The organism is Dyella tabacisoli (genome assembly GCF_003350925.1).
Lineage (GTDB): Bacteria > Pseudomonadota > Gammaproteobacteria > Xanthomonadales > Rhodanobacteraceae > Dyella_C > Dyella_C tabacisoli.
This window is the reverse complement of sequence record NZ_KZ857174.1, coordinates 114812-230154: the sequence shown is the minus strand read 5'-3', so window position 1 is coordinate 230154 and position 115343 is coordinate 114812. Positions and strand designations below refer to the sequence as shown.

The window sequence follows — 115343 nt, the reverse complement described above, 5'->3', positions numbered from 1 at the left end:
GGGCCATGGTGCGATAGCGGTCGGATGGTTATGTGTCTCTACCTTGATTGCGTAGTCGATACGCTCCGCGTGCGAACGCCATACGCCGTCTTGGTCGGCAAAAAAACGCTTGCCTTCGTTGCCCTCGATCACCGCCGCATTGTCCTTGTAGGCGGACAACGTGTGCGCAGGCGAATGCTGGTGGGTGTTCTTAATCATGCCGAACAGGGTTTTATCCTGCGCTTCGCCGTCCAGCGTCCAGCTCGCATTGAACACCTTGTGCCGGCAATGCTCGGAGTTCGCCTGGGCGAACATGAAAAGCTCGGCATCGGTGGGGTCGCGGCCCAGTTCGGCGTAACGCTCGGCGAGGTAGTCGATCTCGTCCTCAGCCAGGGCCAGCCCCAGTTCGGCATTCGCCTTGGCCAGGGCGGCACGGGCATGGCTGCCCAGTGCGATATGCACCAGATCGCCCGGCTTACCGACAAGAAACAGCTTCTGCGCATCCTCGATGCGGGTCAACACCGACTGCGTCATGGCGTCGCATAGCACGGCCATCACCGCCTCGTAGCCGGGTGCATCGGCGGCCGGCAAACTGGCGATCTGCCAGGCCAGGCCACGCTCTACCCGGTGCACCGCGAAACCGGCGTCATGCAGGATGTCGGTGGCCTTGCTCGACCACGGCGAGATGGTGCCGAAACGCGGCACTACCCACAGCGAGGCGGGCTCGGGCGCGGCGTCCTTGGCCTCCAATACCTCTAGCAGGCGCTGGCGCAGCTCGCCTTCCGGCGCGGTATCGGCGTCGATGAAATAGACATGCCAGGCGGCTTGCACACGTGTGCCGCGATGCAAGGCATCCAGGCGGGCGTTCAAACGTTCGAGGCGAAACGGCGAAAGGGCGCTTTGCCCGTCGAGTGCGATCATGCGGGGACCGGCGCTAACGCGCTATGCGGCGAAGAAGTCGCACATTGTACCCCAAGCCGGCCGCCGCTCTCCTTCCCCCCTGCGCAAATAGCAACGAGGGAAGAAAAGCGCCGGTTTCAATCAGCCGCTCTTGCGCTTATCCAACGCCTTAAGCAATTGATCTGCCGTGACATAACCGCCCACGATGCTGCCATCGGCGGCAATGATGGTCGGGGTACCGGTAATGCCTAGCTTGAGGCCAAGATTGAATTGGTCTTTGACCGGATTCGCGCAGCTCTCCGGCTTGGGCTGCGCGCCCTTGATGGCGGCGCTGAAGGCTGCATTGCGGTCGGCCGCGCACCATACCGACGACATCTCGGTATACGTCGGCGTTTCTTTGCCGGAGGTGCTGGTGACGCCTTCGCGTGGCCAGGCAATGTACTCCACCGCAATACCCGCCTTGTTGAAATCGCCGATGTGCTCGTGCAGCGAGCGGCAATAGCCGCAGTTGACGTCGGTAAACACGATCACCGTGTGCTTGGGGTTGGCCGGCGCGAACACGATGCGCTGGGCGACCGGCAACTTGGCCAGCTCGGCCTTGCGAAAATCGGCCCAGGCCGCATCGCTGACGTCTTTTTTGCTGCTCAGATCAACCACATTGCCATTCACCATGTATTTGCCGTCGTTGCTGACAAAGACCAACTGGCCGGAGGCAATCACCTGATAAAAGCCCGGCAGCGGTGACGGCTTGATCGAGTCGATCTGCGCTTTGGGAGCAAGCCCGAACAACGCCTGGCGCACGACGCCCTCGGGGCTCGTCGCGGTAGCGCCATCGTCGGCCGCGCAGGCACCGAGCGCGAAACCACCGGCACACAGGGCCAGCATCCATTTCTTCAACATCGCAAACCTCGCTTGCATCGGTTCCGCACACAGGATTGCCGGCGGAAGGGTTCGATTCTCGCACAAATGGCCGTAACCGCTTGTCAAAACGGCGTGTTCACCCCCTGGGATGATGCTGCGCATGCAGCCGCTTCAAGCCTTCTTTCGCTACCAGAGTGTAGATCTGCGTAGTGCTGAGCGAGCTGTGGCCGAGCAGCATTTGCAATGCGCGCAGATCGGCGCCGTGATTGAGCAGATGGGTAGCGAAGGAGTGCCGCAGCACATGCGGCGAGATGCGCTTGGGGTTGATTCCGATCTTGATCGCGTAACGCTTTACCAGGGTCCAGAACATCTGCCGCGTCATACCCTCGCCGCGCTGGCTCAAGAACAGCGCCGGCGGTTGCTTGCCCTTGGCCAACACCGGCCGTGCGCCGGCGAGATAAGCCTCGATATGCTCCAGCGCCACCTCACCTACCGGCACCAGCCGGTCTTTGCCGCCCTTGCCGGTAACGCGCAGCACGCCCTGGCGCGTATTGAGCCCGGCCAATGGCAAGTCGACCAGCTCGGACACACGCAGGCCCGAGGCATACATCAACTCCAGCATCGCGCGATCGCGCAAACCCAGGGTGCCGGCAAGATCCGGCGCATTCAACAGGCCTTCGATCTCGCGCTCGGCCAAGGCCTTGGGTAAGCCGCGCGGCATGCGCGGGCGCTCGATCAGCAAGGTGGGGTCTTCGTATCCCGCCTGGTTGCGCACCAGCCAGCCGTAGTAACGGCGAAACGACGACTGCCGCCGCGCCATCGAACGCACCGCCACCGGCTGGCTGCCGTGATAGGCCGATAAATCCTCGCGCCGGGCGGCTTGCAAACCACGTCCACGCCCGGCCAGCCACCGAGCCAAGCCTTCCAGATCGCGCCGATAGGCTTCGAGTGTCTGATCGGCCAAACCGTCTTCGGACCATATGCGCTCGATAAAGGCAGCGATGCTCTGTTGATCGGCTTCGGTAATACTTGCGGCTTCTTCTTTCATCTGCGCGATGCTGGCCATTGCGCGCGCCCGACGCAAGCGAACTCATGAATACAGCGACTCAATCCTTGCCCTGCCCGCTTTGGCGCCGTTTGCTCGCGCTGGTTTATGACTTGCTTGCGGTGATTGCGATAGCCGCCTGCACGGGTCTGTTCTGCCAATTGCTTACCGGCGGCCAGTTATTCGACGCGCACGGCAAACCGTTGACCTGGTGGTTTCAGCCGGTGGAGTACCTGACGATTTCGGCTTATTTCATCGCCTCGTGGCTGCGCGGCGGGCAGACCCTGGGCATGCGGCCCTGGCGCATCCGCGTCACTGCAAACGATGGCGGCAAACCCTCGCTGCGACAGGCGCTGATTCGGCTGATCGTCGCCGCGCTGCCCATATTGTTGCTGGAGCTGCACCCGTGGCTCGGCTTGCGCGGTGCGCTATGGGCGGTGCTGATGGCCTGGGGCCTATGGTTCGCATTCGGCTTGGTCGACCGCCGCCGCCGCGCCTTGCACGATGTCGCGGCCGGTACTGAGATTCGACTGATCTGACCGGCTGATCTGAAAGCTGGTCTAAGCACTTGATTTGAGCTGACGCCTCACTCATGCGGCAGCGCAGCACGACAGAACCAAACCAGCTAAGATCATGTCTTTCGAACACCCCGGCCCTCCCCGATGCTCTATCAGATCCACGAGTGGCAGCGCTCCTTTCTTGGTCCGCTGAGTTACTACGCCCAAGCCAGTGCCCGCATGTTGACCGACCAAGGCAGCCTGATGGCGCAATTCCCCGGCGCACAGCGCATGGCGGCGGGCTACGAACTGATCCATCGGCTGGGCAAGGAATACGAAAAGCCGGAGTTCGGCATCCATAACGTCGTCGCCCACGGCCACACTATCGCCGTCGTCGAACAGACCGCCCTCGATACCCCGTTTTGCCAGCTCAAGCGATTCAAGCGTTTCAGCGATCATCCCGACAGCATCGAAAAGATGAAGAGCGACCCGGTGGTACTGGTCGTCGCACCACTGTCCGGCCATCACTCCACCTTGCTGCGCGACACCGTGCGCTCGCTGCTGGCCGACCACAAGGTCTACATCACCGACTGGGTCGACGCGCGCATGGTGCCGACGTCGCATGGCGGCTTTCATCTCGACGACTACATCGCCTGCATCGAGCAGTTCATTCGCCATATCGGCGCAAAGAACGTACATGTGATCTCGGTTTGTCAGCCTACCGTACCCGTGCTGGCTGCCGTATCGCTGATGGCCGCACGCGGCGAAGACACCCCGCTCAGCCTGACCATGATGGGTGGTCCGATCGAGCCGCGCAGCAACCCCACCGGCGTCAACAACCTCGCCACCACGCAGCCGCTGAGTTGGTTCAAGGGCAACGTGATTCACACCGTGCCGACCAACTATCCCGGTCACGGTCGCGAGGTTTATCCCGGTTTTCTGCAGCACGCCGGCTTTATCGCGATGAACCCCAGCCGCCATTTCAACTCGCACTGGGATTTCTACCAAGACCTGTTGCGTGGCGATCTGGACGACGCCCAGGCGCATCGCAAGTTCTACGACGAATACAACGCCGTGCTCGATATGCCGGCCGAGTTTTATCTCGACACCATCAGCACGGTGTTCCAGCAATTCCTGCTGCCGCGCGGCCTGTGGGACGTTGCAGGCGAGCGGGTCAAGCCAAGTGCAATCAAGACCAGCGCCCTGCTCACTATCGAAGGCGAACTGGACGATATCTCCGGTCGTGGACAGACCGAAGCAGCGCATGATCTATGCAGCGGCATCCCCGCCAAACGACGTGCGCACAAGATGATCGAAGGTGCGGGCCACTACGGTATTTTCAGCGGCCGCCGCTGGCGCGAGGTGGTTTATCCGCAGGTGCGCGACTTTATTCGGCAGTTCGATCGCGCTGAAGCTTGAGGCGAAGCGCCTTGCACCTCCCCCTGCTGGCAGGGGGAGGTGGCACACGCGCTAGACGGTGAAAAACGCGCGGAACGCTTCCACGGTCCTGGCGATACCCTCATCGTCAATATCCAGGTGCGTCACCAGCCGCAGCGTCGGCAAATACCCGATGCTGATGCGCACACTGGCAGCGCGCAGATGGACGTCCAATTCGCGCAGGCGGTCAGCCGGCACATCGATAAACACCATGTTCGTGTGCTGGCCAAGCAACTTGATACCTGGAACATCGCCTAGCTGCCTCGATAGCGTGACAGCGCGCCGGTGGTCATCGGCAAGTCGCGCAACGTGATGATCGAGCGCATAGCCGGCCGCCGCCGCGAGCATGCCGGCCTGGCGCCAGCCGCCACCAGCGACCTTGCGCCAGCGCCGCGCTTTCTCGACCACGACAGCCGAACCAAGCAACACCGAGCCCACCGGTGCGCCCAGCCCCTTGGACAAACACACCGACACGCTATCGAAATGCTGCGCAATCTCGCGCGCCGGAACGCCGCCGGCCACCGCCGCGTTGAATATCCGTGCGCCATCGAGATGTATAGCCAGCCCACGCTCGCGCGCAAAGTCATGTGCCGCACGCAAATAGTCCAGCGGCAACACGCGGCCATGCCAGGTGTTTTCCAGCGCCAGCAATCGGGTGCGCGCGAAATGCGGGTCGATCGGCTTGATCGCCGCGGCAAGCTTGTCCAACGGCAGCGTGCCGTCGATGTCATGCGGAATCGGCTGCGGCTGGATCGAACCGAGCACGGCCGCGCCGCCGCCTTCGAATTTGTAAGTATGCGCATCGGTGCCGACCAGGTATTCGTCGCCCCGCTCACAGTGCGCCATCAAGGCCAGCAGGTTCGACTGCGTGCCGGTAGGTACGAATAGCGCCGCCTCGAAACCCAGGTCAGCGGCCATGCGTTGCTGTAAGGCGTTGACCGTGGGGTCTTCGCCATATACGTCATCGCCTACTTCGGCCGTCAGCATCGCCGCGCGCATGGCGGGGGTGGGGTGGGTCACGGTGTCGCTGCGCAGGTCTACCCATGCCACGGTTGCACCTCTCAAGCTTTGGTGAAGTGCTGGAGCTTGGCGCGATTGGGGAGGTTGAGGCAAGCAGACAAGCGCCTTGAAGAGCGCCTATGGGGTTAGTGGTGTGTTCGCGTGGATATAGGTTTTTGCTCGCTGGTTCGCCTGCGGCGGGCTTTCGACCTCCTGCCGGAGGCCGAGTCACTTTCTCTTGAGTGGCCAAGAGAAAGTAACCAAAGAGAAGGCCACCCCGCGCGTCGCCCTTCGGGCTTGTGAGGGCCGGCCGGGCTTTTCGACAGTGCATCCATGCACTGGCGAAAAGGACTCGGCATCCATGCCGAGTCCCCTACGGGCCTTGTCGTCCGACCCTCACCGACGCACAGGGGCCCCAAGGTCAAGAGCAAGATCAAGAGCAACGTCAAAAGCTGCGAGCGCTGCTTTTGCCCCTCCCCTGCGACCGAAGGGAGTCCCCTTTTCGGGACTTGCAGGGGGAGGCTGGGAGGGGGTGCAGCCTTGCGACCAACTCACCCCATCTCCCAAGCATTCAAACCAAGAAGTCGCGCACTTAGAAGCTATAACGCAACGTCGCCTGCACTGACCAACGCGACTGCGCGCGGTCGTCTTCCAGCGTATAGCCGCCGCCATTGAAGTTACCGGCCTTGTCGGTGGGCAGCGCGTAGACGTATTTGCCGGTGGCGGGATCGACGCCGGCAAAATTGGCGAGGGTACGCATATAGGGATAACCCACGTCACGCACTTGACCCCAACGCTTGTTGAGCAGGTTCATGACATTGAACAGGTCCAGCCGCAACTCACCCTTGTTGCCTTTGAACAAGCCGGGGATTTCCTGGCGGAAGGCCAGATCGACTTCGTTGACCCACGGTGAGCGCGCACCGTTGCGCTGAGCTACCGCGCCTTGGTGATCCTTCAAGTAATTTTCGCGCTGGATAAAGGCGTAGAACTGATCGATGGCTTGCTGCGGCGTGCCTTTCTGGAACTGCACCTCGCCGGGGCGCGGGATATACATAAGCCCAGGCGGCGCCGACAAACCTGCCGAACGGATGCCGTCGACGTCGTTGCCGAATACCCAGCTATACGGCTGGCCGGTGTGGCCGTCGTAGAACGCGCTCACGCTGGTGGCATAGTCGCCAAAGAAACGATGCTGCCAGGTCAGCGAAGCGACCACGCGGCGAGCGATTTCAAAATTGCTGTGCCCGGCCGTATCGGCATTCGGGTTGTACACCGCATCGTTGGCCCAGGTGCTGGCGGCCACTTTCTCATTGCCGGAGCTGACATCGGTGGAGCGGCCGAAAACTATACCGAGCGACCCGGACCAATCGGAGTCAGGCGTAAACGGACGGCTGAGTTTCAGCGTCAGATACGTAGCCTGTCCCTGCTTGGTGTTGCTCAGATAGATCACATTGCCGAACTGCGGATTGCGGTTGGCGCGGGCCGCGGCACAGCTACGGTCAGCGGTGGCGCACAGGGTTTTGCCGGTCGGGTCCTTGCCGGTGGCCAGGTAGGCATTGGGGTCGAGCGTAGTCCAGTAGCTGGACCGCCCATCCGGCAGCGCGCCCGTCGCAGCGCCGAGGTTGAGGTCTTGAAAATAGATGCCGTCGCGGGTGGACAGATGCTCCACCTCAGCGGTGAATACCGTGTTCCACCACGGTAGCTGGCGATCGAAACCAAGGCTCATCTTCCATACCGACGGCATGCGGAAACGGCCGTCGGTGACATCCACTTCAGGCGAGCCGCCCTTGCGCACATTCGCCGGAATCAACGGGTTGTTCGGATCGGCCGAGAAACCGCTGCCATTGGCCGCGGAGTAACTGGTCAGCGACATGCCGTTATTGGTGTACGGATTGGATAGCCAGACACCTGGCGGTGCACCTTCGGACAGGCCAATGCCGCCACGCAATTGCATGGCCCGCTCGCCGTCGAAGCTGTAATTGAACGACACGCGCGGCTCGAACAAGCCGTTGCCGTCGATCGTGGCGTTGTTCGGCACGCCGGGGAATGCGTGATTGAAGGCGGGGTTCGCCAACGGCGCGCTGCCGACCTTGGGCAAGTCGTAGCGGAAGCCGTATTGCAGCGACAGGTTGCCGATCTGCCAGGTGTCCTGCACAAACGCGCCCCACTGGTTCAGCGTCCAGCGCGCCGCAATGCTTTGCAGATTGCCGTCGGTCGGGCGGAACACGCTGTACTGAAACCAGCGGCTGTTGGCGAACGCATCGATGCTCGGGAATACATACGAACCGAATTCGGTGCGACCGAACAGGTTGTAGAACTTGTCGCGCTGGAAATCGAAACCCGCCTTGATGCTGTGATCGCCCATACGCCAGGTGCCGGCAAAGAACGTATTGAGGCTTTTGACCCCAAGCACGTTGTAATGGCGAAACTCTTCCTCGCCCAGGTTCACGCTGGGCCCGGTGATGGTGCTGCCGCTGATATTGCCATTGGTGTACACACGCACCTGCGGCTGCTGTGCGAACGGCACCGGCGTAGCGTCGTACTTGGCATACGACACCGCCGCCTCGGTGGAGAAATCGTCAGTCCAGGCGTCGTATGCATTCAGCGCGTACTGCGTGCTTTCGCGATGCTTGGTGAACCAATAGCTGGACAGGCTCAGGCTTGGCGCCGTGGACGAGATGCTATAGCCATTGAGATTGGGCTGCGTGCTCTTTACCCGGTCGTAGCGCAGGCTGACGCGATGGCCATCGGCAATGTTCCAGTCCAGTTTGAACAAGCCGCGCTTTTCGTCCTGATTGGCACCGGCGGCATTCACCACGCCCGGCTTCATGCCCAGACCATTGGCGATCTGCACGATGCGATCGATATCGCTCTGCGCGATCGGCACGATATTGCCCTTGCCGGAACCCAGCGGACCAAAGTTCGGCGCCGCGGCGATCGTCTTCGACTGCTCCACGCTGGCGAAAAAGAACAATTTGTCCTTGATGATCGGCCCGCCAAAAGTGGCGCCGCCGGTCCACTGCCGCTTGAAGCCGGCAAAGGTAGTGCCGGCGCGATCTTCGCCCACCATGTTGTTGGCATTGCGATAAACGTAGTACGCCGAACCATGAAAATCGTTGGTGCCGCTCTTGGTGACGATATTGATATTGGCGCCGACCGCGCGCTTATTGCTGACGTCGTAATTCGCCGTCGAGATGTTGTATTCCTCGATGGCATCCAGCGCGACCGGCTGGTTCAACGCCGGCAGACCGTTGTCCTCCAGGCCGAACGCATCGTTGGTCGGTACCGCGTCGATAGTGATGTTGTTGTAGCGGCTGTTCTGGCCAAGTGCCGAAATCTCGCCCTTGCTCTTATTGGTCACCGTAATCATCGGGTCCAGGCGCGCGATGTCCTGAATCGAACGATTCGGATTGGGCAACACCTTCAACTCACGCTGCGACACGTTGGTGCTGATGCCTTTTGCATCCGGCTGAAAGATCTGCGCCATCGCCACGCTGGAGCTATCCGCACTCACCTGCACGCCCTGCAGATTGGTCGCGTTCGCCGCGCCCGCCCCCAGGTTGAGATCAATGCTGCTCTCCTGCGCCAGTTGCAGGTAAACGCCATCCTTTTCGGCCGCTGCCTGGCCGTCCTTGTTCACCGTGAGGTTGAACGGGCCGCCCACACGCAAGCCTTGCGACTTGTAGCGCCCATCCGCGTCGGTAGTCACCACCTGGGTGGTGCCCGAGGGCACGTGCACAATCTGCACCGCGGCACCTGCCACCGGTTTGCCGCCAGCGTCGAGCACGCGCCCGCTCAATGACGAAGAAGTATTTTGTGCCAGCGCCGTACCAGCCATCAGCAACGATGCGATGGCGAACGGCAGAATCCGTTCCCGCAGATTCCGATTCATGAGTTGATGCTCCGCAATCAAAAAACGAGGCGCTTGCGCGCCTCGTATGCAGTCATATTGACCAAAGACTTACCCCTTGCCGCTGCGCGAGTCGCACGGACGGCACAGCGGACTTTAGAGCATTTTTGTTGCGTAGCAGTGAAGCAAGCTTGCGTGAAACTGGCGCGACCTCACTTTTGCTCGGTCACGCGATCAGCGTCACAGAATCATCGCGCATCCAAAGCTTCTCAGAACGTGTAAACCTCACTCGACACCGGCGACGGATTGCCAGCGGCATAAGCACTGCCGAAGAACGCCAGCCCGCTCGGATTCTGCTTGTAGCTCTGGGAGATGCTGGCATAGGGGTCGGCATACAGCAGGCCCGCACCCTCAACCACCCCTGCTGCAAAACCGGTAGCGGCCATGCTGGCCAGGGATACCTGCGCCACCGAAGCCGAGTTCGTCGTCACTGCCTGTGCTGTTGCGGTGGCACTCGGGCTCTCATCGCGAAAACCACGGGCATGCCCATCGGCGGCGGTAAATACACCTGCAATCGCACCGTTATGGCTCATCCCGCGCACGGCACTGGCTACCGCCGACACCGGGCTCGCAACCACGCCGGCACCCGACGCCGCACGGAAACTGGCGATGCGCGGGCTGGTTGCGGTATCGCAATCGGCAGCGACATCGCCATTGTCATCTAGGCCCTGCGCGACGCAGTTGTGCCCACCAGCCAGCGTACCGATATCCGTTACCGGCGCCACGCGCGGGTTGCCGACAAACGCATGCGCATAGCTGTCCGCGGTCAAATAGCTTCCGGTGATGACACCGGCGTTATTGATCTTCACGGCCACGCTCTGCGTGGCGCGCAGGACCACCGTCGGCAAAACACCGTTGGCCGCCCACAACACGGCATTGCTGTTGCCGGAGATGGTCTCGCAAGCGCCGACGACATCGCCAACGATATTGACATCACGCGCGATGCAATGCCCGGCACGAAGATCGTCCAAAACCGTTGCGAAGTACTTGCCATCCTGCGCGGTCCAGCTCACGGCGATGTCGGTTGTAGCACCCGCCGTGGTGACCTTGCAGTGACCTACCACGGTGAGCGAAACCGCGTCGTTGATCGCCAACGGCTCGCAGCTCTGCACCGCGCCCTGGCCGGCCGCGAGCTGCGGCTTGCGCAAACGCACCGGCGCCGTGGCGCCCGGATTCCAAAGTACGGCATGACGCGTACCGTTGTGGCTCTCACTGATACCCACGATGACACCGGCGCTGTTCACCGGGCCGGCCAGCGCATTCACATCGGCGCCCCAGCCACCTTCAGCAACGATAACGTCGTAGTTCGGGCGCTGATAGGGCAACAATGCGGTCGGCAAAGCCGTGTAGCTACCGCTGCCGTCCACCGTCCAACGCACCGGCTGACGCGTACCGGCGGCATCCTCGCATTGCCCGCTCACCGTGCCATCGTCACCGATCGCGGCGACATTGCACGGCTTGCCCGCCACCAGCGCCGGCAAGCGGCTCGGAATGGCATCACCCGATTTCTGAAACACCGCCACGGTGCGGCCCTGGCTCAGATGACTGCTGATGCACTGGCCAATTACCGTGTGCGCGCTATTGATGCCGGTGGTCTCACAGGTCGCACCACCCGGCAAGGTACCGATATCTATCGCCGCAGCCTGCACGGGGCCGGCTACCCACACGCCGCCGATCAGGGCAAGCGTCGTCAAGCTCGTTCGCAACAGCATTTGCATAACACGATCCTCACTGGGGAGGGGAAAGGGATATCCGGCAGCAGCGCCCTCCTCCGCTGCTGCACGATGTGATCTGGCATTCAAAAAACACGCACGACTAAACGGCACACTGCCGAAACGGCAGCGCCAAGTTGATTCACCCTTAAAAACGAAAACCCCTTCGCGTCGGCAACGCGGCAATAAGCGAACTCTGCGGTGGTTTCGACACACCCTTAAGTCGCCGCAAAACATCTCATGGCCCTGCTACGCGGCGATGACGTCTGTGTTCTAACTATTGCTACATAAAGATGACGGCGACGGTTTAAGACAGGTACGTTCCGCGCAAGCGCACACGCTTAATCGCCATTCCATCGACCGTAGCCGCGCGGTCCCGGCTGTGCATCCAGAGCAGGTATCTTGCCAACCAAGGCATTCGTGGCACGCCATCACACACCCCAAGAGGGCTTTCGCTGTGTCGATCCTACGTCTCTATCTACGCGTTCTAGGCCTGCTGGGCCCGGAGCGTAAACTGGCGATGACCCTGGCCGTGGCGAATCTGGCGTTGGCCGGCGTGTTCTTTCTCGAACCGCTGCTATTCGGCAAGGTCGTCGATGCGCTGACCTCGCAACCCGGCCACGCACCCAGCCTGATCGGCCTATGGGCACTGGTGGGTTTCGCCGGCGTACTCGCTAGTGTGTGGGTGTCGCTGCATGCCGACCGCCTGGCCCATCGGCGGCGGTTGGCCGCGATCAGCGCGTTCTTCGAGCATGCCGCTGCACTGCCCTTGGCGTTTCACGGCGAGCACCATACCGGCCGCCTCGCCCGCATCATGAATAACGGCGTGTCCAATCTGTTCGGGCTCTGGCTCAGCTTCTTCCGCGAACACCTGGCCACCTTGCTTTCGATTTTGGTGATGGTGCCGATCGCTTTATGGATCAACTGGAAACTGGCCCTGCTGATGATCGCGCTGATGGCCAGCTTTGCGATATTCAATGCCATCGCCATACACCGCACCCAACAAGCACAAGGCGAAGTAGAAGAGCTGCATCACGAGATCGCCACCCGTGCCGGTGACGTGTTCGGCAATGTCACCGTCGTGCAAAGCTTTACTCGCCTTGCCGCCGAATCCATCGCGCTGAAGAACATGATGAAGCGCGTACTCGACGCCCAATATCCTGTGCTGAAGGGCTGGGCGATATTGTCCGTACTCAATCGCGCATCCAGCACATTGACCATCGTGGCAATCTTCGCGCTGGGTACCTCGCTGCATGGGCGCGGCGAGGTGACCGTGGGCGGCATTGTCAGTTTCGTCGGCTTCTCGATGATGCTGATCGGCCGTCTCGAACAATTTGCCAGTTTCATTTCCAGCCTGTTTTTCCAGACCCAATCGCTACGCGATTATTTCGCTGTACTCGATCACCACCCCAGCATCACCGAGCAAGCCGGCGCCACCGTACTGCCCCGCGTACGCGGCGAAGTCGTGTTCGATCACATCAGCTTCGGCTACGACAACGTGCAACCGGCCCTGCACGATCTGAGCTTCCGCGCCGCACCCGGCAGCACCATCGCCCTGGTCGGCCCCACCGGCGCCGGTAAAACCACCGCACTAAGCCTGCTGTATCGCGCCTACGACCCCTCCGCCGGGCAAGTCACCATCGACGGCCACGACATCCGCACCGTCAGCCTTGAATCGCTACGGCAAAACATCGGCGTGGTATTTCAAGACCCAGGCATGTTCTACCGCTCCATCCTCGACAACCTTCGTGTCGGCAAGCCCGACGCCGATCTCGCCGAAATCGAAACCGCCGTCGCCGCCGCCGAAGCGGCCAGCTTTATCGCACGCAAACCCGAAGGCTTCGAAACCCTGGTCGCCGAACGCGGCCGCTCACTCTCCGGCGGCGAACGCCAACGCCTGGCCATCGCCCGCGCCATGCTCAAAGATGCCCCGATCCTGGTGCTCGACGAAGCCACCAGCGCCCTCGACAACGCCACCGAAGCACGTATTCAACGCGCGTTGGTCGCACTCACCAAAGGGCGTACCACCTTTGTGATCGCCCATCGTCTTTCCACCGTGCGCAATGCAGATTTGATCCTCGTGCTGGATCAGGGACGCTTGGTTGAACAAGGGCGCTTTGATGAATTGATACAGCTTGGCGGCTTATTTGCACGACTGGCGCAGGACGGAAAGTTTGCACCGGATGCGCAGGAAGATGATGAGGCCATAAGTGCTTAATTAACGTGTTGGAAAAAACCGGGCTACCTCACCTATTCCAACTTTTTGGGGGCACCACTCCACCATTGCTTGACGTTGAGCAGTGTGAGTTTTAGTTTGACCACGTCGCTGCCAAATCAGCGACCGGGTGTGAGATCCCGAGTTCTAAGGCGCAAGGCGCCGATCGGCGCTTTTTCTTTGCGCTAGCATCCCCGCATTTCTGGCGGGCGTGCAAAGGAGCGTTAGGATAATGAGCCCGGCTCTTTATTTCTCTTATATTTCTACTTAATCGTTCCTGATCCTAACAAGCTCTGGCTTTGGATATTGCTTTAATGGTGAGAAATCAGCTTTCCAGAGATCAATTTCATAAAGCTCACCACGAGTATCAGCGTTGATTGCAATGAAAACTGGCACACCATCTGCATCTTCACATTCAGCTTCGACCAAGGTGTCCCCAAGTAATCTTTCATCGACGGTCAAGAATTTCACACTGCCCATACCACCGTCGGACATATCATAAACAGAGCAAGTAGAAATTTGCCGACTGAGTACAGTGAAATCCGCTCTTGAGGCTAACAATGCCGTCAATAGAAATTTCTCGTCATCCCGTAAAGGGCGCGACTTCTCAAGGTCTTGGTGGAGTGATTCGACCGACATTGATTGTTCCATCCGGTAGTTTAAAGGCACTGTAATCTAGCTTTACGCCATTCACAATGACGCTGCCGTTATGTTGCCCCGCTGACAAGGAGCTAGCTACTTTTGACAGATCCTCCTTAATCGCATTTTGAACAAGTTGACTATCAAGCCCTATTTTTCCAACATGCCGGAAGGTATGGGCAATTTGATTCGCCACCTTGCCAAACTGAACCCCGCCCTCCTCCACCCCCTTTATAGCTATATTCTCGCCAAGTCCTTCGCCAGGAATTCCCGCCACAACAGCCATCGACCATTCGAAGTTACTACACCCATCCGTAGCACATATAGCTACGGCTCCACCCGGAATGGCTTTGATAGCAGGATCAGTTGCCTCCGAGACTTCTTGCATTCCGTCGGCAGCAGCAAAATTGGCTATGGCATTAGCCGCCTTAAGCTGCCCCCTAGGCCCGCCCCCTCCTATCTTCTGCATTATTTCACGACCAATACCGGAAAAACTGTCCGATACTTTGCGCATCCACCTACAGGCAAAACTGCAATCCTCTGACTTCCTGCCATCAGGATCGATACGCATTACAGGATTATTCTCTGCATATGCGAAACGGCTGAATCCAAATACGTCTCCGGAGCCGAATCCCACTGGATCGAGACTCACAAATCGTCCCACCATCGGGTCGTAATACCGCGCCTGCATATACACGAGCCCGGTATCCGGATCATTCACATGACTCGTATACCCCGGCCCATTCGGCGCATTCCCCAGCGCCTGCGTACCATACGGCCGGTAGTCAAACGTCGCCGTGATATTGCCACTGGCATCTGCTTCCGCCAGCGGCGTCCCCTGCGGATCGGTATAGATATAGGTCACTGTCGTCCCGGCATACGCCGCCACATTCGCCGCGAGCCACAACACCGTCAGCACCAGTAGATTCTTCAAAATCTTCATCGTCATCTCCCTGGTTAACCGCCGGATGCCAGCGAGGTGCCGACCCAGGGGCCGAAGTCGGAACAGCCGCTTGCGTTGCACGCTTGGACGCGGAAGCTGACCATACCGTTGACCAACATGAGCAACTGATAGGAAGTATTCGGTCCGCTATAGAAGGTCGATAAGGTGTTTTGCGGATCCTTGTATTGCACCGTGTAAGTCGTGGCGGTGGCCGATGCGCTCCAGCTCAAATGGACGATGGGCTTGTCGTATGGTCCGCTGGTTGTCAGCGTCATTCCTGTCGGCGTCGTGGGAATAAGCGCGACGGAAATGCTGGCTGCGGGGCTCCACGGCCCGCAACCGCCGGCGTTACACGCCACCACCCCATACGAATAGGTGCCATTACCACGGCCACTGGTACTCCAACTCGTCGCGTTACTGCTTTGTATGCTTGTCCAGGTTCCGCCGTTGGCTTGTTCAGCCAGTCCGTAGGAGGTTGCACCGGGCACGGTCGTCCAACTTACGGTATAGCTGCCAGTGCTACTGCTACTCGGCACAGTCAGGCTCGGCGCACTGGCCGGTGGGATCGTGACCACTACGGTACTACTGGACGCAAGCTGCCCACTCCAGCCATTCGCGTTACCTGCCGACACATAGTAGATGTAGTTACCCGAGACGGTGACCGTTAGCGCTGCGCTGGTGGCAGGACCGCTATAAACATTAGTCCAACCACCGCCGTTGATGCTTTGATAGAGGTTGTAGTAAGTCGCTGTGTTGCTGGCCGCCCAACTGACGGCCATCGGCCCATTACTCGTCGCCGGCACGGTGATACTCGCTGGCGTCGGTGGAATATGCGCCACGCTGACCGTATTACTGGCTGTCCACACGCTGCAGCCATTGGCGTTGCAGGCCTGGGCCTGATAGCTGTAGCTGCCATCGGCCGGGTTGCTCAGCGAGTAGCTGGTGCCTGAGCCATTGGCCACCTGTGTCCATACTCCGCCACTGACCTTCTGCTGCAGCACATAGCTGGTGGCTCCGGTCGAAGCCGGCCAACTCACGCTGATACTGGAAAGATCATTCGCCACGCTGGCGCTAGCCGAAGCGGGCGCAGCGGGTGCAGCAGGTACTGCAGGAACAACGAGGTTGCCGGAATTGCTAACCAACAGGTTGTCATTGCCTACGGGGGAGACGCCGTAGATATAAATGCCCTTGCCTGCGTACTGACTCCGCGTCGTCGTAGCGAGCGGAATGGCATAGCGATAGCTGCCTGTCGTCACACTGCAAGCAGTCGCCACGGCAGGTTCGCTGCTTTGATTGGCGCTATAGCGCCCAATCATTGTCCCCGTCCCGTAAGGACCGCCTACGTACAGGTCGACATTGATCGATTGTGCGATACCCGTGGAGCAGGCCCAGCCCGACAGGACAGCATTGCCGGAAGCATCGATGTTGACACTGTCGATGCCACCTCGAATGCTTGTCGCATACCCCTCGCTGCGCGCAATCATCTTCTTACCGAGGTAGATGTAGTCGGTCGTCTTGGTAGTGGCGCCGTCCACCTGATACAGCAACTGCCCAGCCTGGGTATAGAAGTAATACGTCGGGCTGCTACCGCTCGCAGGCGTCTTGAGCACGCGCCGTCCCGCGGCGTCATAGGCGTAGTTGTCAAACCCCAGCATCTGGGTGAGCTGGTTTTTCGCATCGAAGACCAGCGTATTGCCGTTCCGTGTAATGACATTGCCGCGATTGTCGTAAGCGAAGCTGCTGGTCGTGCTGGCACCGTTGGTGATCGAGGCCAATCGGTTGGTGGCGTCGTAGTTGTAGGCGTAGGTTTGCCCGCCACTGACGCGGCTGCGCAAGTTATTGAGTGGGTCGTAGCTATAGGTCTCCACCCCCCACATACCATTGGCTTGCGCCTGGGTCAGGCGATTGAGGGTGTCGTAGCTCAGCACCTTGCTGCGCGGACCACCGGCCAGATCGTTGATGGTGGTGATATTGCCGTTGGGGTCGTAGGCAAAATCTTCGCTGAGATTGAGCGTGCTGCCTTTGGCATAGGTGAAGTTGCTTAGCAACTGACGGGCATTCTTCTGCACCAGGTAGTCCGCGCCGTTGCCATAACTGAAGTGCTGCACGTCGCCATCGGGGAAGTAGCTGATACCGCTGGCGTAGCTGCCGACCTGGGTCGGCCGGCCCAGCGCATCGGGGGCGTAGTTGATGACCGTACCGTCGGGGTAGCTCAGCGTAGCGAGGTTGCCGTTGCTGTCGTGGGCATAGCGCAGCACGTTGGCGCCGTTGCCGTTGACGCTTAGGGTTTCCGATGTGAGCTGGCCGAGCTTGTTACGTATGACGGTCGAGGCACTGATACCGGAGTTGCTAGTGGCGAGGTTGCCCAACGCATCGTAGGTGTAGGTCGTGCTCTGGGTGCCGGCCGGTGGCAGCAGTGTCAGCACGCGGTTCATCGTGTCGTAGGTACGGGTGGTCTGCGCGGCGACGACGACTTGCTCCTGGCCGCAACCGGTGCCGGTGATGGCCAGGCCCGCGGCGGTCCAGGCCACGTTGTTGGCGGCGTCGTAAGCGGTGACTTCGCTGCCGCTCTCCGGCTCGGTGGTGCGGCACAGGCGGTGGTAGCTGTCGTAGGTCAGCGACTTGGTGACGTTATCGCTCTCGGCGCCGTAGAGGCCCGATTGGGTGATGGTCAGCGGATTGCCGTAGAGATCGCGGGCGATACTCTGGGTGATGCCCTCGGGTGCCTGCACCTGGATCACCGCGTTATAGGACGGCTGATCGAACACCTGGTAGCTGGTAGTGGTGACGTTGCCCTTGGGGTCGGTCACCTGTTGGCGCGCACCGGAGAGGTAGGCGGTGATCGCGGTTAGCGTGCCCAGCTCGGACGCCTGTTGGGTTTGGGTGAGCCGACCCAAGGCATCGTAAACGCTGGTGCTGCCGCTGGTAATCGAGCCTAGGTCTGGTGCGCCGCTGACTGGATAGGTCACGAAGATCTTTTGGCCTTTCCAGTCGTAGTCGGTGCGTGTACTGATGTCTGACCCTGACGTACCAGCGATAGCGGTATCACTCAGCACGGGACGCAGCATGGCGTCGAAATAAGTGGTGGTGACCGCATTGCCCTTGGTGGTCGTGCGACGCCAATGATTAGCGGCCACACCGCGCTCGGCGCCGGTTATATAGGCATAACTGAAGTTTTTGGGAGACCACGCCACCTCATCGCCGGCAGGGTAGGTGATACCGGCAATACGACCAATGGCATCGTAGTTGTAGCTGGTGGTGTTACCGGCCTGATCGGTGAGGCTGCTGATCTGACCGAAGTCATCCACGACCAGGCTTTGCGTATACGTGTCGGGGTAAGCGATCGACTGCGGGATGCCGCGTTTGTAGTTGCTCAGCGTGGTGGTGTGGCTCTTGCCATCGGTGAAGCTGGCCAACTGGCCTTGCCCATCGAAGGTGTAGCTCATCAACGTCTGGCCAAAGCGGGCGCGCGATTGCAGCGTGACGTTGCTGAGGTTGTAGGTGTTGAGGCTTTCGACTTCGCCGGTACTGAGGTTGTCGGTTTCCTGCGGCAAGCCCAGCACCCAGTGCGGCAGATCGTTGAGATAGCTGGTCTGTTCCTCGATCGCGCTTTGGCCGGCAATGCTGTTGTAGCGTTTCAACTTGGTGGGATGAGCATAGGCATCGAATGCTTCGACGAGCCAGGTATAGGTATCACCGTCTTGCTGCAGCGTGCGCTGGCTGACGGGAATCAACTGACCGGCCTGCGCCTGATTCACCGCGATCTGCGGAGAATTGCCCTGAGTCGTCGGCCATGGACCGCCTGTGGGATTGGCGTAACTGTTGACCTCGGACCGCATCGTCGCAGTGCCGGCACCACCGGCGTAATAGTCCGTTTCCAGCAGCATGCTTTCGCTGGCATCGAACTTGTTGCTGAAGGTGTATTTGACGTCATGGCCCGATGGGTCCACGACATCTGTTGCCACCGTGGATGCGCACCCTGAAGAACAATCGGTCGTCCAACTGTAGTTGAAGCCTGAGTAGTTGTAAGCCCAGGTGTAGGTGGGTAACCCTGCACCGGAGAACTGCTTTTGGGTAATGGAATTCTGTTTGTAGATATTGGGAAAGCGCAGGTCGTTACCGTTACCCGCCGTAGGGCAGTAATACGGCACATAAGAGCGCCCGCGCACGGTGCTTTGCACCGTGAACGTACCGATCAACCCGGAAGGATGGGTCATGCTTCCCGAGGATGTGACGGCATCCTGAAGCTTCGGCACCATCGCGCATACATTGCTGTCGTCGATCAGGTAGCCGTCGCTCGGCGGTGGCGCAAAACCGCCCAGATTGAACGACCAGGCGCTACCGTCGGGTTGCTGCACACTGCTCAAGCGGGGCAAGTAGGGATCACTGCTATAGCTGTAAGTCCACGTTCTCGGCGCGCTGCTACCCGGCTGTAACGTGATCGAGTGCACGCGATAGGCGACGGGGTTGATGTAACTGCCGAAGGTGTCCTTGGACTGGTTCTGCCAGCTCTCCCAGGTCAGCGACACCTGGCGGCCATCGCTGGACTGGATACCGGTGAGGTTGCCGTTGCCGTCATAAGAGAAAGTCAGCGTATTACCGAACCGGTCAACCACCTTCGAGACCAGCATCATGGCGACACGGCGATACAGCGCGCCGCCACCGCCAAAGATCACCGGATCTGCTTTTTTATAGATCAGCGCGTCGAGCCAGTAACTGGTGCCATCGGGAGATACCGCAAGGAAGCCTTCGCCCGGCTTGCCATTGGAGGTCTGCGACAAGCAGCCGATCGACCAATGCTGTTTAGTGACCAAGGGGAACGATTCGGTCGCCCCATTGACGGTCATTTGCGGCGACTGCGTATTGGACGCATCGCGCAGCAATACTTCCTGGCTGCCTGCCCCTGGGATAATTAGCTGATAGCCATGCCACCACTGCTGCGGCATGTAGTCGATCACCGTGCTCTTGAAGGTGACATACATGTCAGGGCCGCTGGCAAACGAACTGCAGCGTTGCGCATTGCTAGTGAAGAACCACGGCGCGGTGTCGGCTGGCTCAAGATTGGCGGTGCCGTTTGCCGCAGACATGGTCTCCAAGCGCGGCACTTCCAGCGACCAATCAACGAAGCCGTTGTTGAGAAAGGTGTGATAAACCGTGGTCGGCAGTACATCCGGCAAATGAAACTCACGACTGATCTGCAACAACGGTCCAATACCCGTTGCACTCACGTCGGTTTGCTCGAAGGACAACGCACCGTTGTAAAGACTGATGTTCTCGCCGAAAGGGTTTTCGCCCAGCGGCTGGATGTCTTCGCTGACCTTGATGCGTTTTTGGAATTCGCTTTCTGGAGAGACCGGCGCCGACTGCGACCACGCTGGCGATGAGACGACTAAAGAAACCATGGCCCATGAAAAAAAGACAGCCGCACCTAACGCCCAACGCAATTCGCGCCGACACCTAGTCATCCGGTTTTCCCCATTTGATGCTGATGGCACTCCCTCGGCGCCATCAGCATGATCGTGTAATCGTGCTCGACGATTTACGGCATTCGCAAGATTTCGTCTAGCGACACAATGCCGATCATTTGTGTAGGGGATTTCTTACAAAGCTTGGCGCCCAAGACGGGCGCCCATTGCGAAAGAATTTACGAGAGCAAATTCAGCCGTATTTGCGGAAATACAGCCACGCGACAACCGCCAGAATCGTCGCCGGCAACAAATTGGCCAGCGCAGGCGGCACGCCATAGACGGTGCCGAAATTGACCATGGCCTTTTGCAAAAAGTACCAGCCGATGGCGAGCAGCATGCCGATGAACATGCGCTTGCCGAGGCCACCGGAGCGCAGTGCGCCGAAGGCGAAGGGCATCGCGCACAGCACCAGTACCAATACGTTCAAGGGGTAAAGTGCGCGGGTCCAGAAGGCCACGGCGTATTCGCCGGGGGCTTCGCCGAGGCTTTGCTTGTAGTGGATGTTGCGGTAGAGGTCGCGCATGGACAGGTATTGCGGCTGGATCAGCGATTGCTCCAGCACCTGCGGATTGAGGCGCGAATCCCAGTGCATGCTGGCCGCCTCTTTAGTATGCGTGCCCTGCTCGTCGAGAGTGGTCGTGCGCACACCGTCCATCACCCACTGCTTGCCGTCGTGCTCGGCGGTCTTGGCCCAATCGAAGCGAGTCAACTGACCGTCGGCAGTCATCGTGAATACGCGCACATCCACCAATTGCACGCTGCTGTGCGTGCTATCGGTTTTGGCCAGCGCGGTTTTCGCGTTGATGATGTGGTCGCCATCGCGTGCCCATAGACCGCTGCTGGTGGTCATGCCGATGGTGTTGGTCTTCATGCGCAGTTGCATGGCCTGCGCTTGCTGGTCGCCCCAGGGTGCGGCGGTTTCGCCGAGAATCACTACGCCGACGATCAATACCCCGACCACGCCCACGGCAGAGGCTGCGATGCGCAGCTTGGACATGCCCGCCGCGCGCAGAGCGGTCAGCTCGCCGCTGCCGGCCAAGCCGCCAAGGCCGAGCAACCCACCGATCAAGGCCGCATTGCCGAACATCTCGTACATGCGGCGCGGCGTGGTTACCAGCACATAGACGATGGCATTGGTGAGGGTGTAGCCGTTTCTGCCGATGTGTCCGATCTGCGCCATCAACTGCCAGACCACGTTGAGGCCGGTAATCACCAGCCACACCATCAGCAGCGAACTCAGCACCGTGATGCCGATCAGCCAATCGACCCGCTTGACGCGCAAAGCCCTCATGCGGTCACCGCTTTGCGCGATTTGCGCGACTGGTATTGGGCGCGGAACATCCAGCCGGCAATAGCGAGTACCAACAAGCTGATGACCCACATCGGCGTCGCATGATGCCACTGTCCCTTGATAAGCCGACTACGGCATAGCGCCAGCAGCAAGTAGTAAAGATAGAAAGCGAGCACGGCCAGCAACAGGCGGCCAAAGCGCGGTTCGCGCGGGGTCTGCTTGGATAGCGGCAAGGCCAGCATCAGCAACACCACCATCATCGCCGGGGCAATGGTGCGCCAGGCGAATTCAGCGCGCGCCTCGGGCGAATCCACCTGTGCCAGCGCAATGGTGTCCAGGATATGCGCCGGATCATCCTCGCTGTTGTCCGATTGCACGTTGGACAACGAGGTGTCGTTACGCTCGTACTGCATCTTGCGCCAATTGTCGGCGCCTAGCGGTATCTCGTACTGCCAACCGTCGTTCAAGGAAAGGAAGCGGCCATTGCCGTCGCTCTCCTGATACAACTGCCCGTTTTTGCCGGTAATCAGCTTGAGATGGTGCACGCCATCCTTGCCGGCTCGATCGGTGGCGATAAAGGTATTGCCCAGCACGGTGCCGTCGCGGCTCAGGCTGTTGACGAAGATGATGCCGCCCTTGCCCGGCAGCTCGGTAAAGCGCCCGGCATCCAGGCCGGCGGCGATCACTGAGCGGTTCGCCGTTGCCACCAGGGCTTCGGAGGTGCGTGCGGACCAGGGGCCCAGCCACATCGATACCGTGCCCACCAGCAAGGCCAGCGCAGCGGCCAGTATCGCCATGGGCCGCAGCAAGCCGCCCGGCCCCATGCCCGACGAAGCCAGCACATGCATTTCGCTCTCGCGATACATGCGTCCAAGCGAAAGCAACACGCCCAGAAAGCCGCCGAGCAGCACCACCGTGGACAGGCCGTCGAGCATGTTCAGGCCAAGCACCTGGAACATGACACTGGCAGGAAAGCTGCCGTTGGCCACTTGTTTGAGTACCTGGGCGAACGTGGTACCGGCAGAGATAGCCACCAACACAATGACCGTGGCAGCCACGGTTTGAGCCAGTTCACGCAGGAAATAGCGGTCGAGAATGCTCAGCATGCGATAGGATACTTGGCTCCGTGCCTGGCCAACGCCGGCCGGCAAACACCAAGTCTAGCCTGTCCGACCTGCTTCGGACCCCTGCAGGATGTTACCGATGACGCTTCAGTTCAGCCTTGGCTCCGCCCCCCCCGAAACCGTTGATACCTCGTGCGTAGTGGTTGGCGTCTATGAGAATGGCCTGCTCACCAGCGCGGCAGCGCGGGTAGACACCGCCGCCGAGGGCGCAATCAAGCGCCTGACCGAAAGCGGCGACATCACCGGCAAGGCCGGCACCACCACCTTGCTGTTCGCCCCTGCCGGCGTGGTCGCCAAGCGCGTACTGGTCGTAGGCCTGGGCGCACAGAAAACCCTCGACAGTGCGCGCTATCAGAAAATCCATATGGAAGCGGCCCGCGCACTCGGCCGGCTGCCGATCAATAGCGCCACCTCGTACCTGACCGAGGTGGACGTACCCGGCCGCGACGCCGCCTGGCGCATGCGCACCGCCGTGCTTGCCGCCGACCACACGGCTTATCGCTACACCGCCACCTTCAAACCGCGCGAGAAATCCAGCCAGCCCGAGTTGAGCGCCATCAGCTTTATCGCGCCGGCCGATGCACAGACGGGCCTGGATCAAGCCATCGCCATCGCCGAAGGCGTGCGCTTTGCGCGCGAGCTGGGCAACCTGCCGCCGAACATCTGCAACCCGGCCTACATCGCCGAACAGGCACAGCAATTCGCCGCCCAGCACGACAGCGTCAACTGCAATGTGCTCGATCACCTTGAAATGGAAAAGCTCGGCTTCGGCTCGCTGCTTGCGGTGGGTCGCGGCTCAGTCAACAAGCCCAAGCTGGTGGTGCTGGAATACAAAGGCGGCAACGCCGGCGACAAACCTTATGCCTTCGTCGGCAAGGGCATTACCTTCGACACCGGCGGTATCAGCCTCAAGCCCGGTCCAGGCATGGAAGAGATGAAGTTCGACATGGGCGGCGCTGCCGGCGTGCTCGGTGGCTTCGTGGCCGCGGTGAAAATGGGCCTCAAGCTCAACCTGGTCTGCGTCGTACCGGCCGTGGAAAACATGCCCGATGGCGATAGCTATCGCCCCAGCGATGTACTGACCAGCCTGTCGGGCCTGACCATCGAAGTACTCAATACCGACGCCGAAGGCCGCCTGATTCTGTGCGACGCGCTCACCTACACCGCGCAGACCTTCCAGCCGCAGGCGATGATCGACGCCGCCACCCTCACTGGCGCCTGCGTCATTGCACTGGGCAAACACGCCACCGGCCTGATGAGTAAACATGACGATCTCGCCGCCGAACTGCTGGCCGCCGGCGAAGAAACCCTCGACCGCGCCTGGCGCCTGCCGTTGTGGGACGACTACCAAGTGCAGTTGGAGTCGGGCTTTGCCGACGTCGCCAATATCGGCGGCAAGAACGCTGGCGCCATCACCGCAGGCTGCTTTCTCGCACGCTTCACCGAAGGCCAGCGCTGGGCGCATCTGGATATTGCCGGTACCGCCTGGGACGAAGGCCGTAAGGGCTTGGCAACCGGTCGCCCGGTACCGCTGCTGGCACAGTGGCTGATCGATCGCTGCTGATTGAAAGCGGGGAACGGGGAATAGGGAACGGGGAACACCAAGCGGCGCTGTGAATTGCGCCCTTGCCTCAAGCTCAATATTTCCCGTTCCCCGTTCCCCGTTCCCTGCCTTTGACTTAAGCCCTTATGCCCCGCGCCGACTTCTACTTGATCGACAAACCGCGCTTTCGCGAGCAACCGCTGCTGCTGGTATGCGAGCTGGCGAAGAAAGCGTTTGCGACGCAGCAGCCGGTGCTGGTGTTGACGCGCGACTTTGCTCAAGCCGAAGCGCTGGATGAGTTGCTATGGGCGTTTGACGAAGATGCATTTATTCCGCATCAACTCGCCGGCGATGACGATGATGCGGATACCGCGGTGTTGATTGCGCCACCGGGTATTGATACGGCGGATCGCCCGCTGCTGATTAACCTGCGCGAAACCTGCCCGCCGGGTCGTTATGAACGGGTGCTGGAAGTGGTGGCGGCGGACCCGGCGGAGCGCGATGGCTCGCGGGTGCGTTGGCGGGAGTATCAGAGGTTGGGGGTTGCGGTGAGTAAGTTCGATATGTAGGGCATGTCGTTGCTCTGCGTTTTATTTGTGGTTTTGGGTTTCGTCTGGTTGTGGTGTGTTGTCGCGATCCGGTTCGCCTGCGGCGTTTTCGGCCACCTGCCGGTGGTCGAGTCACTTTTCTTTGAAGTGGCCAAAGAAAAGTAACCCAAAGAAAGGCCACCCCCATGCAGCGCTCTACGGGCATCCTGCCCTGCGAGTGCGTGAGGCTTGGCCGGGCTTTTCGACAGGGCTTCCTGCCCTGGCGAAAAGGCATCGACATCCGTGTCGATGCCCCTACGGGCCTTGTCGTCCAAGCCTCACCGCTGCAAAGGGGCCCCGAAGAGCAGCGCGCGTCCTGCGCGCACTCGGGAGCGACTGCAGGCAGTCGCCGATATATGAAACGCACGCCCACGGCCCCCTCCCCTGCTTGTAGGGGAGGGTTGGGGAGGGGTTCAATCTTGCGGCAAGGTTGCACCCCCTCCCAGCCTCCCCCTGCAAGCAGGGGGAGGGGGAAAAGCAACGCTCGCAGCTTTTGACGTTGCTTTTGATCTTGCTCTGGCTTCTGCTCTTGACCTTGGGGCCCCTGTGCGTCGGTGAGGGTCGGACGACAAGGCCCGCAGGGGACTCGGCATGGATGCCGAGTCCTTTTCGCCAGTGCATGGATGCACTGTCGAAAAGCCCGGCCGACCCTCACGCACCCGAAGGGCGACTCACCGGGGTGCTCTTTCTTTTGGTTACTTTTCTTTGAGCAAGCAAAGAAAAGTGACTCGGACCCCGGCAGGGGTTCGAAAGCCCGCCGCAGGCGAACAACCTAGCGACAACCTCAACAAACAAAAAAACTCACCCCGCCACCCGACTCAACACATCCACCAACTGCTCCCCCGTCAGCGGCTTACGCAAAAACCCATCCATCCCCGCCTCCCGCGAACGCGGCTCCTCGTCACCACCCGAGCGCGCAGTAACCGCAATAATCGGCATTCGCTTACCGCCGTCCTCACCTTGGCGAATAAGCTGCGCAATCTGGAAGCCATCCACACCAGGCAAATCCAGATCCAGAAAAACAGCATCGCAAGGCGTCTGCTCCAGCTCAGCCAAGGCACTGAGGCCGTTGCCGACATGCAGCACCACGTGACCCTGCCGCTCAAGCAGGCCACGGATAACCGCCGCCACCGTCGCATCATCTTCAACCAGCAGCAGCCGCAGGCTTTGCGAGATGGCCGTATCCACTGGTCGCACCACGCTCACCGCTGGATGTGCTGGGATCGACAGCGGCAGTCGAACGTGGAACGTACTGCCGTGCGCCACGCGTGATTGAAGCTCGATGCTGCCGCCCATCAGCCCAACCAGCTCGCGGCAAATCGCCAGACCTAAACCGCTGCCGGAATTACGCTGCGGCCCGTCTTCTTGTTCAAAGCGTTGAAACAATCGCGCCTGACTGGCTTCTGGGATGCCGGGGCCGGTATCGCTGATGCTCAGATGCAGCTCTTCGTCACTCCACTTCGCACGTAAGGTCACGCTGCCGTGTTCGGTGAACTTCAGTGCGTTGTTGGCCAGGTTCAGCAGAATCTGTTTGATCCGCACCGCATCGCCAAGCAGCCACGCCGGCAAAGGCGTGCTGATGTCGACATGGAAGCGCAGGCCTTTGGCTTGGGCCAGGCCACGCTCCAATCGGGCCACGTCATAGATCAAGGCATGCGGATCGAATGCGCTTGGCTCCAACTCCAGGCGGCCTGCTTCGATGCGGGCGAGATCCAAGGCATCGTTGAGCAGTTTCAACAACATGCCGCCAGAGCGCCGCATGGTTTCGGTGTACTCGTGCTGGGTCGGGCTGAGCTGCGTGCTAAGCAGCAACTCGGCCATGCCGAGTACACCGGTCATCGGGGTACGGATTTCGTGGCTGAGGTTGGCAAGAAACCGGGTCTTGGCCGCACTTGCCTGTTCGGCCAGGGTGCTGCGCTGCTCGGCCAATTGCATCTGATGACGCTGGGCCAAACGTCGACGCCATACGCGCAGGACCAGCCAGGTCAGCAGCGCGACCAATAAGGCATAGGCGCACCACGCCCACCAGCGCGCCCACGGCGGGGCTTGTACATGGATCGTCAGCGGTGCGCTCAGTTGACCCCATGCACCGTCGGCACCGGCGGCCATCACGTCGAGGGTGTAGTCGCCCGCGCTCAGGCCGGCGAATTCGCGTGCGCCGAGGTTGCCGGTATCCACCCAATCGGCATCGAAACCATTGAGACGAAAGCGATAGCGGTTGGCCGCAGGATTCACATAGGAGGAAACGCGTGCCTCTATCATCAAACCGCGGTCCTGCCAGCTCACCGACACGCTGGCGTCGCCGCGCAGCGGCCGCGCCACCAATACACCTTTGCGGCGCACGCTGACACCGGTAATCGCCACCAGCGGCGTGCCCGCCGATTCGTCGATGCTATTGGGATCAAACGCGATAACGCCGCCGAGTGTCGGCGCATAGATATGGCTGTCGCTCAAACGGGCAAAGCCACGAAAAAACTCGCTATTGCTCAGGCCGTCCTGCAGATCCAATTGACGAAAGCGGCCGCTGCTCGGGTCGTAGCGCCATAGACCGTCGCGGCCGAACAGCCATAACCGTTGATGCTCGTCGACGGCCAGGTCGAGCACGTTGACTGAAGGCCAGCCTTGCGCCGCCCCGATTTTGTGATCGAACGCGAGGCCATCGTTTTCGTAACGGTAATATTCCAAACCATCGGGGCGTGCCAGCCACATGCCGTATGGCCCGAAGTCGAAAGCATTGACCGCACTGTCCCTGCTGACTCCCGGCACCGGCTCCAGATGATCGAGCCCGGCAGCGAGCCGCCACAATCCGCCATCGCTGGCGTACCAAAAAATACCGCGCTTCAGTGTGAGCTGATTGCACCAGCGCGCTTTCTCTTCGGCGGGTCGAATGGGCACCGGGGTCGATGCCAGCGTGTCCTGATCGACGCGAAACAGACCTTCGCCGAAGGTGCGCGCATACAGCTTGTCGTCCGGGCCAAGCTCGACCTCTAGTGGACGCAGCATCGTCCGGCCGGCGGTGTCGACCATGTCGAGCTTGCCGCCGGCATAGCGATAGAGCGCGCCCTGCATGATGATCCACAGGCGGCGATCGGCATCCTCGGTCATGGCAAGCACATCGCCGCGCGGAATCGACAGAATGTGCTCGACCATGCCGGTCGTCGGGTCCAGCTTGTCCACGCGGCCGGAGCGCTGCCCTACCCACAAGCGCCCATCGCGCCCGTGTGCCATCGCGGTAGCCATCGAGTCGCGCAAGCTGGTGTCGTCATCTGGAATATGGGTAAAGCGGCTGAATTTGTTCCAGCCCGGCGCGAGATACGCCACACCGCCGTCGAACAAAGTGATCCATAACCCTCCCTCGCGATCAGGGAAAATCTTCCAGACCCAGGTGCCGGGAAGGTTGCCGGTCAGCATCGGCTGATTGAGCACGGCCACTACCGGTTCAGCCGGGCTATTTTGCAAAAACAGGCCGCGCTGCGTGCCTATCCACAAACGCCCCGCCTGATCGCGCGCACTGCTGATGACGTTGGTATCGGGGATTTTTTCCGGTGCGAACAAACGCGCCACATCGTCCTTACCGACCAGCAACAAACCATGCCCTGTAGCGATGCGAATTTCTTCGCCATCGCCCTCGATGCGCCAGGCATCGATCGGCCGATCTGTTCCCTCTTGCACGACGTGATGCAGCCGGCCATCCGGGTCGCGGCGAAAGATGCCGCGATCGCAACTGAACCACAAACGCTGCTGTGCATCGACATACAACGCGACCACCGAGCCGAAACCAGCCGGCGAGCCATCGCTGATATGTTCAAAGCCGTGGCCATCCGCACGCATGCGATCGAGGCCTTTGTCATGGCCAACCCAGAAGCTGCCGTCGGCGCTCTGTGCTATCGACCAGACCTTGTCGCCAGCCATGCTGGAAGGGTCGGCCGCATCGTGGCCCCAATGCTCGAACTTGCCACTAACCGCGTCATAACGATTCAAGCCCGCTTCGAGACCGCCAGCCCACAAACGTCCCGCGCGATCGATCAACAGCGAGCCGATGCCGTTGTCATAGAGCGAACCCGAATCGCCCGCAACGTGGCGGAATACCTTGAAGTCCACGCCGTCGTAACGAGCGATACCGCCCTTGGTGGCGAACCACATCACCCCATCGTGACCTTGCACCACCGTGTAGACACTGCTGCTAGGCAAGCCGTTGCTGGTGCCATAACGCCGAAATTGCGGCGTCGGCAACACCGCCATCTGCACCGCGGCAGGTGAGGCAGTCGTGATGGCCGCAACCGGCTTATTCGCCCCAAGCAGGGCGACGCTCAACAGCAAGGACGACAGCATGATTACCCCCAATCGTGTGAATCATGCCAAATCCAACAGCAACGTGCCTTTATTTACTCCCTCCCCTGCGCAGAGCCTGATTAGCGTCGAATCTCAGCCGATGGGGGTAGTTCGCCCCCTCCCCTGCTCGCAGGGGAGGGCTGGGGAGGGGTACAAACTTGCGGCAACACTTCAAACTCAAGCCGCCACGGCAATACCCCTCAACACGTTGGCCAGTTGCTCGCCGGTAAGCGGCTTGCGCAAAAGGCCGTCCATACCTGCTTCGCGCGCGCGTACGTCCTCGTCGCCACCCGAGCGCGCCGTGACGGCGATGATCGGTATATGTTCGTTGTCGGTTTCGCGTTGACGAACCAGTCGCGCCACCTGAAAGCCATCCACGCCGGGCAAGTCCAGATCCAGCAACATCGCATCAAAGGGGTCTTGCGCCAGCTCGGCCAGCGCGCTTAACCCGTTGACCACGTGACGCACCTCATGGCCTTGCTGTTTCAGCAGGCCACAGATCACCGCGGCCACGGTCATGTCGTCCTCCACCAGCAGCAGCCGCAGCGTGTATGCCGTGGCGGTATGGGTGGGCCGCCCGGTCCGGGCGGGCGATATGGATGGCTTGGTCAACGGCAATCGCACATGGAAGGTGCTGCCGTGGCCTATACGCGACTCCAGTTCAATGGAGCCGCCCATCAAACCCACCAGTTCGCGACATATAGCCAGACCCAGGCCACTGCCGGCCTGACGCTGCGGACCATCCTCCTGCTCGAAGCGCTGAAACAGCCGCGCCTGGCTCGCTTCGGGAATGCCCAGACCGGTGTCGCAGACACTCACCAACAGGCTTTCGCTATCGTCATACCAGCGCGCGCGCACGATCACCCCGCCACGCTCGGTGAACTTCAAGGCGTTGCTGGCAAGGTTCAGCAAAATCTGTTTGATGCGTACCACATCGCCAAGCAACCACAACGGCAGTTCGCCGACGATATCCACGTCGAAACGCAAGCCTTTCGTCTGCGCCACGCCACGCTCCAACTGCGCGACGTCGTGAATCAGTGTTCGCGGATCGAATGGCCCCGGCTCCAGTTCAAATCGACCGGCTTCGATCCGCGCCAGGTCCAACGCATCGTTGAGCAGCTTCAGCAGCAAGCCGCCGGAGCGCTGCATGGTTTCGGTGTATTCCTGTTGTGTAGGGCTGAGCGGCGTCGTCAGCAGCAGCTCGGCCATACCCAGCACACCAGTCATGGGGGTGCGGATTTCATGACTGAGTGTGGCGAGAAATTGGGTTTTCGCCGCGCTGGCTTGCTCGGCCAACGTGCTACGTTGTTCGGCCAGTTGCACCAGATGGCGCTGTGCCAGGCGTCGGCGCCAGGCGCGCAGGGTCAGCCAGGTCAACAAGCTGGCCAACAGCGCGTAAGTGCACCACGCCCACCAACGCGCCCACGGCGGCGCTTGCACATGAATCTTCAGTGGCGTGCTCAGTTGACCCCATACGCCATCGGCACCGGCCGCCATGACGTCCAAGGTGTAATCGCCATGGTCCAGGCCAGTAAGCTCGCGCACGCCCAGGTTGCCGCTGTCCACCCAATCGGCATCGAAACCATTCAGACGAAAACGGTAGCGATTCGCCGCGGGATTCACATACGAGAAAACGCGCGCCTCAATCATCAGATTGCGATCTTGCCAGCCCATCTGGATGATCGGCTCATGCAGCGATTGCGTCCGCAATACGCCCTTTCGCCGCAGACTGACGCCCACGATGGCCAGCGATGGCATGGCGCCATGCGCTTGGATGCGGTCTGGATTGAAACCAAAGACGCCGCCTACCGTCGCTCCGTAGATATCGCCGTTGGCCATGCGGCTGAGGCCGGCGACAAACTCCGCACTGGTCAGGCCGTCTTTCAGACCCAGTGAATTAAAACGGCCACTCTCGGTATCGAAACGCCACAGACTATTGCGGACAAAAATCCATACCTGGCCTTGTGAATCGACCGCCAGATTGCTGGCGACTACAGAAGGCCAGCCCTGCGCCGCATCGACTCGGCGATCGAGCACGACACCATCGCCCTGGTAGCGGTAATGCTCCAGGCCATCGGAGCGCGCTATCCATAGGCCGTCATCGTTGAAGTCAAAGGCATCAACGGCGCGGCCGCCAGGCATGCCCCGCACCGGCTCGAAACGATCGAGCCGGGCATTCAAACGCAGCATGCCGTTATTGCTGGCATACCAGAGCAAGCCGTTGTTCAAGCCAAGCTGGCTACCGGTTTTGGCTTTTTCGTTGGCCGGTTCGATCGGCACCGGCGTAACGGCGAGCGTGTCTGGATCGACGCGAAAGATGCCCTCGCCGTTGGTGCGTACATAAAGCTTGCCGCCCGGCCCCGCTTTTACCTCCAACGGATATTGCATGTGTGAAAGATCAGGGTCGGCTTTATCGAGTTTGCCGCCGGCATAACGATACAGTTGCCCCTGCATGTTGATCCATAAGCGCTGCGGAATATCCTCAAGCAGAGATGCCACATCGGTGCGCGGCAGGGTCAATACATGCTCGACCTTGCCTGTGGCCGGGTCGAGCTTGTCGACGCGACCCGCACGCGCACCCACCCACAACTTGCCGTCGCTGCTCGGTGCCGTCGCGGTGGCAACGGAATCGCGCAGACTGTCGGCATCATCGGGAATATGCGTGAAACGGCTGAAGTTGTTCCAGTCAGGCGCCAGATAGGCCAGGCCGCCATCGAGCAAGGCGATCCATAGGCCGCCCTCGCGATCGCTGAAGATTTTCCAGATGGCCACACCGGGCAGGTTGCCATTCAACACCGGCTGATTGACCACGGCAATGACCGGCTCAGTGGGGCTTTTCTGCAGAAACAATCCGCGACGAGTGCCTATCCACAGGCGACCGGCATGATCGCGAATACTGCTCAATACATTGGTATCGGGAATCCGATCTGGAGCGACCGGCCGCGCGACACCATCCTTGCCTACCGACAGCAATCCGCGCGCCGCACCGATGCGTACCTCGTCGCCATCGCCGTCGATACTCCAGAAGTCGATCGGCAACGCGAAACCTTCTTGCGGCACGCGATGCATTTGACCATCGGTATCGCGCCGAAATACGCCGTTGTCGCTGGCGATCCACAACCGCTGTTGTGGATCCACGTACAACGACGTCACCGTGCCGTAGGCGGCAGGGTCGTCACCGAGCAATGTGTTGCTCATATGCTCGAAGCCATGGCCATCCGCACGCATGCGATCGAGGCCCTTGCTCGTACCCACCCAAAGATAGCCATCGGCGGTCGACGCCAACGCCCAGACGGCATCACTGGTCAAGCTCGATGGATCGGCCGGGTCATGCCCCCAGTGATCGAAGGTGCCGCGCATGGCGTCGTAACGATTCAGGCCGGCCTCGACACCGCCGGCCCATAGCTGCCCGTGCCGATCGACCAGAAGCGAGGAAATGTCATTGCCATATAGCGAGCCGGGATCGTCCGCGACGTGCGCAAACACCTTGAACTCCACACCGTCGAAACGGGCGATGCCACTATCGGTACCGAACCACATCGCGCCATCGAGCGCCTGTACGGCGGCCTGAACGTTGCTGCTAGGCAAGCCATTGACCGTACCGTAGCGACGAAACTGCGGCGTCGGCAGCGGCTTGGCCGATACGGCAACGGGCACTATCGCCGATGCCGGCGCCACGACCGATGGAGCGGCCAGCGCCAGCGCCAGCGTCAAGCAATATCCAAGCAACATATTCCCCCTCCCTGTCCTCCACGCAGCCCTGATCCATGCGTGGCCTGACTCCTGATGATGCCATGCCCACCGCGAGCACGCCCGGTTGACTAGAATGCCGCTCATGTCCAGACGTCTACGCCTGTTGCTCGCCGCGATCGCCATTGCCGCCCTGCTGTGGCTGTTGTTCGCTGCCGCCGAGCGCGCGCTGGCCCTGGCACAGCGCTTTCTCACCTTGCCGGCCTGGTTGCAATGGACCTTGGGTGGCGCGCTAAGCGTATTCGCGGTGCTGGGCATGACGGTGTTGTGGTGGTTGCTGCGGCCACGCCGCAAGCGGCCATTTAAACCGGCACCTGATCGTCACGATCTGGAGCAACGCCTGAGTCAATTGCATCAACGCGGCACCGACACGCACGTACTCGGCGATGAACTGGCCAACCTCGATCGTCGCCGTAGCGAACAGCGTATCTATGTGGCTCTGTTCGGCGAAATATCCACCGGCAAATCCACCTTGATTCGCGCACTGACGCCCGCCGTCACGCTTAGCGATGCACGCGGCGGCACTACCCGCGAAGTGCGTCATTACGACAGCGAGCTGCCCGATGGTCGCCCCCTGGTATTGGCCGATGTCCCCGGCAGCCGCGAAGCCGGTGGCGAATCACACGAAACCCTCGCTCGCGAGGAGGCCTTGCGCGCGCATGCCGTGGTGTATCTATGCGCGGGCGATCTCACTCGCAGCCAGGTCGACGAGCTGCGCTGGCTTGCTGCTTTCGGCAAGCCACTGTTGTTAGTGCTGAACAAAGCCGACCAATGGGCCGGCGACGAACTGGATGTATTGCAGCAGCGGCTGCGCCAGCAGACGCGCGACATCGCCGCCGCCGTGGTAGCCGTCAGCGCGGGTGGCAGCGAACGTTTTCAGCGGCGGCTCGCCAATGGCGATATCGAGCAAGTGGAGCGACAACGCAAACCGCTTATCGAGCCTTTGCTCAAGGCGCTTGCCCGACTTACCGCGCCAGGTACCGAAGGCCTGGAGCCGTTACGCGAACAAGCCGTGCTGGCCAGTTTGCATGAGCGTACCGGCGCACTCGAGGTACAGGCGCGCGCTGCCGAGGCCGAGCGTATCGTGCGCAAATATTCCCGCCGCGCTGTCGTCGGCGCGCTGGCTGCGGTCGCACCTGGCAGCGATTTGGTCATTCAAGGCGCGCTGGCTACCGCACTCACTCGCGAACTGGCCAAGCTCTATGACGTGCCGGTGGGCGAAGTACAAATCGAAGATTTCGTACGCCAGGCAAAACTCACTTTGCGCACCGGCAGTTCGATTGTGCTGGCGATTGCCGGCAACGCGATGAAAGCCTTTCCCGGCCTCGGCACGCTGGGCGGCGGTGTACTGCACGCCTTCGCTTATGCGCTGATTTTCGACAGTCTGGGTCATGCCCTCGCCGCTTCGCTGGCCGAGCGACAAGCATTGGATCAGGACGACGCCGCCGAGCGACTGAAGGCCTTGCTTGCCGATACCGGTGCGGCTCGTTTGCGGCAGCTAGCGACGCTGACGATGGATGCGTGGCGAGAGCGCGGCGCCTGAGCCGACATCTGATAGCGGCCGTTTCACACGATCTACACACGACATGCCTTCGACTAGCTCGGCGACATAGCCTATGGGCCTGCTATGAGCCTGGTCCATTGGCTTGTTCGCAAGCAATTGCTTTTCGTAAGTTTTCAGCAAGAGATCATGCCCCACGCCGCTGCTCAAGGAAGTGCCTGGGTCATGGGATGGAAACGGTTCGCGCCTCCGGGGGGAGGTTGCACTGGTGCGCAACGCACGATTCATGGAGTCGTGAAAGCAGGAGCTGGACAAGACCGCGCGACGCTGCAACGGCGTCGCTTCTTTACATACGATGTGGAGACGAACAGTGAACCAATTGTTGCTTAGCTCTAAGAAGAATCGCGCATCCGGTTTCAAGAAAACCGTACCAGCCTTTATCTTTGCTTGCGCCACCTTGTTCGCTATCGATGCGAGCGCGGTAAGCATCATGAGGACGCATGTGCCCGAAGCCGTGGCATCGGGACTCGCCCCGCGCGTCAGCACCATGGCGACAGCCCAGCATTTGAAGCTCGCGCTCAACCTGCCGCTGCGCAACGAAGCCGACCTGGACAGCCTGCTGCAACAGCTACAGGACCCGCAGAGCCCGAACTACCAGCACTATTTGAGCGTGCAGGAATTCACCGACCGTTTTGGCCCGACCCAGCAAGACTATGACGCCGTGGTCGCCTGGGCGCAGGTGAATGGCTTGAAGGTCACCGGAACCCCCGCCAATCGCCGACTGGTCGATGTGGAAGGTTCGGTGGATGCGATCAATCGCGCCCTGCATGTGCAAATCGGCAACTATCGCCACACCACCGAAAACCGCACCTTCTTCGCACCCGATCGCGAGCCCACCGTGGACCTCGGCGTGCCGCTGCTGAAGATCACCGGCCTCACCAACGTCACGCTGCCGCATAACCACTTGCTGCATAAGCCTGCTGCGCAGGAACAAGCACTCGCCACGGTGCATCTCACTGGCTCCGGCCCATCGGGCGAATACCTGCCCAGCGACATGCGCGCAGCCTATTACGGCTCGGGCAGTCTCACCGGCGCCGGCCAAACGGTAGGTATCTTCTCCTACGACGGCTATATCTCCAGCGACGTCACCCTGTTCTATAGCAAGACCGGCATGAAGTCCTCGGTGCCGATCCAAAACGTGCTGGTGAATGGTTATAGCGGCGTATGCGATGCCGGTGACGGCAGCGGCACCTCGCCATGCGACGACGGCGAGCAAATACTGGACATCGTCAACGTGATCGGCATGGCGCCGGGCCTGAGCAAGGTAGTGTTCTACGAAGGCTCAAGCGCCACCGATATCCTTAATCAGATGGCTACCGACAACACCGCCAAAGTGCTTAGCTGCTCGTGGGGCGGTGGCGACTTCGGCAGTGCGGATGACCCGATCTACAAGCAGTTCGCCGCTCAGGGTCAGACCTTCCTCAACGCCACCGGCGACAGCGGTGCCTACACCACCTCGAACTGGTCGGCGCCATCGCTGGATCCGAACATTCTCGATGTCGGCGCTACCGATCTGGTCACCACCGGCCCCGGTGGCGGCTGGAGTTCCGAAACCGCCTGGGTCGACAGCAGCGGCGGGTTTCTGTCGCAGGCTGGCTATTCGATCCCGGCGTATCAGAAACTCGCAGGCGTAGTTACCACCTCGAACAAAGCTTCGAAGACGCTGCGCAACGATCCCGACGTGGCCGCCGAAGGCAACTTCGATAACCCCACCGTCAGCAATGGCAGCTTCCTCACCGGTTACGGAGGCACCAGCTTTGCCGCTCCGCGCTGGGCCGGCTTCCTCGCCCTGGTCAACCAACAGGCAGCGGCCAAGGGCAAGCCCACGGTGGGCTTTGTGAATACCAAGATCTACAACCTGGGCCTGGGTACGACGTATCACAGCCTGTTCCACGACATCACCCGCGGCAACAACGGCAAGTTTAATGCGGTGTCAGGTTTTGACCTGGTCACCGGCTGGGGCAGCCCCAGCGGTGCGGCGCTGATTAACGCGTTGACGCAATAACTCTGTAGTACCTAGGGCTTGATCTCCCCCGGCTTCGTCCGGGGGAGATCAACTCGGGGAGATAAAAGTAACAGGCGTTGAGGATCACCCGACACAGCGATACCCTCCCTCCTCTCGCATGAGGGTGGCGCATGTCTGTATCGCTCGTTTCGCTTGCTTCGTTGATGGACCCCATTCGCGGTTTTGTAGCGGTGGGCCGCCGCATGAGCATCACGCTTGCCGCCGGCGATCTGTGCCTGACGCAATCGGCAGTAAGCCGGCAAATCCAGACACTGGAAGAACGACTCGGCATCAAGCTGTTGCAGCGCGGACATCGTTCGCTCGCCTTCACCGCCGAAGGCGAACGGCTGTTTCGTAGCGCGGATCTCGCCGTGCAGCAGTTGCAGGACGTACTCGGCGCGATCAGCGATAAAGTCGGACAGCGCCCGGTCACGCTCACCGCCAGTATCGGGGTGACCGGCTTATGGCTGCTGCCGCGTCTTGGCCGCTTTCAACAGCGACACCCCGGCGTCGACGTACGCGTCGCCGCGAATAACCGTCTGGTGGATCTGCGCAGCGAAGGGATCGATCTGGCGATTCGCTATTGCGCCGACAGCGCCGCGCCCGAGGGCGCCCTGCGCCTGTTCGGCGAAACCATCGCGCCAGTAGCGCATCCCTCGCTGGGCCTGCGCTCGCTGCGTTCCGCCGAACAACTCGCCAAACACGTGCTGCTTGAATTCGACGACCCGCAACGGCCCTGGCTGCATTGGCATGAATGGCTGAGCCAGATGGGTTGGAGCCATATCAAACCCAAGGGCATCTTGCGCTTCAATCAATATGACCAGGTCGTGCAGTCTGCGATGGCCGGACAAGGTATCGCGCTGGGCCGGCTGGCCTTGATCGGGCCGATGCTGGCCGATCGCCGGCTGCTCACGCTATCGCCTCAACGCGCCCATTCCATCACCGACCATGGTTACTGGCTGCTGCAAGCCGATGCCACTTCGCGCAAAAACGTAAGCGCCCTGGTGGACTGGCTGATCGCCGAGAGCACTCCCGCATAGCCCACCCCGCTCGCATGCGCCCGACGCATGCCAGGCCATCGACAAATTCGTTTGAAGCAACCGCGCTTAGCGCGCTCAATACCACCGGTGGCGCAACCCATGCGCCGGCGGAGGTATTCGTGATGAAGCCCGATTTCATAAAACCCGACCTCATGGCGTGCCAACCAGGGCGCTATGCACCATCGAGGCAAAGCCTGCCCTGCGTCCTCGCCAAACTCAGTTATCTGCAGCCGACGCTTGAGCGTCCCGTGCACTATGCGTATGAGCCACCCGCCGGTACACCGTGGGAAAGCCACCCATTCGATGATCGCGAAATCCATATTGCCGATGCCCGCCAACTGACAACGCGAACCACCGTGCATCGTGAAGGCTTCGAGCTTTGGGACGCCCCGACCGCGCTGAACGATTTCTCCGATAAGGACCTCATCATCGAGCGCTATTACCCCGAAGTCGTCGAGCTCGCCTGCGCGGCTACCGGCGCCAAACGCGGCTATGTCTTCGATCACCTGGTACGCAAGCGCGAAGCCGACCGTCGTGCACTCAGCTTCGGCCGCTCTGCCAAAGGCGAGCCGGCCGCAGCCAATGGCCGCATCCATAACGACTACACCGAGGAATCCGGGCGCAAACGACTGGGCCTGGTACTGGCAGGCAAGAACGAGCACGCAGCCATCGGCCGTTACAGCATCGTCAACGTCTGGCGCTCCATCAACGTACCGGTTCTGGATACGCCGCTGGCCGTCTGTGATGCGCGCACGCTGGCGGCCACCGACCTCATCAGCGCCGAAGTACGCTACCCGAAGCGTAGCGGCGATATTTATCTAGCCATCCATTCGCCATGGCATCGCTGGTGGTATTTCTCTGCCATGCATCGTAACGAGGCCCTGGTATTCAAGCAGTACGATTCACAACTCAGCGGCGTCGCGCGCTTCACCCCGCACGCGGCCTTCGAGCACCCCGATGCACCGCCCGATTGGCCGTTGCGTGAAAGCATCGAAACCCGCTGCCTGGTCGTCTATGAATGACATCGGCAACACCCTCCACTTATTCGCGAGTCATCCCCATGATTGAGTTCTGGTTCGAGTTAGGCAGCAACTACAGCTATTTAAGCGTGATGCGTATCGAGGCACTTGCCGCACGCCATGGCATAACCATCACGTGGCGGCCTTTTTTGCTTGGGCCGATTTTCAAGTCGTTCGGCTGGGATAGCTCGCCCTTCGTGCTGCAAAAGGCCAAAGGCAGTTATGTGTGGCGCGATATGGCGCGTCAATGCGAAAAGTACGGCCTGCCCTGGACCAGGCCAACCCAGTTTCCACGCCGTGCTTTACTGCCCATGCGGGTAGCCACGCTGGGTGCCGAACAACCATGGATGGGGGCTTACTGCAAAAAAATCATGCAGATGAATTTTGTCGAAGACCGCGACATCGACACGCTCGAAGCCGTCAGCAACGCGCTCGAACAGCTTGGCCTGCCGGCGGCTCAAATCATCGCCGACGCACAGTCAGACGAGCAAAAACATCGCCTGCGCCTACAAACGGAAACCGCCCAGGCTCGCGGCATCTTCGGCGCCCCGACATTTTTTGTCCGCGACGAGATGTTCTGGGGCGATGATCGCCTCGAAGACGCGCTTGCCTTCGCGGCTAGCGCTGGCTGACTTCGCCGCCCTTTTACGGCACGCGCCTAGGCTTAACACGTGAAACTGAACCTCACAATCGCAGTGCTAGGCTCGTGCCGCGCTCCGAAACAGCAGCCCTGACCCCCGCTTTTCTGCAGCTTACTTCGCCGCGCCCTGCTTACTCATCCTATAAAAGGCACTGACATGAAGGACGTCCTTTTTGGCCTTGGGTTGCAATACGACGACGGCGTACAAAGCAAGGTCGCACTCAATGCCGGCCATATCGCGATCGAAGTGCACAAATCCAAACATGCCGACACGTTGCATTGCCGCGTGGGCCATTGCGAACGTCTTAGTGTGCGATGGCACGCCAGCGAGCAGTACGACAGTGGCGTCACCCCGGCAGTCGCGCTGAACACACGGGGCCTGCTGGTCGAGGTGCACAAAGCCGAGAACGCCGATCATCTCTATAGCCGCGTGGGCAACATCAAAGGCCACACAATCGAATGGGGCGATAGCAGTAAATACGATTTAGGGGTGACCCCTGATGTGGCGATCAACGATCAAGGCTATATCGCGGAAGTGCATCAGTCTGGTGGAAATAGCGGCCTATGGTGCCGGGTAGCGCGGATCGAAAACCAGACGCTACGCTGGAGCGCCAGCCAAAACTACGACACCGGCCACAAGCCAGTCGTCGCCATGCAGCAAGACGGCACGATTGTCGCCGCGCATCAGTCCGCCGCAGACGATGGCAAACTGCTATATCGCGTAGGCCGGATCAACGGAACCCGTATCGACTGGGGTTACCCGGTGCACTACGACAACGGTCTGAGTCCTGGCGTGGCGATCACTGATGATGGCTTCGTCATCGTCGTGCACCAGGCAGACAACACACCGGGCAAAACTACCCTGCAACGCTGCGGGCGTATCCATGGCACCAGCATCGAGTGGCTGGGGCCATCGCGGTATTGCAGCGACGGCGCCGCACCGTCCGTAGCGACCAATGGCGCGATCGCCATACAAACTCATGCATCGGCGACCCATGCGCTGCGGTATTCCACCGCATGGGTCACCGACCGCATCGGCTAAGAATGCTGTGTTGAAACCAGCGCTCAGAGACGCCGGAATACACCTGCCAATGCGAGCAAGTTATCCAGCGGCGCGTCATCGGCCAGCCTTATACCGAAATACTCCAGCAATAGCTGTTTTAACTCCGGCGCGTGCTCAATGGTTCGCTCACTGCGAACGCCGCGTACGGTCTGAATGAAGCGGTTGCTGGATATGCTGTTGCGGCCATCATCGGTGGCAATGGTGCAAATGGAGCGCTGCGTGAACGGCGAGTCAGGGGAGCTTTGCTGGAAATGGCATCGATCCTTGAATGCATCGATGTCATACGTCGCTAAAGTGAAGCGATATTGCGCCTTATATCCTTCAGCGCCCTTGTCTTGCATGAGCGTGAAAGTCTCGCCCTGCCGCTCGACCTTATGCCAGGTGCCCAGGCGCTCCATCGGCGTGCCATCCAGAGGCAGCCCTTCGGTAAAGGAATCGCCGTAACCGACATCGGCAATGAGCTGCTGTCCGGCGATGTCCAGCAGCAACAGCAGGTGGCTGAACGGCGCACTGTATGTCTCGCCATTGAACACCTGCCCGGACAGGATCTTGACCTTGAACCCCAACGTACATAGCAAGGCATGAAACAGGCTGTTCAATTCATAACAAAAACCGCCGCGGCGCTGCACCACCAATTTATGGAATACATCGTCGAGGTCCAGCGAAATGGCTTCGCCTATATGAATACTCAGGTTCTCGAACGGCACATGATGCATATGCGCCTTATGCAGCGCGCGCAGTGTGTCGAGGTTAGCGACCACGCTTCCATCAAAACCGATACGGGCGAGGTACTGCGAGACCTGTGTTTCAGTGAGCATGTTGTTTCCTGACGAGTGCTTTGCCGGTCGAGGCCGATATGTTCAGCGCGCAAGCCGTAGATTGGCTTTCCGCGATGCGCCAGATTTTCGATCCGCACTCGCCATCACCCCGCCAAGACAGCGGACGAGGTGATGGAACACCCGATCGGTGCTACGAAACCGCTTGGGCAGCCTCTTCGATCAACGCCACGATCTCCGCTGGATGCGACGCCATCGAGGCATGGCCGGCCGGCAGCGTGATGGCCTTTCTTGGCTTCATGCGCTCAACAAACCACTGCTCGGTTTCCGGTGGAATCATGCGATCTTCGCTCGACACCTGGTACCAGCTCGGCTTGACCTTCCACGCGGGCGCACCGCTCTTGTCCGCAAAGCAACGTCCCGCGATGGGCTTCTGCGTGACCGCCATAACCAATCCTTCCGTCGCATCGAGATCCTGGCAAAAGTTCTGGTGAAATTGAGCCTGGTCGATCCACAGAAAACCGTTATCGTCCGGGCGTATCGCCGCGGCACCCGGCGGCGCCGCGCGCAGACCGAAAATACCGCCGGGCGTTTCGCCCTCTTCAGGCGCAAAGGCGGCGATGTAGACCAGCCCCACCACATTGGGCACGTGACCGGCCCCAGTAATCACCATGCCACCGTAAGAATGACCCACCAGCAAGGTAGGGGCGCCCTGCGCGGCGGCCAATTTGCTGGTGCGCTCGATGTCATCGGGTAACGAGGTCAGCGGGTTCTGTACCGCGCTGATCTTGTATCCCTTGGCATGCAGCGAAGGAATCACGTGACGCCAGTGCGAGGCATCGCCCCATGCGCCATGTACCAACACAATATTCGGCTTGCTGCTCATCGATCTTCTCCTCGACTGCGGTGGTGACTACCGGTATTGCTGTGCTGTAGCGCAGGTAACGATACGCCGTATTCAGTCAAGCCGATCAGCCAGTGCATCCGTCGCATTCACCAGGGCATCGACAATGGCCGGATCAGCCGCGCTGTGGCCGGCCAGCACGACATGAAAGTCCGCTTCAGGCCAGGCTTGCGCCAAGTCGTATGCGCTTCTCATCGGGCAGATGATGTCGTAGCGGCCTTGCACGATAGTCGCCGGAATATGACGGATGCGTTCGACGCCGCGCAGCAACTGGTCGGGCTCCAGAAAAACGCCATGGCGAAAGTAATGCGCCTCGGCGCGCGCCAGATTGAGCGACAACTGCGGATCTTCAAAATTGCCTGGTTCATTCGGATCATGCAGCAGCGTGGTGCTGCCGCCCTCCCAATAGCCCCAGGCCTGCGCGGCAGCCAGGCGCACCGCCTCGTCCTCGCTATCGAGTCTGCGCCAGTACGCCTCGATCAAGTTGTCGCGTTCTTCCGACGGAATATGCGCCAGATAATGAGCCCAACGCTCGGGGAAGATCCACGAGGCACCACCGCTCATCTCATTGAACCAGCGCAGTTCATCTGGCCGGCCAAGAAAGATGCCGCGCAGCACCAGCGCCATCGTTCGCTCGGGATGCGTCTGGGCGTATGCGAGGGCCAGCGTCGAGCCCCAGGAGCCGCCGAAAACCACCCATTGCTCAATACCCAAGTGCTGACGAATCGCCTCGATGTCCGCGACCAAGTGCCACGTCGTGTTGTTGCGCAATTCGGCATTCGGGGTGGATTTTCCAGCACCGCGCTGGTCGAACAGCACGATGCGGTAGCGCTTGGGATCAAAGAAGCGGCGATGGTAGGCGGAGATACCCGCGCCAGGCCCGCCATGCAAAAAAACCACCGGCAAGCCATCGGGATTGCCACACTCTTCGATGTAGAGATTGTGAATATCGTCGACGCTAAGCCGTTGCGTGCGATAAGGCTCGATCTCGGGGTATTGCTCGCGCATGGATGGGTTCCGTTGGGCTTATGCAGTCTTGGGCTTATGTAATCTTGGCTTTACATCAGCATAACTTTGCCATGGGCGAGTGGCAGCTGAGCCTCTGCGCCGCATCACCGCCACCAAGGGACTGCCAGCAGCATTCGTGCCTACACAAGTAAGCGAGAACTGAGCTGGCCCCGGAATGACCGAAGACGGTCGGCTTTGGACACCCAGCGTAGTTCATGGGAAACGTCCGGGCCGACCAGCCACTGGCATGTCGCAATCCTCTCAGGTAGGCAAAGGCGAGAATGGCCTCGCCCCCTGTGGCCTGCTTCAAATCACTTGTCGTCACTGCTCAGCAGGGAACCCACGATCCCTCCGATTAGCCCGCCCCCGACAGTCGCTCGACCGCCACCGCCCTCGTTGCTGGGCAGGTATTCGGCAATCTGGTGCGCCAGACGCGAGATGGGCAGCGTCTGCAGCCACACTGTCCCAGGACCGGTAAGCGCCGCCAGAAAGATGCCGTCGCCACCGAAGATCGCGTTCTTAATGCCAGGGACCGTAGTGATCTGAAAACCAACCGAAGCCTGGAACGCACCGACGTGTCCGGGGTGAACCCGCAAGGTCTCACCGGGTGCCAGATCTTTCCGGATAAGTTCGCCAGAGAGTTCGAGCCACGCCGTACCCGTGCCACCAACTTTTTGCAGCACGAAACCATTGCCGCCGAAGATGCCGGCACCCAGTGACTGTTGAAAACCCACACCGATGGTGACTTGCGGCGTGGCACAAAGAAAACCATGCCGATGCACCAGGTATTCATTGCCAGGACTCACGGACACCGGCACGATGTGGCCCGGCACCTTGGTGGCGAAAGCAACTTCCCCAGCCGCCTGCACGGCTCGGTACTCGGTCATGAACAGACTGCCGCCGCTGACAACCCGCTTGAACATCCCAAGCAGACCTCCGCCGCCGCCCATCTGGGTGTGCGTAGTCATATGGATAGATGCGGTCATCCATGAAAGCTCTCCGCTCTCGGCGAAGACGCTGTCGTTAGGATCAAGCTGTACTTCCAACACGGGCATCACCGTGCCCTGGATGCGTGTCTGCATATGGGTATCCCCTTGATGGTTGTTAGGGAGTTGCCGAAAAAACGTGCCGTTTCGAGTGGCGGACGTCACTACTCGCTCGGCTACGTTCAAACTAACTCGGAGCGATGACAAATCCTTGGGTTCTGTATTTAAGGCGCATGCTGCAACCTCCAGGCTGACCATTGAATGCGTCACGTCTCAAGGTGCAGCTTAGGCGAATTATCGGCGCAAGAAACGGCGAAGAAACGTCCAGTCTGGAAAAACAAAAAACCCCCGATCGCTCGGGGGTTTCCAGGTCAAAAGGCGACCATTTCGATCTAACGGTGTGGGTTAGAACGGAATATCGTCGTCGTCAAAGTTGTTATCGGCCGGCGGTGGCGGGGATGGGCGCGCTGCGCTGCCCTGATCGTTGCCGCCACGCGACTGACCGCCGCCGTAATTGCCGCCGCCCTGGCTTTGACGTTGACCGCCGCCACCACCGCCCTGCTGGCGCTCGCGGTATCCGCCGCCGCTGCCACCGCCTGCACCACCACCGCCGCCGCCTTCATTGCCGCCAAGCATTTGCATCTCGGCTGCGATGATGTCGGTGCTGTAGCGCTCGACACCGTCTTTGTCGGTGTATTTGTCGGTGCGCAGCGAACCTTCGATATAGACCTGACGGCCCTTCTTCAGGTATTCGCCGGAGATCTCGGCGAGGCGGCCGAACAGCTTCACGCGGTGCCACTCGGTGCGCTCTTGCTTTTCGCCGCTCTGTTTGTCGGTCCACTGTTCGGAAGTGGCAATGCGCAGACTGGTGATCGCGGTGCCGCTGCTGGTGTAGCGGGTTTCGGGGTCGGCGCCCAGATTGCCGACCACAATGACTTTATTGATGCCACGTGCCATGGGTGTATGTCCTCTTAGAGCCGGCGGTACGTTTCGCGCTTGTTACGGCCGGGATGGGTTTGTGAAGGCTGCATATCATAACCGTCACGTCCGCCGAAAACAGCGGCGAAGGGTGGTCTTGGTGTCGGCCGATGGTGACACGCTGTGTGCGGTTTTGCCGGCTGAACCCTCCTGCGGGCTTGTGGGGCGCGGTCTGACGGGGGTTGATGAGTGTGGAAATGAGGCGGGGCTTACTCCCTCCCAGCCTCCCCCTGCCTGCAGGGAGAGGAGCTAATCAGGCCAGGAATCGGTAGCCGACGCCGGGTTCGGTGCGTAGCCAGCGCGGGGTGGCGGGGTCGTCACCCAGTTTTTGGCGCAGCTTGCCGATGACGATGCGCAGGTAGTGGGTGTCTTCGACATGGGTCGCCCCCCACAGCTCGCGCAGCAATTGCTGTTGGGTGACGACACGGCCGGCATGGCGCAGCAGCATGGCCAATACGGCGTATTCCTTGCGGGTCAGCGACAGCGCGGCGCCATCGAGGCTGACTTCGCGCTGGGCCAGGTCGATGCACAGGCGGCCGTCGTCGTAGCGCGGCGGGGCGTCGACCTCACCGGTGTGGTTACGCAGCATGGCGCGCAATCGCGCCATCAGCTCCTGGATGCCGAAGGGCTTGGTCACGTAGTCGTTGGCACCGGCGTCGAGCGCGCGCACCTTCTCTTGCTCGGTATCGCGCACCGACAGCACCAGCACCGGAATTTGGCTCCACTGCCGCAATTCGGCCAGCACTTCATGGCCCTCGCGGTCGGGCAGGCCGAGGTCAAGTATCACCAGGTCGGGCGCGCGGGTTGCCGCCAGCGCGAGGCCATCGGCGGCATTGGCCGCCAGCAGCACCTCGTAACCTTCGGCGCGCAGACCGATGTCGAGGAATTTGCGGATCTGCGCCTCGTCGTCGATGACCAGTACGCGAGGGATAGCGGCAGTCATTGGCTATTTTCCGGCGGCGCCGGCAGCGGCAAAGTGATGCGAATGGTGGTGCCAATGCCATCGCCGGGCAAGGCCTCCACGCTGCCGCCGTGCGCGCCGATCATGCCGCGGCAGATCGCCAGGCCCAGACCGGTGCCTTGCGGCGCGCGGTCGCCACGGGAGACTGAGTAAAACATGTCGAAGATTCGCGCTCGTTCGTCTTCAGGGATACCGGGGCCACGATCGCTGACGTCGATCTGCAATTTATCGTTGACGGTGCGCACCACGACCCGCACCGGCTGATCGTGCGGCGAGAAGCGGGCTGCGTTTTCCAGAATGTTGAACAGCGCCTGCTCGATCAAGGCCGGATGCACGAACAGCAGCACGGTGTCTTGCGGCAAGGTGGTTTCAACGCGCAAATCAGGGAACATCTTGCGCAGCCGGCCGACTGAGGCCGCAACGATTTCGTCGGCGTCGGTCCAGTCGCGATTGAGCTTGAGCGTGCCATGGCCCAGCCGGGTCATATCGAGCAGGTTTTGAATATAGCGATCCAGCCGCTGACCTTCGCCGAGGATGGCTTCCAGCAGTTCGCGCCGTTCTTCCGGCGGCAGTTTGTCGCCGTAGCTGGTGAGGGTGCCGGCCGCGCCGATCATCGAGGCCAGCGGCGAGCGCAGATCGTGCGATACCGAAGACAGCAGCGCATTGCGCAGGCGCTCGGTCTCGCCTTGTACCCGAGCTCCTTCCAGCTCGTCGCCCAGGCGCGCGCGCTCCAAGGCTTGGCCGATGTCCTGTGCCATCGCCAGCGCCAGGCTGCGCTGATCGGGGTTGGGCTCGCCGATCTCCGCAGGAAAACGCAGGGCCACGACCCCGAGATGACGCCCCTCGGCACCTAGCGGCAGCATCCAACACGGCGCGGCATTCAAGGTGTCGGTGTAGCGGCCGGCCTGCTCGATGTGTTGTTCGCACCACTCCGCGGCGGCCAGATCTTGTGGCGTCAATTTCAAATCGCGCGGCGCAGTAGCGGCCGCGTGCAGCAGTTGGCTGGCGTCGCGCGCCAACAGCGCGGCCTCGCAACGCAGTGCCTGCGCCAGCGCCGTGGCGCCTACGGCGCGCATGCCATCGGCGTCGGTGCTGGTGGCTAGCCGCTGGCCTAACGCAAGCAAAGAGCGCGCATGCGCATGGGCTGCCCGCATCGATTCAACTTGGCTGGCCAGTCGCGTAGCCAGGCGACTGCAAACCAGCGCCGCCACAAAGAACAAACACACCGCCAGCACATCGTCGAAGTTGGCGATTGCCAGGGTGTAACGCGGCGGTGCAAAAAAGAAGTTGTAGCCAAGAAAACACATGGTGGCCGTATAGACGGCTACTGCCATGCGCGTACGCACCGCCACGACCAGCACGGCGGTAAGAAAGATCAGCGATAGATTGGCCACCGACAGATAGCGGTCGGCGATAAAGGACAGGCCAAAGGCGACCAGCACCGCCAACGTGGCGTAGACGTATTCGTCACGCCGGCCGCGGCCGCCGGGCATGCGCAACAGGCGGCGTGCCTGCGCGCGCTCTGCCGGCGTGGCGATGATGGTCAACTCCAGATGCGCGCCACGGCGCAGCAGCCGCTGGATCAGCGAGCGGCCGAAAAAGCTCGCCACCGGCCGTTCGCGGGTACGGCCCACGATGATCTGGCCCACGCCATCGCGATCGGCATGTGCGATCAGCTCATCGGCAATCACATGGCCGCGCAGCACCACGGTATCGCCACCGAGCCGGCGCGCCAGCCGCATCGCCGCATCGACTCGCTCGCGCCGGGTTTTATCCAGTGTCGCGCCGGTATCGACGAAGGCTACGCTCCAAGGCGAGCCGCGTCGTTCAGCGATACGCCGTGCGACGCGCACCAGATATTCGCTCTGACTATGCCCGTCGATCGCCGCCAACACGCGCCGACGCACCGGCATGACCCCGCCACGCGCCAACATATGCTCGCGCAGATCGCTGTCGACATGGCCGGCGACGGTATCCACCGCCAGCTCGCGCAACGCGCCGAGGTTGGTCGGTGAAAAGAATGCATCGAGTGCCGCCGCCGCGGTTTCCGGTACATAGACTTTGCCTTGCTTGAGCCGCTGAATCAGTTCGCGCGGCGGCAGATCGACCAGCACGATATCGCGGGCGCGGTCGAGAAAAGCATCGGGTACCGTCTCGCGCACGGTGACGTTGGTGATGCGCCGAACCTGGTCGTTAAGGCTTTCCAGGTGCTGCACATTGAGCGCGGTGTAAACCTCGACCCCGGCGTCGAGCAGTTCGGCGATGTCTTGCCAACGACGCTCATGGCGGCCACCCGGCAAATTGCGATGGGCCAGCTCGTCGACCAGCAACACCGCCGGACGCCGCATGAGCGCGGCATCCAGATCGAACTCGGTAAAGTCCTTGCCGCGATAGTTAACCTTGCGGCGCGGCAACACCTCCAGACCCTCGACCAATGCCTGCGTCTCGGCCCTGCCGTGTGTCTCGACCAGGCCGACGACCACGTCTACGCCCTGCCTCTTCAGCTCGCGTGCCGCCGAAAGCATGGCAAAGGTTTTACCGACACCGGGCGCGGCGCCGAGAAAGATTTTCAGCTTGTGGTTTTGGTCTTCATGCACGGTGCCTAGCAAGGCATCGGCACGGGCTTCGCGGGAGGGTTCGGTCATAAGAGCCTGCGCCTGCTCCATCCATGGAGAGAGCGGGTAAATCAACCCACTCCCTCAAGCCGAGGCTCGGTGGAGTGGGAACTTGAGCACCCGGCAAGATTAGCGCTTTTGCAATGCATCCAACGCAAGGTTGATCTGCAGCACATTGACGCGCGGCTCGCCCAATACGCCCAATTGGCGCCCTGCCGTGGCCTCCGTCACCAACTTCTGCACGTCCGCCTCCTTCAAACCGCGTACCCGAGCGACACGAGCCACCTGGTATTGCGCCGCCGCCGGGGTGATCTCCGGATCGAGCCCGCTACCAGAGGCGGTGACCAGATCGACCGGTACCGGCGCGGTATTGCCTGGATCAGCGGTGTGCAGTGCATCGATGCGCTGCTTTACCGCATCGACCAGCGCCGGGTTGGTCGGGCCGGTATTGGAGGGGGTGGACGAGGCGCCGTTATTGGCCATCGGCGTGGTTGCCGACGGCCGTCCCCAGAAATACTTCGGCTCGGTGAACGACTGCCCGATCAAACTCGAACCGACCGCCTTGCCATCTTTCTCGACCAGGCTGCCATTGGCCTGTTTTGGAAACAGCAGTTGTGCGACGCCGGTAACAGCCAGCGGATAAAGAACACCGGTGATTACCGTCAGCAACAACAGCATGACCAAAATATTGCGTAGGAGCTTGCTCATTTTATGTATCTCGGCGTGACTTGATTAGATCGGACTTGGTCGAATCGAACGTGATTAGTAATGCAGGATCGCGTCCATCAACGCGGTCACCTGGTAGTTCTTGCGGCCACCGTCGTAGATCGCCATGTCGTAGGAGTGCTCGTAGCGAATCTCCGGGCGAATCTCCAGATCTTGCGAGACCCAATGGGTCAAACCAAGCGTATGGCTGGAGTAACGCGTGGCAAAACCGGTGCGCTGGCCCTTCTCGTCTTTATAGAACTCGTTGCGGAACGAGATCATGTTTTTCGGATTCAATTCGACGTTGAAGTAGTTGACGACACCGAACGCACCTGCCGTACCCGCCGTCGCCGACGAACCTGCCACGCCGGGAATGCCATCGGGGCCATAACCGGGAATATTGCGGCCAAAGATGCGATAGGCCTCGGTCAGCATGTGCACGTCATGGCTGAAACGATGACCCCAGGTCATCACGTACATCTGGATATTGTTGTAGTTGTAGTCGGAGTTATTGAGGCTATTGATGCAGGGGTAAAGCATGTCGTTGTTGCTCGCCGACACCCAGCGCACGCACGCTTGCAGCGTCGGCCGCGCGGCGTGATTCCACACCGCCGTGTCGTTGCTGCCATTCACACCGACCTGCACTGTCCATTGGTCGCTGAGCTTGGTGGTCGTCATGATGCCCATCTGCGTATACGGGTCGACCGTGTACAGAATGGAGTGCGTCAACAAGTAATTGTTCGGCGAGAACTGCGCCTCGATGTCAGGCAGCGACAGATAACGGCCGATGCGCACGTTCATGCCCTGTGCCACCGACGGAAAATAAATGTCGGCGTAGAACAACATCGGGTCGTAACCCATGGTCTTGCCAGGCAAAGCTTTGCTGCCCGGATTGTTCAATAGCTGATTGCTGAAGACACCCTTCATGGTGGTGTAGTGGTAGTCGTAGCCGTACAGCAGATCCAGATGCACGCCCCAGTCGATGTGGTCGGTCTGTACCGTATCGGGCACGCGCTCGATACGAAACAGGAACTGGTCGAACTCCACCCGGTTCGGCCGCGTCGCGTAGGAAAGCGGGAAGTTGGTATGGTTCGACGAGCTCATGTTGATCGATGGATTGATCCAGCCGTAGACCTCGATGCGGTTGTCCTGCATCCACTTGCCAATGCGCGTGCAGGCCATGGCTTTTTCCAGCGGATATTGCGAGTTCTCGTTCGGCACGCCGATCGGGTAAGCCACACCGCCGAGCTGCCATTCGGCCGAGGGGAACGGCGCGGAGTCGAATGGCGATTCCATGGCGCGGCGCTTAGGCGCCACCGCATTCGGATCGGCTGGCTGCGCATTTTCGCGATAAGCCGCGGCAAGACGCGAGGCGAACCCATGGGAACAATCGCTGCTGGCTACCGGGGCCGCTGCGGGCGCCGCATCGTCGGCCATAACCTTGGTGGCCGGCGCGATGGCCAGCAAGCAAGCGATGACAAGTGTTTTTTTGAGTTGCATAACTTAAGCCTTTAAACCGCAAGCCTCATGGGCTTATTGAGTATTGAATAAAATCGGGTCAAATAGGATTGGTTTGGACGACGAAAATCAGAATGCACTCTGCAACATCACGAAGCCTCGGGTTCCACCGGCGCGGCGAAACTCATTGGCCTGGATAAAGCTGGACGTATTCCGATAGAAATCGGCGTTGGTGGCATGAGTCACCCCGACGCTGGCCGTCCAGTGGCCGGCAAATTTGTATTTAAGCGTAGCGCCGTAGTCGCTGTAGTCCGGGTTGACCGCGCCGCTGGGCAGCGGCTGCGCCAAGGTGGTGTTGTAATGCGTATGGCCTGCATGCAGATCCACACTCCAGTCGTCGGCCAGCGGCACGGAGGCATCGAGCTGAAAATAGCCCAGGCCGCGCGAGTCGCTGCGATAACCCTGCTCCGTATCCACGCCGAAGTAATCGGTAAGCGAGCGGTTGTACTTTAAGGTGAACCACTTCCAGCTCACCGCCACATTGGCCTCGGCGGTGTTGAACGAACGCTTGGACAAGCCCGCCTTGCTGAGGTTGGCGCCCGGATAGATATAGCCGTAGACACCGGCGCGCCAGGACCAATCGTCATTAACCGCGCGACCGTAGCTGGCGTACAGATCCAGCTCCATCGAACCGCCGGGATAGCTGTGCTCGCTGACTCCCGAGACCGATCCGCCGGCCACTAAGCCGCTGGGCGCCGCCCACTCGGCGCCGCCTTGAATCACCGGGCGCCCCCAGCTCTGGGTAAGTCCACGAAACATGTAATCGGAGCTAATACCGACACTGCCGGTCAGGCTGCTTTTCGGCTCTTCTTCGACACGGATGTCTTCGGCGCGCGCATCGTCGAAGCAAAACGGTGCGATAAGGGTGGCAGCTACTGCGAAAATGTGACGTTTCATGCATAAACTCCCGCACCGCTCCGCTGAAGCCGGCGCGATGCGCAATGGTAGAGATAATTCTTAAATCGATGCCGCGGCTACAGCAGACCGCGCTCGATTAAATTCCGGCGTAACCGCCGAGTTCGTAGTCATCGTTACCCTCGCTTGGCGCCTCGGTGCTGCGTGGCACCTGGGCGGCCTTGGCTCCCCGATTTGGCTGCATCGGCAGGGCGATCACTACATCGCAGGCCGAGTCGTTCGCTGACAACCGCAATTCCATATCTGGATGAGTATCGTCAGGCAGCGAAACCGAGAGCTTTAGCGTTTGCATGGTTGAAACCTTTTGAGAGTGGTTGACCCCGCCGAGCGGGGCGTACGTCATGCCAGCCCGAACAACACCAACAGCATGTCGATCACTTTGATGCCGATAAAAGGCACTACGATGCCGCCCAAGCCGTATACCAACAGGTTGCGACGCAGTAGCGAACCTGCGCCAAGCGCCCGGTACTTCACCCCTTTGAGCGCCAATGGAATCAGGAAAATGATGATAAGCGCGTTAAAGATCACCGCCGACAGAATGGCGCTCTGCGGCGTCGCCAAACGCATCACGTTAAGCGTATTCAACGCCGGATAGGTGGTGGCGAACGCAGCCGGAATGATCGCGAAGTACTTGGCCACGTCGTTGGCGATCGAGAAGGTGGTCAGCGAGCCGCGAGTAATCAGCATCTGTTTGCCGATTTCCACCACTTCGATCAACTTGGTCGGGTTGGAATCCAGATCGACCATGTTGCCGGCTTCTTTGGCCGCCTGGGTACCGGTATTCATCGCCACGGCGACGTCGGCCTGGGCCAGCGCCGGCGCATCGTTGGTACCGTCGCCGCACATCGCCACCAGGCGGTTTTCGGCCTGAATCGAGCGGATCAACTTGAGCTTGGCTTCCGGTGTCGCCTCGGCGAGGAAGTCGTCGACACCAGCCTCAGCGGCGATCGCTGCCGCGGTCAGCGGGTTGTCGCCGGTAATCATGATGGTCTTGATACCCATCCGGCGCATTTCGGCAAAGCGCTCGCGGATACCGCCCTTGACGATGTCCTTCAGCTCGATCACACCCAATGCGGTGGAGCCTTCGGTGACGATCAGCGGGGTAGCGCCACGGCGGGCGATGTCCTCTGCCATGCGCTTGACCAACGGCGGCAGATGGCTGCCACCAGCTTCCAACGCACGCTCGACGGCATCAAGCGCACCCTTGCGGATCGAACGGGTGCCGATGTCCACGCCACTCATGCGGGTCTGTGCGGTGAACGGCACGAATACGGCGTGGCCTTCTTCGAGCTGGCGCTCACGCAGGCCGAAGCGCTCTTTGGCCAGCACCACCACACTACGGCCTTCAGGCGTTTCGTCGGCCAGCGAAGCAAGCTGCGCGGCATCGGCCAGGATGCTTTCTTCGATACCCGGCGCCGGCAGGAAAGCCACCGCCTGGCGGTTACCCAGGGTGATCGTGCCGGTTTTGTCGAGCAGCAATACGTCGACGTCGCCAGCGGCTTCAACGGCACGGCCCGAGGTGGCGATGACGTTGGCGCGAATCATCCGATCCATGCCGGCAATACCGATCGCCGAAAGCAAGGCACCGATCGTGGTCGGAATCAAACACACCAGCAGTGCGATCAACACAGTCAGGGTGATCGGATTGCCTTTACCGGCCGCCTGCACGCTGTAGATCGAATACGGCAGCAAGGTGGCGCAAGCGAGCAGAAAGATCAGGGTGAACTTGGCCAGCAGAATAGTCAGCGCGATCTCGTTCGGCGTCTTGCGCCGCGAGGCGCCTTCCACCATCGCGATCATGCGGTCGAGAAAGCTCTCGCCCGGATTGCTGGTAATGCGCACGACCAGCCAGTCCGATAGCACTCGCGTACCACCAGTCACAGCACTGCGATCACCACCGGACTCGCGAATCACCGGCGCGGATTCGCCGGTAATCGCACTCTCGTCCACGCTGGCGGCACCCACCACGACTTCGCCGTCACCGGGCATCTGTTCGGTGGCATCGACCAACACGTAGTCACCGGTGCGCAGATCGCTGGATTTGACCAGCATGACCTTGGCGTCGCGCTGTGGACCGGCCAGCTTTTTCGCGATCACATCTTTGCGCGAGCTACGCAGCGTAGCGGCTTGCGCCTTGCCACGACCTTCGGCCAGGGCCTCGGCAAAGTTGGCGAACAACAAGGTGAACCACAGCCAGATACTGACCCAGAAAATAAAGCCCGTAGGCGCTTCGCCATGGCCGGCTATCGCCTGTGCCCACAGCAGCGTGGTCAGCACGCTGCATACGAACACCACGAACATCACAGGGTTACGAAACTGCTGCCGCGGCGACAGTTTGCGGAACGAATCGGCGACCGCTGTGAGAATCAACTCACGATTGAAGCTGCTGACAGCTTGGGTATGAGAACTCATGGAATCAGTGTCCCGACATCAAATATTCAGCAATGGGGCCAAGCGCCAAGGCCGGAAGGAAAGTCAGCGCGCCCACCACGATCACGACGCAGGCAAGCAAGGTCACGAACAGCGGCGTATGCGTCGGCAAGGTGCCGCCCGACGGTGGCACGTGGCGTTTGGCGGCCAGCGAACCGGCCATCGCCAACATCGCGATCGCCAACAGAAACCGTGCGAAGAACATGCACACGCCGAGCAATACGTTCCAGAACGGGGTGTTTGCCGATAGACCGCCAAACGCACTGCCGTTGTTATTGGAAGCAGAGGTCACGGCGTAAAGCATTTCGCTGAAGCCATGCGCGCCGGGATTGGCCACCCCCGCGATACCCGCTGGCGACATCACCGCGATCGCCGTACAAATCACCACCAGCGCACACGGAATCAGCACCGCCAGGCTAGCCATTTTCATCTCATGCGCTTCGATCTTTTTGCCGAGATATTCCGGCGTACGTCCGACCATCAGCCCGGCGATGAATACCGCCACCACCGCAAACGCCAGCATGCCGTACAGACCCGAGCCGACACCGCCAAAGACCACCTCGCCGAGCTGCATCAGCCACATCGGCACCAGGCCGCCAAGCGGGGTGAGCGAATCGTGTGCGTTGTTGACGGCGCCGCAGGAAGCGGCTGTGGTAATGGCTGTGAACAGGCCACTGGCGGCGATGCCAAAGCGGGTTTCCTTGCCTTCCATATTGCCGCCGGACTGCAGCGTGGAAGCTTGCTGGTCGACCAGACTGTGCAGTGCCGGATTACCCGCCTGCTCCGCACCGACTGCGGCAAAAGCCAGCGGTACAAAGATCAGCAACATGGTGGCGAGGATCGCCCAGCCTTGCCGCCGGTCCCCCACCATGTTGCCAAAAGTGATGCAAAGACCACCGGGAATCAAAAAGATCGCCAACATCTCGATGAAGTTGCTCAGCGGTGTCGGGTTCTCATAGGGATGCGCCGAGTTGGCGTTGAAGAAACCACCACCGTTGGTACCCAACTGCTTGATCGCGATCTGCGAAGCCGCCGGCCCCATCGGCAAAGTCTGTGTCGTTGCCGGCGATTCTTTCGTCACGTCGTGACCGGCAGCATCTTTGAGCACGTTGCCGGCAGCGTCTTTGACTTGCTCGACCTGAATGATGTGCTGAGTCAGCGGCACATCGACATACGACTTCAGGTTCTGCACCACACCTTGCGATACCAGCAGCAAGGCCATCACGAACGACAGCGGCATCAGGATGTACAGGGTGCTGCGGGTCATATCGACCCAGAAGTTACCGATGCTGGCCGAGCTGCGGCGAGTGAATCCACGGATCACCGCGATCAACACGGCGATGCCGGTGGCGGCGGACAAGAAGTTCTGCACGGCCAGGCCGAGCATCTGGGTCAGGTAGCTCATGGCGCTTTCGCCGCCGTAGCCCTGCCAGTTGGTATTGGAGGCAAAACTGATGGCGGTGTTCATTGCCGAATCCGGCGAGATCGCCGGGAAATTCTGCGGATTGAACGGTAGCCACTGCTGCACGCGCTGCAGCAGATACACCACCAGCAAGCCGGCGATATTGAACAGCAGCATAGTCAGCGCGTAACGGCGCCAGCCCATGTCATCTTCACTGCGAACGCCGGCGAGCCGGTACAAAACGTTCTCGACGCCGCGGCCGACGCGATTGACTTTATTCGGCGTATCGGCAAACACCAGCGCCATGTATTGGCCGACCGGTTTCACCAGCAATAGAAGTACAGCCAGGAAGATCAATACCTGGACGATATCGTTCGTGGTCATTCGAACCACTCCGGTTTAAGCAAGGCTACGCACAGGTAGACGGCCAAGGCCACCGCGATGACGGTAGCCACGACGTAGATGAAGCTCATAAGGGGACCCCCTGCAGGGAAAACGTAATGACTAGGCGTGATGACTAGGAAAGAGACGTGCAGATGCCGTGATAGGCCGCTACAACGATCAGGGACGTCGACCCAAACGGTCACAGACCATCAGAAAACCGATGCTGGCCGCGCTGAGGACAAAACAGAACAACAGGTAGATGACATCCATAGGTGCCGACTCAATGTGGTGTACCGACAGCGCGCACTATAGAAATCGCCGCATAAGAAAGGGGTAGCGAATTCCTGCGGGGGCGTATAGAACGCGTAAAAATTCTGTGTACGGCCAAGTACAGCAATGCGGTTCGGCGGCGTGGCAAGGCGCTTAGAGCCTGTTCAAAGTCTCCCCGTAGCCCGCGTTGAGCTGCTGTGGCCGCCAGGTGGTAGTGCGTGGCGCAGCGCCTGACTGGCCGTCAGGTCAAGCCGCGCGCTGGCGCATGGCGGCCACAGCGGCTCAACCCTTCGGGCCGGGGCTGTTTGCGCGCAGGACCGCGTCATCACTCAGTCGTGTACCGACGTACACTCCTTCGTTCTTCCTTATCCTGCGCGCAAACAGTTCCCGGCGCGGGCCACGGGGAGACTTTGAACAGGCTCTTAGGACCGCCACCTTAATTTCTTTTTTGTTTCATCCTGCTCGCGTACCTTCGGCCACATACACATCAAAATCACTGATGGACATGTAATGAGCCCTCACAAGACGTACCGCCTGATGGCGCTATTTGCAGCCATCGGCATCCTGTCCGGCTGCGTGCACCCACGCCCCCATGCTCAACAAGCCCAGGATGCCGCCAGCGCTGCGGCAAATATCCAGGCCGCATGGGTGGAGATCGGCGCTAACGGCCAGGCCATCGCTCGCGTCGTCACTCAATGGGACACTGCACAAGGTGGCGATGCGGCATGCCCGCTGTTACATGTCGACGGCAGCTCGGCGCGCATGTCCTTGCGAGTAGCGGCCGGCACCATGCCGTTGCGGCCCACCGCCAGCGCGGCGGTCGATTCCAAGCCATCGGCTTTCCCGGTGTCGGTCTGTGAGGCCAGCTTGCCGACGAACGCGCATCAGGCCGACGTGGCCGGGCGGCCGCTGCCGCTACCCAAGGCCGAGCCGCAGCGCATCCTGGTGCTGGCCGATACCGGCTGTCGCATGAAAAAAGCCGACAATGTCTATCAAGCCTGCAACGACCTCGCCGCCTGGCCATTCGCCACCATCGTCGCCACCGCGGCCGGTTTCGAGCCGGACCTGGTCTTGCACGTCGGCGACTATCACTACCGCGAAAATCCCTGCCCATCAGACATCGCCGGTTGCCGGAACAGTCCGTGGGGTTACGGCTGGGATACCTGGCAAGCTGACTTTTTCACGCCCGCCGCACGCCTGCTGTCCAAGGCACCTTGGATCGTCGTGCGCGGTAACCACGAAGAATGCAAGCGTGCCGGTCAGGGCTGGTTCCGCTTGCTCGATCCGCACCCCTACGCTGAAACGCGCTCGTGCAACAACCCGGTCAACGATGAGCAGGCCAATTATTCCGAGCCTTATGCGGTCGCGCTTGGCGGTGGTTCGCAGCTAATCGTGTTCGACTCGGCCAAGGCTCATAAAACCGCACTGGAACCTGGCGACGCGCAGTTTCAGATCTATCAGAAGCAGTTCCAGAGCGTCGCCGCACTCGCCGCCAAGCCGGGCATCAGCACCACCATCTTTACCAATCATCATCAGATCCTGGCGTTCTCTCCGATCGCCGGCACCCAGATGGTGCCTGGCACCCAATCGCTGCAATCGGTGATGCGCAGCTTGAACGGACAGGCTTACTACCCGCAGGGCATCCAAGTCGCCTTGCATGCTCATGTGCATTCGTTTCAAGCGATCAACTTTGCTTCTGACCACCCGGCCACCATCGTCTCCGGCAATGGCGGCGACAATATCGAGGTGGCCCTGCCCGACCCGCTGCCTACGGACGCGGCACCCGCCCCAGGCACGGTCATCGACAAGGTCGCGCACCACAATAGTTTCGGTTTTATGTTGATGGAGCGCCGCGCCGCGCCGGCCAGCGGCTGGACGTTCAAGGCCTATACGGCGGCAGGCAAGTTGTTGACGACCTGCGTGCAAAACGACCGCACGCTGAGCTGCGACAAGACGGGTTTTATCGCGCCGTGAGTGGCTGGCGCCTGCTGATTGCCACGAGCCTATGCATGGGCGGCGTAGCCTTGGCTACCGACGCGCCCCTCGTCGGCATGATCGGGGCCACCCCGCAGGTGGCCGCCAAAGTGGATTCGAGCAGCGCCGTGTTCCAACCCGACCCCGCGCTGGTGGCGTTGGGTCGCCGCTTGTTTGTCGATACGCGTTTATCGGAACCACGCGGCACGGCCTGCAGCAGTTGCCACGATCCGGCGCACGCTTTCTCGCCCGCCCTCTCAGCAACCGGCCCCGGCGTACCGCAAGGCAGCAGGCCGGGGCATTTCAGTCGGCGCAATGCGCCATCGCTGCTGTACGTACGTTACGTACCGCAGCGTTATTTTTATCAAGACGACGATGCACCCTACTCGGCACCTTTTGGCGGCCTGTTTGCCGATGGCCGCGCCGATACGCTGACCGAACAGATACGCGGCCCGTTGTTCGACCCTGACGAGATGAACAACGCTTCGCCCGCCAGCCTGCTGCGCAAAATCAATGACACCGAGTGGTCGCCCGAGTTGGCCTCACGCTTTGGTCCAACGGTACAAAGCGACCCCGAACAACTCGTGCGCGCGCTTGGCGAAATCATGCAGGCCTATCTGCAAAGTAACGAGATGGCGCCCTTCAGCTCGCGCTTCGACGACTACCTGCGCCATCGCAGCACGCTGTCACCGCAAGAGATGCACGGACTGGCACTGTTCAAAGATCCCGACAAGGGAAACTGCGCGAACTGCCACACACTGTCCGATACGGCCAGTCGGCCCGAGCGTTCGCTATTTACCGATTTTGGTTACGACGCTATCGCGGTACCGCGCAACCTGGCGCTAGCCGCCAATCGCGACCCACGTTATTTCGACAACGGCCTATGCGATACCGCACAGCACTTGCACTGGCCGGAGCCCGAGCAATGGTGCGGCTATATGCGCACGCCGGGCTTACGCAACGTGGCCGTGCGGCAAAGCTTTATGCATAACAGCGTATTCCGCACGCTGCGCGACGCCGTGGCGTTCTACAACACTCGCTCGACCAAGCCGCAGCAGTGGTATCACGGCCGTTCAAGCTTTGACGATGTGCCGCCGATCTATCGCGCGCATATCAACGTCAATTCCACGCCGATGAACCGTCGACCGGGCATGTCGCCGGCGCTTTCCGAGATGGAAATCGACGACATCGTGGCCTTTTTGCGCACACTGACCGATGCGGCCTATATCCCGGCCATGCCGGCGGATTCGCGATAACTCAAGGCCGGTTTATTCCTGTGCCAAAACCGCATCCGTCGGCTCCGGTTGCTCGATTGGATACCCGGCGGCCTCCCAGGCATCGAGCCCACCCAGCAACGGACGCACACGACGATAGCCCAGGGCAACCAGCGCCTTCGCCGCTATCGCCGCCGATACTTCGTTCGGGCAATTGCAGTAGGTGACCAATTCACGCTCGAAGGAAATGCCGTACATCGTCCCACCCACGCCGGCGACATCGACCAGCAGCGCGCCGGAAATGACCCTGCCGTCGATCAAGCGACTGGCCGGCGGACGCACATCCACCACAATCGGTGCCTGCCCCATTTCCATCGCCCGATAAAGCTCTTCCACGGTAATCCGCGCCATACGAATCGAACGCAACAGGCGCTGCCGCTGCCACCAGCGGGCAGCGATATATAAAACAAGCAACACCGCCAGCAGCTCGATCGCCAGCGTACCGGCACTCGCGAGTATCGCCAGCAACTGATCGATCTGCGCCGCGAAGGCATAACCCAAGCCCACCGCCAAACCCGCCCACATCAGCGAGCCCAACCCATCGAGCCAGACAAAAGCCACCGCCGACAGACCCATCGCGCCCACCAACGGCGGCGCGACCGTGGAAAGCCCAGGCACGAATTTCGCGAACAACAACACCTGCCCGCGCCAGCGCTGAAAACGTAGCTCCGATTGCTTGACGCACGAATCGGGCGACAGCGAGATACGGCAAAGCGTACGCATCACCCCACCGCCAAAACGCCGACCCGCCAGATACCAGGCGAGATCGCCAAGCAGACAGGCCACGAGTGCGGTGATGAGAATGCCGACCACCGACAACTGTCCGTTCGCAGCCAGCGCCCCAGCCACGATCAGGGTAGGCACGGCCGGCATCGGCAACCCGGCCTGTTCCAGCAGCACGTTGAAAAAGACCAGCACCAATCCGTACTGAGCAATCAGAGCGATGATTTCGTGGGCCATCGGAAAACCTTGACGCGGCCTGGCAGACCGCCGTTACGCATGATTGTGAAGCTCGGCCGGCATTGCAATGCGCGAAGCACCACCAGCCGCAAAAATATGACCCCCTCCCCTACTTGTAAGGGAGGGTTGGGGAGGGGTTCAACCTTGCGACAAGAGCTCACCCCCTCCCAGCCTCCCCCTACGACCGAAGGAAGTCCCTTTTTCGGGACAAGTAGGGGAAGGGGCAAAAGCCACGCTCGCAGCTTTTGACGTGGCTCTTGGTTCTTGGCTCTTGACCTCGGGGCCCTGTGCGTCGGTGAGGGTCGGACGACAAGGCCCGTAGGGGACTCGGCATGGGTTCGAAAGCCCGCCGCAGGCGAGCCAGATCGCGAAAACACTTCTTTCATGCGAGTACATAGACCCCCACTCAGGGCGCAGCAACCACCACCACGTCCCCCGTCATCCGCCGCCCCCCAACCCAAACCAGCGGCAACCACAGCAACGTCAACGCCGCCGCACAAACAAACACCCCACTGGCACCAAGCCGGCCCAACGCCACACCACCCATCGCGCCGCCGACAAAAGCCCCCAGAAACTGACTGGTCGAATACGCCCCCATCGCCGCACCACGCAAAGCCGTCGGCGCCAGGCGGGAGACCAGGCTAGGCAACGCCGCCTCCAACAAATTGAACGCCGAGAAAAACACCGCCGCGGCCACCCCAAGCACAGCCAAATGTTCACCCGACAACGCGAAACCAAGCAGCGCCAGCCCAATCGCCACCACGCACACCATGACCATGTGCAGGCTTTGCCGCACTTCGCGCATGCGATGCAAACAAGCACCCATGACAAAGGCGGCAATGACCATCACCGGCAGATACAGCTCCCAATGTCGGTTGACCGGTAGCTGCAAACGCTCGGTCAACAACAGCGGCAAGCCGACGAAGCTCGCCGTCAACAACGCGTGCAAAAAGAACACCGAACCGTTGAGCACCACCATGTGGCCATCGCGCATCATCGCCAGCACGGCGCTGAAGGTTGCTGTCGCCGGCGCCCTGGCTTGCTCGGGCGTGGGTACGATCAACCACAGCAACACCAGTGAAACCAGTGCGAGCAGCGAAGTGGCGGCGAATAAGCCGGAGAGTCCGCCGATCGCCTCCAGCGGCGGGCCAAGAATCAAGGCCAGCAAAAAGGCCACGCCAATCGACACGCCGATAATGCCCATCACCTTATTGCGGTTTTGCTCTTGGGTGAGATCGGCCGCCAGCGCGATGCCCGCGCCCGCCACCGCCCCCATGCCCTGCAGCGCGCGACCGATCACGATGCCGAGCAAGCTGTCCGAACAGGCCGCGACCAGGCCACCGACGGCAAAGACCAGCAAGCCCAGAGTGATCGCCGGCTTGCGGCCGATGCGATCGGACAGCAGACCCAGCGGAATCTGCAGCAACACCTGACCCAGCCCGTAAATACCCAGCGCCATGCCGATCAACAGCGGCGTGGCATCGGGCAATGTCTGTGCGTACAACGAAAACACCGGCATGATGAGAAACAGGCCAAACAGCCGCAGGCTGATGACGCAGGCCAGGGTCAGCGCACTGCGCCTTTCGGGACGGGAGAGCTGGCTCACCGGGAAAATCGCATCAGAGACATCGTGAGGGCTTTGGACATCCGACCGATTATACGGATGCCGGTTACGGCGGGCCTTGTGGCGGCATGTCGCGGCATATTTCGGGCAATCAAGCGCCATACATACCCGACGGACCACCACTGCCCCCTATAATCGCGCTGACTCAAGGATCCGACCGTTCATGAATTCGATGCCTGCCGACCCCGTGTCTCCACCCACCGACTTTGCCGCCGTGCGCGAACTTGCCGCCGCCGACATGCAGCGCGTCGATGCGTTGATCCGGCATCGGCTGTCCTCGGACGTGGTGCTGATAAACCAGATCGCCGACCACATCATCGCCAGCGGCGGCAAACGCCTGCGTCCGATGCTGCACGTGCTGGCAGCCGGTGCGGCCGGTTACCACGGCGACCAGCACATCAAGCTCGCCGCGGTGATCGAGTTCATCCACACCTCGACCCTGCTGCATGACGACGTGGTCGATGAGTCGGACCTGCGGCGTGGCCGCAAAACCGCCAACGCACTGTGGGGCAACGCCGCCAGCGTGCTGGTGGGCGACTTTCTCTACTCGCGCTCGTTCCAATTGATGGTGGAGCTGGATGACATGCGCATCATGCGCATCCTCGCCGATACCACCAACATCATCGCCCAGGGCGAGGTATTGCAGTTGCTCAACATCGGCAATGCCGACGTGGACGAAGCAGCCTACCTGGCGGTGATCGAGCGCAAGACGGCGGTGTTGTTCGCTGCAGCCACCGAGCTTGGCGGCATTCTCGGCGGCCTGCCCGAGGCGCAGATCAAAGCACTGCGCCGCTACGGCATGGAGTTGGGCTACGCGTTTCAGATCGCCGATGACCTGCTCGACTATGTCTCCGACGCCGACACGCTGGGTAAGAACATCGGCGACGACCTGGCCGAAGGCAAGCCCACCCTGCCGCTGATTTACGCATTGCAGCAGACGCAGGCCGATCCGGCCAAAGCCGAACAAGCGCAATCGCTACGCCATGCGATCGAACACGGCGGCCTGGATTCTCTTGAGCGCATCATCGCCGCCATTCGCGACTCCGGCGCACTGGAACGCACGCACGCATGCGCCGTTGCTCATGCCGATGCCGCGTGCGACGCACTGGCCGCCTTGCCTGCCTCGAATTATCGCGATGCGCTGGCGGCACTGGCGGATTATTCGGTGCAGCGGACGTTCTAAAAAGCGGGGAACGGGGAACGGGGAGAGCATCGCAAGCTCGTAGCGCGCTTGTTAGCCGCTCCCTATTCCCGCGCTTGAATTACGGTGTGCCGGCGAATGCCGCACGCAACCAATCGTGCATTAGGCGATAGCTGCGTTGTGCCGCGCGCTCGTCATAGCGGCAGCCTTGTTTGTTCTGACCTTTCTCGGTGAAGCAATGCACCGCATTGCCGAGTACCACGAACTGCCAATCGGCGGGGCTGGCGCGCATTTCATCCATGAATTTATCGGCGTCGGGCATGGTGCCGCGGTCGTCGGCGCCATTCATTACCAGCACGCGTGCCTTGATCTGCTTGGCCAGCTCGGGCTTGTCGGTGTCGAGCCCGCCGTGGAAGGACGCGACGGCGGCGATATCCGCACCGCTGCGGGCAAGGTCGAGTACCGCCGAGCCACCAAAGCAAAACCCGATGGCCGCCAGATGCGCGAGGTCGATCGGCGCGTCTTTGGCTTGTGCCTTCAATTGATCCAGCGCGGTGTTTACGCGTTGACGCATCAGGGGGCGGTCACCGTAGAGCGATTTCACCGCCGCCATCGCCTGATCGTCGGTAGTCGGGCGGATTTTCTTGCCGTACATATCGGTGACCAGAATGACGTAGTCCTTGCCGGCGATACCTTCGGCCTTCGTCAGGGCGTCATCGTTCACACCGTACCAATTAGGCACCATGACCAGGCCGGGACGCTTTGCACTGACGGCATCGTCGTAAACCAACACGCTGTGGAACGTCGTGCCATCCAGTATCCATTCCACCGGTTTATGCACCATCTTCGCCTGTGCGGCGAAGGAACAAGTAGCGAGCAAGAGCAGACAGCCAAGTCGGGCAATACGCATTGCGATGTCCTCGTGGTGGTTGAGTAGGTATCGGGCGAAACTTACCTGGGGATGCTCTGATCTATTGGGCGCAGCACGCTTCTACAATCCTGCCGCGTGCTCGGCCATGCGCCGTTTCAGTGGCGCCAATCGATCCAGCAAACGCACGCCAAGCCCGCGTGCGGCGACCCATGGCGGTGCCTGCCATGCATAGATGCGCGCCAGCGCATCGAAGCCGAGCGCATCCAAGGTGTCGGCGCTACGCCGTCGGCGTGCGTAGCGGCGCAGCACATGCGTCGCGGCGATATCGCGGCCAGCCTCACGCGCGGCCACCAGGGTGTCGCGCAGTTCGGTCACGTCGCGTAAGCCAAGATTCACGCCCTGGCCGGCCAACGGATGCACCGCGTGCGCCGCGTCGCCGAGCAGTACAAAGCGCTCGGCTTGATAGCGCTCGGCCAGTTGCAGTTTGAGCGGAAACGCCGCGCGTGGCGTAGTGGCCGTGATGCGCCCCAATCGGAAGTCGCTGGCGATGCCCAGCTCATCGAGAAAGCCTGCATCATCCAGCGCCAAGACACGCTGGGCTTCGGCTTCAGGCAATGACCAGACCACCGAACTACGCCCATCGGCCAGCGGCAACAGCGCCAACGGCCCACTGGATAGAAAGCGCTGCCACGCGGTGTTCTGGTGCGGACGCTCGGTCGTGACATGGGCCACCACGGCGCGCTGCGTGTAGTCGCGTCCTCGCGTATCGATGCCGGCTAACTGACGCAGGGGCGAACCGGCACCGTCGGCGGCCACCAGCAAGCGTGCCGACAGGGGCTCGCCATTGACCAGGTCCAACTGGATGCGATCTTCGCGCGCTTCAAAGCCACGTACCTCGGCCGGGCACATGCGACGTACACCGGCAGCTTCCAAAGCCTGCCACAGCGTCCACTGCACCAGGTTGTTCTCGACGATATAACCGAGCAGCTCGCGATTTTCAGCGGCGGCGTCAAAGTGGATCGCCGCGCCATTTTCGGCATCCCATACATGCATATGCGCATAGGGGCCGCTGCGTGATTCACGAATAGACGTCCAAACGCCAAGATCATCCAGCAGGGCCATCGAGGACGGCGCCAGGCCGACCACGCGCAAATCCACCTCATCGGAGACCTGCCACGGTGCCGGGGCACGAGCTTCCAATAAAGCGGTGGCGAATCCGGCACGCGCCAGGGCGAGCGCCGCGGCAGCCCCCACCATGCCGCCGCCGACCACGGCGACATCCAGTGCGGGGCCACGTCGGCGAGTCGTGTCGCCACGTGTCGATAAGCTGATCGCACTCATGGCAAAGACTCCAGCACCGCGCGCGGCGGCTCGTCACGAAAGCCCATGCCACGGCGGGCAAGCGCTTGTTGCAAGGGTGGCAGACGATCGCAGGCCAGCAGTGCAAGCGAGCGCAACGGCCCGAGCAAGGGCTGCTGCAGGCAGGCCAGGCGAACCAGGCCATGGCTCATCGTCATCGTGCCTTCGCGATCCGGCGCGCGTCGTGCCGCGTAGTTTTCCAGCAAAGCCGAGGCACCGGGTTCAGCGGCACCGGCAACCAACTCCGCCAATGTCAGCGCATCGCGCAAACCGAGGTTGAAGCCTTGGGCGCCAATGGGATGCACGGTCTGCGCCGCATTGCCGACCAAGACGGCGCGTGGCCCGATCAGGCGTTCGGCAGCCACGCGGTGAATCGCGTAGGGATGACGTTTGCCGGGTCGGCTCAAACGCCCCAAGCGCCAGCCGAAACGTTGCTGAGCAAAGTCGATAAACGCGGCATCGTCCATGGCTGCCACCGTCTCGGCCTCGTCAGTCGATACGGTCAAGATCAAACCGCAGCGACGCTCGGCCAGCGGCAGCAAGGCGATCGGGCCGTCATCGGCGAAGCGCTCATACGCGCGATTAGCGTGATCGCGCTCCGGCGTTACCGTGCAGACAAATAAGGTTTGCGCGTAGTCGTATCGCTCTACGCCGATGCCGAGTTGCTGGCGCACAAACGATGCGGTGCCATCGGCACCGACCAGCAACGAGGTGTCGATAGCTTGCACACCCGCCGGAGTGCGGATACGCGCATGCCAGCCTGCGGCTGATGACTCCAACGCCTCCAGCGTGGCAGGCGCCAGCCGGGTCAGGTGGGTACATTCGTCGAGCCGACGTAGCAGTGCGCCACCCAATTCGCGTGCCGGCAACGTCCAGCCCAAGGCATCGACACCATGCTTATCGGCATCCAGCCGCGCGCTACCGAACTCGCCACGGCGGCTGATATGGATATGCCGGATCGGCGTGGCTTGCGCACCAGCATGCCGCCATACGCCAATTGCCTTCAGCCCGTTCACGGTGGCGCGGGACAGGGCCAGATTGCGTTCGTCGTAACTGGGTTGGGAGTCGATACGCGGCGCCGCCGCTTCAACCAGGGTAACCGCACAGCCGGCAGCATCCAGGGCAATCGCCAGACTGGCGCCGACCAGACCACCACCAACGATCAATACAGGGGATGAGGGACTCATGGGTGCGCATGATACGCGGGGACTAGTCGTTTTGACGGGGAACGGGGAACGGGGAACGGGGAACGGGGAACGGGGAACGGGGAACGGGGAACGGGGAACGGGGAACGGGGAACGGGGAAAAGCCTAAAAAGCAGAAGCAAAAAAGCAAGAGAAAAAACAAAGAAAAATCAAAAAAGAACGCGGACCTGCAATACCCCCTCGAACTTCACGTTCCCCGTTCCCCATCCCCCGTTCCCTGCTTTCAACTCCGTTCCCTACCTTCAATCGGCTAAACTAGCCGCCCTTGCAACACACCGCCCGACCACGGAGCAACTCATGGCTACGACGCTAACCCGACGCCTCGGCATTTTCCTGGCGCTTGCCCTGGTGATGGCGGCTACCCGCTCGCATCATTTCCTGCATCATTTCGACAACCTGCCCGACGCCTCCTGGGCCGTGTTCTTCCTCGCCGGCTTCTGGCTGCGCGGCTCGGTTCGCTGGGCATTCCCACTGCTGATGGCGCTCGCCGTACTGATCGACTATGTGGTGATAAGTGGCCAGGGTATCGATTTCTGGAGCCATTACTGCGTTTCTGCAGCCTACTGGTTCCTGCTGCCGTCTTATTTCAGCCTATGGTTGGGTGGTAGCTGGCTGGCCGGTCATTACAAGGGCCTGCGTTTGCCGACCCTGGCGCTGGCGGCAGCCGCGCTGCTGGTCAGCGAAGGCGTGTGCTACCTGATTTCCAACGGCAGCTTTTACTGGATCAGCGCCAGCGTGCCGTTGCCGCGCAGCTTCAGCGCCTGGTTCGCCAACCTGGGCGACTGGTACCTGATCTTTCTCACCACCACCGCGATCTATGTGGGCGCAGGTGCTGTGTTGCATGTCGCCGTGAGCCAGTTGGCGCGCGTACTGAAGCAGACCGACCAGACCGGCGTGCGCCACTGACCATCAAGCTGGAGTAATCAGCACCGTGGGTAATCGACTTTCCAAGATTTACACCCGCACCGGCGACGATGGCAGCACCGGCCTCGGCGACGGTTCACGGGTAGCCAAGGATTCACTGCGTGTTGCCGCCTACGGCACGGTGGACGAACTCAACAGCACCATCGGCATGGTGCTGGCCGCCGATGGCGTCGATGACGCCGTACGAGAAGTGTTGACCCAGGTGCAGCACGACCTGTTCGACCTCGGCGGCGAGCTGTGCATCCCCGGCATGACAATGATCGAAGACAGCGATATCGACCGCCTCGAACAGGTGCTGGATAGCTTCAACGAGCCGCTGCCGCCACTGAAAGATTTCATCTTGCCGGGTGGCGGCATGGCCGCCTCTTGTTGTCACCTGGCCCGTACGGTTTGCCGTCGGGCCGAACGCGAAGTGATTGCGCTGGCCCGCGTCGAAGAGGTGCGACCACAGGCGCAGCGCTACCTCAATCGACTCTCCGATCTGCTGTTCGTGCTTTGTCGTGTGCTGGCCCGTGCCAGTGGCCATGGTGAAGTGTTGTGGCAACACGAACGCCGCCGCAAACCAAAGACCAGTTAGGCGGCATGTTGCGCCTCTATACCCACCCGGCCTGCCTGCAGCACGATCCCGGTGCGGGTCAGGCTGAATCGCCGGCGCGGCTGCGTGCGGTGCTGCAAGCGCTGGATCACGACCGCTTCGTCATGATCGACCGTATCGAGGCCCCACGCGCCAGCCGCGAAGAGCTGCTGCGGGTACACGATGCCGCTTATGTCGACCGTATTCTGTCCAGCGCCCCGGCCAGCGGTACATTTCGCCTCGACGAAGACACCTTGATGTCGCCGGCATCCGCCGAGGCCGCTCTGCGCGCGGCTGGTGCCGCCGTAGCCGCGGTAGACGCCGTGATGACCGGTCATACCGGTCATGCATTCTGCGCCGTGCGCCCACCCGGCCACCACGCCACTGCCGACAAGGCGATGGGCTTTTGCCTGTTCAACAACATCGCCGTGGCCGCCGCTCACGCGGTCGCCGCGCATGGCCTGAAACGCGTCGCCATTGCCGATTTCGACGTCCACCACGGCAATGGCACGCAAGACATCTTTGCCGCCGAGCCGCGCGTGCTGTTTGTCTCCAGCCATGAATCACCGCTGTATCCGGGGACCGGCCACGAAGACGAACAAGGCGTCGGCAATATCGTCAACGCACCGCTGTCGCCAGGCGATGGTTCTTACGAATTCCGCGAACTATGGGATGGCTTGCTGCTACCGCGCCTGCATGCATTCAAACCGCAACTGGTGCTGGTCTCGGCCGGCTTCGATGCGCATCGCGACGACCCGCTGGCGAACCTGCGCCTGAGCTGCGAAGACTTTGCCTGGATCACCGAGCGGCTGGTGGCACTGGCGCACGCCCACGCGGGCGGGCGGCTGGTTTCCAGCCTGGAGGGTGGCTACAACCTTAGCGCCCTGGCGGCCAGTGCGAGCGCGCATGTTGCCGCACTTTTAGACTGAGCCCCTTCATAAGAAGGGGCAAAGAACCAGTCGCTCACTTCCCCGGCACAAAATCCAGCGCTACCGAATTGATGCAATAGCGCAACCCGGTCGGCTTAGGGCCATCGGGGAAAACATGCCCCAAATGGGAACCACACTCCGCACAACGCACCTCGGTGCGGCGCATGCCGTGGCTCTCGTCCTGATGCGCGCTCACCGACTCACGCAGCAGCGGCTGGTAGAAGCTTGGCCAGCCAGAGCCCGAATCGTATTTGGCCTGCGATGTGAACAATCGTGCACGGCAGGCGGTGCAGACATAGGTGCCCGCCTCTTTATGCTCATACCACTTACCGCTGAACGGGGCTTCGGTCGCCGAGCATCGGCATACGGCGTATTGCTCGGGGCTCAACTCGGCACGCCATTCGGCGTCGCTCTTGTTCAGTTTGTTCTCGCTCATGCTGAATTCTCATCGGCAACAGGGGGAGGGGGTTATCTGCCTTAAATGGGGGCTTTCTGCTAGTTTAACGATCCTTCAAACCCAACAGACTGCCATCGTGACGCCTACGCTACGCCACATGCCCGCGCGCCGCCTGCTTGCGGTTGCCGCAGCCCTTGCCCTGGCCGGTGGCCAGGCCGAAGCGAAAAACAGCCCACACCGCAAAGTGTCTCTCGATGGCGACATTCCGGCCTGTCCGCTGGGATCTTTCCATTGCCCGCCACGGCCGGATAACTACGCCATGTGCCGGCCCAATGCACTGCTGGATTTTTACGATCCGACCATGAGCAAGGACGCCTCGGTACGTGACACGTCCAACACGTTGGTGTGGGCCGAAAGCGTGGACAGCTCGGACCAGACCGTCTATCACCTCAGTGGCAAGGTCCGCCTGCAACGCGCCGACCAACTGCTGCAGGCCGATACTACCGACTATAACAACGACACCACCGACTACGATGCGCGCGGCAATGTGCGCTACCAGGAGGCGGGGCAGCTCGTGGCGGCTGAACGGGTGAGCGGCAACACCGAGGCCAGCCGGGGTATCGCCAAGGACAACGTGCGTTATCAGATGCTGACCTCGCGGGGCAACGGTATCGCCACGCAGGGTGAAATGCTCGATGCGGACCATAGCCGCTATACCCAGGCCACCTATTCCACCTGCGACGTAGGCCATCACGTCTGGGAAGTGCGCGGCAAGTCGATTTTCATCGACAAGGACACCGGCCGGGGCGTGGCGCGCGGCGCCACGATGCGGGTAGGCAATGTGCCGCTGCTGTATATGCCCTACTTCAGCTTTCCGGTCGACAATCGGCGCCAATCCGGCTTTCTCATGCCGATCATCGGCAATACCAGCCGCGCCGGTTTTCGCGTCACGACACCGTACTATCTGAATCTGGCGCCCAATTACGACGCGACGCTGGAACCAAGCATCTACACCAGCCGCGGCCTGATGCTGGGCGGTGAATTTCGTTATTTGTTCCCGGGCGGCTACGCCGGCCAACTGAATTTCGAATACGTGCCCAGGGACAACGGCAGCAAGAACGGTACCGTTACCGAGACCAAGGGCGACGAGCGCTATCTGGTCAAATTCGTCAGCAGCTCGCATCTGTGGGATAGCTGGTCTCTGGGCACCAATATCAACCGTGCCTCAGACCGCAACTATTTGTATGACTACGGCAACGATCTCTACAACACCTCGATCGGCACCCTGACCTCCAGCGCCTATGCCAACGGCGGAGGTACCTGGTGGAACGCCTCGATCGGCGGCGACATCTATCAGAACGTGAATCCGTTTTATCCAGACAGCGTGGAGCCCTACAAGCGGCTGCCGCGCGCCACCCTGAATCTGAATATCCCGTTGACGCACTGGCTTGAGTTCGGGATGAACAACGAAGCGGTCGCGTTTCATAAAAGCCAGTCCGTGAACGGCAAGCGGGTCGACCTGAGCCCCTATCTCGCTGCCTATTTCCAAGGTGCGTCATGGTTCGTTCGACCCAAGCTGGCTTATCGGTATACCGCTTACCAGCTCGACGCCGGCTATCAGCGCTTTGGCTACTACACTGGCGTACTTGCCAGCGCCCCCTTCACGCCGTTTAACGAGCGCTCGCCCAGCCGCGCCTTGCCGATCGCCAGCGTCGACAGCGGACTGATCTTCGATCGCACTACCTCGCTGTTCGGCAGCAACTACACACAGACGCTGGAACCGCGCCTGTACTACCTGTATGTGCCTTATCGCAACCAGAATAACCTGCCGCTGTTTGATACCAACGTCATGTCGTTCGATTACTGGCAGTTGTTCTCGCCCAACCAGTATTCCGGCGCGGACCGGCAGATGAACGCCAACAACCTCACCGGCGCGATCACCACCCGCCTGCTCGACGACAGTGGCGTGGAGCGGCTGTCAGCCAGTTTTGGCCAGATTCGCTATCTCTCACAGCAAAAAGTGCAACTCCCCTATGGGGGCAGCAACGTGGTTCCTGCAGCCACGGACTGGTCCGGTTCCGACTACGTGGCCCAACTGAACATGCAGCTTAACGACCAATGGCGCCTGGGCACGCAGTACCAGTGGAGCCCGAACAGCCGTCGAACCGATCTGGGCGTATTGGAGCTGCAGCGTCGCTTGAGCAACAACGGCATCCTCAACTTTTCTTACCGTTATCGGCGCGACCTGTTGGAACAATACAGTGCTTCGGCGGTCTACCCGATCTCGGATCGTTGGCGGCTGCTGGGGAGCTGGACGTGGTCGGCGAAGGATCGCACCACCATCGAGGCCCTGGCTGGCGTGGAATACGACAGTTGCTGCGTCGCTTTACGAGTGGTCAATCGCAACTACGTGAATCTGGGCTACTCCGGCTTCGGTCAACGACCGCCGGGCAGCATCCCGAAGCGCAACAATGCGGTGATGTTCGAAGTCGAATTCAAGGGTCTCGGCTCGTCCAGCACTCAGATCGAACCGATGCTGCGACGTGATATTCTTGGCTATCAATAAATTACACATGCCCCTGCTGGGCCGGGTTCCATACTGATGAAGCAATCCTTTGCTACTTTCCTGTTCGCGATCGCTGCCGCGACAGTCCTGCCCGCTCATGCCCAACTGTTGCCACAGGCAGCCGCCGCGGACAAACAGCCGCTGGACCGCATCGTCGCCGTCGTGGATGAAAGCGTTATCCTGCAGAGTGAGCTGAACGAGGCCGTGCGCTCGGTGCAGCAGCAGTACGCCAGCGACCCCAGCCAGCTACCGCCCATCGATGTCCTGCGCCGGCAGGTGCTGGACCGCCTGGTCCTGATGAAACTGCAGATTGCCCGCGCGAACGAGCAAGGCGTCCGTGTCTCCGATGCCGATATCGACAAGGCGGTTGCCGGCGTCGCGCAGCAGAACAAGATGACGCCCGAGCAATTGCGTGCGGCGGTGGAACAGGAAGGCTCCAGTTTCGCCGCCTTCCGCAAGCAGTTGGGCGATCAGTTGATTGTTCAGCGCCTGCATGAAAGCGTTGTGCGCGACTCGGTAAACATCACCGACAGCGAGATCAACAACCTGCTCGCCAGCCCGACCTATAAGGCCGGCGAAGTGCATCTGGCGCATATTCAGATCAGTGTGCCCAGCGGCGGTACCGCTGCCGACATCCAGGCAGCGCAGACCAAGGCCGACCAAGCCATCGGCGCGATCAAGGGCGGCATGGATTTCAATGCCGCGGCGATCCGCTACTCCGACGCGCAAGACGCCTTGGACGGCGGCGATCTCGGCTGGCGCCGCATGGACGAAGTGCCGCCGGCCTTCGTCGACGCCATCACCACGATGAAGCCGGGCGATGTCACGCCGGCTCAGCGTGGCCCCACCGGTTTTCATATTCTCAAGCTGGTCGCACAGCGCGCTCCGGGCCGTCAGGTCATTACCGAGTACAAAGCGCGGCAGATCCTAATCAAGCCCAGCGAACTGCTGACGCCCGAGCAGGCCCAGCAAAAGGCGCAAGATCTTTACAACCGCATCGTTAACAAGCACGAAGATTTCGCCAAGCTGGCGAAGGAAAACTCCAAAGACGACACCACGGCCAATGCCGGTGGCGACATGGGCTGGTTTCCGCAGCAAGCCTGGGGCACCGCTGTTGCCCAGCAGCTTGGCCAGTTGAAGGACGAGCAAGTGTCGCAGCCGTTCCAGACCGAGGCCGGCTGGCACATCTTGCAGCGCGAGGGCGAGCGCCAGAGCGATCGCACCAATGAGATCGAGCGCGATCAGGCGCGTCAGGCCATCGGCAACCGCAAGGCCGAACAGGCTTTTGACGATTTCTTGCGCGAAATGCGCTCCGGTGCCTACGTCAACATCGTGGCGCCCGAGCTGCGCGCGCCGGACAATACGCCCAAGCAGGACAAGTCCTCCTGAGTAAAGCAACGCCTCAGACAACGGCGTTGGGCGCCAGCGCCCTACCCCGGCTCGCCGTTACTGCAGGCGAGCCGGCTGGCATCGGCCCCGAACTGTTGATCCGATTGGCCGCCACTCCGCTGGCGGCCAATTTCGTTGCGATAACCGATCGCACACTGTTACAGCGCGCCGCGACACGTTGCGGATTGTCGATCGAGCTGATCGATGACGATGGCGGCGCTTTGTACGAGCGCCGGCCAGGCACCCTGCGCCTACGACATGTGCCGTTGGCGATGGAAGAGATTCCCGGCCAACCCGATCCACGCAATGCGCACCATGTTCTCGCGACCCTGGCCGAAGCCGCCGATGGCTGCATGGGTGGCCGCTATGACGCCATCGTCACCGCGCCGCTGCAGAAATCCTCGATCAACGAGGCAGGTATCCGTTTCAGCGGCCATACCGAATTTTTCGCCGAACGTGCCCACGCCGACGTGGTGATGATGCTGGCCAGCCCGCAGCTACGGGTTGCTCTGGCCACTACGCATTTGCCTTTGGCGGCCGTTCCCGCCGCGATCACCCACGAGTCGCTGACCCGCACGCTGCGTATCGTGCACGCCGAATTGCGGGCCAAGTTCAGCCTGCTGCAGCCACGCATCGCCGTACTGGGCCTTAACCCGCATGCCGGTGAAGGCGGGCATCTCGGCCGTGAGGAGATCGATACTGTCATTCCGGTGCTCGACGCCTTGCGCAGCGAAGGCATGCAACTGATCGGCCCGCTGCCCGCAGATACCGCTTTTGTACCCGCACAGCGCGAACGTTACGACGCCGTGCTTGCGATGTATCACGATCAAGCCTTGCCTGTGCTGAAAAGCGAAGCCTTCGACCGCACGGTAAACCTCACCCTCGGCCTGCCCTTTATCCGCACCTCGGTCGATCACGGCACCGCGCTGGACCTGGCCGGCAGCGGACGCGGCGACCCGGCCAGCCTGATTGCCGCAGCAACCATGGCCATGGAACTGGTGGCGCACCTATAACTTGTGGCGCACAGCGCCGCCCATCCCCTTTCCCTTCGGGGAAAAGGGCCGGGGCCTACCTCACCGGAACACATTCGAATGAACGCCCGTCCCAAAAAAAGCTTCGGCCAACATTTTCTGCACGATAAGCGCTACATCGAGCGCATCGTCAGCGCGATCTCGCCACGCCCGAATGATTTCGTCGTGGAGATCGGCCCCGGCGAGGGCGCATTGACCTGGCCGCTACTCACAGCGGCCGGCAAACTCACCGCCATCGAATTGGATACCGATCTGATTCCCGGCCTGACGGCGCACGCCGCCGAAGTAGGTGAACTGAACATCATTCAGGCCGACGTGCTCAAGGTCGATTTCACCGCGCTGGCTCATCGTCACGGCGTGGCGCGGCTACGCATCGCCGGCAACCTGCCTTATTACATCTCCAGCCCGATCCTGTTTCATTGTGTCGAGCATGCGGCTGCGATTGAAGACATGCACTTTATGTTGCAGAAAGAAGTCGTCGACCGCATGGCCGCGGAACCCGGCAGCAAAGTGTATGGACGTCTATCGGTGATGCTGCAGCTAGCTTGCCGGGTAGAGCCGCTGTTCTACGTGCCGCCGGGTGCATTCCGGCCGCCGCCGAAAGTGGATTCGGCCGTGGTGCGGTTGATACCGCTACCGCCCGAGCAGTTGCCCGATGCCGACCCGGAGCGCCTGTATGCGATCGTCAAAGCGGCGTTCGCGCAACGACGCAAAACGCTCAGCAATGCGCTGAAACAATTGCTGGACAGCGACGCGATCCGCAGCGCCGACGTCGACCCCAAAGCCCGCGCGGAAACCTTGGCGCCAGCCGACTTCGTACGCCTGGCAAAACTGCCGGTTTAAGCGCGCAGCCGTTGGGCCATACGGCTTTTCGCTCCATTCGCTACCTTCTATAAACACGGGTTTGCCCCTTGCATCGCGGCAACCCGTACAATCGCGCCATGACCGAAAAATCTTCCTACACGATCGGCGTGCAGGTCGAAACTCGTTTCGTCTCCGACCAGTCCAAGCCTGCCGACGATCGTTACGTGTTCGCCTACACCATCACCTTGCGCAACAACGGTGACGTACCTGCGCGTCTGATTACCCGCCACTGGGTCATCACCGACGCCAACGGCAAGGTCGAGGAGGTCCGCGGCGAAGGTGTCGTCGGCGAGCAACCGTGGATGCGTCCGGGCGACGACTATCAGTACACCTCCGGCGCGGTGCTGGAAACCGCCGTGGGCACCATGTACGGCAGCTATCACATGCTGGCTGACGACGGCACCCATTTCGACGCGCCGATTCCACCATTCACCCTTTCCATTCCGCGTACCTTGCACTGATGGTACGGCGCTGATGGCTACGTATGCGATCGGCGATCTGCAGGGCTGCTATCCCGAACTGCAACGCTTACTCGACAAAATCCGTTTCGATCCTGCTCAGGATCGTTTGTGGTTTTGCGGCGATCTGGTCAACCGCGGCGGCCAGTCGCTGGACACCTTGCGCCTGATCCACAGCCTGCGCGAGCAAGCGGTGGTGACCCTGGGCAACCACGACCTCAGCCTGCTGGCTATTGCCCAGCGCCGGCCCGAGGCGCAGTCCAAGGTAAACCCCGAATTGCGCGAGGTGCTGTTTGCCGAAGATGCACCGGTGTTGTTCGAATGGTTGCGCAATCAAAAGCTGCTGCATCATGACGAACGGCTCAACTGGACCATGGTGCACGCAGGCCTGGCGCCATCGTGGACTTTGCGCCAAGCGCAGCGCGCCGCTCAAGAGGTGGAGCGCGAACTATCCAGCCCGCGCCATCCGCGCATTCTGAAAAATTTGTTCGGTAATCGGCCCACCGCATGGTCGAGCCGGCTGCAAGGCATCGACCGCATGCGCGCCTCGATCAACACGCTGACCCGGATGCGCTTTTGCGATATTCACGGCCATATCGACTTTGAGGCAAAGGGTGTGCCCGGCACGCAGAAACCAGGCATGTATCCCTGGTTCGAGGTACCCGGAATGCGCCGGCGCGATACGCGCATCGTCTGCGGTCACTGGTCTGCGCTGGATCGTTTTGCCGGCCTGGGCACTTATGCGATCGATACGGGCTGTGTCTGGGGCGGCAAGCTGACCGCCCTGCAACTGGATAGCGAAGAGCCGCGCTACATCACCGTGGATGCCGAGCCACATCGCAAGCGCCCACCGGGCGGCGGTGATTGAGACCATCGCCTTGTAGGAGCGCACAGACTGCGCTCCTACAAGAACGACGGTGTCAGCTAAACGCGATTAGCTGAGCTGCCCGTGGCAGTATTTGTACTTCTTGCCTGAGCCACATGGGCATGGATCGTTACGGCCCACCTTGGGGCCGTCAGCGTGTTCGGTATGCTGCTTAACCATGCTGCCGACAGCCAATGTCTCGGCATCCGCGCCAAGCGCGCCGATCGGCGCACCGCCGCCGCTGGTCTGCATCTGTTTCTGCAGGCGCTCGGCAACACGCTGCTGCTCAACCTCCATCGCCGCAACTTCTTCTTCGCTGCGAACGCGGACGCGCGCAAGCATTTGCACCACTTCGATCTTGATGCGGTCGAGCATGCTGGAGAACAGTTCGAACGACTCGCGCTTGAACTCCTGCTTGGGCTGCTTCTGCGCATAGCCGCGCAGATAAATGCCCTGGCGCAGATAGTCCATGCTCGCCAGATGCTCTTTCCAGGCATTGTCGACCACGCTCAGCATGATGTGCTTTTCAAGCTGGCGCATGGTGTCGCTGCCGATCCGCTCCTCTTTGCTCTTGAAGAGGTCATCGGAGGCTTCGCGCACATGCGCAAGCAGTATCGCGGCATCCATCTCGTGCTGCTGTTCGATCCAATGCTTGAGGTTCAGCGTGAGGCCGAACTCGCTCTCCAGTTCGCGATCGAGGCCGGCGATATCCCACTGCTCGTCAATGCTTTCAGGCGCCACATGGCGATAGACCAGCTTGGTCACCACATCGTCGCGAATATCGGTAATGGTCTCGGAGACGTCGTCGACTTCGAGCAATTCGTCACGCTGGCGATAAATCACCTTGCGCTGATCGTTGGCGACGTCATCGAACTCAAGCAGGTGTTTACGGATATCGAAGTTATGCTGCTCGACCTTGCGCTGCGCCTTTTCGATCTGCCGGCTTATCATGCGATCTTCCAGCGCATCGTCTTCTTTCATGCCGAAGCGCTTCATCCAGCGCACCAGGCCTTCGCCGCCGAAAATGCGCAGCAGATTGTCTTGCAGCGACAGGTAGAAACGCGACGAGCCCGGATCGCCCTGGCGACCGGAGCGGCCACGCAACTGGTTGTCGATACGGCGAGATTCGTGCCGCTCGGTACCGATGATGTGCAAGCCGCCCGCGGCCAACACCTGATTGTGCCGCTTTTGCCAATCGTCGCGCACGCGCTTGCGATCGGACTCGCTGGCGCCTTCGGGGAGTGCATGCAGGGCCGCTTCCAGACTGCCGCCAAGCACGATGTCGGTACCGCGGCCGGCCATGTTGGTAGCGATCGTCACCGAGCCAGGCGCGCCGGCCTGAGCCACGATGTGCGCTTCGCGCTCGTGCTGTTTCGCATTAAGCACTTCGTGCTTGATCTTGGCCTTGTCCAGCAGGGTGGACAGCAGCTCGGACACCTCGATCGAGGTAGTACCGACCAGCACCGGCTGACCGCGCTTGTGGCAGTCCTTGATGTCCTCGACCACCGCCTTGTACTTAACCTCCTGCGCGAGGAAGACCATGTCGGAGTTGTCTTTGCGGATCATCGGCTTGTGCGTGGGGATGACCACCACTTCAAGGCCATAGATCTGCTGAAACTCGTAGGCTTCGGTGTCGGCCGTACCGGTCATGCCGGCCAGTTTCTTGTACATGCGGAACAGGTTCTGGAACGTTACCGTTGCCAGAGTCTGGTTCTCGCGCTGAATCGGCACACCTTCTTTGGCCTCGACCGCCTGATGCAGGCCGTCAGACCAGCGGCGACCCGGCAGGGTGCGGCCGGTAAATTCGTCGACGATGATGACCTCGCCGTCGCGCACGATGTAATCCACATCGCGCTGATAGATCGCATTGGCGCGCAAGGCCGCGTTGAGGTGATGCACCACCGCCAGATTCTTGGAATCGTACAGGCCGCTGTCCTGCTCGATCACGCCGGCCTGACGCAGCAATTCGTCGGCGTGCGACATGCCCTCTTCGGACAAATGCACCTGCTTTTGCTTTTCATCGACCCAGTAATCGCCGCCGCCGTCTTCTTTCTCTTGCCGGATCATTTTCGGCACGATCTTGTTTACCGCGATGTATAGCTGCGGCGAATCCTCGGCGGGACCGGAGATAATCAGCGGAGTGCGCGCTTCATCGATCAGGATCGAGTCCACCTCGTCGACGATGGCGTAATGCAGGCCGCGCTGGCAGCGCTGATCCTTGGACAAAGCCATGTTGTCGCGTAGATAGTCGAAACCGAATTCGTTGTTGGTGCCGTAGGTAATGTCCGAAGCATAGGCCCCGTGTTTATCGGCATGGTCCATACCTGGCCACACCACACCTACCGACAGGCCGAGAAAGTTGTAGAGCTGCCCCATTTGCGCGGAATCGCGGCGCGCCAGGTAGTCGTTCACGGTAACCACGTGTACGCCCTTGCCTTCGAGGGCGTTGAGGTACACCGACAGCGTGCCGACCAGGGTCTTGCCTTCACCCGTGCGCATTTCAGCGATACGGCCAGAATGCAGCACCATGCCGCCGATCATCTGCACGTCGTAGGGGCGCATGCCAAGCACGCGCTTGGCGCCCTCGCGTACCACGGCAAAAGCCTCTGGCAGCAACTTGTCGAGCGACTCGCCGGCGGCGACACGCTGCTTGAACTCGTCGGTTTTGCCTCGTAATGCCGCATCACTCAGCGCTTCAAACTCCGGCTCAAGTGCGTTGATACGCGTAACCGATTTGGAAAGCTGGCGCAGCACGCGTTCGTTGCGGCTACCAAAGAGGCTTGTCATGACGCGATTGAACATCGATCTTCCGGATCTGGAGACAAAAACGACCCTCCAGGTAAGCCTGGGCGGGGCGAAAGGGATGATGATACTAGGGTCAGCCGGCTATCCCAAACGCTGATGGATCCCCTTCAGGCGATCCATACGTTATCGGCCATGCCTACTCGATACGCCTGACTCACCATACCGACGGGTCAGGAGTGGCGACAGACGGCGAATCTTTCAAGGGCAACGCCACCGCCCCTGTCGACTAGCAAGACTGACTCAACGGTGATTGCGCACGTATACCAGCGGATTCACCACCCGGCCGTTGTACCAGACCTCGAAATGCACATGCGAACCGGTGGAGCGGCCAGTGGAGCCCGCCTTGGCGATGACATCGCCGACGCGAACGCGCTGGCCCGGCTTCACGATCAGGGCACTGTTATGGGCATAGCGCGTCATATAGCCGTTGCCATGATCGATCTCGATCACATCGCCGTAACCGTTGCGGATGCCGGAGTAGGTCACCATGCCTTCGGCCACCGCACTGACCGGAGTACCGGTCGGCACAGAGATATCGATACCAGTGTGGGTCGCGCTGTGACCGCTGAACGGGTCCGGACGACCACCAAAATAGGAAGATATATAGCCCTGTACGGGCATGCCGGTCGGCTTGAGATTGGATTCGATCTTGGCATCCAGCAACAGGCTTTGCAGCGCGGAGAGCTGCGCCTGCTGGCTATCGAACTGGGCGGCGAGCTGGTCGATGCCGGTATCTAACGTCTGTGGCAGGGCATAGGGCTCGTCAGAACTATCTTCTACGCCACCGACCGCCGGCTGCTCGCCGAAATTGAACTCGCCATCGTCGAGTTTGCCGACCTGGGCCAGTCGCTCACCCAGCGCATTGAGGCGGGTCGACTGCGCTTGTAATTGCCCCAGCTTGATCGCCAACGCATCGATATCGCGCTGGGCATCTTTACGCATGGCGCCGAGCTGACCGCTCTGCTGGCCCACTTGTTTATTCAACTGCTCGATCTCGGCCAGGGCCCGGTCACGCGGACTGGCCAAAGCCATGGCAACGGTCGCACCCAAGCCAGCACAGCTCAGAACCGCTGCCGCCGCTATGCCGATCAAGCGGTAGCGCAAGCGCCGATCCGCTAGATCCAGAGTTTTCGGCACCTTTTTGGTGCGTGATACCAGTATGATTTGCATGTTTTTCCACGTCGAAGATGTCGGCATCCATGCAGCGCGACATACCCCGCCCCCCTCGCCGCACCGGCACTGGATTGAAATCCATTACCGAATGTGGCCCTGTCGCCGCACTGGCCAAAAAGGCCGGCGAGCTAGAGGCGCTGGATCGCGCACTGCGTCAGACATTGCCGTCACCGCTCCGTGAGCAGGTCAGATTTGCCAACCTGCGCAACGGCCGTCTCATTTTTCTGGCTTCCTCGCCGGCGTGGGCGTCGCGGTTGCGCCTTATGCAGACGCAGATCCTCTCCGCCGCGCACGCCATTGACGTACGCGCCAGTTTTGTCACCGTGAAAGTGGCCCCCCCTCCGCCGACTGCTACCGAGCCGGATCGGTCAAAACCGCTTTCTATCGCCGCAGCCCATCACCTGAAGGCTGCCGCGGCGTCCATCACAGACCCTGAATTACAGAAACTGTTCCTTGAACTGGCAGCGGTTGCGGGTGCCCCTGACGCCGGCTCCAACGACTCCACCTGATACTTTTCCGGCCCTCCAGCCGGCTCGCCTTACCTTGCCGATAGAGCTTGCCCGGAAAGACGAAGCCGGTTTTATACCACGCTCACACCGGCTGGGTAGACCGAAAAATGATTATTACATGAGCAGTAGTCGACAGAATCTAAGAAAGGTCTGATAAAACAAAAGGCTGCGCCTCTCGACGCAACCCCTTGTTAGTTTTATGTAATTTGCCGAGTGCTCAATGTGGCGTTTTGAGCTGATCCAGATAGTCGGTGAGAAAATGCTCGGGACTCCCCTGCTCGGACAGCTCCGTTTGATAGGAGACATGACGCGCTCTGGCCTCGCCCGGAAGATAAAGCTCACCGCCGCCTTCACCATCAAGAATCAAGGCGACGAATTTCTCACCCTTGATGGTGAGTGAGTAGCGCGGCTGCTCGCGCACCGTCTCCATGACCATCTTCTGGATCTTCATATTCCAGTCGTGATCGACGCCACCGACCTGCACAAGGGCCTCGTTGGCCGCACGCGGCCCAACACGCAATACCCAAACCTTTAAGCCCTCGCTGCCGCTGTAGGCCCTTACTTGCGGTCCGACCTCAGGACGGGTGGCCTGGGCATGTAGAACGCCGGCTGCGGCAACCAGCAGACATAACGACAAAACGCGCAACATCGCTTTCATAGGTGTCTCCTTATCCTTGGAAAACCAAAGCCCCGATTTCTCGGGGCTTTAGGAGTAGACCGTTCCCGCAATCGTGCTTAGATCGCTTGAGCCGGATGTGCGTAGGAGATCGGCGAAGTGGCCGGATCATCCTGGTAGCTGACTTCTTCCCAGGCGCTGGCATCGGCCATCAGGGTTCGCAGCAGCTTGTTGTTCAACTCATGGCCTGACTTGTGCGCGTAATAGGCACCGATCAGGCTGTGACCGAGCAGGTAAAGATCACCGATCGCGTCGAGGATCTTGTGCTTGACGAACTCGTCTTCGTAGCGAAGACCGTCTTCGTTGAGCACACGGTAATCGTCCAGCACCACGGCGTTGTCCATCGATCCGCCGAGCGCGAGGTTATGTTCGCGCAGCATTTCGATGTCGCGCATGAAACCAAAGGTACGCGCGCGGCTCACTTCCTTGACGAAGGAGGTGGTGGAGAAGTCGATCTCGGCACGCGAAGTGCGCTTGCTGATGATCGGGTGATTGAATTCGATCGAGAAGCCAACCTTGAAGCCTTCAAACGGCTCAAAACTGGCCCACTTGTCGCCTTCCTGCACCTTGATCGGCTTTTTGATGCGGATAAAGCGTTTGGCAACCGTCTGCTCTTCGATGCCGGCCGACTGCAGCAGGAATACGAAGGGACCGGCGCTGCCGTCCATGATCGGCACTTCGGGTGCCGACAGGTCTACATAAGCGTTATCGATGCCGAGTCCGGCCATCGCCGAGAGCAAATGCTCCACGGTCGATACGCGTACATCGCCGTTGACCAAGGTCGTCGACAGGCGAGTGTCACCCACATTGTGGGGACGCGCGGGGATATCCACGGGCGGATTGAGATCGGTACGGCGGAACACGATGCCGGTGTTCGGTGCAGCCGGGCGTAACGTCATGTACACCTTATCGCCGGTATGCAGACCGACTCCGGTGGCACGAATGATGTTCTTGAGCGTACGCTGCTTAATCATTTTTTTGGTACCTACTAAACAGGGGCAGCAGCCAACAGGGGTCGAATGCTAACACAGTCTTAACCTGTGACAAAAGCAAACCGTACCGTACAGTCTGTTCGCGCTTTCATGCTCTCTTTATCCATGAATGAGATTCACTACCTGCACCAACAGGGGAAATCCTCAATTCCATCAATGGATTATCGGAGTCGACTCGACGTCCCGCACCGTGACGGGAGTCCGGCACGGGACATCGGAATAGTCAGGTATCCGCCCCCGACCTATCGTGCGCCATCTCCAAGCGCACAGTCTTATGACATTCAAACCTACAACGAACGCCCGAAACTGTGTCAGCGATGCCTTACCCAAACCGCAGTTAGCGGCATGGTCACGGGCGGGGTCGCGAGACCCCATTCCCGGCACGATTTGTTACTGACAAGTCAATCTGACGTTTTGTTCACTTTTTTCTACGTTTTTTTTCTCAATCGGCCTGACGACGCAAAAAGGCCGGGATATCCAGGTAGTCGAAACTTGGATCGGCGCTCTTGGCCGGGGCGGTGTTTTCGACACGGGTGGTGTGGCTGACAACGTCCGGCTGGGCGTAATCGACCACTTCGTTGCCGGTGCCAGTACGCAGCACGACCGGACGCGGGCGCTGACGCATCTCGACCTGCTGAGTTGCCGTGGAACGAACCGGCTGACGCGTAGCCACGGCGCGGTTGAGGCCGGTGGCCACCACGGTAACGCGCACGTCGTCCTGCATTTCCGGGTCGAGCGAGGTACCGATCACCACCGTGGCGTCTTCGCTGGCGAAGTCGTGAATCACCCGACCGATCTCGTCGAATTCACGCATGGTCAGGTTGGGACCGGCAGTGACGTTGACCAGGATGCCGCAAGCACCATTGAGGTTGACGTCTTCCAACAGCGGGTTCTTGATTGCCGCCTCGGCCGCAGCCTGGGCACGATCATCGCCACGGGCGGTACCCGAGCCCATCATAGCCAGGCCCATTTCGGACATCACGGTGCGCACGTCGGCAAAGTCGACGTTGATAAGGCCCGGCGCGGTAATCAGGTCCGCGATACCCTGCACGGCGCCTTGCAGCACGTCGTTGGCGGCCTTGAACGCATTCAACAAAGTCACTTCGCGGCCGAGTACCGAGAGCAGCTTTTCGTTCGGCACGGTAATCAGCGAGTCGACATGCTGGGAAAGGTCCTCAATACCCTTCAGCGCGACCTGCATGCGACGACGACCCTCGAACGGGAACGGCTTGGTAACCACCGCTACCGTGAGGATGCCCTTTTCTTTGGCCAACTGCGCCACCACCGGTGCCGCACCGGTGCCGGTACCGCCGCCCATGCCGGCGGTGATGAACACCATGTCGGCGCCCTCGAGCATTTCCTCGATACGCTCGCGATCCTCCAGCGCGGCCTGACGGCCGACCTCTGGATTGGCGCCTGCGCCGAGACCCTTGGTGACATTGCCACCCAATTGCAGATGGGTGCGCGAGCCACAGCTTTTCATCGCCTGCGAATCAGTATTGGCCACGATGAACTCAACGCCTTCGATATTGGCATTGAGCATGTGCGCCACGGCATTACCGCCGCCGCCGCCCACACCGATGACCTTGATGACTGCATTCGGTGCCAGTTTTTCGATCAGTTCAAACATTTCCCGTCCTCCGTAGAGTTTTCATTGTCGTTGTAACTGCGGAGCCGACTCCTGTCGGTCCGTAGTGGTGGGCTGGGTCCTTGTGCCCGTGACGACGCGTCATGCGCCGCCAAAAACCGTATCTATGTCTAAAGCTCTTGCTCAAAAATTCTTGGTAAACCAGCCGCGTAGTTTTTCCAGCATGCCGCCCACGCTGCCGCCCACCGGCCCGCTCGACCGCATGCCGCCGGCGCGCGCGCCATGCAACAGCAGGCCTACGCCGGTGGAATGCAGGGGACTGGAAACCACCTCGCCGAGACCGCTGACGTGCTGCGGCACGCCGATGCGCACCATCTTGTGGAAGATCTCTTCGGCCAATTCCAGGGTGCCCTCCATACGCGAGGCACCACCGGTCAGCACGATGCCGGCCGCCACCAGGCTTTCGTAGCCGGAGCGGCGCAGTTCGTCCTGCACCATTTCGAAAATTTCCTCGTACCGTGCCTGCACGCTCTGGGCGAGCGACTGCCGCGCCAGGCGGCGTGGCGGTCGATCGCCCACGCTGGGTACCTGGATGGTTTCTTCGGCGTGCGCCAATTGGGCCAGCGCGCAGGCGTACTTGATCTTGATTTCCTCGGCATGCGCGGTCGGCGTATGCACGCCATAGGCGATATCGTTGGTCACCTGATCGCCGCCCACTGGCAGCGACTTGGTGTAACGGATCGAGCCCTGGGTATAGATCGCGATATCGGTGGTGCCGGCGCCGATGTCGACCAGGCACACACCCAGCTCGCGCTCATCGTCGGTGAGTACCGACTTGGCGCTGGCCAGGGCCGATGGCACCAGCTCATCCACCGTAAGACCACAACGCTGGATGCATTTGCTGATGTTCTGCACCGCGGCAGCCGCGCCGGTCACCAGATGCACGCTGGCCTCCAGCCGCACACCGCTCATGCCGACCGGTGAACGGATACCGTCTTGGCCATCGATGCGATACTCCTGCGACTCCTTATAGAGGACCTTGCGATCGGCCGGGATCGCCACCGCGCTGGCAGCCTCCAGCACCTGATCCAAATCGCCCGGCGTGACTTCGCGATCACGGATAGCCGCGGTGCCGTGCGAGTTTTTGGTTTCCAGGTGACTGCCGGAGATGGACGCGTAGACCGAGCGGATATCGCAACCGGCCATCAGTTCGGCCTCTTCCACCGCGCGCTGGATCGAGTGCACGGTCGATTCAATGTCCACCACCGAACCGCGCTTCATGCCGCGCGACACGTGAGTGCCGATGCCGATCACCTCGATCGGTTCGCCGGGCTCGTACTCGCCCACGATCGCCACCACTTTGGAGGTGCCGATGTCGAGTCCGACCACTAGCTGTTTATCGTTCTTGGGTCTCATGTGCGGGGCGAGCCTCCAGCGTTGACTGCGGCTGGCGCTTGCGGCGGCCATCGCACGGCGAATCCATTGGTATAGCGAAGATCGGCGTAGGCAAAGCCAGCGCTGTGGCCGGCCATCAGTTGCGGATAAACATCCAGAAACCGGCGCAGACGACGGCCGGCCTGCTCGCGATCGCCAATAGCGATCTGCGCACCGGTATCGGTGGTCAGGCTCCAGCTACCACGCTCGGTGAGGGTGGCGCCGGCGATCTTGATACGTGTATTGGCGAAGGCCTTTTGGGTCTCGGCGTAAAAACTGACCACTTCAGCCAAGCGTGCGTCCGGGCCGCGCAGATCTGGCAAGCCCAACGAGACATCGGCGCCGGGCGCATCGAACACCATGCCCTGGCGGCTAATCAGCTTGTTGCCGTTCCATTGTGCAAACGGCTGCCGTTCGCGAATGCGCAACAGCAAGGTATCGGGCCAGCGCTTACGCGCCTCCACCGATTCCACCCATGGCAGCGCGGCCACGGCTTTTTGCACGCCGTCCAGATCCAGCGCAAAGAAACCCTTGCCGAGGCGCGGCACTACGGCGGCGCGAACCTGCTCCGCATCGACGTGCTTGAACTCGGCCTGCACCGTCAACTGAGTCACCGGCCAGCGATCGGCCGCAAACCAACCGCTCAGCACACCGGCGATCGGCAGCACCACCAGAGCGATGGCCAGACACCAGGCAACGAGGCGGATGGCTCCTTTCACTCAGCACCCCCGGCGGAATCACGCGCATGGGAAAGCGGAAAGTGCGCGTCGGTGACACGTTCGAAGCTCGTCTCAAGCACCCGCCAGCACAGGGTTTCGTAGTCGATACCCGAGGCGGCGGCAGCTTTTGGCACCAACGAGTGCGAGGTCATGCCCGGCGCCGTGTTCACTTCCAGCAGCCAGTTGCGGCCTTGGCGATCGCGCATGACGTCGACGCGACCCCAGCCGGAGCAGGCCAGCGCGTCGAAAGCCGTCAAAGCCAGCTCGCGCATCTCCTGCTCGGCAGCACCACTGAGACCCGGGCAGATGTACTGCGTGTCTTCGGCAATGTACTTGGCGTTGTAGTCGTAGTACTCGCCCTTGGGCACGATCTTGATGGTGGGCAGTACCTCGCGGTCGAGAATACCGACGGTGTACTCGCCGCCCTCGGTCGCGCTGCCCTCGATCAGGGTTTCCATCAGCAAGTCGCCGGGATACTTGTGCGCCAATGCCACCGCGGCATCCAGATCCTTCTCGTCGAATACCCGAGTGATGCCGACGCTGGAACCCTCCCAAGCCGGCTTCACAATCAGCGGAAAGCCTATTTCGCGCGCGGCGGCATGCACGTCCGCACCTCGCGGCAACGCCTTGAAGCGTGGCGTCGGCAGACCCAGCGACAACCACACCTGTTTCGCGCGGATCTTGTCCAGCGACAGCGCCGAACCGAGCACGCCCGATCCGGTGAACGGCACGCGCAACGACTGCAGCGCGCCCTGCAGCTCGCCGTTCTCGCCGCCGCCGCCGTGCAAAATATTGAACACGCGAGCGAAGTGGCCCGCACGCACCGCATCGAGCAGGGCCGGGATACCGTCGATCGCATGGGCATCGACGCCACGCGCCTTCAGCGCAGCCAGCACATTGCGACCGGAATCCAGCGACACCTCGCGCTCGGCCGAGCTACCGCCCATCACCACGGCGACACGGCCGAACAGGGCGGGATCGCCAATCTTGCTCGCAACGGTCTTGCTGATACTCATTTACTCGTCCTCAAATGACCGGCCTGGGCCAGCTCAACCGCTATCGCGCCGATGTCGCCGGCGCCCAGCAGCAGCAACAGATCGCCGTCGCGCATAAGCGCCGGCAAGGTGTCGGCGAATTCGCGCGGATGATCGACCAGCACCGGATCGACCTTGCCGCGCGCACGCACCGCGCGCGCCAGCGCACGACCGTCGGCGCCGGCAATCGGCGTCTCGCCGGCCGCATAGACTTCGGCCAGCACCAGTACATCGGCTTCGGCGAGCACGTTGGCAAAGTCATCCAGCAGATCGCGGGTGCGGCTATAGCGATGCGGCTGGAAGGCGACCACCAGGCGACGCTCGGGCCAGCCGCCACGCGCTGCAGCGAATACCGCGGCGAGTTCGCGCGGGTGATGACCGTAGTCGTCAACCAGCAGTGCCGTGCCGTGATCGAGCGCGATCTCGCCACGCCGATGGAAACGGCGGCCGACACCCTGGAAATGCTCAAGCGCACGCGCAATCGCTTCGGCTTCCACACCCAACTGCCAACCAATGCTGGCGGCAGCCAAGGCGTTGAGCACGTTATGCCGGCCTGGCAAGTTCAGCTTGACCGGCAGCGCTTCAGCGCGACCGGGCAAGTGCAGGTCGAAGTGCATCTCAAAGCCATGCTGTACCAGGTTCACGGCGCGCACATCGGCATCGACGGTGTCGATGCCATAAGTCATTACGCGGCGTGTCGTGGTCTTCGCCAGCTCGACCACTTCCGGGTCGTCCACGCACAGCACCGCCAGACCGTAGAACGGCAGGCGATGCAAGAAATCGGCGAAGGCTTTCTTTACCTGAGCGAAATCGCCACCGTAATTTTCCAGGTGATCGGCGTCGATATTGGTGATGACTGCCAACACCGGCGACAGCAGCAAGAAGGAGCCATCGGACTCGTCCGCTTCGGCGACCAGATACTGGCCGGTGCCAAGACGCGCATTGGCGCCAGCCGCATTGAGCTGACCGCCAATCACGAATGTCGGATCGTAGTTCGCTTCGGCCAGCACGCTGGCGGCCAAGCTGGTGGTCGTGGTCTTGCCATGCGTACCGGCGATGGCGATGCCGCGGCGGAAGCGCATCAGTTCGCCCAGCATCTCCGCGCGCGGCACTACCGGGATACGCGCGGCGCGTGCGGCAACCAGCTCAGGATTGTCCTGATGGATCGCGCTGGAGGTAACCACCACATCCGCGTCGCCGATATGTTCAGCCGCATGCCCCACGTGCACCACGATGCCCAACTGCTGCAAACGCTGCGCCGTCGGCGAGTTGGCGCGATCCGAACCGGACACGGCATAACCCAGGTTATGCAGCACCTCGGCGATACCGCTCATGCCCACGCCGCCGATGCCGATGAAATGCACGCGGCGGAACGTGGTCATCAGATCTTCGTGCGCATGCAGGCGACGCGGCGTCATGCGACCACCTCCATACAGGCGCGGGCGATCACCTCGGTCGCATCGGGTTTAGCCAGCGTACGCGCGGCCCCGGCCATCGCGATCAGCTTGCTGCGGTTTCCTAGCAGGGCTTGAAGCCGCTGCGCTAAAACCTGTATGTCCAGTCCATCCCCGTTCACTTTTGATTCCTGCATCAGTTCAGCCGCGCCGGCAGCCACGACGGCCTCGGCATTGCGGGTTTGGTGGTCATCCACCGCTTGCGGAAACGGCACCAGCACCGCACCCAGGCCCGCCGCGGTAAGTTCCGCCACAGTCAGCGCACCCGCCCGGCACACGGCCAGATCGGCCCAGGCATAGCTGCCGGCCATGTCATCGATAAAGGGCACAATCTGCGCCTCGACACCGGCTTTGGCGTACGCCTCACGAGCCTCGTCGACGCCACGGCTACCGCATTGATGCAGTACTTCGGGACGTTGCGCGATCGGCAACTGCGCCAGCGCTTGCGGCAACGCGAGATTCAAGGCGCGCGCGCCCAAGCTGCCACCCAACACCAGCAAACGCGCCGAGCCGGTGCGCTCGGCCATGCGCTGTGCCGGTGGCGATATGGCTGCAATCGTGGCGCGCACGGGGTTACCGACCCACTGCGCACCCGGCAAAGTATTGTCGAAACCTTCCAGCACACGGCGTGCGAAGCCGGCGAGTTTGCGATTGGTATAGCCGGCCACGCGGTTCTGCTCATGCACCAGCAGCGGGCAGCCGATGAACCGCGCAGCGACACCGCCCGGCCCGGCCACATAGCCGCCCATCGATAGCACGCTACGCGGTTTGACCCGGCGCAAAACCGCCCACGATGCAAACAGCGCACGCACCAGCATCAGCGGTGCCAGCAAGCGCGTCTTCAAACCTTTACCGCGCAAACCACCGACCGGCACGGTAAACAGCTCGATGCCATGCGCCGGTACCACGCGTGTCTCCATACCGCCGACCGCGCCCAGCCACACCACCGGCACACCTTGTGCGCGCAGCGCGTCGGCCACGGCAAGGCCGGGGAAAATATGGCCGCCGGTGCCACCAGCCATGATGAGTACGGGTGCCTGTCTGGTCATCGAAGCACTCATGCCGGCACCGCCTCGCGCGGAGGCTCCGCGACGGCAGTATTCGTGGCAGCCACCGCGGCGGCAGGCATGCGTGTCGCCATCTGCCGTGCGTCCAGCGCCCGATTGATTTCGTAAGTAGCGCGCAACAGCACCCCGGCCATGGCGCAGGTCAGCACGATCGACGAGCCGCCGTAACTAATCAGCGGCAAGGTAAGGCCCTTGGTCGGCAACGCGCCGAGATTGACGCCGATCGAAACCATCGTCTGCATGCCCAGCATCAGCGAGACGCCAAAAGCGACATAGCCGGTGAAACGCTGGCCCAGTTCGACGCCCTTGAGCCCGACGTAGAGACCGCGGCCGACAGCGAGCGCGAACAGCCCGATCACAAACACGATGCCGGCCAGCCCCAACTCTTCAGAGATCACCGCGAAGATGAAATCGGTATGCGCCTCGGGCAAGTAAGACAGCTTCAACACACTCGAACCCAGGCCCACGCCGGTCCATTCGCCACGACCGATCGCCATCAGTGACTGCGTCAACTGAAAACCGTCATTGAATGGATCGGCCCAGGGGTCGACGAACGAGGTCAGTCGGCGCATGCGGTATGGCTCGAACTTGGCCACCAGCCCCAGCAGCCCAACCACCGGCAGCCCCATCAGCACGAGGAAGACCGGACGCGCGCCACCCAGCCAGATCATGCCGATGGTCACGGCAATCATCAGCGTCGCCGAACCAAAGTCCGGCTGCACCAGCAGCAACACCACGAAAGCACCGGCGATCATGATCGGCCGGAACAAACCCCAGAACGTGGTCTCCACGCTCTCGCGATGGCGCACCAGATAGCTGGCGATATACACCACCAGGATCAGCTTCACCGCCTCTACCGGCTGGAAGCTGGTAATCAAGAAGTTGAGCCAACGACGCGCACCATTGATGCGCATGCCGATGCCTGGAATAAACACCAGCAGCAACAGCACCACGGCCAACATCAAAAGGTGGAACGCATACTTTTCCAGCAATTTCATCTCGGTGCGCATGGCCATGCCGGCCAGCACCAGGCCCAAGCTCAGATACAGAATGTGCCGCTTGAGAAAATAGAACGCACTACCGTGACTGGCCGCCACGGCGATCGAACTCGATGCCACCATCACCAACCCGACGCTGGCCAAACCGACGAGCGCGACCAGCAGCGGCAGATCAAAGCTGCCGCGCGGTCCCTGCCGTCGTTTTGCCTGGGTGGTGTCAAAGAGCATGCTCATGATCTCGTCAGCGCACCTTCAACGTGGCAAGGCCGACCAACACCAGCACGACGCTGATGATCCAGAAACGCACAATCACCCGCGGCTCTGGCCAGCCTTTGAGCTCGAAGTGGTGATGGATCGGCGCCATTCGGAAAATGCGTTTGCCGGTGAGCTTGAAGCTCGCCACCTGCAGCATCACCGAGGCGGTTTCCATTACGAACACGCCGCCCATGATGAGCAGCACGATTTCCTGCCGCACGATGACCGCGACGCAGCCGAGTGCGGCACCGATCGCCAACGCGCCGACGTCGCCCATAAAGACTTGGGCCGGGTAAGTGTTGAACCACAAAAAGCCCAGCCCTGCGCCGGACAACGCCGCGCAGAACACCGCCATCTCGCCTGCGCCGGGAATCGCCGGTATCAGCAAGTGTTTGGAGAACTCGGCATGACCGGCCAGATAAGCAAATACGCCCAAGGCACCGGCGACCAGAATCGAAGGCATGATCGCCAAACCATCCAGACCGTCGGTGAGGTTCACCGCGTTGGAAAAACCCACCACGATGAAATAGGCCAGCACCACGAAGAACACACCCATCGGCAACGCGACTTGCTTGAATAGCGGCACGTACAGCGCGGTTTCGACCACCGGCTGCAGATTCACCGCCTGCGGCGCCGTGTAATAAAGAAACAACGCGGCGCCCAGGCCGAACACCGACTGCCAGAAATACTTCCAGCGACTGGCCAGACCGCGACTGTCTTTCAGCACCAGCTTTTTGTAGTCGTCATAGAAGCCGACCGCGCCGAAGCTCAGCAATACCGCCAGCACCACCCATACGTAACGATTGTGCAGGTCGGTCCACAGCAAGGTGGAGATCGTCACCGAAAGCAAAATCATCACGCCGCCCATGGTCGGCGTACCGGCCTTGGCCAGATGCGTCTGCGGGCCGTCTTTACGCACGACCTGGCCCGCCTTCAAATCGGCCAGCTTGCGAATCAGCCACGGGCCGAACAGTAGCGACATCGACAGCGCGGTCAGCGCCGCCATGATGGTGCGGAAGGTGATGTACTGAAATAGATGCAGCGCGGTGAAGTGCCGAGCCATCCAGTCCGCCAGTTCAAGCAGCATCGGATGCACCTCCCGTCTGTTTATGGTTCTCGTCTGACCCGGAAGCAGGCCCGCGTAATGCCGCGACGACCCGCTCCATACCCGCCGAGCGCGAGCCCTTGACCAGGCAGGTGACACCGCCGTGTAGCTGTTTTTGCAGCGAAACGATCAAGGCCGCCTGATCGGCGTAATGCTCAGCCTGCGTACCAAAGGCTTCGACCGTTGCCGCGCTCAGCGGCCCAACCGCAAACAGCCGATCGATTCCGCGCTGATGCGCGCGCGCGCCGATCTGCGCATGCAAGGCACGCGCGCCAGCACCAAGCTCGGCCATATCGCCAAGCACCAGCCAGCGCTCACCCGTCGCCAACGCCAATGTGTCGATCGCGGCGCCGACCGAACCAGGGTTGGCGTTGTAACTGTCGTCGATCAAGGTCCAGCCGCCCGCCATCGACTCGCATTGCAAGCGACCCGTGACCCCTGGCGCCTGCTCAAGGCCGGCGACGATGGTATCCAGCGGCACGTCGAGCGCGAGCGCGATCGCCGTGGCGGCCAATGCGTTGGCGATGTTGTGGCGGCCGGCCAACGGCAAGGCCACTTCGGCATCGCCTTGCGGCGTACTCAGCACGAAGCGCGAACCGTCCACGCGCTGTTCCAAAATATCTGCACCAATATCTGCCTTGTGATCCAAGCCAAAGCGCAGTTGGGTGCGGGTACTGGCAAGTCCGCTGAAAAAGCTGGCGAAGGCATCGTCGGCGTTGATGATCGCCACGCCATCGACCGGCAGTGCCTGATACAGCGCGCCCTTGGTCTCGGCAACGCCTTCAACGCTACCCATCCGCTCAAGATGCGCCGGCGCAATGGTGTTGACGAGACCGACATCGGGCCGCGCGATGGCAGCGAGGTAGGCGATGTCGCCGGGCTTGCCTGCCCCCATCTCAAGCACCGCGTACTGCGTGCCCTCCGGCATTGCCAGCAGCGTCAGCGGCAATCCCAGCTCGTTGTTGTAGTTGCCGGCGTTGACGTGCGTGCGGCCGTGGCGCGACAGAATCGCGGCCGTCAGCGTTTTCACCGTGGTCTTGCCGTTGGAGCCGGTAATGCCGACCACCCGCACATTGCTCTGCGCACGCACGGCGCTGGCCAGATCGCCCAATGCGAGCTGAGTGTCTTCCACCTTGATCTGTGCGATCGGCGCGTCGACTTTGCGCGTTACCAACGCGGCTATCGCACCGTTCGCTGCCGCCTGCGCGACATAGTCATGGCCATCGACGCGTTCACCCTTGATCGCGACAAACAAGTCGCCGGGTTTGAGTTTGCGAGTGTCAATGCACACGCCGCCCACTTCGGCATCGGCACCGTACAACTGGCCGCGTGTCCATAGGGCGATCATCGCCAGGCGCATCATGCGTGCTGCTCCCATATGCGCTCTTCTAATGCTGTATTTGCGACTGCAAGATCGTCGAAGGGCCGCTTACCGGCAGCCCCTTCCTGATAGGTTTCGTGGCCCTTGCCGGCAATCAGCACGACGTCGCCACTACGCGCGAACTGCAAGGCGAGACGGATCGCCGCTTCACGATCGCGCTCGATGGATGCTGCCTCAGGCCGTGTGAACCCAGCCATGATTTGCGCCACGATCACATCGCCATCTTCGCCGCGCGGATTGTCGTCGGTAACAATGGCGACATCGGCCAAGCGCTCGGCGATAGCGCCCATCTGCGGCCGCTTGCCGGCATCGCGTTCGCCGCCACAGCCGAATACGCAGATCAAGCGACCGGCGCAATGCGCGCGCAACGCCGTCAGCGCTTGCTCCAAGGCATCGGGTGTATGTGCGTAATCGACGACGACCAAGGGCGAGCCCTGCAAGCCACCGAGACGATTCATTCGGCCGTTGATCGGCTGCAACACTTCCACCGCGGCCACGATGCGGGAGAAAGATTCGCCCAGCGCACCAAGGCAGGCCACTACGGTGAGCAGGTTATCCACATTGAAGCGACCGAGCAGGCGGCTTTGCAGCGCCTGCGTGCCCCAGGGTGTGCGCAGGGTGAAAGACAGCCCCTCCGCCGAGGTGGTAATGGCCGTGGCAGCGATATCCGCCTCTGCCCTGCCTGCCGCACTCACCCGCAGCGCCGTCGGCCAGCGATGAACCAGCTCGCGACCGAAGGCATCGTCCATATTGACAACCGCAGCACGCAGACCCGGCCAGGCAAACAGCTTGGCCTTGGCGGCGCCGTAGGCTTCCATGCTGCCGTGGTAGTCGAGATGATCGCGGGTCAGATTGGTGAACGCCGCCACGTCGAACGCCACCGCGCCGACACGGCCTTGCTCCAAGGCATGCGAGGACACTTCCATGGCAACGTGGCTGGCGCCTTGCTGGCGGAATGTCCCTAACGACGCTTGCACCTGGATCGCATCGGGCGTGGTGCGCTCGCCTTCGTGGAGCTGGCCGTGCAGGCCCGCGCCCAGCGTGCCGATAGTGGCTGCGCGATGGCCGAGGTGTTCCAGCGCCTGCGCCAGCAATTGCACCGTTGAGGTTTTGCCATTGGTGCCGGTGACACCGATCACCTGCATCGCCTCGGACGGACGGCCAAAGAAGCGCGACGCGATCTCGCCCACCTGGGCATGCAGGCCATCGATCCACAGCACTGGAACATTTAGCTCTGATCCATCCGCGGCATCGGCCGGTGCTTCGGCCAGCACCACGCGCGCACCGCGCTGCACTGCGCCCGCAGCGAATTCGATGCCGTGGCCACGCGTACCGCGCAATGCGAAGAAAGCGTCGCCGGGCCGCACTTGGCGCGAGTCCAGCGACAGGCCCGAAACGACCATATCGCCGGCGCTGGATGCGTCGGCGATACCGTGCAATAGCTGATCGAGACGTTGCCCGCTCATGGTGTCGGGTCCCCGATCGGTGCATCGTCGATGGGCTGATCGGTGGGTGGCTTGCTGCCAGCCAGGCCATTCTCGCCTTGCATAGGCCCACCGGCGTACCAGCGGCCAATGTTGTCCGGCGGCACATCGAGCAGACGCAGTGCGCCCTCCATGACCCGTGCGAACACCGGGCCAGAAACCATGCCGCCGTAGTAACTGCCCTTTTTCGGGTTGTCGACGATCACCACCGCGACCAGACGCGGATTAGAGGCAGGCACCATGCCGGCGAAGGCCGCGGTGTAGCTGTTCTTGGAATAGCCGCCGATCGACGCCTTGTGCGCCGTACCGGTCTTGCCCGCAACGATGTAGTTGGCAATGCGCGCCGTCGTGGCGGTACCGCCCGGTGCGGTCACCGTTTCCATCATCTTGACCACATCGTTGGCGACTTGCGTCGCCACGATGGCTTTCGGCTCGCCGTCCGCACCCTTGATAAAGGTCGGCGTATGCATCACACCGTTGTTGGCCAGCGTGGCATAGGCATTGGCTAGCTGCAGCGCCGTCACGTTAAGGCCGTAGCCATAACCCATGATCGCTTTTTCCAGCGGGCGCCAGTCGCGCCCCACCTTGAGCAGGCCAGACGACTCGCCGGGAAAGCCGCTGCTGGTGCTATTGCCGAAGCCGAACGCGCGGTAGGTGTCGTACATCAACGCCGTGTCGAGCTGCATCGCGATATGTGCCGCGCCGACGTTGCTGGACTTGGTAATCACGCCCGTCGGCGTCAGCACGCCCCAGTTGTGCGTGTCGTGAATATCATGCCCCTGGAAAAACCAGTGACCGCCGCCGGTATCGATCATCGGCGAGGTCGGCGTGTACTTGCCGCTGGAGAGCGCCGCCGTCATCAAGATCGGCTTGATCGTCGAACCCGGCTCCAGCACGTCGGTCATCGCGCGGTTGCGCCGTTGCGAGGCATTGCTGGCGCGCAGCGCATTCGGGTTGTAGGTCGGCAGGTTGACCATCGCCAACACTTCGCCGGTGGGCGCATCGAGGATCACCATCGAGCCGGAATCGGACTGCGACTGCTCCAGTGCGTTCTTCAATTCGTTATAAGCCAGAAACTGGATGCGCCGATCGATACTGAGCGTGAGGTTGCGGCCCGGTTGCGGCTCGCGCACCAGTTCGACGTCCTCCACCACATGCCCCATGCGATCGCGGATGACCCGCTTGGCGCCCGGCTTGCCAGCCAGCCAATCGTCAAAAGCCAGCTCCAGGCCTTCCTGGCCGTGATCGTCAATATTGGTGAAGCCCAGGATGTGCGAAGTCACCTCGCCCGACGGGTAATACCGGCGATATTCGCGCTGGCCGTTGACGCCGGGGATACCTAGATCAAGCACGACCTGGGCCGCATCGGGATTCATCTGCCGACGCAGATACACAAATTCGCGCTCAGAGCGCTGCATCAAGTATTGCTTGATCTCGTCCGGATTGGCGCCCAACGCCCTGGCCAACTGCGGGATGCGATCCTCGCTCTCCAGCACTTCGGACGGGTTGGCCCAAATCGACACCACCGGTGTGGATACCGCCAGCGGCTCGCCATTACGATCAAAAACGGTGCCGCGCGATACCGCGATCGGCATCTCGCGCAGGAAACGCGCATCGCCCTGGTTCTGATAGAACTGCTTGCGCACTACTTGCAGATCAAAGGCACGCGCCACCAGGCCCAACGAGGCCAGACCAAGCACACCGATCACCAGCACCATACGCTTGCGCGTGCTGGCGCCATTGCCGCGGCGGCGGCCCTGGCTCGGTCCGCTCTGCATAGGCGTTGTGCGGTCGCGCCAGCTCATCGGCCCACCAACTGAACATCTTGCGGCTTTGGATTGACCATGCCGATTTTCTGCCGTGCCTCGCTATCGACACGGCGGGGCTCGGCCCAGGTGGCCTGCTCAAGTTCGAGCCTGCCGTATTCGATGTTCAACTCGTCGCGCTGGTTTTGCAGCCGGGTCAACTCGACAAACAGCACACGGCTCTCATGACGCGTCCACACCACCCCGATTGCACTGGCCAGAACGACCCCGAGCAAGAGCAGCAAGAAGATGGCGCCGAGTACCTTCACGATAATTTCTCTGCGACGCGCAACACCGCCGAGCGCGAACGCGGATTGACCGCAAGCTCGGCATCAGAAGGAAACTGTGCTTTACCGACCGCGACCAGCCGTGCCGGCGGCGCCACCTGCGGCGGACCACGGCGGCTGCCTTGCACGCGGCCGGAGTGGTCGCGTATGAACAACTTCACCGCGCGGTCTTCCAGCGAATGAAAGCTGATGATCGACAACCGACCACCAACCTTGAGTTGATTCAACGCGGCGTTGAGCCCTTGCTGCAACGCGTCCAGCTCACCGTTCACCCGGATACGCAACGCTTGAAAGCTGCGTGTGGCGGGATGCTTGCCGGGCTCGCGCCGACCCACCGCGCGTTCGATCAACGCCGCCAACTCACCCGTACGAGTGATCGGGCTTTCGGCACGGCGTTCGACGATAAAGCGGGCGATCTTGCGGCTGAAGCGCTCTTCGCCATAGGTCCACAGCACATCGGCAATCTCACGCTCATCGGCATGCGCCAGGAAATCAGCCACGCTTTCGTCTTGACTGGTATCCATGCGCATATCCAGCGGCGCATCGGCCATGAAGCTGAAGCCGCGCGCGGCCTCGTCCAACTGTGGGGAAGACACGCCGAGATCCAGCAGCACGCCGTCCAGGCCGCCAGCGGTTTCATCCCATTCGGCGAGCGAGGAAAAATTGCCATGCCGAATGGACACGCGCGGATCGGCGGCAAACTCGGCCTGCGCAGCAGCGATGGCCTGCGGGTCGCGATCCATCAAAAGCAGGCGGCCATCCGGGCCAAGACGCGAGAGCACCGCGCGAGCGTGACCGCCGCGTCCAAAAGTGCCATCGAGATAACGCCCGCCTACCTGCACGGCGAGTCCCTCCACTGCTTCACCCAGCATTACCGGGATATGCCGCAACTGCTGCTCGGCCATGCCGCACTCCCGCTCCATTGTTCTTGTTATGCGTCCCACCTGCCGCTCAAGCGTTCCCTGCACCGCTCCATCCGTTGTTACAGATGCAGGTCCGCCATGTCGTCGCTGATTTCGTCCTCGCCGATGGTCTGGCGAATCTTGGCTAAGTGGGCTTGCTCGCTCCAAAGCTCGAACTTGTTGCCCATGCCCAGCAGCACCGCTTTCTTCTCGATGCCGGCCGCGGCACGCTGGCTCGCCGACAACAAGATTCGTGCCGCGCTATCGGGCTCAACCATCGAGGCCGCACCGACCAGCTTCATCTGCAGCGCGCGATGCACGGCTTTGACGCTGGGCAGAGCATTCACTTGGTCGCGTACCCGCTCCCACTCCGCTTGCGGAAACAGCCAAAGGCAGCCCGACTCGAAGGGGTTGTAGGTAATCACCAGACGATTGGCGCAAGCGCCCGCCACCTGCTCCCGATATGCAGTCGGGATAGCCAGGCGCCCTTTATCGTCAACAGTGATGGCGGTTTCGCCTTGAAACACGACCCTATGACTCCACGAAATCCCACGATTTCACACCGGAGCCCACGATAGTCTCGCCCCCTGAGACTGTCAAGGGAATTTTGCTTGTGAATCAATGAGAAAGGCGAAGGTGTGGCAGTATTTCCAGGGGTTTCTTAGAAAGCTACTCAAGGTGTTTGAATGGTGAGGATTTTTTGTGAAAACACATGCCCTCAAAAGCACTCAACCACTCGGCGGCTGGCGGCATTCCAGTAGCGCCTTATATGTACCGATCCATACTCAGACGCACCTCTTGAGCAGACCTCCACAAAACCCCCACAAACCTCCACCGACGCGGCAAGCGCCGTGCCGGTGGAGGCTTCATGAAAAGGGCGGAGTCGGCCTATAAGCCGGGTTCTGTACGCCTTGCGACGCGACAGTCATTCTTCTCGGCCTGGCGTCACCACCAGGCTCCAGCAACCTACCCGGGAACAACGCGGGCCGCGTTATCGTTCCCCTATTTGGTCTTGCTCCGAGTGGGGTTTACCGTGCCACGCGACGTTATCCCCGCGCGCGGTGCGCTCTTACCGCACCGTTTCACCCTTACCACGCACATCCGAAGATGCCGTTCGGCGGTTTGCTTTCTGTTGCACTGGCCGTCAGCTCACACTGCCCAGGCGTTACCTGGCACTCTGCCCTATGGAGCCCGGACTTTCCTCGATACGCTTACGCGCGACGCGACTGTCCGGCCGACTCCGCCAGACATTGTAAGGGATGGGAACGGGGAACGGGGAACGGGGAACGGGGAACGGGGAACGGGGAACGGGGAACGGGGAACGGGGAACGGGGAACGGGGAACGGGGAACGGGGAACGGGGAACGGGGAAAAGCCTAAAAAGCAGAAGCAAAAAAGCAAGAGAAAAAACAAACAAAGATCAAAAAAGAACGCGGATCCGCAATATCCCCTCGAACTTCATGTTCCCCACTCCCTGTTCCCCGTTCCCCGCCTAAAAAAGAACACCGCACCACAACCACCACTCAAGCCGCATGTTCCCCGTTCCCCATTCCCTATTCCCCGCTTCCATATAGCGCCTTACGTGGAGCCCCGCTAATCGCCGCCGCCAACTTGGCCGCCTTTGCCGGCGGCAGCTCCTCGCGCAAGATGGCGAAGACGCGCTGACCTTCAGCCAAACGCTCATCGACCTCCTCGCCACGGCCAGCGACCAGAATCACATGCTCGCCACGCTGCTGATCGGGATCGACAACCACTCGCGCCGCCAGCTCTGCCAACGGCTCGCTAAGCACGGTCTCGAACAACTTGGTCAGCTCGCGCGCCAACACCGCCTCGCGCTCACCGCCAAAGACGTCGCGCATATCGGCCAGACTTTCGGCCACCCGATGCGATGACTCGTAAAAGATCAAGGTCCGCGCATCACCGGCAAGCTCTTGCAGGCGGCTACGCCGCGCCGCGGCTTTCGGCGGCAGAAAACCTTCAAACACGAAACGATCGCTAGGCAGGCCGGCGACGGAAAGCCCGGCAATGGCGGCACAGGCGCCCGGCACCGGCACACAGCGAATGCCCGCGGCGCGCGCGGCGCGCACCAGTCGAAATCCGGGGTCACTAATCAGTGGCGTGCCCGCATCGGAGATCAAGGCCACCGACTCGCCACCTTGCAAACGCCGCACGATGGCGTCGACCGCATCGCGCTCATTGTGTTCATGCAACGCGATCAACGGCGTGGCGATATTGTAATGAAGCAACAATGGCCGGCTGTGACGAGTGTCCTCGGCGGCAATCACCGCCACCTTTCGCAAAGTTTCGATAGCCCGCGCGGAAAAGTCGTCGCGATGGCCGATCGGGGTGGCGACGACCCACAAGCAACCGGGCTGAATAGATGGCATTTTAAGAACCTGTTCGCCACAGAGGTGACGATGCGATCGGCTATGATCGCGCAATTGCCGGCTTAGCCGGTAACGATCATGTCGGTAACGACCAAGGGACCCCGTCATGCGCTTATACCGCGCCGCAGCTATCGGTTTGTTGATTTCGTCTGGATTGACCGGCTGCATACCGCCCACTGTAGAGCGCTCGCCGACTGAGATCGCCACCGCACTCAACGCCGAGGCCATGGCCCGACAGGGTCAGTTCGATCAAGCCGCGCAAGCGTATCTGACGCTGGCGCAACAAGCGCCGGGCCATCGCGACCGCTATTACCTGCTCGCCGCCGAGGCTTATCGTCATGAGGGTGCGCTTGATCGCGCCATGCCCTTGCTGGGCGGGATCAAGCGCAAACAGCTCGATGGCGACGAGCCAGTACGGTTCGACTTGCTACAGGCGGAAGTCGCACTGAACCAGCACGACGCCACGCGCGCGCTTCAACTCACCACCCAACCCACCGTGCCCGTACCGGCTCCGTTGCAATTGCGCCTGCTCGAACTACGCGCTCGCGCCATGGAAGGCAGTGGCGACGCCTGGGGCGCAGCGCGCAGCCGCGTAGAGATGGACGCTCAACTGAGTGGCCTCGATCACGCACAAAATCGCAAGCAGATCCTCGCCCTGCTCAACAAACTCGGCGTAGCTCCACTCAAACAGCGCGCCGCCGCCATGCAGCCAAGCGATCGCATGCTGCCGTGGATCAACGAGGCACTCACTCAGCTCGGTGTGACCGTGGCACGGCCGCAACCCACGCTGGAGCAGCAGGTCGGCACCTTGTTGCCGGGTTCTGACGCGAACGTGCGCGAGGGCTACAAGATGCCCGGCAAAATCGCCCTGCTATTGCCCAGCACCGGCAACTATGCGGCGGCAGGCTCGGCAATCAGCGAAGGCTTCTTTGCGGCTTACGCCGATGCATCGCGCAACCACGCACCACGCCCAGCGGTGCGCGTATACGATAGCGGCGGCACCCCCGCCGGTGCGATCAAGGCTTATCAGCAAGCCGTCGACGAAGGCGCGCAACTCGTAGTCGGCCCACTGACTCGCGGCGAGGTCTCGGCCTTGTTTGGTGTCAATCCCTTGCCAGTGCCGCTGCTTGCACTGAACCACCCCGACGACAAGAGCTTGCCGACCAGCGGCGTCAGTGAGTTTGGCCTGTTGCCGGAAACCGAGGGCGCGCAATCTGCCGATCACATGATCGAACGAGGCATTCGCAACGCCTACGTCATTGTCTCCAGCGAGGACTACGCCCAGCGTGCCGCAAATGCATTCAAGGCAGAACTGGAAGCACGTGGCGGCGCCATCGCCGGCATGGGCAGCCTCGGCGGCAGCGGCGTCAATTACGCCAGCACCATCAATGGCCTCAACGCCGCCAATGCCGGCAGCGATGCCGGCGTGTTCATCAGCATGCGTCCGCAACAAGCGCGCCTGCTATTGCCGCAGTTGAAACTTGCCCGCGTGAATCTGCCGGTGTTTGCCACCTCGCACATCTACGCCGGCGCCGATGACGCCGGTACCAATCGCGATCTTGATGGGGTGGAGTTCTGCGACTCTCCCTGGCTGTTTGACGCCCAGCCCGGCTTGCCCAATCACGACGACATTGCCAATCAACTGCCTGCGGCGCGCGGCATGTCGGCACGTTTGTTCGCCTTCGGCATGGATGCATGGAACCTGGTGCCCTATATCGACTGGCTGCATGAGCATCCGGGCAGCTACTTGCCTGGGGCCACTGGTCAGCTCACTGCCGACCAGTTCGGCCGCGTGCGCCGCGTCATGGTGTGGGCCAAATTTCAGGACGGCCTGGCCCGCCCACTCAACGGCAGCCTACAAATGGATAGCGCCCCCATCATTACCCCACCCGATGGCGCTGCGCCGGCAACCTCGACGCCCACAACGTCCACGCCAACCACGTCCGGCGATGTGCCACCGATCGCCAACGGTACCCATGGCTAATGCGTCTGGCCGGTGCAGTTTTCGAGCAACGCGCCTGTGTAGAGCTCGAACGCGCCGGCCTCAAGCTGCTCGCCCGCAACTACACGACCCGGCATGGTGAGCTGGACCTGGTGATGTGCGAGGGCAATACGGTGGTGTTTGTCGAAGTGCGCTATCGACAACGTGCCAGTCACGGCGATGCCGCCGCTTCAGTCACCCGTACCAAGCAAGACAAACTTATCCGCGCGGCGCAATGGTGGCTCGCCGCCCATGCGCGCTATGCGCAACATGCCTGTCGCTTTGATGTCGTCAGTTATGACGGCCCCGCCGACCATGCGCGAATGGTCTGGTGGCGCAATGCGTTCGAAGCGTTTTAAACACCTCGCTACAAGTTCATATCGCGCATAAAAAACCAACGAAACAATAATGTCATAAAGCTCATCGTCGACCGACAAAGCCATATGGCATAAGGCTCTTTATCGTCTAACGCCCCGCCGAAAATGCTATGCGCGATTTAGCGAATACTTACCCACGACACTCCAATGCAAGTGCCCGATAACATCGATACACAATGCATTTTGTGACTCAGTTATCAATAAAAAGTACAAAAATATCAGTGTTCTACACTGGCAGAATTTATCGCACTGCGGCAGAATCCGCCGCAAGGGACCGGTACCGTCCCTAGGGGCCATGCGAACTTCATTAGGTTACGAATAGGACAGGCGCGTCTTTATGCGCTTGAATATCGTACGTGCATGTAACCGTTTAACAGGGTGTTAGGGCAGCAGTAAAAGGCAGTCTAGACAGGGAGTGGGAATGGAATCGAAATCTAGTACCTTGCGGGCGTTATTACGGCCCGCCATCGCCGCGACGAGACAGGGAGCCATAAGCGGACATCCCGCTGGGTTCGTGCCCGAACTCCTCAAGCAATCACCACCACGCCGAAAAGCGACATTTTTCTAGCTGTGTTGACCTAACGCCTCCGATAACGGAAGGCGTGCTTTTGTGTGCCCAAGGCATTCGCGTGCGCCTCGAAAACTCAGCTTTTCTACGCGAATTAAGCATTCCAATTTCATTTTGTGAGTATGACGTGAAGAAGGTTCTTCTAAATCGAGCCCTTATGGGCGCTTCAATGCTTGTAGCTCTCGCTTTGACGGGATGTGGAACGCCTGCGGCCAAAGACTTTCGCGGCACCTGGAAACCGGTCAACCGATTCCAGGAATCGTCCACGGAAATACCTTTAGCCCAGCCGTATACGTTTTATGCATCGCCGATGGACGGAACGCTAAAAACGATGCTGACGCGGTGGTCGAAAGACACCGGCATGGTGCTTTCGTACCAGCTTCACTCAGATTTCACGCTGTATAAGCCAGTAACCCAGATCCATACGCCGAACATCAAGGCGGCCGCGGCAGAGCTGAGCGCCATCTACGCGGCACAAGGCGTTTCCATCGTGACCAACGAGCGGCAAATTCTGGTGGATCAAGCTAGCGCGTCCAGCTCAGATACGACGCCGGATACAACGCCAGATACAGCGACAAACAAGGAAGCAGCGGGCGCACCGAAGCCCGCCGCGGCAGCGAGTACCCCATGATGAAAACAAGGACCAACGTTGTGATAGCCGATCTGGGTTTTCGCTAATGCTAAAGAAAAAATCCACACAGAAAATTGACGATGCGGTTGCCAAATCGGCCAATTTCGAACTGACCATTGCTGACGTTGCCCGGCGTAGCGAGCGCCGCGCATGGTGGGTAGCCTTTGCCGCTATCGTCGTCGCGCTGATTCTTGCCGGCGGTTACTTCTATATGTTGCCGCTGAAAGAAAAAGTGCCTTACATCGTCATGGCCGATGCGTATACCGGCACCAGCTCGGTCGCCAGGCTCACCGAGGATTTCACCAACCGCCGCATCACCACCAGCGAAGCACTCAATCGCAGCAACATCGCCCACTTTGTACTGGCACGCGAGTCCTATGACGTGGCGATGATTAATTTGCGCGACTGGACCACGGTGCTGACCATGTCCTCGCCCAACGTCGCCGCCGGCTACACCGGCCTGCATTCGCAGGCCAATCCGAACAGCCCGTTCAAGACCTACGGCCGGGAGCAAGCGATACGCGTGAAGATTCTCAGCATCGTGCTGATCGGCGGCGGCCCGAACCTGACGCCGAAGGGGGCTACCGTACGTTTCCAGCGCAGCCTGTACAACAAGCAATCGGGCCTCAGCCGTCCGATGGACAGCAAGCTGGCGACGCTGGAGTTCACCTACAAGCCGAATCTGAAGATGGACGATCAATACCGCATCGAGAATCCGCTCGGCTTCCAGGTCACCAATTATCGAGTGGACAGCGATTACGCGACCTCGCCGCCTGACGAGACTCAAGGTACACCGCTAGACCCATCCGATGCGCAGGACGCGCAGGGAGCACCTCAGCCGAAACCGGTAACGGCGGCAGTTGCGCCCGCGCCAAGCGCAAGTGCCAACGAAGCGCTGCAGCCCGGCGTCGTCGTTCCGCAATCACCCATCCCCGAGCGTGCTGGCGCCGAGGCCGTGCGCCCGGCAGCAGCAGCGCCCTTGCCCGTATCGGGAAGTGCCGCTAAAGGAGCGCGCCGCTGATGAACCGACTAAGCAAACTCACCGTAGCCGGCGTCATATGTCTTACCGCAGCGGGCGTCACGCATAACGCCAATGCGCAAGCCGTGCAGCCGTACGAGTACCAGCCCGATCACATCTATCAAGTGCGCACCGGCCTGGGCATCACCACACAGATCGAACTGAGTCCGAACGAAAAGATTCTTGATTACAGCACCGGCTTCAGCAGCGGCTGGGATCTGACTCGACGCGACAACGTGTTCTATCTCAAGCCGAAGAACGTCGATGTAGATACCAACATGATGATCCGCACGGCGACGCACTCGTACATCTTCGAGCTGAAGGTGGTCGCCACTGACTGGAGGACGCTGGAGCAGGCCCGGCGTGCCGGCGTGCAATACAAGATCGCGTTCACCTACCCCGCCGATACCAGCTTCATGAACGAAGCGAACAAGGCGGCCAAGGTGCCCGAACTCAACACCTCGCTGGTCAAGGATCGCAGCTACAACTTCGACTACGACTATGCGATGCGCCGCAAGACCGCGCCGTGGCTGGTGCCCGTCAATGTCTACGACGACGGGCAATTCACCTACATCAAGATGAGCGACATGAAGCAGTTCCCTACCGGGAACTTCCCCACTGTCTATATGCGCGAACGCGAGCATGGCGAGGACTCGGTGGTCAACACCACGGTCGAGGGCAACACGATCGTTATCCATGGCACGTATCCGTACCTGGTTATTCGTCACGATGACAATGTTGTGGGTCTGCGAAGGAACACCAAAAAGTGAGCTCGAATATCCCAAATCAGCCTGGTGACGGCCCCGCAAACGGGAATCTGCCTCCGCAAGATGCCCATGATCCGCTGGCCGGCAACCCCTATTCCGCGCAGTACCAACAGGCCCCCGCACCCGATCTGGACGCCGCCGCGCCGCAACTGAGGTCGAGCGACTTGCGGCGCATGAATCGCCGCGCGCTGGGCTTCCTGGCCGGCATCATCGCCCTGCTCCTGCTGGCCGCGTTCTGGATGTTCAGGAGCGCGACCGGCGGCCATAACGAGGCCGCGCAGAAACCGCGCGAGGAGACGGTGAACATACCGGAGGCGCCCAAGCCGCAAAATCTGGCGCAGGCAACACCGCGCCTGCCCCAGCCGATACCGCTTGCGCCACCGCCGCCATTACCGACCGTCGAACAGAGAACGCCCGCAAGCATGCCGCAGGGGCCACAGGGGCCGACCCTGGTGCAGCGGCGCATGATGACCGGGGAATCGGCGGCACAGTCTGGTGGACAATATCCCTCCGGCGGCGCGGCGCCCACGGGGCAGCAGAACCCGTATGGGCAGATGCTCGCCGGCATGCCCGGCATGCCTGGCGCAACCAACCCACTGGACGCGCCCCTCCCCGCCAATAGCGCCTATTCGGGCAAGCCCTTGTCGGAGACTTCCAAAGCGGAGCCGCTTATCAGCCCCGACACGCTGATGTTGCGCGGCACGTTTATCCGCTGCGTGCTGGAGACCCGGATCATCACGGATATTCCAGGCTTCACCTCTTGCGTCGTCACGGAGCCGGTCTACTCATTCAACGGCAAACGACTGCTGTTGCCCAAGGGCTCGAAGGTACTCGGCAGCTATGCGATGGAGCCGAACGGCCCGCGCGTCGCCGTGGTCTGGGACCGTGTCGTCACGCCGACCGGCATCGACGTGAATATGTCCAGCCCCGGTGTCGACAACCTCGGCGGCGCCGGTCATCCGGGCTACTACAACGCACATTGGGGCAGTCGTATCGGCTCAGCGCTGTTAATCAGCATGCTTAGCGATGCCTTCAAGTACGAGGCCGCCGAGCACGGACCCAAGAGCACCAACATCAGCAACGGCGGCGTGGTCACGCAGACCCCGTTCGAAAGTAATACGGCCCAGACCATGCAGAACCTGGCCAACCAGGCTGTCCGACGCGCCGCCAGTCGTCCGGCGACGGTAACGATCAATCAAGGCACCGTCTTGAATGTCTATGTCGCCAAAGACGTGGATTTCAGTGGCGTGGTCGCCCGCTTTTAATTGTGACGTCTTAACTGCGATGTCTTAACCGTAATGTCTTAACTGTAATGGCCTGATAAAAAGATGGATGACGAAGTCGTAGCCAAAGTCTCGAATGAATTCCTGGACTACCAGTACGAAGTGCTGGGCGTGCGGGAGTTCATGGCGTCACCGGACGTGACCGAGATCTGTATCAACCGTCCGGGCGAGCTGTACCTGGAAAGCCGCGGTGGTTGGCGTCGGGTCGAAGTCCCGACGCTGACCTTCGAGCGTGCCCGCCAGTTCTGCACGGCTGTCGTCAATGAAAGCAATACCGGTCAGCGCATCACGGATACGGACCCCGTCGTGTCGCTGACCTTTCCCACCGGCCAGCGCGCTCAGTTTGTGCTTCCTCCCGCGTGCGAAGCCGGCAAAATGTCGATCACGATTCGTCTGCCCTCCAAGCAGACCAAAACGCTGGCGCAATACCAGGAAGACGGTTTTTTTGACCAGATCCTGGAAGACGCCCACAGCATCAGCGATCACGATCGTGAATTGCTGGAGCTGCGTGCGGAACGCCGTTACGCCGACTTCTTCAAGAAGGCGGTGCTGAACAAGAAAAACATCGTGGTTTCCGGCGCCACCGGCAGCGGCAAGACCACATTCATGAAGTCGCTGGTTCACCATATTCCCGACGAAGAGCGGCTGGTGACCATCGAAGATGCGCGCGAGCTGTTCATCGACCAGCCCAACGTAGTGCATCTGCTTTATTCCAAAGGCGGCCAGAGCACCAGCAACGTCTCGGCGAAGAGTTGCATGGAAGCCTGCCTGCGCATGAAGCCCGACCGCATCATCCTGGCCGAGCTGCGCGGCGACGAATCGTTCTACTTCATCCGCAACTGTGCCTCGGGACATCCTGGCTCGATCACTAGCTGTCACGCAGGCAACACCGAACAAACCTGGGACCAGTTGGCATTGATGGTGAAGGCCTCCGCCGAAGGTGCGGGGCTGGAGTTCTCCACCATCAAGCGTCTGCTGATGATGACGATCGATGTCCTCGTACATATCAAATCGCATGCCGGGCGCCGCTATATCACCGGCATCGATTTCAATCCTGGCCGCAGCTTTCCGTCGGATGCCCGGTAGTAGTCATGCCGAGTCCGTATAGATCCTGGGGGTTACTCAAGTGCTAACTGGAATGGAAATGATGGCATGCCCGAACCTGGCCGTTCCGGCCGAGGTCATGCATCACATCGTCAATGTCGAGTCCAGCCAGAACCCCTATGCGATCGGCGTAGTCGGTGGTCAATTGGTACGCCAGCCGCAAAATCTGGGCGAAGCCATCGCAACCGTGCACATGCTCGAAACCAAGGGCTACAACTTTTCGCTCGGCCTGGCCCAGGTCAATCGGTCCAATCTAGGCAAGTACGGCCTGGACTCCTACGAAAAGGCATTCGAGACATGCCCCAACCTTTCGGCAGGGTCGCGCATCCTCGCCGAGTGCTACGCCAATTCGGGAGGCGACTGGGGCAAATCGTTCAGTTGCTACTACTCGGGCAACTTCGTCACCGGCTACCGGGACGGCTATGTGCAGAAGATCTACGATTCGATGAACCGGAGCGTGAGTAACACGGCCGCCGCCATACCTCTTCAATTGATCGGCGCGCAAACCGCCTCGCGCGGCAGCACCAAACCGCCCGCTCCCATCACAAGCGACAGCGGCGCTTATCGGGTCGCGATACGCAGCGTGCTGCTGGACACGGCAACCTCCATGGCTGTCGTGCCGCCACTAGCCGCCGCATCGGCACCGGCCACAACAACGGCAACCGTACCGGCGGTACAAGCGCCCCCGGCACAGACAACCGCCTTGGCAGCAACCAGCGCCCAGCCTGCGCCGACTGCGGCAACGGCGAACGCAGCGGCAGAGGTGTTCGTACCCAAGGTGCGCGGACCAAACGACCCGGTGCCATCGGCAGCTCCGGCGGACACCGCTCCATCGCAAGTTGCGGCATCGCCCACAGTTTCGGCATCTGCCTCCGATCAGGCCGATCTTCGCCAGGGGAATCGCGATGCCGCGTTCGTATTCTGAAAACCGAAACCATCCATCGACGGCACGGCGTTTGAACGAAAGCGCACGCGCCCTGGTGGCCTGGTTGCCCACCTCGCTTGGTAAGCATGTCGTTGCTTGTCGCGATGGCCTTATGGCCGCAATACCACCTCGAATGGTTTTGAGGTGTTCTGTAGTGAACCCGGCTGCGCACCGCGTAGCTTCCCCTGGTAGCGGTCATCGCCAGATAACCGCTTCTATTTTTCAAATCTTTCATAAGGAAATCTGAGATGGCACCGAACCCGTACACCAACAACGCTAACTTTCAATCCAAGAACATGCTCGCTGTAGTCATCATGGGCTTTGTCGTCATGGCCTTGCTCATGCCGAGCCTCGGCCTGGCACAGGACGTCACCGCGACCGAAACCAAAGTCTGCGGCTTCTTCCAGAACATCAACAGCCTGCTGAACGCGGCGTCGATCGTCGTGGTCACCATTGCGGTGATTTTTTCCGGCTACCAGATCGCTTTCGCACACAAGCGCATTGCTGACGTAGCCCCCGCCCTGGTCGGCGGCGTGTTGATCGGTGCGGCTGCCCAGGTTGCCAAGATGGTCGTCGGCGGCAGTGGCTCGGCCACCGCGTGCCAATCCAATAGCGGCGCCACCAGCATGATTATTCACTTCCTGCAGCACTATGCATAAGGATCCGCTGTTCCGCGGCTGCACCCGCCCGGCGATGTTCATGGGCGTGCCTTACCTGCCCTTCTTCATGGGCGCGGGCGGGGGCTTGCTGATGGCGATGTATTTCAACATGTGGTTTCTGTTGCTGATACCGATGGTGATTTTCGTCATGCGGCAAATGGCGCGGCGCGACGAAATGATCTTTCAATTGCTCGGCCTTCGCTTTCAGTTCCGCACGAGGGTTCGCAATCTGCAACAGCACGACGGCATGTGGGTATTTACACCCAACCATTACCGCGGACAGCACAAAGACCCACGGTAAATCCTGACGCCCCGGCGACGTGCGCCGGGGCGCCCCTTTCGGTGAAAACGGTCAGAACCAAGACGGTATAGAGAATCATGTTTACCCCAGACACAGGTATCAGCGATTTCATCCCATTGTCCACTCATGTCTCGCCGACGGTGCTCAAGACCACCGGCGGAGATTTCCTGATGATGTGGCGCCTGGCCGGCCTGCCCTTCGTGGGGCGCGAGGAGTGGGATCTCGAGCACCGTCACAACACCTTCAATCGCATGCTGCAGACGTTGCGCGCACCCGATTTCGTCAATGTGGCGTTCTGGGTGCACGACGTGCGCCGCCGTCGCCGCATCAACGAAAAGAATCGTTTCGAGCAAGCGTTCAACCAGACCATGTCGGACGCGTATTACGACGCGCTGTCGACGCAAAAGCTCATGCAGAACGAGCTTTACTTGACCATGATCTACCGCCCGGTGGTGGGTGGAAAACGCTTTGCCGAAAAGTCGAACGACTTGAGACAGCTCGAATCCGAACAGGCTCAGGCGATCACGACGATCCAGGAGCTGGCCGGCAACGTCGAAGCGGTCTTGAAAGACTATGCCCCCAACCGCCTGGGCATGTACGAAGCTCGCAATGGCGTGGTGTTTTCCGAGGTGCTGGAGTTCTACGGCTACGTGCTCAATCGCATCGATGAGCCGGTACCCGTACTGCAAGCGCCGGTTTACGGCTATCTGCCGGTAAGTCGGCAGCGCTTCTCCAGCAAGACCGGCGACTTTGTGATTACCACCCCTACCGGGGTCAATCATTTCGGCGCCATCCTCAACATCAAGGAATACACCGACGGTACGTATCCGGGCATCCTCAATGGGCTCAAGTATCTGGATTTCGAGTACGTCATCACCCACTCGTTCAGCCCGATGGGGCGGCAAGACGCGCTCAAGGCACTCGATCGCACCAAGGGCGCGATGATTTCCTCAGGCGACAAAGCGGTCAGCCAGATCGGTGAACTTGACCAGGCCATGGACCAGCTCGCCTCGGGCAACTTCGTACTCGGCCAGTATCACTTCTCCATGGCCATCTATGCGTCGAGCCAGGAGTTGCTCTCCCAGCACATCGCCGCCACGCGCGCGGAGCTGTCCAACGCCGGCTTTATCTCGGTCAAGGAAGATCTCGCCGTGACGGCCGCGTATTACGCGCAGTTTCCCGGCAACTGGAAATATCGCACCCGCCTGGCGAATGTCAGCTCGCTGAACTTCCTGGGCCTCTCGCCACTGCACAACTTCGCCACTGGCAAGAGGGACAACAACCCCTGGGGCGAATGCGTCACCACCTTGCAGACTACCAACGGCCAGCCTTACTACTTCAATTTCCACGCCACTCACCCGGCCGAAAATTCACTGGGCGAAAAAGCCATTGCCAATACTATGGTGATCGGCAAATCGGGTACCGGTAAAACCGCGCTGATCAACTTCCTGCTCAGCCAGGTGCAAAAACTGAAACCCTCGCCGACGATCTTCTTCTTCGATAAAGACCGTGGTGCCGAGATCTTCGTGCGCGCCTGCGGTGGCAACTATCTGGCGCTGGCGAACGGGCACCCCACCGGCTTCAATCCGTTCCAGTGCGAGCGCAACAAGGCCAATATCCAGTTCCTCGCCGATCTGGTTAAAGTGCTGGCCGGCAAAAGCGTCTATAGCTCGCGCGAAGAGGAGGACATCTTCCGCGCCGTCGAGAACATGCTCGACACGCCGATGCATCTGCGCAACATGACCAACTTCCAGAAGAGCCTGCCCAATATGGGCGACGACGGCTTGTTCATCCGCATGCGCAAATGGACCGCCGGCAATTCGCTGGGCTGGGTCTTCGACAACCCCAACGACACCATTGACCTGACCCGGGCCAACATCATCGGTTTCGATTACACCGACATTATCGATAATGCCGAAGTGCGCGTGCCGATCATCAATTATCTGTTGCACCGTCTGGAAGCCTTGATCGACGGCCGCCCCCTGATCTACGTGATGGACGAGTTCTGGAAGATTCTCGACGGCAAGGGCGGCCTGAAAGAGTTCGCCAAGAACAAACAGAAAACTATTCGTAAGCAGAACGGCCTGGGCATTTTCGCCACACAAAGCCCGGAAGATGCACTGGCCAGCGATATCGCCGCGGCGCTGATCGAGCAGACCGCCACCATGATCCTGCTGCCCAATCCGAATGCCAGCCGCGAGGACTACATCAACGGCCTCAAGCTGACCGACGCCGAGTACCAGGTCGTCGTCAGCCTGGATGAGCGTTCACGCTGCTTCCTGGTCAAGCAAGGCCATGCATCCTCGGTCTGTCAGTTGAATCTGCGTGGCATGGACGATGCCCTGGCGGTGATCTCGGCCTCCACCGACAACATCGAAATCATGCACGAGGTGTTGCAAGAGCGCTCTGCGGTCGAAGGTATCGCCGTGGACGATCTGCGGCCCGAACATTGGCTGCAAATGTTCTATGAAAGCCGCAAAGGCAGCGGCAAGCCCAGGCCCCCTCAGCCGTCCCAATCCACCCAGTCGACCCGCTCGGCAGCAATCTGACTATGAGCCCCTTCAGGAAGGAGAACCCCATGGCTATCCCCTCTTATGCTCGCACTTCGGCACAAGCCGTCATGCGGCGCTTGCTCAGCGCAATGGCGCTGGTAGTGCTGCTATGCGTAGCCGCTCCGGCGGCGCATGCGCAATGGCAGGTGAAAGATGATGCAGCCGAGCAGTCTCTCGACAATATCAATAGCGGCACCAAGGATATCAATTCGGTGCTCGGTACCACCGCAGACGGCAATAACAACACCATCAACAAAAACCTCGATAACATCAATAACAAGCTGGTGATCGGCGCTTACAACAAGGATGTACCCGGCGCACGCGTGGCCGATCCACAGAAAGCGCTGCCGGCCACGACCGCGGCCACGACCCTGAACGATGGCTCTTACTGCAAGACGATTCCAGATGCGCAACAGCAAAACTGCCAGGACATCGTCGCCATCGAGAACGCGCAGTACCACTTCATGGTCAGCATGTACAACACCAGCAAGACCCGCGACGACATGTTGCGCACGCTACTGGCTGAGCGACAAGGTATTGCCAGCAACGACCCCAACCAGTTCGGCAAGCTCGAAGACAACACCAATAAGCTCACCGCGCTTTACAACCTCATCGCCCTCGACCACCAGCAGATGCTGTCGGTCAACTACGCCTACGATGCGAATTTGCGTTACCTGCGCAACCAGCAAACCCAACTGGCCAATGCCGCCGCCTCTGGAATTTCACCGCCAGGCTCCGGCCTCGGCAGCATCGACATTCCGGGTATCGGCAGTATCGACATTGGCTCGGCCATCTCCGGCATGACGACCGGCCTTGTTCTCTACGGCGCGCTGCAAGGGCAGCAATCCACACCTGACTCGGGCATGCCGATGCAGAAGCTCAGCATCGAATCGACCAATGGCTGGTGACAACCGTTTGTCGACATACACCATCGTAGTAAACGCGCCGCCGCACGTGATAAGGCATGCGCCTACATTGTTCCACCTGATAAGGAAAGTTGAGTCATGATCGCCATGATGGGAAGTTGGCTGGGAATCAACTCGCTGGGGTTGCTAGCAGGTCCAGGGGATCCGCTCGGTGGCGCAACTCAGTTCGTCTTCTTCAAGACGATTAATGACTTTCTGCGCACCGAGATCGATATCCTGCAATGGAATCTGCTCTCGCGATCGGCCACGATCATTGGCTTTATCGCCATCGTCGTGCTCACCATCTGGATCATGATGCAGGGCTATCGCATCGTCAGTGGCCAATCGCGCCAGCCGATGATGGCGCTGGTGGGCGATTCGCTGCGCGCGGTGCTGGTGATTTTCGTAGCTACCAGTGCGGCCTACTCGTCATCGCCACTGTACTGGACGCTGACCGATGGCGTATCCACAGTTATTGCTAGCTATGTCACCGGCAGCTCCACCAGCCCGTTCCAGGCGATCGATAACAATCTGGCCGGCATGGAGGCGGCCATGGCCACCATCGATGCCATCGACACCGGCGGCAATGATGCCGCTCAAGCGGCCAAAGACCGCGACCGCTGGTTCACCGGCATCGGCATCGCCGGCCCTAGCGTCATCGCCGGCTCCATGCTGCTGCTCAATCGAATCGCCCTGGCCTTGTTCGTCGGCTTCGGACCGATCTTCATCTTGTGCCTGTTGTTCGACCAGACCAAATCGCTATTCAGCAAATGGCTGTTCTACGGTATAGGCACGGTGTTCTCGTTGTCCTTATTAAGCGTGATGGTCAGCATCGCCATGAAAATGATGGCGGCCGTCACCGTGGCCTTCGCCGCGAAATATTTTATGGCGATGAAGGCACACATGGGCTCAATGGATGGCATCAGCAGCATGGCCCTGCAGCAAGGCGGTCTCGGACTGCTGCTATCCACCCTGATCGTCATGGCGCCACCGATGGCTGCCGCCTTCTTCCAGGGCACGTTAGGTCAGTTTGCTTCGTACTCTTCGTTCGGCAGTATTGGTTCGCAGGGCTCTGCACGGCGAGAGCAGGCGTTGGCGCAGGGTCGATTGCCTACGGGCGGTGGCGGCGGTGGCGGGTCTCACTCCAACCCCCAAGGTCAGATGATTGCGGGCGATGGAGCATATGGTCAGACATCTCGCCCAAGAGCCTCGCAAGGCATGATCCAATCGACAAATTCGCTTGATGTAGTTAAACCAAGCGATAGCTCTTTAGCTTAGAAAACTGGTTTGCATACCCTTAAAACGCCGCTGGGCAACACGTAGAAATCCTAGGATTCACAAGGCATCAACGATGAAAGCATTAGTCGCGCTGGCATTGATTAGCTGTATGTATGCGCCATTGGC

Annotated in this window: 90 protein-coding genes and 1 other RNA gene (2 of these 91 running past the window's edge); 38 read left to right on the top strand and 53 right to left on the bottom strand. The window is 60.9% G+C overall.

Features of this window, described 5'->3' with window-relative positions:
- The 3 genes from purL to xerD form a co-directional block, all read right to left on the bottom strand.
- On the bottom strand, positions 1-900 hold the beginning of the coding sequence (gene purL, locus DVJ77_RS05090; RefSeq protein ID WP_114844402.1) for a phosphoribosylformylglycinamidine synthase. It extends 2988 nt beyond the left edge of the window; 900 of the gene's 3888 nt are visible here — the first part of the coding sequence; the start codon lies at positions 898-900; its stop codon lies beyond the left edge, outside the window.
- Positions 901-1020: 120 nt separating this feature from the next.
- The gene (locus tag DVJ77_RS05085; protein WP_114844401.1) at positions 1021-1779 is read right to left on the bottom strand and encodes a thioredoxin fold domain-containing protein; all 759 of its coding nucleotides are present in this window, start codon (positions 1777-1779) and stop codon (positions 1021-1023) included.
- 97 nt (positions 1780-1876) lie between these two features.
- Positions 1877-2806: a site-specific tyrosine recombinase XerD gene (gene xerD / locus DVJ77_RS05080; RefSeq protein WP_114844400.1), complete on the bottom strand. Its 930-nt coding sequence runs from the start codon at positions 2804-2806 to the stop codon at positions 1877-1879.
- A 26-nt stretch (positions 2807-2832) separates the two neighbouring features.
- On the opposite strand from xerD, the gene DVJ77_RS05075 reads away from it, so the two are divergent.
- Complete coding sequence (locus tag DVJ77_RS05075) at positions 2833-3324, top strand: RDD family protein (protein WP_114844722.1); 492 nt, start codon at positions 2833-2835, stop codon at positions 3322-3324.
- A gap of 123 nt (positions 3325-3447) precedes the next feature.
- Positions 3448-4701 (top strand): polyhydroxyalkanoate depolymerase, encoded by a 1254-nt coding sequence (locus DVJ77_RS05070; protein WP_114844399.1) that lies wholly within the window; start codon positions 3448-3450, stop codon positions 4699-4701.
- Between the two features lie 51 nt (positions 4702-4752).
- Here DVJ77_RS05070 and ltaE read toward each other — a convergent pair whose 3' ends face one another.
- The 3 genes from ltaE to DVJ77_RS05055 all read right to left on the bottom strand — a co-directional run bounded on the left by ltaE (position 4753) and on the right by DVJ77_RS05055 (position 11343).
- Positions 4753-5769, bottom strand: coding sequence for a low-specificity L-threonine aldolase (gene ltaE / locus DVJ77_RS05065; protein ID WP_114844398.1), 1017 nt, complete (start codon positions 5767-5769; stop codon positions 4753-4755).
- A gap of 541 nt (positions 5770-6310) precedes the next feature.
- Positions 6311-9607: a TonB-dependent receptor gene (locus DVJ77_RS05060; protein ID WP_114844397.1), complete on the bottom strand. Its 3297-nt coding sequence runs from the start codon at positions 9605-9607 to the stop codon at positions 6311-6313.
- Positions 9608-9834: 227 nt separating this feature from the next.
- Positions 9835-11343 carry a hypothetical protein gene (locus DVJ77_RS05055; RefSeq protein WP_114844396.1) on the bottom strand — a complete coding sequence of 503 codons (1509 nt, stop codon included), beginning with the start codon at positions 11341-11343 and terminating at the stop codon, positions 9835-9837.
- A 451-nt stretch (positions 11344-11794) separates the two neighbouring features.
- Between DVJ77_RS05055 and DVJ77_RS05050 the strand changes: the two genes are divergently transcribed.
- On the top strand, positions 11795-13555 hold the full coding sequence (locus DVJ77_RS05050; RefSeq protein ID WP_114844395.1) for a glucan ABC transporter ATP-binding protein/ permease: 1761 nt from the start codon (positions 11795-11797) through the stop codon (positions 13553-13555).
- A gap of 264 nt (positions 13556-13819) precedes the next feature.
- Here the strand turns inward: DVJ77_RS05050 and DVJ77_RS21030 are convergent, their stop codons facing one another.
- The 5 genes from DVJ77_RS21030 to lptF form a co-directional block, all read right to left on the bottom strand.
- A complete protein-coding gene (locus DVJ77_RS21030) occupies positions 13820-14191 on the bottom strand; it encodes a DUF6984 family protein (protein WP_162791372.1) in 372 nt (123 codons plus the stop codon).
- On the bottom strand, positions 14160-15134 hold the full coding sequence (locus tag DVJ77_RS05040) for an RHS repeat domain-containing protein (RefSeq protein ID WP_114844393.1): 975 nt from the start codon (positions 15132-15134) through the stop codon (positions 14160-14162). Before DVJ77_RS05040 ends, DVJ77_RS21030 begins: the two co-directional genes overlap by 32 nt.
- Before the next feature lie 14 nt (positions 15135-15148).
- A complete protein-coding gene (locus tag DVJ77_RS05035) occupies positions 15149-20536 on the bottom strand; it encodes a hypothetical protein (RefSeq protein WP_162791371.1) in 5388 nt (1795 codons plus the stop codon).
- A 256-nt stretch (positions 20537-20792) separates the two neighbouring features.
- The gene (lptG, locus tag DVJ77_RS05030; protein WP_114844391.1) at positions 20793-21893 is read right to left on the bottom strand and encodes an LPS export ABC transporter permease LptG; all 1101 of its coding nucleotides are present in this window, start codon (positions 21891-21893) and stop codon (positions 20793-20795) included.
- Positions 21890-22999 carry an LPS export ABC transporter permease LptF gene (gene lptF / locus DVJ77_RS05025; RefSeq protein WP_114844390.1) on the bottom strand — a complete coding sequence of 370 codons (1110 nt, stop codon included), beginning with the start codon at positions 22997-22999 and terminating at the stop codon, positions 21890-21892. Before lptF ends, lptG begins: the two co-directional genes overlap by 4 nt.
- 97 nt (positions 23000-23096) lie before the next feature.
- On the opposite strand from lptF, the gene DVJ77_RS05020 reads away from it, so the two are divergent.
- Positions 23097-24581 (top strand): leucyl aminopeptidase, encoded by a 1485-nt coding sequence (locus DVJ77_RS05020; RefSeq protein WP_114844389.1) that lies wholly within the window; start codon positions 23097-23099, stop codon positions 24579-24581.
- Between the two features lie 125 nt (positions 24582-24706).
- The gene (locus DVJ77_RS05015) at positions 24707-25129 is read left to right on the top strand and encodes a DNA polymerase III subunit chi (RefSeq protein ID WP_114844388.1); all 423 of its coding nucleotides are present in this window, start codon (positions 24707-24709) and stop codon (positions 25127-25129) included.
- Between the two features lie 819 nt (positions 25130-25948).
- Here DVJ77_RS05015 and DVJ77_RS05010 read toward each other — a convergent pair.
- Positions 25949-29479 (bottom strand): hybrid sensor histidine kinase/response regulator, encoded by a 3531-nt coding sequence (locus DVJ77_RS05010; protein WP_114844387.1) that lies wholly within the window; start codon positions 29477-29479, stop codon positions 25949-25951.
- Positions 29480-29656: 177 nt separating this feature from the next.
- A complete protein-coding gene (locus DVJ77_RS05005) occupies positions 29657-33211 on the bottom strand; it encodes a hybrid sensor histidine kinase/response regulator (RefSeq protein ID WP_114844386.1) in 3555 nt (1184 codons plus the stop codon).
- A 103-nt stretch (positions 33212-33314) separates the two neighbouring features.
- Between DVJ77_RS05005 and DVJ77_RS05000 the strand changes: the two genes are divergently transcribed.
- The 6 genes from DVJ77_RS05000 to DVJ77_RS04975 all read left to right on the top strand — a co-directional run bounded on the left by DVJ77_RS05000 (position 33315) and on the right by DVJ77_RS04975 (position 40536).
- Positions 33315-34772 (top strand): GTPase, encoded by a 1458-nt coding sequence (locus DVJ77_RS05000; protein WP_114844721.1) that lies wholly within the window; start codon positions 33315-33317, stop codon positions 34770-34772.
- Between the two features lie 328 nt (positions 34773-35100).
- Positions 35101-36795, top strand: a complete 1695-nt coding sequence (locus tag DVJ77_RS04995; protein ID WP_162791370.1) for a S53 family peptidase — start codon at positions 35101-35103, stop codon at positions 36793-36795.
- A gap of 131 nt (positions 36796-36926) precedes the next feature.
- Positions 36927-37835 carry a LysR substrate-binding domain-containing protein gene (locus DVJ77_RS04990; RefSeq protein WP_114844384.1) on the top strand — a complete coding sequence of 303 codons (909 nt, stop codon included), beginning with the start codon at positions 36927-36929 and terminating at the stop codon, positions 37833-37835.
- Between the two features lie 14 nt (positions 37836-37849).
- A complete protein-coding gene (locus DVJ77_RS04985) occupies positions 37850-38857 on the top strand; it encodes a CmcJ/NvfI family oxidoreductase (protein ID WP_225427822.1) in 1008 nt (335 codons plus the stop codon).
- Positions 38858-38895: 38 nt separating this feature from the next.
- Entirely contained in the window at positions 38896-39486 is a 591-nt protein-coding gene (locus DVJ77_RS04980) for a 2-hydroxychromene-2-carboxylate isomerase (protein ID WP_225427821.1), read from the top strand.
- Positions 39487-39651: 165 nt separating this feature from the next.
- Positions 39652-40536 (top strand): hypothetical protein, encoded by an 885-nt coding sequence (locus DVJ77_RS04975; RefSeq protein WP_114844382.1) that lies wholly within the window; start codon positions 39652-39654, stop codon positions 40534-40536.
- Between the two features lie 23 nt (positions 40537-40559).
- Here DVJ77_RS04975 and DVJ77_RS04970 read toward each other — a convergent pair whose 3' ends face one another.
- From DVJ77_RS04970 to kdpF, 14 genes are all read right to left on the bottom strand, one after another.
- On the bottom strand, positions 40560-41375 hold the full coding sequence (locus DVJ77_RS04970) for an arylamine N-acetyltransferase family protein (protein WP_114844381.1): 816 nt from the start codon (positions 41373-41375) through the stop codon (positions 40560-40562).
- A gap of 151 nt (positions 41376-41526) precedes the next feature.
- Positions 41527-42219 (bottom strand): alpha/beta fold hydrolase, encoded by a 693-nt coding sequence (locus tag DVJ77_RS04965; protein WP_114844380.1) that lies wholly within the window; start codon positions 42217-42219, stop codon positions 41527-41529.
- Between the two features lie 72 nt (positions 42220-42291).
- Complete coding sequence (gene pip, locus DVJ77_RS04960; RefSeq protein ID WP_114844379.1) at positions 42292-43245, bottom strand: prolyl aminopeptidase; 954 nt, start codon at positions 43243-43245, stop codon at positions 42292-42294.
- 311 nt (positions 43246-43556) lie between these two features.
- Entirely contained in the window at positions 43557-44327 is a 771-nt protein-coding gene (locus DVJ77_RS04955) for a TIGR00266 family protein (RefSeq protein WP_114844378.1), read from the bottom strand.
- A gap of 309 nt (positions 44328-44636) precedes the next feature.
- On the bottom strand, positions 44637-45188 hold the full coding sequence (ssb, locus tag DVJ77_RS04950; protein ID WP_114844377.1) for a single-stranded DNA-binding protein: 552 nt from the start codon (positions 45186-45188) through the stop codon (positions 44637-44639).
- Between the two features lie 274 nt (positions 45189-45462).
- Entirely contained in the window at positions 45463-46152 is a 690-nt protein-coding gene (locus tag DVJ77_RS04945; RefSeq protein WP_114844376.1) for a response regulator, read from the bottom strand.
- The gene (locus DVJ77_RS04940) at positions 46149-48815 is read right to left on the bottom strand and encodes a sensor histidine kinase (protein ID WP_114844719.1); all 2667 of its coding nucleotides are present in this window, start codon (positions 48813-48815) and stop codon (positions 46149-46151) included. The genes DVJ77_RS04945 and DVJ77_RS04940 overlap by 4 nt, the downstream gene beginning before the upstream one ends.
- A gap of 99 nt (positions 48816-48914) precedes the next feature.
- Positions 48915-49493 (bottom strand): potassium-transporting ATPase subunit KdpC, encoded by a 579-nt coding sequence (gene kdpC / locus DVJ77_RS04935; RefSeq protein ID WP_114844375.1) that lies wholly within the window; start codon positions 49491-49493, stop codon positions 48915-48917.
- 54 nt (positions 49494-49547) lie between these two features.
- The gene (locus DVJ77_RS04930) at positions 49548-50990 is read right to left on the bottom strand and encodes an outer membrane beta-barrel protein (protein WP_114844374.1); all 1443 of its coding nucleotides are present in this window, start codon (positions 50988-50990) and stop codon (positions 49548-49550) included.
- An 87-nt stretch (positions 50991-51077) separates the two neighbouring features.
- Positions 51078-51905: a TorF family putative porin gene (locus DVJ77_RS04925; protein WP_114844373.1), complete on the bottom strand. Its 828-nt coding sequence runs from the start codon at positions 51903-51905 to the stop codon at positions 51078-51080.
- A gap of 97 nt (positions 51906-52002) precedes the next feature.
- A complete protein-coding gene (locus tag DVJ77_RS04920) occupies positions 52003-52215 on the bottom strand; it encodes a hypothetical protein (protein WP_114844372.1) in 213 nt (70 codons plus the stop codon).
- Positions 52216-52262: 47 nt separating this feature from the next.
- On the bottom strand, positions 52263-54335 hold the full coding sequence (gene kdpB, locus DVJ77_RS04915; RefSeq protein ID WP_114844371.1) for a potassium-transporting ATPase subunit KdpB: 2073 nt from the start codon (positions 54333-54335) through the stop codon (positions 52263-52265).
- A gap of 4 nt (positions 54336-54339) precedes the next feature.
- Positions 54340-56139 (bottom strand): potassium-transporting ATPase subunit KdpA, encoded by a 1800-nt coding sequence (gene kdpA / locus DVJ77_RS04910; protein ID WP_114844370.1) that lies wholly within the window; start codon positions 56137-56139, stop codon positions 54340-54342.
- Positions 56136-56228 (bottom strand): K(+)-transporting ATPase subunit F, encoded by a 93-nt coding sequence (gene kdpF, locus DVJ77_RS04905; protein ID WP_114844369.1) that lies wholly within the window; start codon positions 56226-56228, stop codon positions 56136-56138. The genes kdpA and kdpF overlap by 4 nt, the downstream gene beginning before the upstream one ends.
- Before the next feature lie 691 nt (positions 56229-56919).
- On the opposite strand from kdpF, the gene DVJ77_RS04900 reads away from it, so the two are divergent.
- Both DVJ77_RS04900 and DVJ77_RS04895 read left to right on the top strand, forming a co-directional pair.
- Positions 56920-58383, top strand: a complete 1464-nt coding sequence (locus DVJ77_RS04900) for a metallophosphoesterase family protein (protein ID WP_225427820.1) — start codon at positions 56920-56922, stop codon at positions 58381-58383.
- A gap of 35 nt (positions 58384-58418) precedes the next feature.
- Complete coding sequence (locus DVJ77_RS04895) at positions 58419-59639, top strand: cytochrome-c peroxidase (RefSeq protein ID WP_114844718.1); 1221 nt, start codon at positions 58419-58421, stop codon at positions 59637-59639.
- Between the two features lie 12 nt (positions 59640-59651).
- Here the strand turns inward: DVJ77_RS04895 and DVJ77_RS04890 are convergent, their stop codons facing one another.
- Positions 59652-60617 carry a VTT domain-containing protein gene (locus DVJ77_RS04890; protein WP_114844367.1) on the bottom strand — a complete coding sequence of 322 codons (966 nt, stop codon included), beginning with the start codon at positions 60615-60617 and terminating at the stop codon, positions 59652-59654.
- Positions 60618-61023: 406 nt separating this feature from the next.
- The gene (locus tag DVJ77_RS04885; protein WP_114844366.1) at positions 61024-62223 is read right to left on the bottom strand and encodes an MFS transporter; all 1200 of its coding nucleotides are present in this window, start codon (positions 62221-62223) and stop codon (positions 61024-61026) included.
- A gap of 181 nt (positions 62224-62404) precedes the next feature.
- Here DVJ77_RS04885 and DVJ77_RS04880 point away from each other — a divergent pair, with 181 nt between their 5' ends.
- Positions 62405-63424 carry a polyprenyl synthetase family protein gene (locus tag DVJ77_RS04880; RefSeq protein WP_114844365.1) on the top strand — a complete coding sequence of 340 codons (1020 nt, stop codon included), beginning with the start codon at positions 62405-62407 and terminating at the stop codon, positions 63422-63424.
- Positions 63425-63503: 79 nt separating this feature from the next.
- Here DVJ77_RS04880 and DVJ77_RS04875 read toward each other — a convergent pair whose 3' ends face one another.
- From DVJ77_RS04875 to ubiH, 3 genes are all read right to left on the bottom strand, one after another.
- Positions 63504-64292: a dienelactone hydrolase family protein gene (locus tag DVJ77_RS04875; RefSeq protein ID WP_114844364.1), complete on the bottom strand. Its 789-nt coding sequence runs from the start codon at positions 64290-64292 to the stop codon at positions 63504-63506.
- An 81-nt stretch (positions 64293-64373) separates the two neighbouring features.
- A complete protein-coding gene (locus DVJ77_RS04870) occupies positions 64374-65594 on the bottom strand; it encodes a UbiH/UbiF/VisC/COQ6 family ubiquinone biosynthesis hydroxylase (RefSeq protein ID WP_114844363.1) in 1221 nt (406 codons plus the stop codon).
- Complete coding sequence (gene ubiH, locus DVJ77_RS04865) at positions 65591-66799, bottom strand: 2-octaprenyl-6-methoxyphenyl hydroxylase (protein ID WP_114844362.1); 1209 nt, start codon at positions 66797-66799, stop codon at positions 65591-65593. The genes DVJ77_RS04870 and ubiH overlap by 4 nt, the downstream gene beginning before the upstream one ends.
- Positions 66800-67114: 315 nt before the next feature.
- Between ubiH and DVJ77_RS04860 the strand changes: the two genes are divergently transcribed.
- From DVJ77_RS04860 to DVJ77_RS04850, 3 genes are read left to right on the top strand one after another with little or no spacing between them, the layout of a single operon-like run.
- Complete coding sequence (locus DVJ77_RS04860) at positions 67115-67723, top strand: hypothetical protein (RefSeq protein ID WP_114844361.1); 609 nt, start codon at positions 67115-67117, stop codon at positions 67721-67723.
- A gap of 25 nt (positions 67724-67748) precedes the next feature.
- Positions 67749-68318 carry a cob(I)yrinic acid a,c-diamide adenosyltransferase gene (locus DVJ77_RS04855; RefSeq protein ID WP_114844360.1) on the top strand — a complete coding sequence of 190 codons (570 nt, stop codon included), beginning with the start codon at positions 67749-67751 and terminating at the stop codon, positions 68316-68318.
- Positions 68319-68326: 8 nt separating this feature from the next.
- A complete protein-coding gene (locus DVJ77_RS04850; protein ID WP_225427867.1) occupies positions 68327-69244 on the top strand; it encodes a histone deacetylase family protein in 918 nt (305 codons plus the stop codon).
- 34 nt (positions 69245-69278) lie between these two features.
- Here DVJ77_RS04850 and msrB read toward each other — a convergent pair whose 3' ends face one another.
- Complete coding sequence (gene msrB, locus DVJ77_RS04845) at positions 69279-69680, bottom strand: peptide-methionine (R)-S-oxide reductase MsrB (RefSeq protein WP_114844358.1); 402 nt, start codon at positions 69678-69680, stop codon at positions 69279-69281.
- A gap of 97 nt (positions 69681-69777) precedes the next feature.
- Here msrB and DVJ77_RS04840 point away from each other — a divergent pair, with 97 nt between their 5' ends.
- The 6 genes from DVJ77_RS04840 (at position 69778) to DVJ77_RS04815 (ending at position 76817) form a co-directional block, all read left to right on the top strand.
- Positions 69778-72207 carry an LPS-assembly protein LptD gene (locus DVJ77_RS04840; RefSeq protein WP_114844357.1) on the top strand — a complete coding sequence of 810 codons (2430 nt, stop codon included), beginning with the start codon at positions 69778-69780 and terminating at the stop codon, positions 72205-72207.
- Positions 72208-72243: 36 nt separating this feature from the next.
- A complete protein-coding gene (locus tag DVJ77_RS04835; protein WP_114844356.1) occupies positions 72244-73596 on the top strand; it encodes a peptidylprolyl isomerase in 1353 nt (450 codons plus the stop codon).
- Positions 73597-73622: 26 nt separating this feature from the next.
- Positions 73623-74609, top strand: coding sequence for a 4-hydroxythreonine-4-phosphate dehydrogenase PdxA (pdxA, locus tag DVJ77_RS04830; protein WP_114844355.1), 987 nt, complete (start codon positions 73623-73625; stop codon positions 74607-74609).
- A gap of 78 nt (positions 74610-74687) precedes the next feature.
- Complete coding sequence (gene rsmA / locus DVJ77_RS04825; protein ID WP_114844354.1) at positions 74688-75470, top strand: 16S rRNA (adenine(1518)-N(6)/adenine(1519)-N(6))-dimethyltransferase RsmA; 783 nt, start codon at positions 74688-74690, stop codon at positions 75468-75470.
- 98 nt (positions 75471-75568) lie between these two features.
- Positions 75569-75952, top strand: coding sequence for a Co2+/Mg2+ efflux protein ApaG (gene apaG / locus DVJ77_RS04820; protein ID WP_114844353.1), 384 nt, complete (start codon positions 75569-75571; stop codon positions 75950-75952).
- Positions 75953-75965: 13 nt separating this feature from the next.
- Positions 75966-76817, top strand: coding sequence for a symmetrical bis(5'-nucleosyl)-tetraphosphatase (locus tag DVJ77_RS04815; RefSeq protein WP_114844352.1), 852 nt, complete (start codon positions 75966-75968; stop codon positions 76815-76817).
- Positions 76818-76883: 66 nt separating this feature from the next.
- Here the strand turns inward: DVJ77_RS04815 and secA are convergent, their stop codons facing one another.
- A complete protein-coding gene (secA, locus tag DVJ77_RS04810; RefSeq protein WP_114844351.1) occupies positions 76884-79616 on the bottom strand; it encodes a preprotein translocase subunit SecA in 2733 nt (910 codons plus the stop codon).
- Between the two features lie 243 nt (positions 79617-79859).
- Complete coding sequence (locus tag DVJ77_RS04805; protein ID WP_114844350.1) at positions 79860-80789, bottom strand: M23 family metallopeptidase; 930 nt, start codon at positions 80787-80789, stop codon at positions 79860-79862.
- Between the two features lie 29 nt (positions 80790-80818).
- Here DVJ77_RS04805 and DVJ77_RS04800 point away from each other — a divergent pair, with 29 nt between their 5' ends.
- Positions 80819-81301 carry a DciA family protein gene (locus DVJ77_RS04800; protein WP_114844717.1) on the top strand — a complete coding sequence of 161 codons (483 nt, stop codon included), beginning with the start codon at positions 80819-80821 and terminating at the stop codon, positions 81299-81301.
- Positions 81302-81518: 217 nt separating this feature from the next.
- Here the strand turns inward: DVJ77_RS04800 and DVJ77_RS04795 are convergent, their stop codons facing one another.
- From DVJ77_RS04795 to rsmI, 18 genes are all read right to left on the bottom strand, one after another.
- Positions 81519-81959 (bottom strand): hypothetical protein, encoded by a 441-nt coding sequence (locus DVJ77_RS04795; RefSeq protein ID WP_114844349.1) that lies wholly within the window; start codon positions 81957-81959, stop codon positions 81519-81521.
- A gap of 77 nt (positions 81960-82036) precedes the next feature.
- Positions 82037-82951 (bottom strand): UDP-3-O-acyl-N-acetylglucosamine deacetylase, encoded by a 915-nt coding sequence (lpxC, locus tag DVJ77_RS04790; RefSeq protein ID WP_114844348.1) that lies wholly within the window; start codon positions 82949-82951, stop codon positions 82037-82039.
- A gap of 460 nt (positions 82952-83411) precedes the next feature.
- The gene (gene ftsZ / locus DVJ77_RS04785) at positions 83412-84599 is read right to left on the bottom strand and encodes a cell division protein FtsZ (protein ID WP_114844347.1); all 1188 of its coding nucleotides are present in this window, start codon (positions 84597-84599) and stop codon (positions 83412-83414) included.
- Positions 84600-84740: 141 nt separating this feature from the next.
- Positions 84741-85973, bottom strand: coding sequence for a cell division protein FtsA (gene ftsA / locus DVJ77_RS04780; protein ID WP_114844346.1), 1233 nt, complete (start codon positions 85971-85973; stop codon positions 84741-84743).
- Complete coding sequence (locus tag DVJ77_RS04775; RefSeq protein WP_114844345.1) at positions 85970-86710, bottom strand: cell division protein FtsQ/DivIB; 741 nt, start codon at positions 86708-86710, stop codon at positions 85970-85972. Before DVJ77_RS04775 ends, ftsA begins: the two co-directional genes overlap by 4 nt.
- Positions 86707-87726 carry a D-alanine--D-alanine ligase gene (locus tag DVJ77_RS04770; protein WP_225427819.1) on the bottom strand — a complete coding sequence of 340 codons (1020 nt, stop codon included), beginning with the start codon at positions 87724-87726 and terminating at the stop codon, positions 86707-86709. The genes DVJ77_RS04775 and DVJ77_RS04770 overlap by 4 nt, the downstream gene beginning before the upstream one ends.
- Positions 87723-89162 (bottom strand): UDP-N-acetylmuramate--L-alanine ligase, encoded by a 1440-nt coding sequence (gene murC / locus DVJ77_RS04765; protein WP_114844344.1) that lies wholly within the window; start codon positions 89160-89162, stop codon positions 87723-87725. The genes DVJ77_RS04770 and murC overlap by 4 nt, the downstream gene beginning before the upstream one ends.
- Complete coding sequence (gene murG / locus DVJ77_RS04760) at positions 89159-90247, bottom strand: undecaprenyldiphospho-muramoylpentapeptide beta-N-acetylglucosaminyltransferase (RefSeq protein ID WP_114844343.1); 1089 nt, start codon at positions 90245-90247, stop codon at positions 89159-89161. Before murG ends, murC begins: the two co-directional genes overlap by 4 nt.
- 8 nt (positions 90248-90255) lie before the next feature.
- Positions 90256-91491 carry a putative lipid II flippase FtsW gene (ftsW, locus tag DVJ77_RS04755; protein ID WP_114844716.1) on the bottom strand — a complete coding sequence of 412 codons (1236 nt, stop codon included), beginning with the start codon at positions 91489-91491 and terminating at the stop codon, positions 90256-90258.
- A 13-nt stretch (positions 91492-91504) separates the two neighbouring features.
- Entirely contained in the window at positions 91505-92605 is a 1101-nt protein-coding gene (gene mraY, locus DVJ77_RS04750; protein ID WP_114844342.1) for a phospho-N-acetylmuramoyl-pentapeptide-transferase, read from the bottom strand.
- Complete coding sequence (locus DVJ77_RS04745; protein WP_114844341.1) at positions 92595-93986, bottom strand: UDP-N-acetylmuramoyl-tripeptide--D-alanyl-D-alanine ligase; 1392 nt, start codon at positions 93984-93986, stop codon at positions 92595-92597. Before DVJ77_RS04745 ends, mraY begins: the two co-directional genes overlap by 11 nt.
- Positions 93983-95470, bottom strand: a complete 1488-nt coding sequence (locus tag DVJ77_RS04740) for a UDP-N-acetylmuramoyl-L-alanyl-D-glutamate--2,6-diaminopimelate ligase (protein ID WP_114844340.1) — start codon at positions 95468-95470, stop codon at positions 93983-93985. Before DVJ77_RS04740 ends, DVJ77_RS04745 begins: the two co-directional genes overlap by 4 nt.
- A complete protein-coding gene (locus DVJ77_RS04735) occupies positions 95467-97293 on the bottom strand; it encodes a peptidoglycan D,D-transpeptidase FtsI family protein (RefSeq protein WP_114844339.1) in 1827 nt (608 codons plus the stop codon). The genes DVJ77_RS04740 and DVJ77_RS04735 overlap by 4 nt, the downstream gene beginning before the upstream one ends.
- On the bottom strand, positions 97290-97562 hold the full coding sequence (ftsL, locus tag DVJ77_RS04730) for a cell division protein FtsL (RefSeq protein ID WP_114844338.1): 273 nt from the start codon (positions 97560-97562) through the stop codon (positions 97290-97292). Before ftsL ends, DVJ77_RS04735 begins: the two co-directional genes overlap by 4 nt.
- Positions 97559-98485 (bottom strand): 16S rRNA (cytosine(1402)-N(4))-methyltransferase RsmH, encoded by a 927-nt coding sequence (gene rsmH, locus DVJ77_RS04725; protein ID WP_114844337.1) that lies wholly within the window; start codon positions 98483-98485, stop codon positions 97559-97561. The genes ftsL and rsmH overlap by 4 nt, the downstream gene beginning before the upstream one ends.
- A 77-nt stretch (positions 98486-98562) precedes the next feature.
- A complete protein-coding gene (mraZ, locus tag DVJ77_RS04720; RefSeq protein WP_114844336.1) occupies positions 98563-99009 on the bottom strand; it encodes a division/cell wall cluster transcriptional repressor MraZ in 447 nt (148 codons plus the stop codon).
- A 348-nt stretch (positions 99010-99357) separates the two neighbouring features.
- Positions 99358-99724, bottom strand: an RNA gene (rnpB, locus tag DVJ77_RS04715) — RNase P RNA component class A.
- 310 nt (positions 99725-100034) lie between these two features.
- Positions 100035-100868, bottom strand: coding sequence for a 16S rRNA (cytidine(1402)-2'-O)-methyltransferase (rsmI, locus tag DVJ77_RS04710; RefSeq protein WP_114844335.1), 834 nt, complete (start codon positions 100866-100868; stop codon positions 100035-100037).
- Between the two features lie 106 nt (positions 100869-100974).
- Between rsmI and DVJ77_RS04705 the strand changes: the two genes are divergently transcribed.
- The 14 genes from DVJ77_RS04705 to DVJ77_RS21690 all read left to right on the top strand — a co-directional run.
- Complete coding sequence (locus DVJ77_RS04705) at positions 100975-102852, top strand: penicillin-binding protein activator (protein WP_114844334.1); 1878 nt, start codon at positions 100975-100977, stop codon at positions 102850-102852.
- On the top strand, positions 102852-103208 hold the full coding sequence (locus tag DVJ77_RS04700; protein ID WP_114844333.1) for a YraN family protein: 357 nt from the start codon (positions 102852-102854) through the stop codon (positions 103206-103208). The genes DVJ77_RS04705 and DVJ77_RS04700 overlap by 1 nt, the downstream gene beginning before the upstream one ends.
- Positions 103209-103855: 647 nt before the next feature.
- Entirely contained in the window at positions 103856-104425 is a 570-nt protein-coding gene (locus tag DVJ77_RS21405) for a hypothetical protein (protein WP_225427818.1), read from the top strand.
- Positions 104426-104471: 46 nt separating this feature from the next.
- Positions 104472-105446, top strand: coding sequence for a VirB8 family type IV secretion system protein (locus DVJ77_RS04690; protein ID WP_114844332.1), 975 nt, complete (start codon positions 104472-104474; stop codon positions 105444-105446).
- Positions 105446-106213, top strand: a complete 768-nt coding sequence (locus DVJ77_RS04685; RefSeq protein ID WP_114844331.1) for a TrbG/VirB9 family P-type conjugative transfer protein — start codon at positions 105446-105448, stop codon at positions 106211-106213. The genes DVJ77_RS04690 and DVJ77_RS04685 overlap by 1 nt, the downstream gene beginning before the upstream one ends.
- The gene (locus DVJ77_RS04680; protein ID WP_114844330.1) at positions 106210-107475 is read left to right on the top strand and encodes a TrbI/VirB10 family protein; all 1266 of its coding nucleotides are present in this window, start codon (positions 106210-106212) and stop codon (positions 107473-107475) included. Before DVJ77_RS04685 ends, DVJ77_RS04680 begins: the two co-directional genes overlap by 4 nt.
- Positions 107476-107538: 63 nt before the next feature.
- A complete protein-coding gene (virB11, locus tag DVJ77_RS04675; RefSeq protein ID WP_114844329.1) occupies positions 107539-108579 on the top strand; it encodes a P-type DNA transfer ATPase VirB11 in 1041 nt (346 codons plus the stop codon).
- A 40-nt stretch (positions 108580-108619) separates the two neighbouring features.
- Positions 108620-109522 (top strand): lytic transglycosylase domain-containing protein, encoded by a 903-nt coding sequence (locus DVJ77_RS04670; protein WP_114844328.1) that lies wholly within the window; start codon positions 108620-108622, stop codon positions 109520-109522.
- A 248-nt stretch (positions 109523-109770) separates the two neighbouring features.
- Complete coding sequence (locus tag DVJ77_RS04665) at positions 109771-110181, top strand: TrbC/VirB2 family protein (protein WP_114844327.1); 411 nt, start codon at positions 109771-109773, stop codon at positions 110179-110181.
- Positions 110174-110482 carry a VirB3 family type IV secretion system protein gene (locus tag DVJ77_RS04660; protein WP_114844326.1) on the top strand — a complete coding sequence of 103 codons (309 nt, stop codon included), beginning with the start codon at positions 110174-110176 and terminating at the stop codon, positions 110480-110482. Before DVJ77_RS04665 ends, DVJ77_RS04660 begins: the two co-directional genes overlap by 8 nt.
- Before the next feature lie 77 nt (positions 110483-110559).
- Entirely contained in the window at positions 110560-113031 is a 2472-nt protein-coding gene (locus tag DVJ77_RS04655; RefSeq protein ID WP_114844325.1) for a VirB4 family type IV secretion/conjugal transfer ATPase, read from the top strand.
- Between the two features lie 29 nt (positions 113032-113060).
- Positions 113061-113942 carry a hypothetical protein gene (locus DVJ77_RS04650; protein WP_114844324.1) on the top strand — a complete coding sequence of 294 codons (882 nt, stop codon included), beginning with the start codon at positions 113061-113063 and terminating at the stop codon, positions 113940-113942.
- A 105-nt stretch (positions 113943-114047) separates the two neighbouring features.
- On the top strand, positions 114048-115217 hold the full coding sequence (locus DVJ77_RS04645) for a TrbL/VirB6 family protein (RefSeq protein WP_380037923.1): 1170 nt from the start codon (positions 114048-114050) through the stop codon (positions 115215-115217).
- Between the two features lie 73 nt (positions 115218-115290).
- Positions 115291-115343: the 5' portion of a DUF4189 domain-containing protein gene (locus tag DVJ77_RS21690; protein WP_114844323.1), read on the top strand. The gene runs 463 nt beyond the window's last position; 53 of the gene's 516 nt are visible here — the first part of the coding sequence; it begins with the start codon at positions 115291-115293; the stop codon falls past the right edge of the window.

Coding starts and splice junctions, on each gene's coding strand:
- lptF (WP_114844390.1), bottom strand. CDS start 22,999: ATGCTGAGCATTCTCGACCGCTATTTCCTGCGTGAACTGGCTCAAACC.
- mraY (WP_114844342.1), bottom strand. CDS start 92,605: ATGCTGCTTGAACTGGCGGACTGGATGGCTCGGCACTTCACCGCGCTG.
- DVJ77_RS04740 (WP_114844340.1), bottom strand. CDS start 95,470: ATGAGCGGGCAACGTCTCGATCAGCTATTGCACGGTATCGCCGACGCA.
- rsmH (WP_114844337.1), bottom strand. CDS start 98,485: ATGGCCGAGCAGCAGTTGCGGCATATCCCGGTAATGCTGGGTGAAGCA.
- secA (WP_114844351.1), bottom strand. CDS start 79,616: ATGTTCAATCGCGTCATGACAAGCCTCTTTGGTAGCCGCAACGAACGC.
- DVJ77_RS04925 (WP_114844373.1), bottom strand. CDS start 51,905: ATGAAACGTCACATTTTCGCAGTAGCTGCCACCCTTATCGCACCGTTT.
- ftsW (WP_114844716.1), bottom strand. CDS start 91,491: ATGCTCTTTGACACCACCCAGGCAAAACGACGGCAGGGACCGCGCGGC.
- DVJ77_RS04835 (WP_114844356.1), top strand. CDS start 72,244: ATGAAGCAATCCTTTGCTACTTTCCTGTTCGCGATCGCTGCCGCGACA.
- DVJ77_RS04895 (WP_114844718.1), top strand. CDS start 58,419: ATGGGCGGCGTAGCCTTGGCTACCGACGCGCCCCTCGTCGGCATGATC.
- xerD (WP_114844400.1), bottom strand. CDS start 2,806: ATGGCCAGCATCGCGCAGATGAAAGAAGAAGCCGCAAGTATTACCGAA.
- DVJ77_RS04930 (WP_114844374.1), bottom strand. CDS start 50,990: ATGCAACTCAAAAAAACACTTGTCATCGCTTGCTTGCTGGCCATCGCG.
- DVJ77_RS05015 (WP_114844388.1), top strand. CDS start 24,707: ATGCCCCGCGCCGACTTCTACTTGATCGACAAACCGCGCTTTCGCGAG.
- DVJ77_RS04795 (WP_114844349.1), bottom strand. CDS start 81,959: ATGAAAGCGATGTTGCGCGTTTTGTCGTTATGTCTGCTGGTTGCCGCA.
- DVJ77_RS05040 (WP_114844393.1), bottom strand. CDS start 15,134: ATGAAGATTTTGAAGAATCTACTGGTGCTGACGGTGTTGTGGCTCGCG.
- DVJ77_RS04975 (WP_114844382.1), top strand. CDS start 39,652: ATGAAGGACGTCCTTTTTGGCCTTGGGTTGCAATACGACGACGGCGTA.
- DVJ77_RS05070 (WP_114844399.1), top strand. CDS start 3,448: ATGCTCTATCAGATCCACGAGTGGCAGCGCTCCTTTCTTGGTCCGCTG.
- kdpC (WP_114844375.1), bottom strand. CDS start 49,493: ATGAGCAAGCTCCTACGCAATATTTTGGTCATGCTGTTGTTGCTGACG.
- DVJ77_RS04985 (WP_225427822.1), top strand. CDS start 37,850: ATGCGCCCGACGCATGCCAGGCCATCGACAAATTCGTTTGAAGCAACC.
- DVJ77_RS05075 (WP_114844722.1), top strand. CDS start 2,833: ATGAATACAGCGACTCAATCCTTGCCCTGCCCGCTTTGGCGCCGTTTG.
- DVJ77_RS05055 (WP_114844396.1), bottom strand. CDS start 11,343: ATGCAAATGCTGTTGCGAACGAGCTTGACGACGCTTGCCCTGATCGGC.
- DVJ77_RS04705 (WP_114844334.1), top strand. CDS start 100,975: ATGCGCTTATACCGCGCCGCAGCTATCGGTTTGTTGATTTCGTCTGGA.
- DVJ77_RS04940 (WP_114844719.1), bottom strand. CDS start 48,815: ATGACCGAACCCTCCCGCGAAGCCCGTGCCGATGCCTTGCTAGGCACC.
- DVJ77_RS04770 (WP_225427819.1), bottom strand. CDS start 87,726: ATGAGTATCAGCAAGACCGTTGCGAGCAAGATTGGCGATCCCGCCCTG.
- lpxC (WP_114844348.1), bottom strand. CDS start 82,951: ATGATTAAGCAGCGTACGCTCAAGAACATCATTCGTGCCACCGGAGTC.
- DVJ77_RS04650 (WP_114844324.1), top strand. CDS start 113,061: ATGGCTATCCCCTCTTATGCTCGCACTTCGGCACAAGCCGTCATGCGG.
- DVJ77_RS05035 (WP_162791371.1), bottom strand. CDS start 20,536: ATGGTTTCTTTAGTCGTCTCATCGCCAGCGTGGTCGCAGTCGGCGCCG.
- DVJ77_RS04880 (WP_114844365.1), top strand. CDS start 62,405: ATGAATTCGATGCCTGCCGACCCCGTGTCTCCACCCACCGACTTTGCC.
- DVJ77_RS04805 (WP_114844350.1), bottom strand. CDS start 80,789: ATGCAAATCATACTGGTATCACGCACCAAAAAGGTGCCGAAAACTCTG.
- kdpB (WP_114844371.1), bottom strand. CDS start 54,335: ATGAGTTCTCATACCCAAGCTGTCAGCAGCTTCAATCGTGAGTTGATT.
- rsmA (WP_114844354.1), top strand. CDS start 74,688: ATGAACGCCCGTCCCAAAAAAAGCTTCGGCCAACATTTTCTGCACGAT.
- DVJ77_RS04655 (WP_114844325.1), top strand. CDS start 110,560: ATGTTTACCCCAGACACAGGTATCAGCGATTTCATCCCATTGTCCACT.
- DVJ77_RS04890 (WP_114844367.1), bottom strand. CDS start 60,617: ATGGCCCACGAAATCATCGCTCTGATTGCTCAGTACGGATTGGTGCTG.
- DVJ77_RS04990 (WP_114844384.1), top strand. CDS start 36,927: ATGTCTGTATCGCTCGTTTCGCTTGCTTCGTTGATGGACCCCATTCGC.
- DVJ77_RS04700 (WP_114844333.1), top strand. CDS start 102,852: ATGCGTCTGGCCGGTGCAGTTTTCGAGCAACGCGCCTGTGTAGAGCTC.
- rsmI (WP_114844335.1), bottom strand. CDS start 100,868: ATGCCATCTATTCAGCCCGGTTGCTTGTGGGTCGTCGCCACCCCGATC.
- DVJ77_RS04660 (WP_114844326.1), top strand. CDS start 110,174: ATGCATAAGGATCCGCTGTTCCGCGGCTGCACCCGCCCGGCGATGTTC.
- DVJ77_RS04685 (WP_114844331.1), top strand. CDS start 105,446: ATGAACCGACTAAGCAAACTCACCGTAGCCGGCGTCATATGTCTTACC.
- DVJ77_RS21030 (WP_162791372.1), bottom strand. CDS start 14,191: ATGTCGGTCGAATCACTCCACCAAGACCTTGAGAAGTCGCGCCCTTTA.
- DVJ77_RS05020 (WP_114844389.1), top strand. CDS start 23,097: ATGACGCTTCAGTTCAGCCTTGGCTCCGCCCCCCCCGAAACCGTTGAT.
- ubiH (WP_114844362.1), bottom strand. CDS start 66,799: ATGAGTCCCTCATCCCCTGTATTGATCGTTGGTGGTGGTCTGGTCGGC.
- DVJ77_RS04745 (WP_114844341.1), bottom strand. CDS start 93,986: ATGATGCGCCTGGCGATGATCGCCCTATGGACACGCGGCCAGTTGTAC.
- ftsZ (WP_114844347.1), bottom strand. CDS start 84,599: ATGTTTGAACTGATCGAAAAACTGGCACCGAATGCAGTCATCAAGGTC.
- DVJ77_RS04955 (WP_114844378.1), bottom strand. CDS start 44,327: ATGCAGACACGCATCCAGGGCACGGTGATGCCCGTGTTGGAAGTACAG.
- DVJ77_RS05010 (WP_114844387.1), bottom strand. CDS start 29,479: ATGCTGTCGTCCTTGCTGTTGAGCGTCGCCCTGCTTGGGGCGAATAAG.
- DVJ77_RS04900 (WP_225427820.1), top strand. CDS start 56,920: ATGAGCCCTCACAAGACGTACCGCCTGATGGCGCTATTTGCAGCCATC.
- DVJ77_RS04920 (WP_114844372.1), bottom strand. CDS start 52,215: ATGCAAACGCTAAAGCTCTCGGTTTCGCTGCCTGACGATACTCATCCA.
- lptG (WP_114844391.1), bottom strand. CDS start 21,893: ATGAGGGCTTTGCGCGTCAAGCGGGTCGATTGGCTGATCGGCATCACG.
- DVJ77_RS04980 (WP_225427821.1), top strand. CDS start 38,896: ATGATTGAGTTCTGGTTCGAGTTAGGCAGCAACTACAGCTATTTAAGC.
- DVJ77_RS04945 (WP_114844376.1), bottom strand. CDS start 46,152: ATGACTGCCGCTATCCCTCGCGTACTGGTCATCGACGACGAGGCGCAG.
- DVJ77_RS04735 (WP_114844339.1), bottom strand. CDS start 97,293: ATGAGCTGGCGCGACCGCACAACGCCTATGCAGAGCGGACCGAGCCAG.
- msrB (WP_114844358.1), bottom strand. CDS start 69,680: ATGAGCGAGAACAAACTGAACAAGAGCGACGCCGAATGGCGTGCCGAG.
- ssb (WP_114844377.1), bottom strand. CDS start 45,188: ATGGCACGTGGCATCAATAAAGTCATTGTGGTCGGCAATCTGGGCGCC.
- DVJ77_RS04645 (WP_380037923.1), top strand. CDS start 114,048: ATGATGGGAAGTTGGCTGGGAATCAACTCGCTGGGGTTGCTAGCAGGT.
- apaG (WP_114844353.1), top strand. CDS start 75,569: ATGACCGAAAAATCTTCCTACACGATCGGCGTGCAGGTCGAAACTCGT.
- DVJ77_RS05000 (WP_114844721.1), top strand. CDS start 33,315: ATGTCCAGACGTCTACGCCTGTTGCTCGCCGCGATCGCCATTGCCGCC.
- DVJ77_RS04800 (WP_114844717.1), top strand. CDS start 80,819: ATGCAGCGCGACATACCCCGCCCCCCTCGCCGCACCGGCACTGGATTG.
- murC (WP_114844344.1), bottom strand. CDS start 89,162: ATGACGCCGCGTCGCCTGCATGCGCACGAAGATCTGATGACCACGTTC.
- DVJ77_RS04870 (WP_114844363.1), bottom strand. CDS start 65,594: ATGAGTGCGATCAGCTTATCGACACGTGGCGACACGACTCGCCGACGT.
- DVJ77_RS05060 (WP_114844397.1), bottom strand. CDS start 9,607: ATGAATCGGAATCTGCGGGAACGGATTCTGCCGTTCGCCATCGCATCG.
- DVJ77_RS04815 (WP_114844352.1), top strand. CDS start 75,966: ATGGCTACGTATGCGATCGGCGATCTGCAGGGCTGCTATCCCGAACTG.
- DVJ77_RS05085 (WP_114844401.1), bottom strand. CDS start 1,779: ATGTTGAAGAAATGGATGCTGGCCCTGTGTGCCGGTGGTTTCGCGCTC.
- DVJ77_RS04875 (WP_114844364.1), bottom strand. CDS start 64,292: ATGCGTATTGCCCGACTTGGCTGTCTGCTCTTGCTCGCTACTTGTTCC.
- DVJ77_RS04665 (WP_114844327.1), top strand. CDS start 109,771: ATGGCACCGAACCCGTACACCAACAACGCTAACTTTCAATCCAAGAAC.
- ftsA (WP_114844346.1), bottom strand. CDS start 85,973: ATGAGACCCAAGAACGATAAACAGCTAGTGGTCGGACTCGACATCGGC.
- DVJ77_RS04690 (WP_114844332.1), top strand. CDS start 104,472: ATGCTAAAGAAAAAATCCACACAGAAAATTGACGATGCGGTTGCCAAA.
- DVJ77_RS04970 (WP_114844381.1), bottom strand. CDS start 41,375: ATGCTCACTGAAACACAGGTCTCGCAGTACCTCGCCCGTATCGGTTTT.
- DVJ77_RS04860 (WP_114844361.1), top strand. CDS start 67,115: ATGGCTACGACGCTAACCCGACGCCTCGGCATTTTCCTGGCGCTTGCC.
- DVJ77_RS04965 (WP_114844380.1), bottom strand. CDS start 42,219: ATGAGCAGCAAGCCGAATATTGTGTTGGTACATGGCGCATGGGGCGAT.
- virB11 (WP_114844329.1), top strand. CDS start 107,539: ATGGATGACGAAGTCGTAGCCAAAGTCTCGAATGAATTCCTGGACTAC.
- kdpF (WP_114844369.1), bottom strand. CDS start 56,228: ATGAGCTTCATCTACGTCGTGGCTACCGTCATCGCGGTGGCCTTGGCC.
- murG (WP_114844343.1), bottom strand. CDS start 90,247: ATGACCAGACAGGCACCCGTACTCATCATGGCTGGTGGCACCGGCGGC.
- pip (WP_114844379.1), bottom strand. CDS start 43,245: ATGCGCGAGCAATACCCCGAGATCGAGCCTTATCGCACGCAACGGCTT.
- kdpA (WP_114844370.1), bottom strand. CDS start 56,139: ATGACCACGAACGATATCGTCCAGGTATTGATCTTCCTGGCTGTACTT.
- DVJ77_RS05005 (WP_114844386.1), bottom strand. CDS start 33,211: ATGTTGCTTGGATATTGCTTGACGCTGGCGCTGGCGCTGGCCGCTCCA.